The organism is Paenibacillus naphthalenovorans, from assembly GCF_001465255.1.
In the GTDB taxonomy this organism is placed as follows: domain Bacteria; phylum Bacillota; class Bacilli; order Paenibacillales; family NBRC-103111; genus Paenibacillus_G; species Paenibacillus_G naphthalenovorans.
Window position 1 is genome coordinate 920,455 of the sequence record NZ_CP013652.1, and the last position, 115,343, is coordinate 1,035,797.

The window sequence follows — 115,343 nt, forward strand, 5'->3', positions numbered from 1 at the left end:
CGCAATGGATACCGGTTCATGGAGCAGATGAAGTTCTCGGAGATGCACGTATTTCCGTACTCCAAACGGACCGGTACGCCGGCCGCCCGTATGGAGGATCAAGTGGACGAGGAAATTAAAAACGCCCGGGTACATGAGCTCATCGATTTGTCGGAGCGGATGCAGCTTGATTACGCCAAACAGTTTGTGGGTCAAGTGCTGGAGGTTATTCCCGAGCGCGACTACAAAGGACAGCAGGGCAGCGGTCTGATCATGGGCTATTCGGACAATTATCTTCAGCTTGTGTTTGAAGGCAGCGAGGATTGGATCGGTCAGATATGCCATGTGAAGGTGACCGAGGCCGGGGTGAATGAGTGCCGCGGCGAAATCGTCCGCGTGCCGGAGATCGTGTCTGTGAATCCGTCCCCAAGGAAAACGGCCGGCACAAGCAGTGTCGATGCCATTCCTGGTCAAGCGGCAAAAGCTATCGTATAGATTGGGAAAGGAGAGGATTTCGTTGGGCAGCATGTTCCGATGAAATCCTTTCGATTTCTTTATATTCAGAAAGGGTGAGGTCCAATGAAGGAAATTTCGGCTGGAGGCGTCGTGTACCGCAAGGTCGGGGATCGCCTGCAGGTGCAAATGATTCAAGACCGCTATGGTAAAATTACGCTGCCTAAAGGGAAAATGGAGCCCGGAGAGACGATCGAACAAACCGCGCTGCGCGAGATTGCGGAGGAAACGGGGATCGTCGGGAAGATTGTGCAGCCGCTGGAGAAGATCACTTATCAATTTACATTGTCCGGCGTAGGCGTTGTGGACAAGGAGGTACATTATTATTTGGTAGAGGCGACGGGCGGAACGCTGAAGGCTCAAGTAGAGGAAATTCTCGGAGTGGAGTGGCTCGATCCGCTTGAGGCTTGGCAGCAGCAGATCCAATCGGGATACGGAAATAACGATTCGGTTCTCAAAAAAGCGCTGGAAGCGCTTGGATACGAGGTGAGCTGAATGAACGGATTTCAGGTAAAGGAACTGCCTTCATACATTGATCATACGCTGCTGAGGGCCGATGCGGACCGTGAGGCGATTCAAAAGCTCTGCGAAGAGGCCAGGCAGTACGGATTTTACAGTGTATGTGTGAATGGCGCCTGGGTTCCGTTATGCCGGGAGCTACTGCAGGATTCGGGCGTAAAAATCAGCGTAGTATGCGGGTTTCCTTTAGGTGCCGGCGACAGCTCGGTAAAAGCGTTTGAAGCGGCTGCAGCCGTGGATCAGGGAGCCGATGAAATCGATATGGTACTGCAAATCGGGAAGCTGATTCAGGGCGATTACGACGCCGTCCGCGACGATATACGTGCCGTCGTGCAGGCTGTAAAGGGACAAGCGATCGTTAAAGTCATTCTCGAGACGGGCGTCCTGACCGATGGGCAAAAAACGGCTGCCTGTCGTCTGTCCGAAGAAGCGGGAGCCCATTATGTCAAAACGTCAACGGGATTCGGTAAAGGGGGAGCTACAGTGGAGGATGTGGCACTTCTGCGCCGCAGTGTCTCTTCTTCCATCGGTGTAAAAGCATCCGGGGGCATCCGTGACCTGGAGACGGCGGTCAAGATGATTGAAGCCGGAGCGACCCGGCTTGGGACAAGCTCAGGAGTCGCATTGATGTCGGGGCTTGCGGGCTCGTCGTTGTATTAATCCTTTGGAGGCTTAAGGCTATGGCAATGATTTATTTGCAGAAAAAAAGGAAACAGCGGCTCGAGGAGGGGCATCCTTGGGTATTCCGCTCGGAAATCGAACGGGTAGAAGGAGAAATCGTCCCGGGCCGACTTGCTCGGATACATACGCATACCGGCCAGTTCCTCGCGGCCGGCTACTACAATCCGGCGTCGCAGATTGCGGTCCGGGTTGTTTCTTATGAACCGTTGGAGGAAATGAACCGGGATTTCTTTATTCGCCGCCTGCAGCAGTGTAAGGACCATCGCGAGCGGTTTCTTCCGGATGCTCGAAGCTTTCGCCTGGTCTATGGAGAAGCCGACCTGCTGCCGGGATTGATCGTTGATAAATTCGAGGACGTGCTGGTTGTCCAGATCCTGACGCTGGGGATGGAAGAGGCCAAAGAGGCCTTACTTGACGCTTTAATCGAAGTGATGCGTCCGGCAGGCATCTATGAGCGCAGCGATGTGCCGGTGCGGGAGCTGGAAGGTCTCACGCAGCGCAAAGGGCTCCTTTATGGCGAATGCCCGCGATATGTGACCATACGGGAGAATGGGTTGCTGCTGGAGGTCGATATCGAGCAAGGCCAGAAGACGGGATATTTCTTCGATCAGCGGGAAAACCGGGCGGCCCTGGCTCCGCTGATGAAAAACTGGGGCAAACGAAGCGGTATTGAGCTGAGGGAGAAGGTGCTCGATGACGGAACGGTGAAGCGGGTTCCCGTGAACAAAAGCGGAGCTGAGGTGACCTTTCCTTACTGGGACGGCGCTACGGTGCTGGAGTGTTTCTCGCATACGGGCAGCTTCACGCTGCATGCATGCGCGTACGGGGCGAAGAAGGTGACCTGCCTGGATATATCAGAGCATGCGGTGGAGACGGCCAAGCGAAATGTCGAACTGAACGGGTTCGAAGACCGGGTAGAGTTTGTGGTGGCCGATGCGTTCGATTATTTGCGCGAGCAATCCCGCGGTCTGGATCTCCGCCGGGAACGGGCTCAGGCGGACCGGCGGAAGGTGGATACCTCCGTCCCTTTGGCGAATAAAGGAAGAACGTGGGACGTCGTCATTTTGGATCCCCCGGCTTTCGCCAAATCGCGAAGCGCTGTGGAAGGAGCGGTCAGAGGCTACAAGGACATCAATCTGCACGGAATGAAATTGGTCAATGAGGGCGGTTATTTGGTGACGGCTAGCTGTTCTTACCATATGAGGCCGGAGCTGTTTCTGGAGACGGTTCACGCTGCGGCAGTGGATGCGGGCAAAACGCTCCGCTTGATCGAATTCCGCAGCGCCGGAAAGGATCATCCCCGAATTTTGGGAGTGGAAGAAGGAAATTATTTAAAATTTGCTATATTTGAAGTGCGCGGCAGGCGATAACCGAAAAAGCTTTGCAGCGCTGAGATACCGTTTAAGAGGAGAGGTGTCGTTAAATTGGGGAACATGCGTTTGAATGAAGCGATTCGGGGACGGCGCAGTATCGGACGGGTGAAGCAGGAGCCGATCACCCGCGAACACATTGAAGAGGTGCTGGAGGCGGGAAACTGGGCACCAAGCCATCACGGTACCGAACCGTGGCGTTTCTTCGTCATGACGGGCAAAGGTCGGCAAGCGCTGGCGGATGCCTATGCCGATATTGCTTCGGAAGCAGCTCCACAGCTTACGGGGGAGGAGCTTGAAGCGATGCGGGCGAAGCAAGCGGCCAAAGCGTTTCGCGCACCGGTTGTGATCGCTGTGGCGGTTTCGCCGTCGGATCGAAAGGGAGTGATCCGGATCGAAGAGTTTGCCGCAGCGCACGCCGCTGTGCAAAATATGCTGTTGACGGCGCATGCATTGGGCCTTGGAGCGATTTGGCGCTCCGGCGAACCGATGTACCACCCGCGGATGAAGCAGGCTTTTCAGCTGACCGAGAAGGAAGAAATGGTCGGGCTGCTGTATATGGGGATTCCGGATATGCCGCATCCGGAAGGCAAACGGAAACCGGCAGCGGATAAAACGGTTTGGATGACGGATTGACGTTCAGCAGATGCAAATGGATAACAGAAGGGCGATATCCGATACGGATACCGTCTTTTTGGCGTAAGGGGGTTCATTTTAACACAAAAAACCCTGTTCATTCCATTGGGGGAACGAACAGGGCTTCAACCTGCACAACCGGAATCCATCATTTTACACCTCTTTATACTGCATCGAACGAAGGACGGAACATGCTCTTATTCGATGTCGTTATATCCGTATTTTGCCAACAATTGATAAGACTCTTCTCTTATTTCCAAGAAATAATCGATAAACGAATTTAAAAATGTAATCATTGAAAATGACCTCCTCTTTTTATTTGCGGGCTTTTTCACCGTGGTATGCTGTGTTATGCCGGTCTTACAAACGGTAGTTTTTGGCTTTGCCGTAGCTTTATTATCGCTCCGGCCGACGCCTTTTGACAAAGTCGATATCTTTTCATGAAAGCGGCAATCATTGCCAATGAAAACCAATGAAAACGTAAATCATAGACCATGCTCTTACGATTTCGGGGTTTTACGCAGGATTTCATTGCCAATCGAAAATAAACCAGGAGGATTGGATGACCGCAGGTTCAAAAAATGCTCACATCAAGAACGTTTGTTCCTGTTTTTGAAAATATGTTATAATGACCAAAACCTCCCTTTTCCCAACACATGAGGATTTTGGTAGAATAATAGAGTTGAGGTAAATCCTACGCAACGGAGGAAGCGATCATGGCGTTTCGTTTTGTGCTTGGCCGTGCCGGGAGCGGAAAAACGACGTTTTGTCTGAACGAAATCAAACAAAAGCTCATGGAGAAGCCGGAGGGGCGTCCGCTGATTTGGCTTGTGCCGGAGCAGGCGACGTTTCAGGCGGAGTATGCGCTTGTATCCGCGCCTGAACTGGGGGGAACGCTGCGGGCGCAGGTTCTCAGCTTTCGCCGTCTGGCCTGGCGGGTTATGCAGGAGGTTGGGGGGACGGCCCGTCTTCCGATCGATGAAACCGGGAAGAAGCTGTTGCTTCACCGGATTATACATAGGAATAAAGAGCGTCTGCGCCGATTTCAAGCGTCTGCGGATCAAATGGGTTTCTTGGACCGTTTGAATCAGCTGTTCAGCGAATTTAAACGATACTGTATCACATCCGAAGGGCTTAGCGGATTTTATTCGGAGCGTTTCGGATCCCAGAGCGGCCCAAGCGGTTCATTGGAGGACAAGCTGCACGATCTGCAGTTGATTTATGCCGAATTCCAGACTGAACTGTCGAAGCTTTACCTGGACGGAGAAGATTATTTGACTCTGCTTGCCAGGCAGCTTGGCGAATCGGATTACGTTCATGGCGCCGAATGCTGGGTGGACGGATTTCACGGGTTTACGCCGCAGGAATTCGCGGTGCTGGAGCAGCTTGCCCGGCATGCGGGGAATGTGACGCTTACGTTGTGCCTTCCCCGGCCATATGTGAATGGGGAAGGTCTGCATGAGCTTGATTTGTTCCACCCGACGGCACGCACGATGCTGGAGCTGCAGGAGCGGCTGCGGCAGCAGGCTATCCATGTAACGGATCATATTGTGCTGCCTGATTCCCCTCCCGCCCGCTTTCGGCATAATCCGATGCTTGCTTATCTCGAAGCGCATTGGGGGGACGGAGTCAAGAGGCCGTTTCCCGAACCCGCGGAGGTCCGCAAAGGAACGGGTTCGTCCGTCCGTATCTTCGCAGCGGTCAGCCGCAGGGCGGAGGTAGAGGGGGTGGCCCGGGATATTGTAAAGCTTGTGCGGGACGAAGGCTTGCGTTGGCGCGATATATCCGTTTCCGTCCGCAGTGTTGAAGCCTATGGTGATTTACTGGCCGGAACGTTCCGCGATTACGGTATCCCGCATTTCTTCGATCAGAAGCGTTCGGTGCTGCATCATCCGCTGGTGGAACTGATTCGCTCGGCGCTGGAGACGGTGCTCACCCATTGGAAATACGATGCCGTGTTTCGATGCGTCAAAACCGGACTGCTCCTGCCCTTTGCGGAAGATAAGGAACTGCAGGGAGACCGCATACGGATCGACCGTCTTGCCATGGACCAGTTGGAAAACTATGTGCTGGCCTTTGGTATTCAAGGCTCCAAATGGACGGATCCGAAGGATTGGACTTATTCCTATAGAACGAGCCTGGAGCAGGATGATGCGGAGGCCGGTGACGCGGACGAGGCTTTTTTAACGAAAATCAATGCTTGCCGGCGGGCGGTAGCAGGGCCGCTTGGCGAACTGCAAAAGAAGCTGCGGGAGAAAACCGCGGTACAAGACCGCGTTCAAGCGGTATACGAGCTCCTCATCGGACTCCGGGTGCCGGATCGCCTGGAAGCATGGAGCCAGAGCTCGCTTCATTTGGGCGAGCCGGAGAAAGCGCGGGAGCATGCGCAGGTATGGGAGCGGGTTATGGATATGTTCGATCAGTTGATCGAGCTGATGGGGGAGCAGTCCGTATCTCTGGAGTTGTTTGCCGAATTGATCCAAACGGGATTGGAAAGCATCAAGCTCGGGCTTGTTCCCCCGACGCTTGATCAGGTATTGATCGGATCGATGGACAGAACCCGCTCCGGCCGGGTGAAGCACATGTTTGTACTCGGTGTGAACGAAGGCGTTATGCCGGCCAAAATAACCGAAAGCGGCGTGCTGACGGAAGCGGAGCGGGAACGGCTCGGCGCAGCCGGCCTTCAGACTGCCGAAGGCAGCCGCAGACGGCTGCTGGATGAATCGTTCCTGATCTATTGTGCATTCTGCACGCCGTCCGACGGATTATGGCTCAGTTATGCTTTGGCCGATGAAGAAGGAAAATCGCTGCTTCCTTCCGACGTGATCCGGCAAATCAAGCGGTTGTTTCCGCAAGTCAGGGAACGGCTGCTGTTGAATGATCCGGCTCCGGATGCGGCGTCCACCGAGCAGTTGGAATACATAGCGCATCCCGATAAGGCGCTGTCCTTGCTGGTTGTACAATTAAAGCAATGGATGCAGGGAGCTCCGATGAGCGGGGTATGGTGGTCCGTGTACAATTGGTTTGCCCGGCAGCCTGAATTCGGCGGCAGGCTTTCCCGAATGGTTCAATCGCTGCTCTATACGAACAAGGCTGTGGCGTTAAGCGATTCGACCAGCAGGCGGCTGTACGGAGAGCATATTGAAACCAGCGTGTCGCGGATGGAACGATTCGTCGCTTGTCCGTTTTCGCAATTCGCATCCCATGGGCTGCGGTTGAAGGAACGCCGGATCTTCCGCCTGGAAGCCCCTGACGTAGGCCAACTATTTCATGCGGCTTTGAGCAAGTTTGCCGAGCAGGTGGAGAAGGAGGGCATCGATTGGGGGGCGCTGACGGCCCGGGAGAGCGAAGAGCGGGCCGCGCTCGTTGTCGATGCGCTGGCGCCCAAGCTGCAGGGCGAAATCCTGCTCAGCTCCAAAAGGTATTTGTATATTGCCCGCAAGCTGAAGCAGGTGATCGGCCGGGCCGCTTTGATGCTGGGCGAGCATGCCAAACGCGGACAATTTCGCCCGATCGGGCTCGAAATCGGTTTTGGAAGCGGACAGGCGATTCCTCCGCTGCTCTACGAGCTGGACAACGGAGTTCTTATGGAGCTGCGCGGCCGGATTGACCGGATTGACCGGGCGGATACGGAACGGGGAACGTTGCTGAGGGTGATTGACTATAAATCAAGCGCCAAAATGCTGAACATGGCCGAAGTATATTACGGGCTGTCCCTGCAAATGTTGACTTATCTGGATGTCATTTTGACGCATGCTCCGATATGGCTGGGCACAGAAGCGGAGCCTGCAGGCGTCCTCTATTTTCATGTACACAATCCGCTGCTGAATGCCAAAAATGGACTGACTGCGGAACAGATCGATAAAGAGCTGAAAAAACGCTTCAAAATGAAAGGACTGCTTCGGGCCGATCCTGAAGTGATCAAGCTGATGGACAGCAGTCTGATTGGGGCAAGCGGCCATTCCGAGCTGCTGCCGGCGGCGCTCAAAACGGATGGCAGCTTCTATAAATCATCCTCTGTGGCATCGGAGGAGCAGTGGAATACGGTCAGGCGGTATGTAAGACGGACGATTCGCGACATCGGCACTTCGATGACGGACGGGCGCATTGATATCGAGCCGTATCGGATGGGGCAGTCCACCGCTTGCAGTCATTGCTCCTTCCGGCCGGTATGCCAGTTCGACACGCAGCTGGAAGGCAACGATTACAGGGTACTGCCTCCGATCGGCAAGGATCTCGTATGGGAGCTGATGGAAAAACAAACGGAATCAAAGTCGCGCTTCCGGCCATCCGCATCCCGAACCGCAGCCCTTGCTTCGTTGGAAGTCGCCGCTTCGGCAGAAGACGAAACGGATCAGCCCGCTGTAGAAGACGGGTTCATTCCGCCCTCCGGCAGCAAAGATAACGAGGGAGGCGAGACCAAATGACTGTAACGATCCCGAAGCCTGCGGGCAGCACATGGACGGATGAGCAGTGGAATGCCATTTCCGTTCACGGTCAATCCATCCTGGTGGCGGCTGCCGCCGGTTCAGGCAAAACGGCCGTCCTGGTGGAGCGGATTATCCGGCGCATTTCCGATGAGAGAAATCCGACGGATGTAGACCGGCTGCTTGTGGCCACCTTTACCAAAGCGGCTGCCGAGGAGATGCGTCACCGTATCAGCGAGGCGTTGGAAAAAGCGCTCGCGGCCAATCCGGAATCCGATCACCTTCGGCGCCAGCTGGCGCTCATTCCAAGGGCTTCCATCACGACGCTGCATTCCTTTTGCATGGAAGTCATTCAAAAGCATTATCAGGTTATCGGATTAGACCCCGGGTTTCGTATCGCCAACGAAACGGAAAGCGCGCTGCTGCGTCAGGATGTGCTGGAGGAGCTGTTGGAAGAACGGTATGGAGACTCCGCCGAAGATGATCCTTTCTGGCGGCTGGCGGATGCGTTCAGTTCGGATAAAAGCGACGACGCGCTGTTTCAGCTGGTGCAGCGAATATACGATGATGCCCGCAGCCATCCCTGGCCGGAGCATTGGCTTGAGGAAAGCGTAGGAAGATTTGAACGGTGTTCGATGGCAGGAGAGAATCCTTGGCAGTCGAGCTTGCAGGCTTATATCCGCCTGGAGCTTCAGGGGATTGACGCCCTGCTGAGGGAGGCTGTCCGTACGGCCGAGGCCCCCTTCGGTCCCGAACCGTATTTGGCCAATTTGAATGAAGATTTAACGGTAATTCAATCTTTGCTTGAGGCGGCGGCCGATCCGTCCTGGCACAGACTTTATCAGGCGTTTCAGGGGGCGGGCTTCGGAAAGCTGAAGGCGTGTAAAGGCGAGCAGTACGATAAAGAGCTGCAGGAGCAGGTCAAAGCGCTGCGCAATGAAGCCAAGGAAAGGCTGGGAGACCTGAAGGAGGAACTGTTCGTACGAACTCCGGAGCAGTACGAGGAGGAACTGAGAATGATGGCCCCGCTCATGAGGACTCTGGCGGATTTGGTGATCGAGTTTGGGGAGCGGTATCGGAAGGTCAAGCTGGACAAAGGTCTTGTCGATTTCGCCGATCTCGAGCATTATTGTCTGCGCATCCTGAGCTCGGACCGATCCGCGCCCGGAGCGCCGGTGCCTTCTCAAGCCGCTTTGGAATACCGGGAACAGTTCGTCGAAGTGCTGCTTGACGAATATCAGGATACGAACCGCGTGCAGGAGGCGATCGTCGAGCTGATTTCGCGGGAATCTCCCGGCAACCGGTTTATGGTCGGGGACGTGAAACAAAGCATATACCGGTTTCGTTTGGCGGAGCCGAGCCTGTTTCAGGAAAAATATAAAAGCTTTACCCCGGACGGAGCGGATCCGGGAAGACGGATTGATTTGGCGCGCAACTTCCGCAGCCGCCGCCAAGTGGTGGACGGTACAAACTACATATTCCGCCAGCTGATGAACGAGAACGTAGGTGAAATCGCTTATGATCAAAAGGCGGAGCTCGTATACGGCGCAGGGTATCCGGAAACCGGGAATGGAAACTTTGACTTGGCGTCCAAGCTGATTCTCATCGACAGGTCGGCCCATGACGAGAGCGTGTCCGGCAAGAAAACAGAAGACGAAAGCGTGACGGATTCCGATCAAGACCCGGAGGCGGACGGCGCTTCGGAGGATCCGGCCGAAAATAGGCAGGAGCTGGAAACGGCGCAGCTGGAAGCCCGGTATATCGCGCAGCAGATTCGCCTCATGATGGGGATGGATGGCGGAGAGCCGTTTCGGGTGTTCGATAAATCCCTCAAAGGGCTGCGGCCGGCCGCTTTCCGGGATTTCGTCATTCTGCTGCGCGCCACTCAGCAGTGGGCGCCGGTGCTGATCGAGGAACTGCGGCAGCAGGGCATTCCGGCCTATGCGGAGCTGAATACCGGCTATTTTACGGCAACGGAGATTCAAGTGGTATTGTCTCTGCTCAAGCTTATCGATAATCCGTATCAGGATATTCCTCTGGCCTCCGTGCTCCGTTCGCCTATTGTGGGAATGGACAGCGAGGAGCTGGCGCATATCCGGATATGCAGCCGTCACGGAGCTTTTTTCGATGCGGTGAGAGCTTATGCGAGAAAGGATGAAACGGAGACGGAGGAAGCCGGAGAGCTTTCCGATCCGGATGGTTCGGAACCGTCCGGCGATGGCGATGGCGCGTATATTCCAAAACCGGAGACTCAACGCAAAGCAAGATCCTTCCTTGAACAGTTGAACGATTGGAGAAGGATGGCTCAGCAGGGCTCGCTTGCCGACCTGATCTGGGACATTTACAGAAAAACCGGCTATTTCGATTTCGTAGGCGGGCTGCCCGGCGGGCAGCAGCGCCAAGCGAATCTGCGCGCGCTCTACGATCGGTCCCGCCAGTACGAGGCGACCTCCTTTCGGGGCCTGTTCCGTTTTTTGCGTTTCGTTGAACGAATGCAAAACAGCGGAGGCGATTTGGGCACCGCCAGGGCTTTGGGCGAGCAAGAGGATGTCGTAAGGATCATGACCATTCACAAAAGCAAGGGGCTGGAATTTCCGGTCGTATTCGCAGCCGGTATGGCCAAGCCGTTCAACCGGCGGGATTTGACGGACAGCTTCCTGCTGCACAAGGAGCTCGGATTCGGACCGAAGTTGACCGATCCGAAGACGCGCGTCAGCTATCCCACGCTGCCGTGGCTTGCCATCAAACGCAAAATCCAGATGGAAATGCTTGCCGAAGAAATGCGCGTGCTGTATGTGGCCCTTACCCGTGCGAGGGAGAAGCTGGTGCTGGTAGCCTCGGTCAAAGGGCTGGAAAAACAGCTCAAGGCATGGAGCCGGTTTGTTCTGCATGACCGGTTGGCGCTTCCGGATGACGCGCTGGCCAAAGCCAAATGTTATCTGGATTGGATCGGTCCCGCCATGATTCGCCATCCCGACGGAAAGCTGCTCCGGGAAGGGGCAGGCGTAGAAGATACGGTTCCCTTGTTTCTAAAGGACGAGTCTTCCGAGTGGCGGGTGCATCTGATCATGCCGGAGCTGTTTGCCGGTATGGCGCAGGCCGCCGCCGGATCGGATCACGCCGATTCGCGGTGGCAGTCGGTGGTCCGCATGGAGCCTGTGGACGAAACGGAGCGGTGGGAGCATGAAGTGTGGCGGCGGTTGTCGTGGGATTATTCCTATAAAGACGCTACGCTGGTCTTGTCCAAAACGTCCGTAACGGAGCTCAAGCGGCTGTCCGAGCATCATAAACTGCTTGAGCTGCTATCGGAGGAACCCGCGGCGGCGCCTTGGCACGCTGCGGAAAACGGTCAGGACAACGTTGACAAGAAAGGCCGGGACAAAGGACAAACGGTCTTCCGCCGGATGATTGTCCGCAGACCTCGTTTCATGGAGCAAAGAGAGCTGAATGCGGCGGAGCGGGGCTCGGTGTTTCACTCCGTCATGCAGCATATGCCGCTGGATCGTCATCCTTCGGAGGCGGACGTGCGCGAAACGCTGGCCTGGATGGTGTCGCGGGAGCTGCTGACCGAACAGCAGCAATCGCTGGTGGACCCCGCGGTTATTGTGTCTTTCTTCCGAAGCGAGTTGGGGCAGCGGCTGCTTCAAGCCAAGCGGGTACACCGGGAGGTGCCCTTCAGCTTCGGACTGCCTGCGACGGATGTGTATGGCGCTGAACCGGGAGGCTTATCGCAGGAAACGGTCATGCTGCAAGGGGTGATCGACTGCTTGATTGATGAGGAGGAGGGTCTGGTCCTGCTCGATTACAAGACGGATCGCCTGAAGGGCGCTTCTCCTCAACGGGTGGCGGAGAGCTACCGGATGCAGCTCGATTTGTATGCAAGAGCGGTGGAGACAATCTGGAAAAGGCCGGTCATCGGCAAATACATCTTTTTATTTGATGGAGCTCATGTGGTACAGCTATAAAGGAGGATGGGCATGCGGGTATTGCATACGGCGGATTGGCATTTCGGCAGGACATTGGAGGGAAGAAGCCGGCTGCCGGAGCAGGAGGCTTTTATCGATGAGCTGGCGGCCATCGTGAGAGATCAGCAGATTGATCTGGTGCTGGTGGCGGGGGATATTTATGATTCGGTCAATCCGCCTGCCGCCGCTGAGCAGCTGTTTTACGACGCATTGGCCCGACTCTCCGATCAGGGAAGCCGGCCGGTCTATGTCATTGCCGGAAACCATGATCATCCGGACCGGCTGGCGGCAGCCGCTCCGCTGGCGCTAAAGCTGGGCGTGACGTTGGTCGGCCTGCCGGAGGCGCGAGTATACAAGTCGGCGATCAAGCGAACGGGAGAAACGGCGATCGTCTTCGCGCTGCCTTATCCGTCCGAATCCCGTCTTCGCGAGCTGCTGTCCGATGAGGCGGAGGAAGGGCTGCTGCGATCGGCTTATTCGGCACGCGTGAAGCATATCGTGCAGGAGCAGGCGAGGCATTACCGGAAAGACACGGTCAATCTGCTGATGAGCCATTTGTACGTTCTGGGAGGCAAAGAAACCGAATCCGAACGGCCGATTCAAGTAGGCGGCGCCTACACGGTCGATACGGAAGCTTTGACGGCCGGCGCGCAGTACGTGGCGCTCGGACATCTCCACCGTCCGCAGTACATCCGCTCCGGGACGATGATTCGGTACAGCGGCTCGCCGCTGGCTTACAGCTTCTCGGAGGCGGGACAAGCCAAATCGGTAACCATTCTGGATATCAAGCCGGGTTCGGTTCCGCAGGTGGAAGAGATTTTCCTTTCCAGCGGAAGGCCTTTAGTGGAGTGGAAGGCCAAGGGAGGGCTTGCGGAGGTTCACCGGTGGTTGGATGAAGGAAAAGATCCGACGGCCTGGATCGATCTGGAAATTCATCTTCAGGAGACGATGTCGCTCGAACAAATCCACAAGCTTCGGCAGGCGAGGGACGGTTTCCTTCATATCCGGCCGGTCTATCCGGAGCTGCAGCCGGAAGCCATGGAGCCCGTTTCCGCATCCCGGCTCCCGATGGACGAGCTGTTCCGGCGCTTTTACGAGCGGCAGACCGGAGGCGCACAGCCCGAGCCGGAACTGGTCCGGCTGTTTCTGGAGCTGCTGGCTGAGGAGGACGACGCGGCGGTATAAAGCGAAAGACATATTACATGTTGGACTATAACGCGATGACCTGAAAAAACATGGGTTTGAGCGAAAAGGAGGCTTCGGCATGCGGCCGATTCATTTGCAAATCGCCGGACTTCAGAGCTATCGGGAAGCGCAGGAGATCGATTTTGCCGCGCTGACGGGCGCCGGCGTGTTCGGTATTTTCGGCCCGACGGGCAGCGGCAAATCCACCCTGCTCGATGCGATTACGCTGGCGCTGTTCGGCAAGGTGGAGCGCGCGCCCGGCGGCACGCAGGCGATCATGAATCAGGCGGAGCAGACGCTGTCCGTCTCATTTACCTTCGAGCTGGGTTCTGGTTCCGGGGCCAAGCGGTACCGGGTGGACCGCCAGTTTAAGCGCAGCGGAGAGCAGTCTATCCTGGGCAGCCTGTGCCGGCTGATCCATTACCGCGACGGCGAATCCGTCGTATTGGCCGACAAAGCGGGGGAAGTCAACCAGCACATTCAAGACATTTTAGGGTTATCGATGGCTGATTTTACCCGTGCCGTCGTGCTGCCGCAGGGGAAGTTTGCGGAATTTCTGACACTTGCCGGCAAGGACCGGCGGGCGATGCTGCAGCGATTGTTTCATCTGGAGCCTTACGGCGACAAGCTTAGCGCCAAGACCTCCGCGCGCTATAAGGAGACGGATGCCGCGCTCAAGGAGCTTCAGGCGGAGCAGCAGGGCCTGGGCGACGCTTCAGAGGCGGCGCTGGCGCAAGCGGAGGCTCGGCTGGCCGAGGCGCGCGAAGCGGCCCGCGTGCTGCGCGAGCGGCTGATCGCCTGCGAGCGACGCGCGACCGAGCTGCGCGCCGTCCGCGAGCTGCAGCGCGAACGCGCGGCGGTGGCTGCGCGTCGGGCCGCGCTAGCGGCGCAGGCGCCGCACGTGGCGGCCCTCGCCGGGCGCCTCGCGCGGGGCGCGCAGGCCGAGCGGCTGCGCCCGCTCGTGCGTCGGCTCGCCGCCGCCGAGGCGCAGCTCGCGCAGCAGCGTGCAGCCGCCGCCGCGGCCGCCGAGGCGCTCGCCGCCGCACAGGGCGCGCTGGCGCAGGCGCAGGCGGCGCAGGCCGCGGCGCGCGACGCGCTGGCTGCGCAGGAGGCGCCGCTGGCCGCGCGCCTCGAGCAGCTGCGCCAGGCGGCGGCGCTCGCGGCCGAGCTCGCGCAAAGCCGCGAGCGGCTCGCCGTGCTGGCCGCCGAGGCCGAGCGCAGCAGGGCGCAGCTCGCGGGGTTGCATGCGGAGCAGGCGCGCGAGGCCGAGCTGCGCGAGAAGGCGCTGCAGCGGCAGGCGCAGCTCAAGGACGAGCTGAAGCTTGCCGAGGTGCCCAGGGCGTATCGGGATCGGCTCCAGGAGGCGCTGCAGGAAAAGCGCGAGCTCGATCGGCTCGGGAAGCAGTACGGTGAGCAGCAGGCGGAGCTGGCCCGGCGGCAGGCCGAGCTGGAACGGCTGAAGCAATCGCTGGCGGCGCTGGAGCTTACGGAGAAAGAATGGGAGAGTCGGGGAGCAGTCTGGTTGGAACGGTTAGCTTCGTTACATACGGCATGTTTTCAAACCGAACAAAGGCTATCGGCGCTTCTGGGCCAAATCCCCGACGAAATCTCCAGGCTCAAGAGCATGCAAAAGCAGGCCGAACGAACGGCCATGGCCAATGCGCTGGCGGCACATTTGCATGACGGCGAGGCTTGTCCGGTTTGCGGCTCGTCGGTTCATCCGAAGCCGGCTGTGGAGCGCGGGGAGCTGACAGCCGTACAGAGCGGGGAAGACATGCATCACACGGCCGTGGCACAGCTGGAGCGGCTGCAGGACGATGTCCGGAGAAGGCAGCTTGATCTGCGCCAGCTGCTGCATGCTCTGCAGGCGATGGAGCAGCAGTGGAATCAGGCCGTCGATGAAGAAGTACGGCAGCCCCTGTCGGAAAAGCTGTCCGCGCATCATGAGGCGGCTGCGTCGCTTTCTGCTGAATTCGCAGGAGGGACGGGCGTTTTTGCCGATGAGCTTCAACTTTTGCTGGATACGTCTGCGAATGAACTTGAGCTTGCCCGCCGGGAAGCGCAGCAGCTTCAGCATGCGCTCCAAACGCTGCTGCAGGAGAAGCGGCAGCTGGTCAAGCAGCGCCATGATCTGGACGCCAGAGAACAAACGGCACGCGGCGTCTATGAAGCGGAAGCCCAAAAAGCGGCGGAAACGCGCGATTTGCTTCAAACGCTCAGCTCCGGCTGGACAAACAGGTTTCCGGACTACAGGCCGGAGGACGTTGCGGCATTGGCAGAGCGCTTGAAGCAGCAGGAGCAGTTGGCGGATGAGCTCAAAAGCCGGTTGGACAAAAGCGTGGAATTTTTGTCGGCCAAGCAAACGCGCATGGAGCAGCTGCTGCAGGAAGTGGGTGAAGCCGAGAAGCAAGCGGTCCGGATAACTGCGGAACAGCAAGCGCTGCAGCAGCACGTTGACGCGCAGGCCGAACGGCTCTATGCCTGGGTCGGCGATGAGGATGCCGGCGGTCTGGCCTCCGAGGCGCAGACCAGGCTGAATGAGCTGCGAACGGAAGCGCAAAGGACAGCGAAGCTGCTGGAAGAAATGCAGTCCGGGTATCAAGAATCGGCCAAGACGGAATCCGCCGTTCGTCAGGCGGCGGAATCGGCGCGGCTGGCTTTGGAAGAAGCGGAAAGGGAATGGGCCCAGCAGTCGGAAGCGGAAGGTTTCTCTACGGTTCAGGAAGTGTCGGATGCGTTGATCTCGCCTGAACAGCAGCAGCAGTGGAGTGCCGAAGTCGAAGCTCACGGCAAGCTGGAGCATCAGCTGTCAGCCCGCTTGGCTGAGCTCGATCATGAGCTGGCGGGCCGTGAGGTCACGGATGACATGTGGGAAGCGATGGAGCGGGAGCTTGGCGAATGCAAGGCTCAGGATGAAGCGGCTCTGCAAACGATGGCCAAGGCGGAGAGGGATTGGGAGGATCTGCAGGCCAAACACCGGCGCTGGCGCGAACTGGAGTCGAAGCAGACAGCCTGCCGCAGCGAGCTGGAACGGCTTGGCAAGCTACAGAGCGTGCTTCGGGGCAACGCGTTCGTTGAATTTCTGGCGGAGGAGCAGCTGATGCATGTCAGCCGTGCGGCTTCCGAGCGATTAGGACAGCTAACCCGGCAAAGGTACGCGATTGAGGTGGACTCCGGCGGAGGCTTCGTCATGCGGGACGATGCGAATGGAGGGGTGCGCAGACCGGTGACTACGCTCTCGGGCGGCGAGACGTTCTTGACCTCGTTATCGCTTGCGCTGGCTCTTTCCATGCAAATTCAGCTCAAAGGCGAGCATCCGCTTGAGTTTTTCTTCCTTGACGAAGGTTTCGGTACGCTGGATCAGGAGCTGTTGGATACGGTCATTACGGCTCTCGAAAAACTGCATACGGACAAGCTGACGGTAGGCGTCATCAGCCACGTGCCTGAGCTGCGGGCCCGGCTTCCCAGACGGCTTGTGGTGCATCCCGCGGAGCCCGGCGGCCAAGGCAGCCGGATCTCGATGGAGATCATGTAAGGCTCCGGGATTCGGTAAACGGATCGTCTTTAGACATAAGCAGGCCTCTTCCGGCATACCTGTTGAATAGATAGAAGGACATGCATCATCTAGGGGGGACAATCATGCAGACATCTCATCGGAAGCCGGATCGGTGGCTTGGCCGTAAGGGATTCTTAGATCCCCGTTCGTTTACGGCTTCCGTATGCTGTAAAAAGGTTAAGCGTCTGCTGGCTGCAGCGCTTTGTGCCGGACTGTTATTCTCTCACGCCGAACCGATTTACGCCGATGCGATATGGGATCGATGGAAAGCGGCCGACGCTGCCGTGGCCAAAGGGAAGCCAGAGGATGCCGTACCGCATTGGGAGTTTTTGGTTCGTCACTATGCGTCGATTGGAGATTGGCAGAATGCGGCGCTGTTTTGCGGCAGACTCAATCAATATTTTGACCGGATGAAGGATTATGAGAAGGCGATTCATTACTACGAGCTGGAAAACGAGTACTGGCTCAAAGACGGAAAAGACTGGGGAGCCATCGATTTGCAGCGCGCGGAGCAAATACGTACCACCGTGGAGGCTTATATCAGCACCTCGGATACGGAAGAGTTGAAGCGGCTGGCCGCCCCGCCGGACGGAAAGCTGGCGAAATTCGAGCCGGAATACGGGATTTATATCGGAATGTATACGGAACGCGACCCGCAGATGCATAATTACTACGATCGCTCAGAGACATTTTACGGGAAAAAACACGCGCTCTACCTGGTCTATACCCAGGTGGGAAAACCGTTTCCAAAACAGTATGTGACCAGGGCGAAGCAGGCGGGGGTCGCACTGCAGATCGCCTGGGAGCCGATGGACGGGCTTGATGCCGTTAAGGAAGAGACGGTCCGTCAATGGGCCCGTGAGGCAAAGGCTGCGGGCATTCCGATCTTTCTGCGTTACGCCAGCGAGATGAACGGCAATTGGGTCGTGTGGCACGGCGATCCGCAGAAATATATTCAAAGCTTCCGCATGGTTCATGACATCATGGAACAGGAAGCGCCGAATGTGGCCATGGTATGGAGTCCTGGGCAAGTGCCGATGTACTCGATAGCTCCTTATTATCCGGGAGATGCTTATGTCGATTGGGTAGGCGTCAGCCTTTACAGCGAGCCGTATGAGAACGGAGATCCCAAGCAGGGAAATATGCAGGCGACAAGCCCTGTGGAGCGGCTGGATTATTTGTACCGGACTTATGCCGGCCGGAAGCCGCTGATGATCAGTGAAACGGCCGTCTCCCATTACGCGAATCTTCCCCAGGAGTCGTTCACCGATTACGGACTGCTGAATTTGCAGCGGTTGTACGAAATTATGCCGTATAAGTATCCGCGGCTGAAGGCGATCACTTACTTCAATGTCAATCTGGAGATGAAGGAATCCAAAAACAACTATTTGCTCCGGGATAATGAAGCGATGATGAAGCTTTACAGCCGTATGATCGCTCCTCCGTATTATTTGACCAAAGTCGAGCAGGGGACCAGGCCTTCGGATCATGCCGGCCATGTGCCGTTAACCGCCCGGACGCCTATTGTCAAAAGAGCGAAAATTACGCCCTTCGTTAAAATTCCGGATGTCTATATCGGCAAGCTTGAATATTATTTAAACGGCAGGCTGCTGGATAGCCAAAGCGGACCGCCTTTCGGCATTGAGCTTAATGCGGGGGCCGTACCGGAGGGCTCCGTCTTTGAAATTGTTGTTTACAATAAGGACGGCCAAAGGAGCGGTTCAAAATCTTTCCCTTTGTCTTCCAGCGTGTCCGTGGTTGTAGACGGCAAGGATGTGAAGTTTGAGCAGCGGCCGGTCATCCGGGAAGGCTATACGTTGACGCCTCTGCGGGCGATATTGGAGTCGATGGGGGCCAAGGTGGAGTGGGATTCATCCACACGCACGGCAACCGCACGTAAGGGGAATGCGGTGGTGTCCATCCAAATCGGCAGCACCTTCGCGAACCGGAACGGGGAAACCGTGGCTCTCGAAATGCCGGCCCAATTGGTAAACGGGCATACCATGGTTCCGGCACGTTTTGTAGGCGAGGCCTTCGGCGGTGCTGTCAGCTGGGACGGCACAACGCGAACGGTGGAGATCCGAAGTGACGGTCAAGCACCGGCCGCAAAGGTCGGCACAGCCGAGGATCGGCAGGAACAGGAAACCCTTGCCGCGAATACGACGACAGAAGACAAAAAGAATTTGGGGTCGGTGGCGGGGGCTGTTTTCGGATGGTTCAAGCTGCAAGTCGCCAAAGCGTTCAAGCTGTTTAACGATGCGGCGTAGGCAAGGATTCCCAGCTCCTTGCTCCTGCCATATCGTCGTTTTTTCATATAACACAAGGGCCGTCCCTCAGTCATCCAGTTACTCCATCAGGTTGACTTATGGGACGGCCCCTCTTATTCATCCCTATGCACCGATCTTCTTCAGCTCGGGATCTTCCAATATCGCTTTGGCAGCCAGCATAGCACTTGAGAATGCGCGCTCCGCCAGTTCCCCCTTGCCTTCACAGCCATCGCCGCAGAAATAAAACGGAACGTTCTCGATGCGATGGGGCAGCAGACGATTCCCCGAAATATTCTTTACGCTGGCAACCATCGCTTTTTTCGATACGCGTTTGACTTCCGTCGCCTCGCGCCAGCCGGGATAATATTTGTCGAACAAGGCTTCCATTTGTTTGGTCTTATTGTCCAGGTAAGCTTTGCGTTCGGCTTCGTCGACAAATTTGTCGTTCAGGTAAGCGATCCCTTGAAGCAGTTGGCCTCCGTCGGGAACCAACGTATGGTCGGTTGCCGACACATCGCTGATAAACAGCTTATTGTCCATATCGCTGATATAACTGAACGGCCTGGCCACAACCTGTTTCAAGCCCACGTCGTATACCATAACCTCTGTCGCGGTATTATCCTCGTACGGAGACAGGAACGGTTCCCATGGCGTAGCCTTGAGCAGCTTGCACACTTGCTGTACAGGCATGGCGAAAACGACGCGATCGAAAGGCAGCTCCCTTTTTTTCGTTTGCAGCCAAAATTTGCGATCCGCATAACGAATGCCTTCCACGCCTTCCTGAAGGGCGATTTCCCAGCGGCCGCCCAGCTCTATTTTTTGCTTGAGCTGGTTTGTGATAACGGCCCAGCTGCCTAAAACATAATTCACCGGTTTTCCGGACAGAAACAGGTTATGGTAATACTCGCTAATGACCGCTCCGGGTACTTTTCTGGCTTCCTCCGGAGTAATGAAAAAGTTCGAGCATACGAGATGCTCCCACAATTCCTTGACATCCTCGTCAGCATCGGATTGAGCCAAATAATCCCCGAGGGTCTCGTAGTTCCGCACATGGTGAATGTTAGCGATAATCGCTGTAATCTCCCCGACAAAGCGAACCTTCTGGATGGGGTTCAACAGTTCGGTTCTCATCAAATTGACAAAATCGAGCGGAGCAGGCGTCAGCTGTCCGTTCTTGGCATACATGACTCTGCGTTTATCGACCTGCTTGGAGCTGAAGGAAAGTCCCAACTCCTTTTCCATCACGGACAAGGTATGACGATCGATGCCATAAACGGCATGTGCCCCGTAGTTTAACGTAAAGCCCGCCTTTTCATAAGTAAACGCTCTGCCTCCGAGCTGCGGACTCCGCTCGAATAAGACCCCCTCGATACCGGGGCTCTCCGATAAATATGCGGCTGCGGTCAAGCCCGCCAGACCGCCTCCAATGACAGCCACCTTCATAACATGTTCCCCTCCCCGATCCGGTTCGACCAACAACGTATCCGCCTTCTGATTTGCGCGGATTCCGGCCCAAACCGGTGCTAATTGCTGGCGCATAAGTTCCTTCAAATCATCTTCATCCTGTAAACACCACAGCATTAATGTTCCGAGATAGGCCGCCACCAGCGTTCTCGCTTTGTGCGAATCCTGCAGCCGGAGCAGTAGACATTCATACAGCAAGCGGTTTTGTTCCTCGAACGCGGCTTTGAGCGTATGGTTTTGCATCGATAAAGCAATCCAGCTCCGCATGAGTTTGGATGAATGCTGCAGATTCTCAGCCAAGCTGATAAGAAGTCCGTTGATTTGGCTTTCCAAGGCGTTCTCCGTTGCAGGCGGGCGGTTTGCCCACGCTTGAATGATGGATATCTGCTTCCTCGGAATTTCCAGAAGAATTTCGTCCTTGCTTTCAAAATAATGATAAAACGTTCCTTTGGAAGTATTTGTCGACCTGATAATATCGTCTACCGAAACTTTCTCATAACCGTGCTCGATAAACAGCTTCAAGGCGACTTCCATCATATATTCGCGTTTTTTCCGGGTTGCGGCACGCATGAATTTGTTCATGAAATCCCCACCTCGAAACGTGCTGGAAACCATTATAAATGAATTTAGACTCACGGTCTATCATTAAATTAGACTTCCAGTCTATATTTTAGCACAAAACGTTGCTTTGCAGACAATCTTCAGTATTTGTTAAATATAATAACATTACTTTAAGAAGAACCAAAAAAAGAAATATGGTACAGATTAAACGTTGTAATTTGACGTGTGTTTTTGTATTTTTACTTAAAATGATGTTCCTTTTATGTTATTATATATGACATTAAAATGTGGGCGAAGGGATGTTGGCATTCTCGCGATGGAGTTCTGGCAAGCGGGCGGAGGATACTGCTGGCACGAGCGGAAGCTGGTGGAGGAAAGCAAGCTTGCGGAATGCTTTGCGATACTGGAGAACGGGCTGCCCACGGAGCGGGATATAGCCTGTTTCGAGGCGCTGAAGGCAGCCTGGAGGCAATTTTCAATCATCAAAGACCAGATCGCGCAGTGGATGCTTGAAGGGGAGTTTGAGAAGGCTAAGCAGGCGCTGGCCAATCACGGTCGTGAACGGTTTAAGCAAGCGGTGGACCTGGTTGTGGAATGGATGGAGCATTAAGTTTAAAATAATGAAAAAAGACATGTTTACAAGCGTTGTTTTCTATTGGATTTTTGAAGTCCGATTCGTTATGATATAATGGTAAAATTACTCATGGGACGAAAAGAGGTGGACATCCATGGACTGCATTTTTTGCAAAATCGTCGAGGGCGCCATTCCATCGAAAAAAGTGTTCGAGAATGAACATGTTGTGGCTTTTCACGATATTCAGCCTGCCGCCCCCGTACATATCCTGATCATTCCCAAGAAACATATTTCTTCGATGAATGATGTGGAGTCGGAAGACTGGTATTTGCTTGGGGAAATTCATTCCGCCGCTCAGCAAATCGCCAGGGAGCAGGGGGTTGCTGAAACGGGGTATCGGCTGATCAACAACTGCGGGCCGGATAGCGGGCAAGTCGTTTTTCATATCCACTATCACCTGCTCGGAGGGGAGAAACTCGGCGCGCTGAATGCAAGGTAATACGGTTCCGAAGCTTTGCTTATCCATTGCTTTGATCAGGTTGACACCCAGTTTTGTTTTCGCCTATAATGAAGTTTGACGAATGTCTTTAGTTGTCTTGGACGGTCTGTTCGGAGGGAGGGAAAACTGGTGTCAGAAACTCGAGTTCGCAAGAACGAAACTATAGATGCTGCACTTCGTCGCTTTAAGCGTTCTATCGCTAAAGACGGCGTTTTGGCGGAGGTTAAAAAACGCAAGCATTATGAGAAGCCAAGCGTAAAGCGCAAGAAGAAGTCAGAGGCTGCTCGTAAGAGAAAGTTCTAGGAGGCTTAATCAATGAGCTTAAGCGAGAGATTAAACGATGACATGAAGCTTGCGATGAAGAGTCAAGATAAGTTTAAACTCTCCGTAATCCGTATGGTTCGTGCAGCTATCAAGAATATCGAGATAGATCAGCGTAAAACCTTAGATGACCAAGAAGTACTTGACGTCCTGAATCGTGAGATCAAACAGCGCAAAGATTCCCTCCAAGAATTTGAAAAGGCCGGTCGTGATGATTTGGCGGAAAACCTGAAGGCAGAGATTGCCGTACTGATGGAGTACATGCCGCAGCAGTTATCCGATGAAGAAGTAAAAGCCATTGTACAGCAGACCATCCAGGAAGTGGGAGCTTCTTCAAAAGCGGATATGGGTAAAGTCATGGGCGCATTAATGCCGAAGGTAAAAGGGCGGGCTGACGGCAAGCTTGTCAATCAGCTTGTCCAACAGCTATTGTCTTAACAACAACGAGGAACACTCCGTAACAGGAGTGTTTTTCTTCATTTTAGGATATTTTATGAATCAAATACGTCCCTGGCGCGTATTACCGGATAGACTGATCAATAACAGAGAAAAGGAGGTAAAGCCATGCGGGTTGGAGCCGGTGAATCAAAAAGTCAGTTTTGGCAAAGAATGGTCACCTTGATGCTGGCGTTGACGCTGATGATGCCGGTGCTGTTTATGGGCCTGCCGGATTTCAAGACCGCCCATGCGGAGACGAAGCCTCTTGCGGCACCGGTTGTCGTCATTCCGGTACACCACACGGTGGAAAACGGGCTGTACAATTTCCTGGAACGTGCGTTCCGTGAAGCGGAAGAGATGAACGCGCTTCATATCGTGCTCGACATCAACACGTTCGGAGGACGCATTGACTCGGCACAGGAAATCGGCCAGCTGATCAAGAATAGCCCTGTTCCGACCATCGCTTATATACGAGGCAAGGCGATCTCGGCCGGCAGTTATATCGCGTTAAATGCGGAGCAGATTGCTATGGAACCGGGCAGCTCGATCGGAGCGGCGGCGATTGTCGATATTACCGGTAACGAGATTGAGGATACGAAAGCCATCTCTACCTGGTCCGGACTCATGAAAGGCGCGGCCGAAATGCGCGGGCGCAATTCGCAAATTGCCGAAGCGATGGTAGATAAGAATGTCGGCGTGACAATGCCCGAAATCGGCAGGATCGTGCCGAAGGGCGAAATCGTTACTTTGACTTCACAGGAAGCGTTAAAGGTCGGATATGCGGAAACCATTGCAGCAAGTCTGGATGAGGTCGTCAAGTTTATCGGCGGAGAGAATCATCCGCTGATTACGATGGAGCTTACTGTGGCTGAAAGAATAGCCCGCTTTGTGACCGAGCCGTGGGTGGCCACTCTGCTGCTGCTGATCGGCATTGCTGGGGTTGCGGTCGAGATTTTCGTACCGGGGTTTGGTCTTCCTGGTATTTTGGGAGTGCTCGGCTTCGGATTGTACTTTTTCGGCCATTACATCGCGGGTTTCGCAGGGGCTGAGGATATCGCTCTGTTTGTGGCCGGCATCATTTTGCTTTTTCTGGAAATTTTCGTTTCAAGCTTTGGCATTCTGGGCATCCTTGGAGCGCTCTGTTTGTTCAGCGGAGTGGTTTTGTCTGCCTATAATAAGCAAATGGCCGCGTGGAGCCTTGGGATCGCTTTTGTATTGGCGGTTGTGATTGTGGTCATTGTGATCCGGATATTCAGGCACCGGGGCGTTTGGAACCGGTTCATCCTGAGTGAGAAGCTGACTGCGGAGGAAGGATACGTTTCCGCTTCGTCCCGCAAGGAATTGCTTGGCCAAACCGGTCATGCGCTTACGCCGCTGCGGCCTGCCGGAACGGCGGTTTTCGGCGAGGAGCGTGTGGACGTGGTCACGTCGGGCGATTTTATTCCGGCCGGACGGACAGTCAAGGTCGTTCAGGTCGACGGTTCGCGAATCGTTGTTAAAGAGATGAAAGAATGATTGAAAATTGGAGATAGGATGGTGCTTGTATGGATACTACCCTGATTACGTTCTTATTGCTTGCGGCGGTTGCGATCATCGTGCTGTCGGTGTTTTTCACCTTTGTCCCGGTGATGCTGTGGATTTCGGCACTCGCTTCCGGCGTGCGGATCGGCATTATTACGCTTGTGGCCATGCGCCTTCGCCGCGTTATTCCGAGCCGGATCGTCAACCCGATGATTAAAGCGACCAAAGCCGGTTTGGATTTAACGATTAATCAGCTGGAGAGCCACTTCTTGGCGGGCGGTAACGTAGATCGCGTCGTGAATGCGCTTATTGCGGCGCACCGCGCCAACATTCATTTGGAGTTTGCACGGGCGGCTGCGATTGATCTGGCGGGCCGGGATGTCCTGCAGGCGGTACAAATGAGCGTCAACCCGCGTGTGATTGAAACGCCTACGGTTTCCGCCGTAGCCAAAGACGGTATTGAAGTGAAGGTTATTGCAAGAGTAACGGTTAGGGCCAACATCGACCGGCTTGTCGGGGGAGCCGGGGAAGAGACGATCATCGCCCGCGTAGGTGAGGGGATCGTTACTACAGTCGGTTCCAGCAATTCGCATAAGGACGTGCTTGAAAACCCGGATTTGATTTCGCGTACGGTATTGGGCAAAGGGTTGGATGCCGGTACGGCTTTTGAGATTTTATCCATCGATATTGCCGATGTGGACGTGGGCAAAAACATTGGCGCCCAGCTGCAAACGGAGCAGGCGGAAGCCGACAAGCAGATCGCGCAAGCCAAAGCGGAAGAGCGCCGAGCGATGGCCGTTGCTTTGGAGCAGGAAATGAACGCGCGCGTCGTCGAGATGAAGGCTAAAGTGGTTGAAGCCGAATCTCAGGTTCCTCAGGCGATGGCCGATGCGCTTCGCGAAGGCAAGATCGGCGTGATGGATTATATGAACCTGAAAAACATCGAAGCCGATACCCAAATGCGCGCCGGTCTTGGAAAAATGAACAACCCGGATAAGAACAGCGGGGATGCTTAAGCGTCTTCCGTTCGGAAAGGCGGGATATAATCGTGGGTTTAATCGAATTCATTCTCGACAACTGGTTCATTCTGGTGATTATTTATATTGGACTAAGCACGTTTATGAAAACCAAACGGGGCGGGGATGAACCAAAGGATCAGCCGGGCCGGCCTGCGAGGCCGGTTCCCCAGGGTATGCCTCCGTTCGGCGGGGACGGGCCCGGCCGGGCTAAACACGTTCAAGGGCGGCAGGAGCCCAAGGCTGTTCCGGCTCCGGAGGCCAGAGCGGCTGCTGCTCCGGAACCCCGTCAGGAGCCTGCCAGAGCTCAAGCTCCGCGGCCCAGACCTGCGCAGCGAACGCCGGCATCCGGGTTCCCGGGGTCTTCCGTACCGGTGCAAAGTCCCGTGAAGGCCTCATTCCGTGCTACGTCTGAAGATTTGGCGCGCGGCGTGCTGTGGGCCGAGATTTTGGGTCCGTCGCGAGCCAAACGTCCTTATCGGCGGTGAAGCTCAAGAAGCACCGTATCACTGATCTGTTGATCAGCGGTACGGTGCTTTTTTGTTGGCGGTGGACGATATCCGGGAGCGATAAGCCAGTTTAACGGGCATATTTTCAAATCCCGGGCATATGGTGTAATTAGCCGTGTTCTGGCTTTTGGATGCCCGAAGGGCAGCTTACGGAGGAGGTAACGTATGCGCAGATTGACACGCAGATTCAATCAATGGACCGCCAAACTGCTCGACCTGCCTCAGGACGTGGTGATGGACTTGCCCCGCATGACGATGATCGGAAACGTACAGCTGTACATTGAGAATCACCGGGGTGTTCTGCATTTCTCAAGCGACTTGCTTACGCTGGCTTTGACGAAAGGCCGGATTGAGGTATACGGATCACAGCTTGTTATCCGGGCGATCTTGTCGGAGGAAGTGTTTATTGAAGGCGTCATTCGAGATATCAAATACATTCCATAGCCTGGAAAGGGGAAGTCGACCGTGAAATCATCGTTTATCCATCGACTGCGCGGTTATGTTTTGATCGAAGTAAGAGGCCGGCAGTTGGAAGAACTGATCAATCGCATGGCGGTCATGCAAATGTCCGTCTGGGACATTCATTATTCGGCGGAGCAGCAGGCCAAGATGTTCGTAACGATTCCCGACTTCTTCAGGCTTAGGCCGCTGTTGAAAGAGACAGGCTCCCGGATCCGAATCAAGGAAAGGCATGGGCTGCCTTTTTGGCTGGACAAGCTGGAGAAGCGCAAGTTTTTTGCTTTAGGGCTGCTCGGCTTCTTTATCGGCATCTATCTGCTTTCTTCCGTCGTATGGCAGATTCGGGTAGAAGGCAATGAAACGATTGAAACCGAAAAGATTTTGCAGGCGGCAGAGCGGGAAGGAATCCATAAGCTGCAGTGGAAATTCAGGCTGAAAGAGCCGGAGGCGCTGTCCAGATCGCTGCTGAGCCAACTGCCTGGCATCGCTTGGGTCGGGGTGGAGGTCCGAGGCACCCATGTGATCATTAAAATTGTTGAGGCTACGATTCCTGAGACGCCGCAGCTGCTCAGCCCGCGTCATCTGGTCGCGTCCAAAAATGCGATGGTCACCGAAATATTTGCGGAAAAAGGCAAACCCGTCGTGAAGCCCAATGCTTATGTGCGCAAAGGAGATATTCTGATCTCCGGTATTCTGGGGGATGAGGCGCATCAGCAAACGGTTGTCGCCCAGGGCAAGGTAAAGGGGCTGGTATGGTACAAGCCTGCTGTCGAGGTACCGCTTGTCTGGCAGTACAAAACGTACACGGGAGAAAGCAAAACTCGTTCCTTTCTCGTTATCGGCAGCCGCGGTGTACAGATGAGCGGTTACGGCAAAATTCCGTTCGAACAGCATGAAACGCTGCCCGAACAAAAAATGCTGACTTGGCGAAATTATACGCTTCCGATCGGTTGGCTACGCGAAAAAATCATGGAAGTGAGGCTGGAACAACGGCAGGTTGATCCGAAGGAAGCATCGGCTATCGGACTCGAGCAGGCCAGAGGGCAAATTTTGGCCGCCGCAGGCAAAGAATCTCGAATTCTATCCGAAAAAATTTTGCATGAAAAGACGGAGAGTGGTAAAGTTTATATGGAAATACTTTTTGAAGTAGAAGAATCGATTGCTGTTGAACAGCCGATCGTGCCATAACTCTATAGACGCAGACGTTTTCGGAAGTACAATATTCCGAAAACCCGGAGGAGAGATAAAACCTGTTGACAGACCAAGCAACCGTGAAAGTGGCACTAAAAAATACGGCCGAAGGACTCGCCTTGTTCGGGCCGCAGGACAAATTCTTACAACTGATTGAAAAGGAAATGCCGGCTCGGATCTTTACGCGTGAAGAAGAAATTGTAGTGCAGGGTTCAGTCGAGGTAACGGCTCGTTTGGAGCATTTGTTCACCGTACTGCTTACGCTGATACGCAACCAATACACGTTGACTGAACGTGATGTGAATTATGCGATGGACCTCGCCAAAGAGATGAAAGCAGACCAGCTGCTGGATTTGTTCAAGGGCGAAATCGCCGTTACGCATAAAGGGAAACCGATCCGGGTAAAAACCATTGGCCAAAAACAATACGTGGATGAAATCAGGAAGAAGGATATCGTCTTCGGTATCGGCCCGGCTGGAACGGGGAAAACGTATATTGCCGTCGTTCTTGCCGTCGCGGCGCTGAAGGAAGGTAAAATCAAGCGGATCGTCCTCACCCGTCCTGCGGTGGAAGCAGGAGAAAGCCTGGGCTTTTTGCCGGGAGATCTTCAGGAAAAGGTTGACCCTTATTTACGGCCATTGTATGATGCTCTTAATGATGTCTTGGGTCCTGAGCAGGTCGTGAAAACAATGGAGCGCGGATTGATCGAGATCGCACCGCTCGCTTATATGCGCGGAAGAACGCTGGACGATTCGTTTATCATATTGGACGAAGCGCAAAATACGACCCCGGAACAGATGAAGATGTTTTTGACCCGCCTGGGCTTCGGCTCCAAGATGGTGATCACCGGTGACGTCACCCAGATCGATTTGCCTCGGGGTAAATCATCCGGGCTTGTGGAAGCGCAGCGTATTCTGCGGTCGATCGAAGAAATCGGCTTTATCTCATTTGATGAACAGGACGTAGTGAGACACTCATTGGTGCAAAAAATCATCGTAGCCTATAATGAGGATAAAGAAGGCTGAGAAAGGGCTGACCTTTCGTCATGAAAAACCTCGTTTCCATTCCAGGCAAACTTCAATATCGGCTTACCGGTTGGAGACACAGCGCCGTAGTGCGCTTTCTTCTGTTTGTCTTGCTTGCGCTTGTGTTTTATTTAACGATGTTCCATCAAGTCGTGCCTCAAACCTATGATATTACATTAAATTCCATTGCGGAGAAAGATATTCTCGCAACCAGAGCAATCAAGAACAACGCAGCCACCGAACAAGCAAGAGAAGAAGCCGCACAGCGCGTGCAGCCGGTCTACACCATTGTGCCGCTCAGAAACGAACTTGTCGTAGGAGCGATTTTTGAAAAGCTGCAGCAGATCAACAGTGATACGGATGTGTCCCAGACGGATAAGGTCAGCATTTATAAGACGGTCATTCCAACCTTGATCCAGGACCATCTTGATCGCCAATTAATGAACTATATGAACAGCGGTCAATACAGCGACCAGTTGTTTACGGAGATGAACAAGAGCTTCCGTGAGCAGCAGTATCGGATACCGGAGGAAGCGTTTTATAAAATTCCAAGGTTGTCCGCAGAGGATCTGACTGCGATGGAGCCTGTAGCCAAAGAGATCGTAAGCAAGCTGATGAACGATCAGATTTTGGATGCGCAGGCGGCCCGCGTAAAGGTTCCTGAGCTGGTGAACGCTTCGACCTTAACGAAGAGCCTGACGCGCGAACTGGTGCAGGAGCTTGTCCGGGCTGCACTGACGCCCAATAAATTTTACGACCAGAAGGGGACAGAAGAGGCCAGGGCCCACGCGCGCGATAACGTAAAGGAAATATATATAAACAAAAATGAGGTACTGGTATCCAAGGGTGAAAAAATTACGGAGGAAGTATACAACCGTCTTGCCGAGCTTGAATTGCTTAAGGATGATACCAGCTCATGGCCGAATATAGGGCTTCTATTATTTGTTATTTTATGCTGCCTCGTCCTTTTCATGTATGTCCGCCAAAGCACCCTTCCGGTAAAGCATAACAACGTTCAGCTGCTGATGCTGATCTTGATTATCATTCTGACGCTGGGATTTATGAAAGTGTTCTCTATGGCGCAAAGCCTGGACTTCCCTTTTATCGGTTATTTGGCGCCGACCGCGATGGGAGCCATATTGATCACAATTTTGCTTAACGCTCAGCTAGCCTTTATCTCGTCGGTCCTGTTCAGTGTCATCGCCAGCGTCGTCTTTAACTCGGATCAGCTGTTTCCGTTCGATTTCAAATATGGCTTGCTGACGCTGACCTGCTCCTTTGCCGCGATTTTCTCCATCCAAAGAGCCAGCCGGCGTTCCTCAATCCTGAGGGCGGGCTTCATGGTCTCGTTATTCGGTCTTGTGCTTGTTGCGTCGCTGCTGATGCTGGATGATGATATCACGCAAAAAGACGCGCTTTTTGCTGCTTCTTTTGTGGTTGGCGGGGGCTTGTTAACGGCGGTTCTCGTCATCGGCCTGCTTCCGTTCTTTGAAATGGCGTTCGGCATTCTGTCGCCGTTGAAGCTCGTGGAGCTGTCGAACCCGAATCACCCGCTGCTGCGGAAGCTGCTTACCGAGACGCCGGGAACCTATCACCACAGTGTTATGGTCGGCAATCTGTCCGAAGCTGCGGCGGAGGCGATCGGAGCGGATGGTTTGCTCTGCCGGGTGGGAGCCTATTATCACGATATCGGCAAGACCAAGCGTCCGAGTTACTTTATCGAGAATCAGACGAACATTGAAAATCCGCACGACAAAATCGATCCTGCGCTCAGTAAATCAATTATCGTAGCGCATGCCCGGGACGGCGTCGAAATGCTGAAGGAATATAACATCCCTAAGCCGATTCGCGATATTGCGGAACAGCATCACGGTACAACGCTGCTGCAATATTTTTATCACAAGGCGAAGAAGCAGGCGGAAGAGAAGGGTGAAAAGCCGCCGGAGGAAAGCGAGTACCGGTATCCCGGTCCCAATGCGCAGACGAAGGAAACAGCGATTGTTGGCATTGCCGATTGTGTGGAAGCCGCCGTCCGGTCTTTGCGTAACCCGACCGTGGAGCAGATTGATACGATGGTTCGTAAAATTATTAAAAGCCGCCTGGATGACGGACAATACAATGAATGCGATTTGACGATTAAAGAGCTGGACCAGATTGCCAAGACGCTGAACGAAGCTTTGCTGGGCATCTTTCATTCAAGAATCGAATACCCGACCGAAATGCCGTCTCAAAAGGCGGATTCGGCAAGAAAGAATACGGACAAGACAGATGAGGTGAAGCCATGAGCCTTACGCTTTCATGGAACAATGAACAAGAGCAGTATGAGATTACGCATGCCCTGATTGAAAAGCTGGAGGAACTGCTCCGGTTGGCAGGCACCCTGGAACAGGTGACGGACGGCGAAGTGGCGCTGACGTTTACGGACGACGCTGCCATACAGGAGCTGAATAAGCAATACCGCGGCTTGGATAAACCGACCGATGTCCTGTCATTCTCCATGCAGGAAATGGGCGACGAGGAAATGGAAATCATCTACGGAGATGAGGATGACGCATTTGAGGACGATCCGGCAAAGAACAGGGGTGACGAAGACGAGGGCTTTGAAGAGCCTCTCGGCGATATCATCATCTCGGTGCCCCGGGCTGTGGAACAAGCTGCCGACTATGGTCATTCCATCGATCGGGAGATCGGCTTCCTGTTCGTGCATGGATTCCTTCATTTGATCGGATACGACCATCAGGACGAGGAAGAAGAGCGGGTCATGTTCGGCAAGCAAGAGCAGATTTTGCAGCAGGCGGGTCTAACGCGGTGAAGCAGCCGGTCAAATGGCATCGCAGCTTCCGTTACGCTTATGAAGGAATCAAATATGCTCTGGCCACCCAACGGAATATGAAATTTCATTTTTTCGCGGGACTCGCTGCGTTAGTACTGGCGTTGTTTTTTAAGCTTTCCAAAACAGACATATTGTTCATTCTGTTGGCCGTGACGCTCATGTTCATGACGGAGCTGATCAATACCGCCGTGGAAAAAACGGTCGATTTGGCTATGCCGGAGCTTCATCCGTTAGCCAAAATCGCAAAAGATGTAGCTGCAGCCTCCGTATTGGTGACTGCAGCTTTTGCCGCTGTTACAGGCATGATTGTGTTCTACGAGCCATTGGACCGGTTATTGCGGACGGCCCGCGCGGCGGAAGGGCATGCTTTGACCGTAGCCAGCGTGTGGATCTTGCTTGCTCTGGTTGTCCTTACGGCGATCGTAGCGCAGACCCGCTTCTCGGATAAAGGAGTTTGGGTCAAACCGAGCCTCCTGACATCGGTTGCATTTGCCATCGCCAGCTTGATTGCCGTCAGAGTGCAGGACACACTGGCGGTGCTGCTCGGATTTTTACTCGCCGGCGTGCTTTTGCTGGCCCTGTACGACAAACGGAAGCGAAGCTTCGGTTCGCTGATTCTCGGTGCGCTGCTCGGAAGCTTTATTACAATATTGTCTTTTTACCTGTTTTCTATATAATGGGCGATCTCTGCCCGTAAAGGAGTGCTTCGCATGGATAAAACCGAATTGATCGCTCAAGCTAAAGAAGCACGGGAGAAAGCTTACGCTCCTTATTCGCAGTTTAAAGTGGGCAGTGCGCTGCTGGACGCCAAAGGGAGGGTGCATCTCGGATGCAACATTGAGAACGCCGCCTACGGACCGACGAACTGTGCCGAGCGTACGGCTTTGTTTCGTGCCATTGCGGACGGGGAGCTCCCCGGCACTTTCCTGGCGATGGCTGTCATCGGCGATACGGAACAGCCGATCGCTCCTTGCGGCGTATGCCGTCAAGTGCTCGTAGAGCTGTGCCGTCCGGATATGCCGGTGTACCTTGCCAATTTGCGCGGGGATATCAATGTAACGACGGTTGGCGCGCTGCTCCCGGGCGCATTTACATCATATGATTTGGACGGAGGAACCACTGACTGATGTCTTATTCCGATAAAGAAAAGCAACCCAAGTTTAAATCCGGTTTTGTCGCCATCATCGGCAGGCCGAATGTCGGCAAATCCACGCTCATGAATCAGGTCATCGGCCAGAAAATCGCCATTATGTCCGATAAACCGCAAACCACCCGGAACAAGATTCATGGGGTGTATACGACTGATGAAGCCCAGATCGTCTTTTTGGATACGCCGGGTATTCATAAATCGCAGTCGAAGTTGGGGGACTACATGGTGAAAGCAGCGGAAAGCGCCCTTAGCGAAGTCGATGCCATTTTGTTTTTGGTCGATGTCGCAGAAGGTCTCGGCGGAGGGGATCGATACATTATCGAGCAGTTGAAGAAAGTAAAGACGCCGGTGCTGCTGGTCATGAATAAGATCGATCAAGTCCACCCTGAAGCTCTGCTGCCGGTCATTACCACATATAAGGACTTGTATCCCTTTGCCGAGATTGTACCGATCTCAGCCATGCATGGAAATAATGTGAGCACGCTGCTCGATCAGGTAATCAAGTATTTGCCGGAAGGACCACAGTATTATCCCGCGGATCAAGTCACGGACCACCCGGAACAGTTTGTTTGCGCGGAGCTGATCCGGGAAAAAATATTACACTTGACGCGGGAGGAGGTTCCGCATTCGATCGCTGTGTCGATAGAAGATATGAAGTTGGAAGAAAATGGCGTTGTGCATATTTCCGCCGTGATTTATGTCGAACGGGATTCACAAAAGGGAATTATTATCGGAAAAAAAGGTGCGCTGCTCAAAGAGGTGGGCCAAAAAGCCCGCGCTGACATCGAAGCGCTGCTGGGATCCAAAACCTTCCTTGAGCTTTGGGTAAAGGTAAAGAAAGACTGGCGCAACCAGGAGCGGGTACTGCGGGATCTCGGTTTCCGCCACGAATAGGCTCTTGCTTGTTTTCAAAGAATTCTGCAGCGTTTAATGCAAATCATACATTCCAGTTTTTGTTCAGCATACTTCTGTCCGAATCGATCCATCCTAATCCCAGCAACAGGTATTGTAATCACGCTGCCAAGGGGAGGATGTACCATGAGAGATTTTTCGTGGAAGTATTTTTCGATCACTGGAGATGTGGATGCTTACCTGCTTTATAAGGAATATCAGATTCAGCCCGGAGAGGAGCCGGAACTGCCGGAGCAGGAGTCTGCGGCGGAAGCTCCGGAGACGATGCAGTAAATTGAGCGGTCCGTTTCCGGTTACCGGTTTGAATACGCGGGGAGAGGCTGTCGGTGCAGTACAGAGTGCAGGGAATTGTAATCCGCAGCATGGATTATGGGGAAGGTAACAAAATCATCACCTTGTTTACGCGTGAACTGGGCAAGATGAGCGTTGTTGCCCGCGGAGCCAAAAAGGTAAAAAGCAGGTATGGTTCGTCCGCCCAGCTTTTTACCTACGGAGATTACTTGTTTTTTAAATCCGGCCAGTTGGGTACTTTGAATCATGCGGAGATTATTGAAGCCTTTCATAAAATAAGGGAAGATTTGCACAAGGCCGCCCACGCTTCCTACCTTGCGGAGCTCACGGACAGAATGATGGGAGATCAGGAAGGGCAGCCTTTTTTATTCGGTCAGCTGAAGGCGAGCCTGCAAGCGATTCAGGAAGACAAGGATTTGCAGATCGTTAATCATCTTTATGAAATCAAAATGCTGATGCATGCCGGATATACCCCGGAGCTTGAACACTGTGTAGTGTGCAGGGAAAAGTCAGAACCTGTCGCGATAAGCATCGGCATGGGCGGAGTGCTGTGCGAACGGTGTCGGCTGCGCGACCCCGAGGCCATTCGTTTGACATCCGGGGTATACAAGCTGCTTCGGCTGTTTATGCAGCTGGATGCCAGGCGTCTTGGCCAAATTGATGTCAAACCGCAAACCAAGCAATTATTGAAGCGGATTATACGGAATTACTTCGATACACATGTGGGTATAAGGCTGAAATCGCGCGACTTTTTGGATCAGATGGATAAATACGGGATATAGTGTTTAAGATTTTTAAAAGATTTGCATAGAATTGACATTTTTTTGACCCGATGGTATTATAATATGATACACCCGTGTTGATACCTCTCGTGACGGAGCCTATATGCAGGCTTTGACAGCGGGATTTTTTTGTGAGAGGAAAGCTAATACAACATTTTTTGGCAAATGGTTCATAGTAGCGCAAATAATATATAGATAAAAAACGCTATTATGAATCCAAAGAAACAGAACGGAAAGGCGGGGACTCATGGGGGTAACCGAAAGATCGGTAATATTTGTCGCTTCGGACTCGGCAGGAGAGACGGGTGAAGCTGTTGTCCGCGCGGCGGCAGTGCAATTTCATCCGCAGCAGGTGGAAATCAGGCGGGTTCCGTTTCTGCGGGATACGTCGGATGTAGATCGGCTGATTCATACGGTGGTTGAACGCAACGGAATCATTTTGTTCACGCTGGTCATTCCGGAGTTGAGAGATTACTTGGTCGATCAGGCGGATCGTTACGGGATCCCTTATATCGACCTACTCGGGCCGATTATCCGTAGGCTCGAGCAATCCTTAAAGCGACAGGCGAGTCATACGCCGGGCATGATTCATAAGCTCGACGAAGATTATTTTAAAAAGATCGAAGCGATTGAATTTGCCGTTAAGTATGATGACGGCCGTGATTTTAGCGGTATTCTTCAAGCGGATATCGTGCTGGTGGGCGTTTCGAGAACGTCGAAGACACCGTTATCGATGTACTTGGCCCACAAAATGTTTAAGGTGGCCAATGTCCCGCTAGTGCCGGAAATCCAGCCGCCGGAACAGCTGTTTAGGGTCTCGAACCGCAAAATTGTCGGATTGCGCATCGATCCGGATAAGTTGAATGTGATTCGTACCGAGAGACTCAAAACATTGGGTCTTCCCGACAGCGCCACTTACGCCAATACGGAACGAATTCGCGCGGAGCTTGATTATGCCGATAAGATCATGAAGCGTATTGGTTGCACCGTTGTCGATGTTTCAAACAAAGCTGTGGAAGAGATTGCCAGTGTCATTATAGATATGTATCGTTCCAAGTAAACCTCATTTTGGGGTTCAAGCAGGATTTTTTGCAAATTCATCGTATATAATATTAACGATAGTACTTCAGTCATAATTCCTGGTTACATTCCGGTGGGTGCATAATGACGTATAAAATTGTAGTGGATGCCGATGCATGCCCGGTGAAAGCGGAAATCGTACAGACCGCTGCTAAATTCGGGGTCGGCGTGCTGATGGTCGCTTCGTTTGACCACCTGCTTCAGCCGGCGGAAGGCGTGGAGATTGTTCAGGTGGATCGCTCCGATCAATCCGTTGATTTATATATCGCCAACCGCATCTCGGCGGGAGATGTATTGATTACGCAGGATTTCGGAGTTGCGATGCTGGGTTTGGGCAGAAGAGCGATAGCGATGTCCAACCGCGGACAAATGTACAGTGACCGGACTATAGGGTTTTTACTTGAGCGTCGGCATGAACAGGCAAAGCTGCGGCGGGGGGGAAAGCATACCAAGGGTCCAAAAGCTTTTACGGACGAAGATCGCCAAGCATTTCTACAAACTTTGACAAAAGTTTTATCTCGCATGCAGGAGAATGCCGGAATGTAGCGAATAGTAATTACGTGTTAATTTGAATGAAGGTGATTAGGATGAGTAACGGACGCATTCCCGAGCATGTCATCGACGCGGTCCTCAAAGCCCACGATATTGTGGAAATTGTCGGCCGGCACGTTCACTTGACAAAGCAGGGTCATTACCTCAAGGGTCTCTGTCCTTTTCACTCTGAGAAAACACCGTCCTTCACCGTTACGCCGGAAAGGCAAATCTATCACTGCTTCGGTTGCGGAGCGGGGGGTAACGCCATTCGTTTTATTTCCGAGGTGGAAGGTCTGTCCTTTGGTCAGGCGGTTCGCAAGCTGGCGAACGAAGCCAATCTTGATGTCGGTTTTGGTCTGCAAAACGCACAGGAAGAAACAAAGGAGCAGGCGGAGCGCGCCAAGCTGCTGGAAGGCTATGAGATGGCAGCCAAGCTGTATCAGTATATCCTTCATAACACCGAACAGGGGAAAGCGGCTAAAGCGTATTTACGGGATCGGGGAATGAATGACAAGCTGATCGAAACGTTCGGGCTTGGATACGCGCCTGCAAGGTGGGATACGTTGACCAACCTTTTGGACAAGAAACAGTACTTTCTTCCGCTTATGGAGCAAGGCGGACTGCTTTCGGCCAAACATGACGGAAACGGTTATGTGGATAAGTTTCGCGACCGCATCATGTTTCCGATTTATGATTGGAAGGGACAGGTTATCGCATTTGGCGGGAGAGCCATGGGCAATGTGCAGCCCAAATATTTAAACAGTCCTGAATCTATGCTTTTCCACAAAAGCCGGACGCTTTACAATCTTCACCTGGCCAGACCCCAAATTCGCAAAACTCAGGAGATTGTGCTGTTCGAAGGGTATATGGATGTGATTCGAGCATGGGAAGCAGGCATAAAAAATGGTGTAGCTACGATGGGTACGGCTCTTACTTCAGAGCAAGCAGAATCGATTCGTCGGCTCGCCGAACGGGTGACGGTCGTTTATGACGGAGATCAGGCGGGGCAAACCGCCGCCTACAAAAGCATTCCTTTACTCGAGAACGCGGGCTGCCAAGTCAGGATCGCCATGCTGCCCGATGCTCTCGATCCGGATGAGTATATTGCTAAATATGGTTCTGAACGATTCGTACGGGAAGTTATCGAAACCGCCGTACCGTCGATCAAATATAAACTTCTTTACTTTCGCAACAATTACAGGCTGCAGGAAGATGGAGAAAAGCTCCGGTACATCAAGCAGGCGCTCAAACTGATTGCAGGACTGTCATCACCCATTGAGAGGGAACATTATCTCAGAGAGCTTTCGTCCGAATTCCGGTATTCATTGGAAGCATTGCAGCAGAATTTGAACGAAATCCGTCTGCAAACGGAAAAAAACGTAAGATCTGGGGATAATAACGGCAATCCGTGGAATAATGTTATGAATAACGGGAAGCCTCGGAAAGAAATCCCTTCTATGGTTCCTGCGTATCAATTCGCAGAGCGGCAGCTTCTTGCCGTCATGATGCTGGACCGGGATATAGCCGGTTATGTTGAGCGCCGGTTGGGAGACGGTTTTAATGTGGAGGCTCATGCGGCGTTGGCCGCATACTTGTATTCCTACTATGCCCAAGGGTATGAGCCGAATGCCGGCACATTCATAGGTATGCTGCAGGATGACAAATTGGAGAGCCTGGCCAGTTCCCTGACCTTAATAGACAACCGCAACGGGATCAACGATGCCGTTATTGACGATTACATCCGGGAAATTAAGAAGTACCCTCTATTGCAGTCATTGGAGCTAAAGAAAGAAGAAGTGAAGCAAGCAGAACGTTCAGGGGATATCCCTAGAGCACTGCAGCTGGGCAGTGAGATTATTTCCCTAGAAAAGCAGTTGAAATCATCCTGAAGCCGACCAAGCGGTGAATGGTTGAAATTCTAGGGAGGAGGGAGTTGTATGATGGCGAACGATCAACGTACGGAAATAGAGACAGAACTGACGTTGGAACAAGTAAAGGAACAGCTGATTGAACATGGAAAGAAGCGTTCCGCAATCACGTACAAAGAAATTATGGAAAAACTTGCTCCTTTTGACCAGGATCCGGAGCAAATTGACGAGTTTTTCGAGCAGCTTCAAGAGATGGGTATTGATGTCGGCAACGAAGCGGATGACGACCATGACATGGGTGCGATGGAGCATGATCACGACGAATTTCATTTTGATGACGATTTGTCGCTGCCTCCAGGGATCAAGATCAACGATCCGGTTCGGATGTACTTGAAGGAAATCGGCAGGGTTCCGCTGCTCTCTGCTGAGGATGAGGTTGATTTAGCGAAACGCATCGAGCTTGGCGACGAAGAAGCCAAGCGCCGCTTGGCGGAAGCGAACCTCCGGCTTGTGGTCAGCATCGCAAAGCGCTATGTCGGTCGCGGGATGCTGTTCCTTGACCTGATTCAAGAGGGCAACATGGGCTTGATTAAAGCGGTAGAGAAATTCGATCATACCAAAGGCTACAAATTCAGCACCTACGCAACCTGGTGGATTCGTCAGGCGATTACCCGCGCCATTGCCGATCAGGCCAGAACTATCCGGATTCCGGTACATATGGTTGAAACGATCAATAAGCTGATCCGGGTATCCCGTCAGCTTCTGCAGGAGCTTGGTCGTGAACCTACGCCGGAAGAAATCGCCAAGGAAATGGACTTAAGTACCGATAAAGTACGGGAGATCATGAAAATCGCTCAGGAGCCGGTATCCCTTGAAACCCCGATTGGCGAAGAAGACGACTCCCATTTGGGTGACTTTATTGAAGATCAAGAAGCGCTTGCGCCTGCGGACGCTGCGGCTTACGAACTGCTTAAGGAACAGCTCGAGGATGTGCTCGACACTCTGACAGAGCGTGAAGAGAATGTGCTTCGCTTGCGCTTCGGTTTGGACGATGGCCGTACTCGTACATTGGAGGAAGTCGGTAAAGTATTCGGTGTTACCCGGGAACGGATTCGTCAGATTGAAGCTAAAGCGCTGCGCAAACTTCGTCATCCCAGTCGAAGCAAACGGTTGAAAGATTTTCTTGAATAAAAGGGTATGCCTGGACCTTTCTGCGCATGGATGCGCGGTTAGGTCTAATTTTTTGTCATTCTGCGGCCGATAATCAATTATGAAAAAAATGCAGGCTTAGGGGAGACATGGCCTATGGATGATAAAAAGAAAGAGATGATTGTTCGTGAGATCGAGCACTGGCGGCGCAGCAAGCTGCTGCCTGAGCATTACTGTGATTTTTTATTGAATATTTATGATATGCACCAGCAGGATCAAGATAAGAAGGAACAGGGCGGCTTATTCGGTGTCACCCCAAGTAAAATTCGAAACAGCAATTGGAAAATCTGGATGCTGGGTTTGCTGCTGATCATTGCTTTATCTTTTACTGCTCTTAATTTTAACGCTTTTGAATTACCAATGCAAATAGGAATTTCCATTATTTTTTTAGCGGGCTGTTATGGATGGGGCTCCTCCAAGCTTGAGAAGGAACCTATGGCTGCCCAATTATGGATTGGAATGGCTTCATTGTTCCTGCTGTTTATCGGTGTTTATTTACTGAGGCTGCATGGTGTTCAGGCTTCGGTGCCGGTCGTTGCCTACGTTGCGCTGTGCAGCGTGGTTTGGATCCTGACCGGTCTTTTGGCCAGATTGGCGCTGTTCCAGCTATGCGGCTGGGTCAGTTTGGTGTTCTGCTATGGCTGGCTGCTGCACTATCAACTGGAGACGCTATCGTGGATCACGCTGCAGCTGAGCTGGATGCCGCTGGCCATTCTCTTCTGCTGGATGTCTTGGATAATTCATGAGAAGAACAGTCAGGCCGGGCTGGTTTTTTTCCTGCTAAGTTTAATTGTTTGGTATATGCCCGAATTATATGCTATGCTTTATGCTGAAAAATACGGCTCCCAAACCGTGCAATGGCTGTTGTTAAGCAAGCTGCTGGCGCAGGCCGGGCTGCTGTTTGCTTGGAGAAAAAAATGGACTGAGTGGGTTGTATAGATGATTCGATTGTCAAAACGACTGGAAATGATTGCGCAGGAGGTTCCGGCCGGCAGCCGCCTGGCGGATATCGGGTCCGATCACGCGCTGCTGCCGTCCTTTCTGGCGCAGCAGGGAACCATCCTCCGCGGTGTGGCCGGAGAAGTGAATGCAGGGCCGTTCGAAGCGGCCTTGAAACAGGTCCGGTCGGCGGGACTCGACGGGATCATCGATGTAAGGCTCGGTGACGGACTGCAGGTGATCTCGCCGGGGGAAGTGGACGTCATTACGATCGCAGGTATGGGCGGCACCCTTATCGCCTCCATACTGGAAGCGGGGATAAGCAAGCTTGCCGGTGTTCGCCGGCTGGTGCTACAGCCCAATGTAGGGGAAGCCAACGTCAGGCAGTGGCTGTTGGACCATGAATGGGTGCTTACAGGGGAGAAAATCATGCGGGAGGACGGCAAAACCTATGAAATTTTAACAGCCGTCCCCACAGATCTGGCTCCGTATGGCAACAATGAATTGTACGCATCCCGAACGCTGCCGGGCGGACTGATCGCGGATCGGAAGCTCATGCTGCAGATGGGGCCTTTCTTGCTCCGGGAGGCATCGCAGGTCTGGATCGACAAGTGGCTTAACGAGTTGGAGAAGCTCAACCGTATTTGCGAGCGGCTGTCGCATTCCGAATTGGAAGCATCGCGCAGCAAGGAAGCAGAGATCAAAAGGGAAATGCAACGAATCAAGGAGGTGCTTGAGCTGTGTACGCCAAAGGACAAACCGTGATCGGCCTAATGGAGGAGCTGGCTCCGAAATCATATGCCGTAGAGGGTGACAGGATCGGTTTGCAAATCGGTACGCTGCAAAAGGATATACGCAAAGTGCTTGTTGCGTTGGATGTCACCGAAGAGGTGGCGGACGAGGCGATTCGGGAAGGAGCTGACTTGATCATCGCCCATCACGCGATTATTTACCGTCCTCTGCCGCATATTCAAACCGATACCCCTGCGGGGCGGCTGTATGAGAAGCTGATCAAGCATGATATCGCCGTTTATATTGCGCATACGAATCTGGATGTGGCGGATGGCGGAATTAACGATATGATGGCGGAAGCGATCGGGATGACCGTTACGGAGCCTCTGGATGAAGTGCATACGGATAAGCTGAAGAAGCTGGTTGTGTTTGTACCGGCAGATCATGCGGAGAAGGTCAGGCAGGCGATGTTCGACGCGGGTGCCGGCGGGATAGGCAAATACAGTCACTGCAGCTTCAACATCGAGGGAACGGGCACCTTTAAACCGGGCGAGGGTACAGACCCGTTCATTGGTAAGACCGGAAAGCTCGAGGAAGTCAAAGAGGTGCGTGTGGAAACGATCGTGCCGCAAAGCGTGGAGCGCAAAGTCGTCCAAGCCATGCTGAAGACGCATCCTTACGAGGAAGTGGCCTACGATTTGTATGCTCTCGATCTGAAGACGCGCACGTTCGGTCTGGGGCGGGCAGGCAAGCTGCCCAAGCCGGTTACGCTAGCAGAGCTGTGCGAGCAGGTGAAGCAGGCCTTTGATGTTCCTATGCTGCGTGTGGTCGGAGATCCGGACCGCGTTATCCGCAAAGCCGCCGTACTCGGAGGATCGGGAAGCCGTTATGTCAAGCACGCGATGTTTGCCGGCGCAGATGTTCTGATTACCGGCGATATCGATTACCATACGGCTCACGATGCTTTGGCCGCCGGCATAGCCCTTATTGATCCCGGTCATAACGTAGAGAAAATTATGAAGCAGGGCGTTGCCGAATACCTGCAGCGAAAGCTTGCCGAAAGAAAATGGGCGACAGCGGTCGTCGCTTCGCGAATTCATACAGAACCGTTCCGTTTTGTGTAGATCATTCTAAAATACGGCAGTTGTTTTTTGGTGAGATTCCTTGTATACTATCTCATGGCATCTATTGCAAAAGAAAGTTTGACAGACAATCGCTGGTGGCTTGATGCCACGAGAGGAAAGTCCGGGCTCCGCAGGGCAGAATGCTGGATAACGTCCAGTCAGCGCGAGCTGAAGGCTAGTGCCACAGAAATGGACCGCCGATGGCAGCGGGGCGACCCGCAAGCACAGGCAAGGGTGGAACCGTGGTGTAAGAGACCACGAGGAGCTATGGTGACATCGCTCCTGGTAAACCCCATTTGGAGCAAGACCTAGAGGAACGCATGTCCCGCCAGGGACAGTCTTTGCCCGAGACGCGTTCGGGTTGGTCGCTTGAGCCAGGCAGCAATGTCTGGCCTAGATAGATGATTGTCGCTTCAACGGTGGCAGGGTGGCTCCCGTTACGACCACTGGAAGTACAGAACCCGGCTTATGGCAAACTTTCTTTCAGCCATTATGCAATAGAAGGCTTTCTGGATATGTGCAAAGAACCGCTTCAAGAGGCGGTTCTTTGTTTTTTTTTCGTTTATTGATAGAACAGCCGCCTCAACCATTCCGGCCAACCGATCAAGCCCGTTTCGTTCGGGGCATTCACCGCTTCCTGGCCGGCGGTTGTCGGCTTAGCGGCCTGCAGCGCGGCCACGACGTCGATCAGGCCATGGCCGAAATATTTGTCTTTGCCGGAGGTCCCGAGGTCCGTTGCCGTGTCCCTTATCAGCTGCATAACCTCGGTGTTCTTCAGATTGGGGTTAACGGAACGAATCAATGCAGCCAGGGCGGTAACATGCGGGCTGGCCATGGAAGTGCCGGAGAGCGCCGCATATTGGCTTTGCGGATAAGTGCTTGCAATGCTGACGCCTGGTGCGGCCGCATCGATATAATCCCCGTAATTGGAGAACGATGCTTTCGACTTCCGGGCATCCACTGCGGCAACCGCGAACACTTCCGGGTATGCGGCAGGGTAGCCGGGCTGCTCCGTATTGTCGTTTCCGCTCGCTGCAATCAGTACGACGTCGCGGTCGAATGCATATTTGATGGCATCGTGGAGAAACTGGGAATCGGCATAATTGCCCAGACTCATGTTAATGACCTTCGCACCGTGATCGGTCGCCCATATGATGCCCTGGGCAACGGCATAGGTGCTTCCTGCCCCGGATTTATCCAGCACCTTGATCGGCATAATCCGGTTATACCAGCTCATTCCGGCGACCCCCAGGTTGTTGTTGACCAGCGCTCCGACGACTCCGGCTACATGGGTCCCGTGGCCGACATCATCCATGGGCTGGGATTCCGGATTGACTACGTTATAGCCGCTGACCAGCTGCTTGCTAAGATCCGGGTGATTAATATCGACACCGGTATCTACAACGGCTACAACAACGTCCTGAGAGCCTCTGGTAATGTTCCAGCCGGCTTCGGTCTCAATTTGCGGCAAATTCCATTGATAGCGCTGGTAAAGCGAATCGTTTGGCGTGAACACCGTCGCCTCTGTTTCCGGATTATTGATTTCCGTTTGGTTGGTTAAATAAAGAAAATGCGGCTCGGCATATTCGATGTTCCATTGCTTGAAATAGTCCATCATTTGTTTGGCTTCCATATTTCCTGATTCAAACACGTAAGTAGAGCCCAGCTTGCGGAATGGACTGCCGCCGATATCTTTGCGGATTCGGGTAAGCTCGCTTTCCGCCGGTTCCTTCTTGAATTTTACAACGACCTGATTGACATGGTAGTGGCTGGTGCCTTCGTTGTCTTCAGGATGATCGACCCGGACGTCCTGGAGTGAATTGGCATCCACTGATTTGATCTTGTAGCGTCCTTCGCCCGGATAAGCGACGATCCGCAGGTTTTTGAGCTGGTGATCGGCCACTTGCTGTAAAATCTGCTGGCGAACTGCACCCACAAGACCGGCTGAGCCGTCTTCGGAAGGAACGCCGATGACAAAATAGGTGCTTCCGTCGGCATGGATCGCTTTTGACTGATAAGCTTGACCTGAATCGACTTGCCGCTTGGCTTTTTTAAGGAAGGGCTCGATCGTCGGACGAACCGTGCCCGGCAAACCGCCGGCTGCCGCACTTTGCTCTAACGGCTGCTGTGTTTTGGTCCAAGCGAGCAGTTCCATGTGAGGATGCTCGGCTTGTACTTTTTTTAAGGTTTCCATCGCTTGACCGCTTTCCTTGGTTCTCAGTTCCTGCACAGTACGGTGAAGCACCATGCTGCATTCACTGCGGCAGAGTTCGTCAGTTCTGGCAAGGTCCTGATTTAGCGTCATTTGTTTCATTTGCAGCTCGGCTGCGGGGGTTACCGTTTCAGGTGCGGGCGCCTGTTCTCCCCGGGGGAAGAGCAGCGCCACGCCGGCAATCACAAGCAGAACGGACATCACGTATTTCCACATAGTTGCTGCCTCCTAAATGTTTGCCGTTAGCTTTCCCTTGATCGCCGGTTTGCCATTACAGCAATGTTATCCAAACGGGACGAATCTCTGAAATGGGCGAAGTTATATTTTTAGACTTTTTTCATGTTACTTTTATGCGGGATTTATGGTAGGATGGGATCAAGGTCATTTTAAGTACCCAATGTTGTTTTTTAAGTTGAGGAGGTCTATTTAAGCTATGGCAGTGTTTAACGTTAAAAATCTTTGTGAAACAACAAGAGCGAAGCTGAGCGAAGCAATTGCAAAAATGGAAACATTTTTGAATGAACGCTCTCTGCAGCAGCTAAATACAGACAAAGATGAAGCAATGGAAGAATTTTACAAAGGGTATTTATCTGATATTAGACATCTGCTTGTTTTTTCCGAAGTGTCTTACGAGAAGCTTGGCGTGGCTCTCCGCCGTCCCAATTTCAACGTGGAGTATGCCGAAAAGGTTTTGTATGAAGTGTATCATAGCTGCGTAAACAATTTCTTTTATCCCAAAAATGAATGCTACTCCGAGGACGGCAGATATGCTTATACCGGACAGGATGCCATCCGTTTCCGCAAAAAGCCGTCCCGCGAAGTAAGGGATTTGACGATTGAGCTTTCGAAAATTTTCGAAACGCTCCGCGATGAACTGGCTTACTACGAAACTGACTATATCACGCAAAAGCGGATGCAGGGCGAGAAAGTATAATAAAGTCCGCTTGGAATATAATGATAAAGAAGAGATGCTTTCCCAAAGGCATCTCTTTTTGTTTAAGGAGGACTGAATGGTGTCTCGGATCATTCCATTGAAGCAGCTTGCCGAAGAGAGTATCCGGTTGATTCGGTTGAACCAGCACCCGAGCGGAGGGTACGCCGCCTGCCCGTTGTTCGCCCATTACAATTACAGCTGGCTTCGTGACGGAACATTCATCGCCTATGCGATGGATTGTGCAGGGGAGCATGCAAGCGCGGGGCAATTTTACGAATGGGTCAGCCGCATCGTCGAACGAAAGCAGGGACATATTCAGTATTTGCTGGAGAAGCACAACCGCGGCGAGCCGATCGGACTTAACGAATTTTTACATACAAGATATCATTTGGATGGCAGGGATGACGTCACGTCCGAATGGGGGCATTTTCAGCTGGATGGTTACGGAACCTGGTTATGGGGGCTGACGGAGCATTTGAAGGCTAATGGCCATAAGCGGCTTCCGGACCGTTTCCGCTCCAGTGTCGATGTGACGGCGGCTTATTTAAAAGCCTTTTGGAGGCTTCCGAATTTCGACTGTTGGGAGGAGAATGCGGACCACATTCATCCTTCAACGCTGGCCTGTATTTATGGCGGGCTGAAAGGCGTCGCTGAACTGGAGGGCAAGCGCGACCTTGAGGATGTTTGCGGTCAGATTGAGACATTTTTACTCGACCATGCGGTGCATCCGGAGCAAGGCCATTTTGTAAAATTCGTTACCCCAACTCTTGAATCCTCCGCAACCACGATTGGAAATGACGGAGTGGATGCCAGCTTAATGTGGCTCTGCCGGCCCTTTGGTTTGTTTGAGCCGGAACATCCGGTGATGAAGCATACGCTGGCGAAAATTGAAGCGGATCTGCGAACAGATCAGAGCGGGATTCGGCGGTATAAGGCCGATGAGTATTACGGCGGAGGTGAATGGCTGCTGCTTACGGCATGGTACGGATGGGTAAAATTGTCCATGGGCGATCGCCGTGAAGCGGAACAGGCGCTTCACTGGATTGCCTCCAAGGCGGATGAGCAGGGCAGGCTTCCTGAGCAGGTGCCGGATACGCTGGAGGACAGGCATAAATATGACGAGTGGGTTGCGCGCTGGGGACCGCCGGCCGTGCCGCTGTTATGGTCGCATGCGATGTTTCTGATATTGTATCTTAACACCACAACCATTGGATAAGCCGGTGATCGCTGGTTGCTGCAGCAGGAATATCTCCGATCAAAAGAGGCAAGCTAAGTCATAATCGAGGCGGATAAACCGTGGCAATGGATAAGGGTAAGGAATTGCCGCGGATTCCGAGAACCGCCGGGATGCAGACAAACGTATCGCCATACCCGTTGCCGTGCCTTCGAGCCGAAAAAATCGAAATGATCTTTTTATATGAAGGGAGCGATCATGCGTGAAACACAAGCCCGGAGGTAAACGTTCAGGATCAGCCTTCCATCAGGACATACCGCTTCAGCGATTAAAGCAGCAGCAGCTGAACAGAGAGTCCGGTATGAAGGGGAATGAAGAATTTGCTGCAGAATCCTCGCCTCTTCATCTTCTGCAGTTTCGTCGGGAACGGACCAGGACAGCTGCCGCATCCAGAGTGGAACAGCCTGATCCGGCGGCGTCCGCTTCATATCGCTGGTTGGGCTACACTGCACTGATTTTGGCGGTGCTGTCGCTTATGGTGCTCCCGGTGCTGCTGGGCTCGACGGCGGCGCTGATTGGTTTTTTCGCATTCATGCTCGGGCAAAGAACTTTGGGGGCATGGTCGGTTGCGATCGGATTGATTGCTTTGGCTGGTTATTTCGTTTTGATGCCTTTGTTAACTTAAGCCGTTGAAATTTCGACAACATGACTGAAAATATGACTGGATGACAAGCTTAAAAAGGTGTACAATAGCCTTATTGAGATGGTGAGATTGTAAAATCAAGGAGTTTAAGCCCATATGAGTTTGAATCCCGGATCGATTGATCCCAGAACGTTAAAAGAATTGCTGCGGCTTCACATGCTGAGCAAATCCAATCTGCTGTCCCCTGCAAGCGGTTCTTCTGCCGCAGAGGAAAGCGACGATTTCTCCGAGCTGTTGAACGGACTTCTTGCGATGAAAGAACAGCAGGATATACCGCCTGCGGCTTCGTTGAAGCCGGCGTTGATGTCGATGCCGGGCTTTATATCCGGGAACCCGTGGCTTCAACATCGCCTTTCTGCCAGCAGGCCAACCGAATTTGAACCGTATATTCAGGAAGCAAGCCGGCGTTACGGTGTGGAATCGAGCCTGATCAAGGCCGTCATCGATGCGGAATCGTCTTTTAACCCTGATGCGGTATCCCGGGCGGGAGCCAAAGGATTAATGCAGCTGATTGATGCAACGGGGCAAAGTCTGGGTGTAACGAATCCGTTCGATCCGGTACAAAATATAGAAGGCGGCACACGTTATTTATCCACCCTTCTAGTAAAATACAACGGGAATGCCGGTACTGCGCTAGCGGCTTATAACGCAGGTCCGGGGCGGGTGAACCGGCTTGACATCAAGGATGATGATGACCTGGCGGCCAAGCTTCATTTGCTGCCGGCCGAAACGCAGCAATACGTACGCAAAGTGATGGATTTAAAGCAGAAATATGAGGCTATAGTGTGACGGCTATAAGACCAATTTCAGTTTTTCTTTCGCATCGTTATGCCGAAAGGGGAGCGGAAATTGGTCTTTTCTTAGAACTGAAGGAGGAGCTTTTTTTGCTTTACATGGATTACGCGGCGACAACGCCGATGTACGAAGAAGTAATTGACACGATGACGGAAGTGATGAGATCGTTCTATGGCAATCCGTCCTCGCTGTATGCGATGGGAACCGATGCAGAGCAGCTTGTGGCCCGGGCCCGCCAAACCATTGCCGCTAAGCTGCAGTGCGATCCCGGTGAAATTCTTTTCACATCGGGGGGGACGGAGAGCAACAATTTGGCCATTCGCGGCGCGGCAGAAAGATACCGGCACAGGGGAAATCATTTGATTACTACCATGGTTGAGCATCCATCGGTTTATGAAACCTTTCGGAAGCTGGAGAAGGATGGGTATCGCGTCACCTACCTGCCGGTAGACGATACAGGGCAAATTCGCATGGAAGAGCTGGAACAAGCACTCACGGATGATACGATTCTTGTGAGTGTAATGCATGTCAATAATGAAATGGGACGGATTCAGCCCATTGAGCAAATCGGCCGGATGCTTCAACATCGTCCCAAAACACTGTTTCACGTCGATGCGGTGCAATCCGTCGGCAAGCTTCCGGTTATTCCCAAGCAGCTCGGAGCCGATTTGCTGACATGTTCGGCACACAAGCTCCGCGGACCGAAAGGGATCGGCTTTTTGTACTGCCGTCGGGGAGTGGAACTGGAGCCGCTGCTGCTTGGAGGCGGCCAGGAGAAGGGGTTGCGCTCGGGAACGGAGAATGTCCCTGCGATCGTAGGCATGGCCAAAGCCGTACGTATGGCCGTGGAGGAGCAGCAAGCTTTCGCAAAACATACGGCCGGCCTGCGGGAAATGCTCGTTCAAGGCATTGATCGTTTGCCGGAGCTTGTGCTGAGCGGTTCCCGGAACCCGGAGGATATGGCTCCGCACATCGTTCATTTTTCGTTTCCCGGCATGAAGTCGGAAGTACTCGTGCATGCTTTAGAACAAAGAGGCATTTGTGTCTCGGCCCGTTCGGCATGCTCTTCCGCAGCGGAGAAGCCGAGCCGGGTGCTGACGGCTATGGGAGCAAGCGATGCCGCGGCGGTAAGCGGTATACGGCTCAGCTACTCGCTTCAGCAAACACAGGAGGACGTGCGTCGTTTTTGCTCCGCGCTTCAGGAAGTGGTTGCCGAACTGAAACCGGCCGTGTCTTCACAGAAAGGACGGAGAAAATAATTGATGAAACCACAGCAAGCGATTCTCCGGCTTGGGGAACTGACGTTAAAGGGGCGCAACCGGCACCGGTTTGAAAATACAATATTCGAACAAGTGAAACGAACGCTTCGTTCCTTCGAGGCGGTCTCTTACCGGAAGGAATTCGGGAGAATCATCCTTCAGTTGAACGGTACGGACTATGAGGAATTGATGCCTTATTTACGCAAAGTATTGGGCCTTACTTCATTCAGCCCGGTTTATTCCTCTCCCCTTGAATTGGAACGCATACAAGAAACGGCTTTGGGTGTAATACAGTCATTAAAACCGCTGCCCCGAACATATAAAGTAAGTGTAAGGAGAGTAAACAAGAGCTTCCCTCATGATTCACAAGAAATGAACCGTTTGGTAGGGGGCTGCGTTCTACGAGCGTTCCCCGACTTAAAAGTGGACGTGCACCGGCCGGAGGCGGAGCTGAGAGTAGAGATCCGCGAACGGGAGGCGCTGCTTTACTGCCGTGTAGACGAGGGCGCCGGAGGCTTTCCTGTCGGGTCCAACGGAAAGGCCATGCTGATGCTGTCCGGGGGGATCGATAGCCCGGTCGCCGGCTATCTTGCTTTAAGACAAGGACTTCAAGTGGAAGCGGTACATTTTCACAGCTATCCTTACACCAATGAAAAGTCTCAGCAAAAAGTGATCGAATTGGCAAGGAAGCTGGCTGCATTTGCCGGACCCGTCAAGCTCCACATGGTTTCGTTCACATCGGTGCAGACGAAAATCCATGCGGCCTACAATCAAAATTTGCTGATTGCTTTACTGCGGCGCGCCATGCTGCGGATTACAGAGAAGCTGGCGGAGGAAAGAGGAGCCGGAGCGATTGTAACGGGGGAAAGCCTCGGGCAGGTCGCCAGTCAAACGCTGTCCAGTATGAATACCATCGGACGGGCGGTAAGCCTGCCGCTGATCCGGCCCTTGGTATGCATGGAGAAGCGGGAGATCATTCGGGTGGCTGAAGGAATCGGTACGTTCCCGATCTCCATTCTCCCGCATGAGGATTGCTGTACGCTGTTTTTGCCTCCAAGCCCCAGCACGAACCCGAATCTCAGGGTGGTAGAAAGCATTGAAAGCAAGATGACCTGGCTTGAGGACGAGCTGGAAGAAGCCGTTCGAAATACCCGATCCCTGTTGGTAGATGAAGAGGACGTTGTTAATCAAAGAGACAAGTTTGCTTCGTTTTTTTGAAAAAACGGGAGGCATAGTGTCATGATGGAATGGATATTGCTGTTTTTGCAAATTATGCTGATTAACATCGTGCTCAGCGGGGATAACGCAGTAGTCATTGCGCTGGCCAGCCAGAAGCTTCCGCTGGAAGAACGCAAAAAAGCCATATGGTGGGGGACTTTCGGAGCGATAGGGATACGGATCATTCTGACCCTTGCGGCGGTGTACGTTCTTCAGATTCCATACATCCAAACCGCAGGCTCGCTGCTGCTGCTGTGGATTGCCGTCAAGCTGATGATGGATGAGGAGGAACACTCTAACGTAAAAGAGGCTTCTACGCTCGGCAAAGCGATCTGGACGATCATTTTAGCCGATTTCGTTATGAGTCTTGATAACGTCCTGGCCATCGCAGCCAAGGCGAAAGGCGAAATCGGCATTGTTATTCTGGGAATCGCCATGAGTGTTCCCGTGATTATCTGGGGCAGTACGCTTGTGGTCAAGCTGCTGAAAAGATATCCTGTGCTCGTTTTTGCCGGAGCCGGAATCCTTGGTTATACGGCAGGCGAAATGTTTATGGCGGACCATAAGGTATCCGACTGGCTGTTAGGCAGTATCCCCCATTATGTTCTCCCTGTCATTACAACGCTGATCGTCATTGGATCCGGACTTTTGAAAAGGTTCGTTATATCTCCGAGATCATCTTAATCGGCGAGATTGACATTTAGCTAAGCCGTTTCAAGCGTCCATCCAGGTAGGAAAATTTGTTCTTGACAACAAAATGCTTGAATGTTAAGTTGTTAATAATTGTAAAGCACAGCATTCACATGATATGATATTGAAATGATGCTCTGGATTTCATTTGAATACAGCCAATCGGTTAACCGAAGGCTCTAATTAGCTCGTACGCGGACGGGATAATTAGAGTTTTTTTGTTTACTTTTTCAGTATTCCCATGAAAATGCGGCCTAAGGGAGTGTACGGGTATGACATTCAGTTATTTGATCGGACTGCACTGCCCGAAATGCAAGGAACAATATAATGCTGACCAGATCAGGCAGTTGTGTGTGTGCGGGTCCCCTTTGCTTGCGGATTACGATTTGCATGCATTGAAAAAAGAAGTGACACCCGGGCACCTGCAAGGAAGAATCCCTGATTTGTGGCGATATCATGAGCTTCTGCCGGTTAGGGAGAAAAGCCATGTCGTCACTTTGGGAGAAGGGATGACGCCGCTTCTTTCGATGCCGAGGATAGGTTCGGAGATGGGCATTCCGAATTTGCTTATGAAAGACGAGGGGATTATTCCGACAGGCTCCTTTAAGGCCCGGGGGGCTGCTGTGGGCGTGTCCAAGGCGAAAGAGCTCGGAATAAAGGAGCTGGCCATGCCGACCAACGGCAACGCCGGAGCCGCTTGGGCGCTTTACGCGGCCAGAGCGGGTATAAAAGCTTCGATTGTGATGCCTGTCGGCGCTCCTGAGATCACCCGCAATGAATGTGCGATTTCGGGTGCTCATCTTTGTCTGGTGAACGGTCTGATCAGCGATGCCGGTAAAATCATTGGCCAAGCCGTTAAGGAGTACGGCTTTTACGATGCCTCTACATTAAAGGAGCCTTACCGCATCGAAGGCAAGAAAACGATGGGATTGGAAATCGCAGAGCAGCTCGGCTGGAAGGTGCCTGACGTCATCCTTTATCCGACGGGCGGAGGCGTCGGACTCATCGGCATCTTCAAAGCTTTTCGGGAGCTTGCGCAAATCGGCTGGATCGAGGAACGATTGCCCAGGCTGGTCGCCGTACAGGCAGCGGGCTGCGCGCCGATTGTCAAGGCATGGAATGAAAGAAAGCGTGAATCCGAATTTTGGCCCGATTCCGCAACGGCTGCTTTTGGAATCAATGTCCCCAAGGCGCTCGGAGACTTTTTGGTGCTGGAAGCGATTTATGAAAGCGAAGGATGCGCGATAGCGGTGGAAGATGCGGACTTGTTAGAAGAGCAGGGCAGAATTGCGCGCTATGAAGGCGCATTCGTCTGTCCCGAAGGAGCGGCCGCCTTTGCAGCGGCAAGAAGATTAAGGGAGAACGGTTGGATCAGGGAAGAGGATACCGTTATAGCCTTAAATACGGGCAGTGGCATTAAATATCCGGAAACCGTGCGGATCGATGTTCCCATCCTGCAGCCGGGAGAGCGCATAAACCTCGAATAAGAAGGAAAGTGGTCAAGCATGAGCATCAGAGCTGATGTCGTCATTATCGGCGGGGGAATCGTCGGCGCAAGCATAGCGTTTCACCTTGTTCTGGAAGGCTTCAGGCGTATCGTTATTGTCGAACGAACTCATCTCGGCGCCGGCTCCACGGGCAGATCCAGCGGCGTGTTAAGACAGTTTTATACGAACAAGGTGCTGGTTGATATGGCCCGGATCGGCCTGAATTATTACTCCCGGTTCGAGGAGATCACCGGTTCGCCCAGCGATTATACGAAGACGGGCTTTCTATTGGCAGGCAATGAGGCAAACGCGGAAACATTGGGACTGGGATTCCGGCTCCAGCAGGAGCTTGGCATCCGCAGCAGAATGCTGGCAAAAGAGGAAATCATGGAATACCTTCCTTCTTTGCTGAGGACGGACATTACCTTGGGGCTCTATGAGGAGGATGCGGGTTATGCCGATGCCCATGCTTCTTGTCTCGGCTTTATCCGTTATGCAAAGGAGCATGGAGCCGCGATCATGCAGGGAGCGAGGGTTCTGGCTATTGCAAGGGATGCGGATGGAGTCAGCGGGGTCCGTACCGACCGTGATACGATCGAAACCAGAACCATTATCAACTGCGGAGGGCCATGGGCGGCTGCCATCGGCCATTTGGCCGGAATGCATCTGCCCATTGAAACCAGCCGGCATTATAAAGTGGGGATTGCTTTGCCTTCGCCAATGGACAAGCCTTTCCCCATTTTCTCCGACCCTGTCCGTTCCGTTTATATTCGTCCCGATGGAAAGCGCCTTGCGATTCTGGGGTCGAACCATCCGGACGATGTGCGGGAGAAGGTGGACCCGGAGCTGTTCCGCGACGGCGATGACGGCGGCAAAGCGGCGGAACTGTGGTCGAGATGCTCCGACTCCTTATCCCTATTGCAGAACGGCGAGGTTGTGGGCAGCTGGTCGGGGATATATGCCGTAACCCCCGACGGTTTTCCGATTCTGGATAAAAGCGATCAGGTGAAAGGCTTTTACTCGGCATGCGGATTAAGCGGTCACGGATTTAAATTGGCTCCTGCCATAGGCCAGATTGTAACCTCCCTGGTAGCCCATTCCGTCCCCGATCCGCGAGCACGCATGTTCCGGCTCAGCCGGTTCGAGGAGAACGATCTTATCGACTCGGTGACGACAAGCGCGTTGAGCCGCTTAAAGCATGATCAGCCTCATGCTTCGGAGGTGGAGCAATGATAGGTTCTGATTTGTTTCAGGGGGACAAGGTTGGAGACACGCGCGCGCGGTTCATTGATGAGGAGAACGGCGGCCTCGAGCGCGGACTTCGGGAATCCGGCCTGATCCCACGCCTGCGGCATGCGGGCCGGGGGAGCGCCGACCGCTCGGACATCATTGTCACAGGCGGAAGAGGGATAGGTTCGTCGGGGAACTTTCGGCATGTGCTTGAGCTGGCGGAAGCGCTTGGCGGAATGGCGGGAGCCACTCGGGCGGCCGTGGAAGCAGGCTGGATCGAGTACGAGTACAAAATCGGACAGACAGGCAGAAAAGTATTTCCCAAGGTATATGTCGCTTGCGGTGTTTCCGGTGCGGTTCAACACCTAGCCGGAGTACAGGCGGAACTGCTTGTTGCGGTCAACAGCGATCCGGATGCCCCCATTTTTCAGCTTGCGGATTACGGTATATTGGGGGATGTGGAAAAAATCATACCCTTGATCATCCATCTGCTGAATCAACAGGCATAAAAGTAGTTGACAGATCAAAAAGAGGAATAGTATGCTACTAAAGCAACTATATACATAGGAATATTGGGTTATGTTGACCGGAAAGCCGGAGACATTGTGATCCGTTAGATCGAGTTTCATCTAACGGATCATGCTGTCTCTTTTTTCTTTTCCGGCAGCGAAAACAAGAATCCGGAAATGCAGGCTGGCAGCAATAATAGATCGGATAATCAGGAGGCTGGAAGTATGGTTAAATCAAAAAGCATGTATGCGGTATGGCTGTCGGTCATTCTCTTGTTTGTACTTGCGGCGGGCTGCGCCAAAACCGATGGCCCACAAACAGCTTCAGCGCCCGGCAATGATCAGGACGCTTTGAAAGAGGCGAAGGGCGATGGTCCTCTGCAGCGCATAAAGAACAAAGGGAAGCTTGTTGTAGGGGTAAAAACGGACTATAATCCGTTCGGTTATATTGATGAAAAAGGCAATAATGTGGGATTCGAGATCGAAATGGCCAAAGCACTGGCTCAAGATTTGTTGGGGGATGCCAACAAGATCGAATTTGTTTCCGTTACCGGCACGAACCGAATTTCTTATCTGCAAAGCGGCAAAATCGATTTGATCCTTGCCACGATGAGCATTACCGAAGAACGGGCCAAGGAAGTGGATTTCTCCGAGCCGTATTTTAAAAGCGGCGTGCAGCTCCTTGTTAAAGCGGACAGTACCATTCAGGATGTCGCCGACCTGAAAGGAAAAAAAGTGATCGTTGTTCCGGGAAGCACCGGGGATCTCGGCATTGCCAAGCAAGTGCCGGATGCGGAATTGGTCAAGCTGCAAAAAACGTCGGAATCGGTGCAGGCGCTCAAGGATGGAAGAGCGGACGCTTTTGCGCAGGATAATACGCTCCTGTATCCGCTTGCCGGCAGCAACCCGGAATTCAAGGTGGTCGGCAAGCCGTTCGCCGAGCTGCCATGGGCAATCGCGGTCAGGAAGGGCGAGAGCGAACTGGTGGATTGGATCAATGCCAATTTGAAAAAGTGGGAGGATCAAGACTACTTCTACGAACTAAGTGAGCAGTGGATCGCTCCCAAGATGCCCAAGGAGTTTAACCCGAGCGACTTCCTGAGAAGGCCGAAAAAATAAAAGCATCGGATACCGCTCTTAAGCGTATGCTGCAATGATGTCATGGGGGATCAGGTAAAATGGACTTTAAATTCGTCTGGGAACATCTCCCGAGCCTGCTTCGTGGGCTGCAAACCACGGTGTCTGTCTCTTTGATTCAGCTCGTTCTTGTCAATGTTGTCGGGGTGCTGGGGGCGTTGGCCCGTACATCGCGCATCAAGCTGCTTCGTTGGGTGACCGCCGCTTATGTGGAAATAGCAAGGAACGTTCCGGAGCTCGTCCAAATTTATTTTGTTTTTTTTGTGCTTCCGTCGCTTGGTTACAAGTTCAGCGCTTATACGTGCGGAATCATTGCCATGACGTTTTTCGGCGGAGGCTATTTCATCGAAGTGTATCGTTCCGGGCTTGAGGCTGTGCCCAAAACGCAGTTCGAGGCCGCGACCTCGCTTGCTTTAACCAGATTCCAGCGCATGAGGCATGTCATTTTTCCACAGGCGCTCAGGATATGCCTGCCCGCGCTGAACGGTTATTTTTTATACCTGGTAAGGTCGACCTCTTTGCTGGCCGCCATAGGAATTTCGGAGGCGACCTTTGTAGCCCAAGACATAATCGCCATTTATTTTCATCCTTTTGAAATGTTTACCGCGGTAGCGGTCCTTTATTTGCTGATTGTATGGTCACTGTCTTTTGCGCTGAGACGGCTTGAGAATAAATTGAAGTATGAGTTATAAACGGGAGGCACCGTGAATTGGATTGGCATGTGATTATCGATAATTGGCCGTTGCTTTCCAAAGGAGTATGGGTCACCGTTGAAATATTCGTTTATACATTGGTGCTGGGGACGGCGCTTGGCATACCTTTGGGCGTGCTGAGTAATTCGAAGATAGCGGCGGTACGGCTTCCGGTTTTCGGTATAATTGAAGTATTTCGCGGACTGCCTGTCCCGATCACTTTATTTTTCGTTTTTTTCGCTGCGCCTTATGTTCTTCATATCGATATCCCAAGTAAAATTGCCGCCGTATCCGGCTTGACGCTGTGGTGCATGTCTGAGATTGCGGAGGTGGTCAGAGGCGCGCTGCAATCGATTCCGAAAGGACAGACGGAGGCGGGAAAGGCGCATGCGTTAACCTACTTTCAGATTCTTGTCTGGATCTTGCTGCCGCAAGCATTCCGCAGAATGCTGCCGCCTCTGATCGGCATATACAACCGGCTTGCCAAGTCCACTACTTTGGCCGCATTGATCGGCGTCAGGGACTTAATCACCGCAGGACAAATTGTGATCGAGCGTACGATGGCTTCCCTGGAAATTTATCTGTTTATCATCGCTGTATTTTTCATCCTTTGTTACCCGTTTTCTATCGCCTCTTTCTATCTGGAAAAAAAATTGAGCAGGTGACCGCTTCGACATGATTAAACTTGAAAATATACATAAGACATTCGATAACAATCAGGTTCTTAACGGTATCGATTTGACGATCGCCAAAGGAGAAGTTATTGTGCTGATTGGTCCGAGCGGCTGCGGGAAAAGCACGCTGCTGCGCTGCATCAACGGGCTTGAGAGCGTAAGCGAAGGGAAAATATGGATCGACGGCATCGACATCACCGGGAAGCGTGTCAACTGGCAGCGGATTCGGCAAAAGGTAGGGATGGTTTTTCAAAGTTACAACTTGTACCCTCATTTAACGGTGCTTGATAATTTAATCCTTTCACCGGTCAGGGTGCAGAAAAAAACGAAAAAAGAAGCGGTTGAAATCGCCCTTTCGCTGCTGGAGCGCGTCGGGTTGTCCGATAAGCGGAACGCTTACCCGGCTCAGCTCAGCGGGGGCCAGCAGCAGCGGATAGCCATTGCAAGGTCGTTAGCCATGCGTCCCGATGTGATGTTGTTCGACGAAGTGACCTCTGCACTTGACCCGGAGTTGGTCAAGGAGGTGCTGGACGTTATGCTTGATCTTGCGCGGGAGGGAATGACGATGGTCATCGTCACACATGAGATGGGCTTTGCCAAAGCGGCCGCGGATCGGGTCGTTTTTCTCAGCGGCGGAGCCGTTATCGAAGAAGGACCGCCCGAGCTTTTCTTTGAAGCTCCGAAGGACGAACGGGTTAAGCAGTTTCTGAACAGGGTGCTGCATTAGCCGGTGATTCAACGGTTTTGGCATACGGTTCATATGCAAGTTTCTTGCGTTTTTATGTATTTTCCCGTATAATGAAGTGTGAATTGTAGCGTCGGCGCTTACGTCCGACGCTTCTTTTTTGAACGGGCTTCCGAGCGGGGCTTATCATGCCCGCAGAAACAAGCTACATCTGAAGAGAGGGTTATGTGACTTATGCATTCAAGAGAAAAGATAAGAAATATTGCCATCATTGCTCACGTCGATCATGGCAAAACGACGCTCGTAGATAAATTGCTTCAACAATCCGGAACGTTTCGTGAGAACGAAGCCATTCAGGAACGGGCTATGGACTCCAATGATTTGGAGCGTGAGCGGGGCATCACCATATTGGCCAAAAATACGGCTATTCATTATAAGGATTATCTGATTAATATCGTCGATACACCGGGCCACGCCGATTTCGGCGGTGAGGTGGAGCGGATTATGAAAATGGTTGACGGCGTTCTGCTTGTCGTCGACGCCTTCGAAGGCACGATGCCGCAAACGAAATTCGTTTTGCGCAAAGCGCTCGAGCAGCATTTGACCCCGATTGTCGTCGTGAACAAGATCGACCGTCCGAATGCCCGCCCTGCCGAAGTGGTGGACGAGGTGCTCGATTTGTTTATCGAGCTTGGAGCCGATGACGATCAGCTGGACTTCCCGGTCGTCTATGCTTCGGCGTTGATGGGAACCTCCAGTTTGGAGCCCGACCGTCAGGACGGGAACATGCAGGCGTTGTATGATACCATTGTGAACCATATCCCATATCCGAAGGAAGATGTGGAGCAGCCGCTGCAGTTCCTCGTCACGCTGATGGATTATAATGAATATTTGGGACGCATTGCCATCGGTCGGGTTAACCGCGGCAAGGTCCGTCAAGGCCAATCGGTTGCTGTCATTAACCGTGAAGGACAAACCAAGCAAGCGCGCGTTGAGAAGCTGTTCGGCTTCCAGGGCTTGAAGCGTTTGGAGATCGAAGAAGCCGGTGCGGGCGATATCATTGCCATTGCCGGCATCAAAGATATCAACATCGGGGAAACATTGGCCGATCCGGCCCATCCGGAGGCTTTGCCGGTGCTCAAAATTGATGAGCCTACGCTGCAAATGACGTTCCTGGTGAACAACAGTCCGTTCGCCGGACGGGAAGGCAAATGGGTGACGTCCAGAAAGCTGCGCGAGCGCCTGTTCAAAGAATTGGAGACGGATGTCAGTCTTCGCGTGGAAGAGACGGACAGCCCTGACGCTTTCATCGTATCCGGACGCGGCGAGCTGCACCTGGGGATTTTGATCGAAAATATGCGACGCGAAGGATTTGAGCTTCAAGTATCGAAACCGGAGGTTATTATTAAAGAAATCGATGGACAAAAGATGGAGCCGATTGAGCGCCTGATCATTGATATTCCGGAAGAGAGCATGGGCCCGGTGATGGAAAGTCTGGGCACGCGTAAAGCCGAGATGGTCAATATGATCAACAACGGGTCGGGGAATGTACGGCTTGAGTTTCTGATTCCCGCACGCGGTCTGATCGGCTACCGGACTTATTTCTTGACGCTAACCCGCGGGTACGGCATTATGAACCACGCCTTCGACAGCTATGGTCCCTATGCAGGCAGCGGCGTAGGCGGACGTCATGAAGGCGTGCTGATTTCCAGTGAAACCGGCGTCTCCACGTTCTACGGCATGATGTCGGTTGAAGACCGGGGTACACTGTTCCTGGAACCGGGAACGGAGGTTTACGAAGGAATGATCGTTGGCGAACATAACCGCGATAACGACATCATCGTTAACATTTGTAAAGAGAAGCAGCTGACCAACGTTCGCTCCGCTACGAAGGAAGACACCGTCAAAATGAAGACGCCACGCATTTACTCGCTGGAGCAGGCGCTCGAATATTTGAACGACGACGAATACTGTGAAATTACACCGAAATCGATCCGCTTGCGGAAGAAGATTTTGAATAAGAATGAGCGTGAACGGGCTGAGAAACACCGCAAAATGGCGGAAGCCCGCGTGTAATGATCATATGCTTCATGACGAGAGCTCTGAGGGATCAGAGCTTTCTTTTCCATCATGATAGAATAATCGCTCCCGAAGAGAGGTGTATTTTATGACGGATTGGTTTCGTGCTCATCCTTATATCACTTGGGTTCTGATTTTCGTTCTTATCACTTATGTTTACAATAAAGTGTTTCGGGTACGGAAGCTGCCGATCTTAAAAGACGCGATCATCTATTTGATGCTCGCATTAGGCTCCGGCATGCTGCTGTTCTTTCAGTTGGCGGGTCTGCCGATCGTACCGAGCCTATCTGTTGCCGTAGCCTTGATGTTCATGGTGAAGATCCGTTATTTCATTCAGGAGCGGAGCCAGAAAAAGGAATAGAGCCGCCTTGCACAAGGTGTTCGGATGGGAGTGGATCCTATGGCTAAATTTTGGCTGATGCCGGTCCAGTGGGACGGGAGTTACGCTGTGCTGGGTGAAGAAAGGCTGCTGCTGGAGCCGGAACAAGCCCGTATCCGTTTTGTCGAAGCGCTTCGCCCGGTTCATCCCAGGCTGCTGTTAAGCTTTAAGGCGGAGCTGCTGCTCGCCGATGAAGCTCTTGAGGCATGCGGAACAGACGCGCTTCCGTTTGATTTGGGACAAGGACAACCGATCCGTCTTGCAGCCGGTGAACAGAAGGGACAGGAGCCGGAACAGGGGGAAGATTATCCTTTGTCCCATTGTGCCGAAGCGTATTTCAATCGTTTGATGACACCGCAGGAGGCTTTATCCTTGCTGTCGCAAACGGACGCCGGCAAGGAAGCGGAGCCGTGGTTGGAGACAATGCGGCAATGGCTGGAGCAGGGCCGCTTCGTCATTTTGCTGAGAGAGGACTGAAAGCGTTTTGAAATTACAGGATGCGCTGTTCAATTGGCTGCAAATCAGTATCGTCGCTGAAGCTCGTCCGGAAGATCGTGCAGCCGCGGAGACGAAAGCGTTTTTTGAAGTGATCTTGCGGGAAGACCATCACCTGACTCAATTCGGGTATACCGCGGACGATCACGTATACCGGGTTCAATATAAAACAGCGGAGGAACAACGCACACAGCAATTTGACCGTGAGTCCGCAGAGCAGCTGCTGGAGGATATTCGTTCAAACCCGAAATACAATGAATGACATAATCCGTTAAACAGGTAGATAAAATAAAATATTAACAATGGAAAGGAGTGGCCATGACAACTGTTTGTAGCTGTCAGTATTCACGTATGATATAATGAACTCAGCAGCAGGAATAACTGTAGGAGGGGAATCCATGGCCGAAACGATCACAGCTCTTTCGGAACAGCTCTTCGACGCATTGCAGAAGGAATCGTTTGCTTTGTTAAGCACGATTGATCATGAAACCGGTGCGCCGGCCATGAATGCTATTTCCTGGCTTTATGCCAAGGATGAGAAGACCATTCGTTTTGCCGTGGACCAGCGTTCGCGTATCGGAACCAACCTGAAGAAACAACCGCTAGTGAATCTGACCTTCATCGGTGCCGGCTCGGTACATGCTGTTTATGGTACTGCACGTCTTGTTGCTGAAGCATTAGACGGGGTTCCGTTTAAGCTGGCCTGTTATGACATCGACATTTCTGCTGTACGGGATGCCATGTTCTACGGAGCTAGCATTTCCGTTGCGCCTGAATATGAAAAGACGTACGATAAGCGTGCCGCCGAGAAGCTGGACACGCAGGTGTTCGACGCCATGAAAAAAGCCTAGAATCGTTATGCGTTCTAGGCTTTTTTTCTACACAGATCAACGGTTCGGGTTCGTTTGTGGCGGAACCACATCCCGCGGCACTTGGGGAACGATTCTTCCGATAATGGCCGCCATTTCTTCCGCAAATCCGTTGATCGGTCTGCCGTTCATGACATGATCCCTTACGCGGCGCAAACGTTCGGCCAGATCCATATCGGCCGTCACAAGCGCGTCCACCCCATAAGGATCATGCTTTAACGCTTCTGCGACAGACAGCTTGACCGTACCGACTTTGGCTCGATCCATACCTTGCGGTACGTTGATTCCCACGACGGCCGTATTGCCGAATACGACGCAATTGGCGCTCTCCACATTCGGTACACTGCCGGCGATTTGCTCCAGCCTTTGGGCAACGCCCGCGGGATCTGTAATCTCTTTCTTTTGAGGAGCCGTTTGATTAACCTGCACCTGATGGTTTGGATCAACGTTTTGAGGAGGGGCTGCTCCATTTTTTGGTGATTGGGTACAACCTGTTAGCACAGCGGACAACAGCATAATAAGCGCAACAAATTTCCTCACTTGTTTTCGTTCCTTTCTGTTCATGATCTGCTTAGGTTTAGTTTGTCCTGACTGGCTAGTTCCTATGTATTTAGCTTTTACCGAACACCAAACCTGGGAGGGACTCAAGGTGAAAAAAATTTATGTGCTGGATACCAACGTTTTGCTGCATGATCCAAATGCCGTATATGCTTTTGAGGATAATGAGGTGATTATTCCGGCGGTAGTGCTGGAGGAGATCGATTCCAAAAAGCGAAACGCAGACGAACTGGGGCGAAATGCACGCCAGATCTCCCGGATGCTGGACGGCTTGCGGAGCAGCGGAAGACTATTTGAAGGCATTGACCTTGAGAGCGGCGGAAGCTTGAAGGTGGAACTCAATCACAGAAGCTTTGCGAGGCTGCAGGAAGTATTTGCGGATGCGACCAGCGATAACCGAATTCTGGCCGTTGCGCTGAATTATCATTTGGAGGAAAATGAGAAGCCCGAACCGAAGCCGGTTATTCTGGTCAGCAAAGACGTGCTGGTCCGGATTAAAGCCGACGTCCTGGGCATTACGGCGCAGGATTATTTGTCGGACCGGATTGTGAATGTGGCTGATGATATTTATACCGGATATCTTACCGTTCGTGTGCATCCATCCGTTATCGATGAATTTTATACGTACCGCCAGCTGAGCGTCAGCTCTTTAAACTTGACTTACCGGCTGCATCCTCACGAGTTCGTCATTCTAAAAGATGAAATGGGGACCAGCAAATCGGCTCTGCTGAAGGTGAATGCGGATGGCAAGAAGCTCGAGCCGCTCTTTTTGAGCAACGACCCGATCTGGGGCATTGCGGCAAGAAACGCCCAGCAGCGGATGGCTCTGGAACTGCTGCTCAATGATGAGGTTCCTTTGGTTACTTTGACAGGCAAGGCCGGCACGGGAAAGACGCTTTTGACGCTTGCAGCGGGCTTGATGAAGGTGGAAGACGAAAGGAAGTACAAGAAGCTTCTGATCGCCCGACCCGTCGTTCCTATGGGCAAGGACATCGGTTTTTTACCGGGTGAGAAGGAGGAGAAGCTGCGCCCCTGGATGCAGCCGATTTACGATAATCTGGAATATTTGTTCGATACGAAAAAGCCGGGAGATATCGATAAAATATTGGCCGGGCTCGGAAGTATTCAAGTTGAAGCCTTGACTTACATCCGCGGGCGGTCGATACCGGGCCAATTCATCATTATCGATGAGGCGCAGAATTTATCCAAGCATGAGGTCAAAACCATCGTCTCCCGCGTTGGGGAAGGCAGCAAAATCGTTCTTCTCGGGGACCCCGAACAAATCGATCATCCTTATCTCGATGCCTCCAGCAACGGACTTACGTATGTCGTGGAACGTTTTAAAGATCAGAGCATCAGCGGGCATATTATGCTGGAGCGGGGCGAACGCTCCCATCTGGCGCAGCTTGCAGCGGATTTGCTGTAAAGAAAAGCGGGGGAAAGCTTCGCATCCGGTTCAACCCTATAGGCAGCGCAAAGGCAGTTCCCATACCCATCGGCCGCAGCGATATTCTTATCGTCCTGCGGCCGATGTTGTTATGATACGAGATTCATGCGGAGCCTAAACCTTCCTTTTCCCAAAACAAAGCTGCCTATCAGGTTATGACCGGTTTCCTTCAGCAAAGGGGCTTCGCTCAGAAGCTTTTCTTACGGACCGCAGATCCATTCGACGCTGCAGCCGTAGGCACGGGCAATGCCTTCGGCCAGTTCGGCGTGCTGCTTCTCCAGGGTGTAAACCGCGGCGCCGTCATCATCCGAGCTCCAATACGCCAGCAGGTGTTCTTCAAGCTGCGCAGCCGCTTGTTCCGGCTCATAAGCGCGGCTGGACGGCTCTTCCGGCTTATTCAGCTTACATACGACGGCCATATCGGCGTAGAGATAAGCGTTCTCCAGCCGAGTGATAAAACCGTAATCCTCAAAAGAAGGGCTCATTCTCACCGTTGAAGGCAGCAGCAGCAAATCGAACTCCTCGCAGGGTACGGAATACTGGTTCATAATCGGTTTGGCCTGCTCGCGCTCCTGCGGGGTAGAGAAGATCAGAAGCTCCTTATCCCGGTCGAATAGGCTTGCTTTACCGGCCAGCGCTTTTACAATTTGTGCGTAGTAACCCGCCCGCTTGTCCTCAGGAAGATCCATAGCCAAACCGAATTTCATTTGTAATCCTGTCATACCTGCCGTTCCTCTCTTTCCGTTTGTTTCTTATTTCACCATTATGAACAAAAAAAGCCGGCCGGTGCAACCTTTGCGTTACAAGGCCAGCTTCAGCATGATGCTAAGCTTTCCTTCCTCGATTTTCACCCCCGTCACTTGGAGAAACGATGCGATGTTTTGCGGATAAAGTCCCAAATCGAAGTCTTTCTCCAAGGCATCGATCGTCGTGGAGGGCAGCATATAGCCGTTGAACTGCAGCTCTGTAATCCGAAAACGCAAAAACGCTCCATTTCGGCGATCGTCCCTGGAAGCCAGCTCGTAGCTGCCGGACATCTGCACGGAGATGCCGTCCCGGCTTCCGGCAGCCGTCATCTTGTCAGGCGCGAACCGGAACGTCATATCCGTGAACAGCTCGTGTTTTTGCCTTAAATAGTCGTTCAGCTCCCGGTCGGACATCTGAAAAGTATAGTTAAATCCATTCATGATCAAATTATTGCCCGAGCCTGACCCGGAGGTCACCAGTTCAGGCAGCTGCTCCAACGCATCCCCCAGCGCCTGAAAGTAGGTTCTGAGCATCGGCACACCCTTGTCATGCCATAAGCGGTTTAGTTCCAGCATCTGCTGCTGAAGCTGAACAGCTGTTTCTTTATTTTCTGCCAGGGTATCGTCCACTTCCTGCTGCAAAGCCGCAAGACGCGTCCGCTGCTCCTGATAATTCGATTTGGTTTGCCGCAGTCCGGTTTGCGCCTTGGTCAGCCTGTCTTTCACTTCCGTTAACTGCCGCCAGGTCTCGGTGTGACGCCTGAGCGCTTGCTGATCGTTTTTTAGAATCATTTGCAGGTAGTCCAACGAGGCCAGCGCTTCGGAGAAGCTGCGGATCGTAAACAGCAAAGCCCAAAGCGAATCCCGGTCTCCCATGTAATAAGCGCGAATGACCTTGGCCGCGTGGGCCCTCGCCTCGGCCGACGACGCTTCGGCCAGCTTAAGCTGTTCTTCGGCGGTCTTGAGCTCCTCCTGCAGCTTTGCCTCTTGTTCCGTTATGCGCATGAGCTCCTGGTCGATCTCGTAGATCGTCAGACCTTTTTGCAGCAATTCTTTGTTTTCCTGAATCGTTTCGGCCTTCGCGATTGGGAATCCCAAGCCAAGAACGCACCAGCCAACCAGAATAAAACCAGTGATGGCTCGTCTTAATTGTCTTAATGGCGATGTCACCCGAGTTTCCCTCCCATCCTCTCACCTAAAGATTATCATACGAATGGGAAAATGATGACAAAAAAATGGCTTTGACACGGAAATCGGCGAAAAGCAGCGGAAAGATATTATCATTTGGGCGCCGCGGGGAGAAGCCGAAGGATATCCTGGTGACTCTTCACCTGTTTCGGCTCTTCTTTGGTAAAATTCGGCGTCTGGTTCACATCGTCTATCTGTTGTGTCCATTCGATCACGCTCACCGCTTTGCCGCTCTTTTTATCCGTAAAGCTCAGCTTGCCGGATTGCTCACGGATAAAGCCCTGTTCATCGATCACGGTGCTTACGGAAGAGGGCGCGGCCGGACTCCATTGCTCTGCAAAGATGCCGGAAGCAAGCCCGCGATCGGCATTCCATGGGCTCTGAGCATTCTCAAGCTGGAGCATAATATATTCATCCGTTGGACTGATCGCTGGCAAGTGCAGGTACATTTTGTTATCTTTAAGAAGGACCGGCAGTACAATCGGCGATACTGCGCCCTTTGGCGTCAGGGTGAACGTCGCTTCCATTCGGACCGGTTCCGGGAGCGAGACCATCCCTTCATATTGAATTGTGCTTTCCTTAAACAAAGCTAGCATTGCGGCTGTCATTGGCTGCGCTCCCTGAAAGAGGGAGGGGTCGAGCTGAAGGTTGGCTTGGCCGGAGAATCGGTAGCTATGTACCTGTTTTTGCTTGGCTGCGGCCTGCAGCAGATCTTGCTTCAGCTGTTCATGATCCGTGCATCCGGCGGCAAGGACAAGGATACAGCATAGAAGCAGTAAAGGTAACATTTTTCGAGTAATCAGCAAGGTTGCGCTCCTTCCAGTGTCGTCTTCATATATCGGGCAGGAGATGCTTTGTCTGTAATTAAAATCGCGTGATACTTGGAGGGCATATGCATATGGAACCATCAGGAGGCCGCGAGCTTCTGGCGATCATCCGCGAACGTATGGAGAAACGCAAGGAGCGGGCCATCTCGTTTTTTGAATACATGGACTTGTGTCTATATCATCCGGATTACGGCTACTATATGAAAGAGAGGACAAAAATCGGAAGAGACGGTGATTTCTATACCGCTGCTTCTGTAGGTACGCTGCTGGGGGAGGTATTGGCGCAATATGTGAGCCGAAGAGCGTCCGGTCAATCGGGACCGATCTGCCTGACCGAGTGGGGCGGAGGCCGGGGCATGCTGGCGCTGCATCTGCTCAACGCCCTTCAGCTGTCTTCTCCGGATCTGTACGACAGGCTTCAGTATATCAGCATAGAGGCGAGTGCCTATCACCGGAGGCTTCAGGCTGAGACGCTGGCGCCGCATATAGAGAAGGTGCGCTGGCTGATGGAAGACGAGTGGGTGGAGGAAGGTCCTTGGAAGGATTGCGTTGTGTTTTCCAATGAGCTCCCGGATGCCCTGCCGGTGCATCGCATTACATATCGGAAAGACGGTTGGATGGAAACCTTCGTAGCGTGGGACGATCGGGAACAGACGCTGGTAGAACGGGAGATGCCCGTGACGGACCAAGGGCTGCTGGATTTTATCTCCAAAGAACAGATGCCTATGCGGGAAGGACAAAGGTTTGAGGCGGGACTTGCGTCCGTACGGTGGCTCAAAAACGTAGCCGCGGGCTTGGGAGAACGGGCCGAGCTGATTACGATCGATTACGGAGATGTCCGGGAAGAGCTTTATGCCCCGCATCGCATGAATGGAACGTTCCTGTGCTACCGGAAGCATCAGGCTTATGATCTGCCTTTGTTGTATCCGGGCGAGCAGGATATGACCTCTCATGTTAATTTCAGTACGCTGATCGATGCAGGGCGGGAGTGCGGCCTAAATCAATTCCAGTTGATGACCCAAAAGCAATTTTTGGTGGAAAACGGATTATTGAACAGGCTGCAGCCGCACGATGCCGCCGATCCGTTCTCTCCGGCAGCCAAGCGAAACCGCGCCATACGACAACTGCTGATCAGCGATCAAATGAGCGAGCTGTTTAAGGTGCTGATCCAAAAAAAAGGTGAACCGCAGTAAAAAACGGTTCACCTTTAGCGTTATGCGATAGCGGTTTCGTTTCAGGATTATACGGACATTTTGAAGAATGACCAGTACGTAAATCCGGTAAACGAAAGAATCATGTACCCCCAAAAAATCAATATGTAGGCACGTTCGGACAATTTCATGTATCCTAACAGTACGAAAATCGCCGTTTGGGCGAAAAAGATCATAGCGAACGGAATCATCTCCCCGGCCAGCGCGGCTAGTCCGATGACAAGCGTCCAAAAACCGAGAACACGAAACATGCGATCCATTCTGCAGCCCCCTCTCTTCCATCACAATACGTTGCATTTTTTACGTTACTACTCAACATTATAGCGAAACCGGATTGACGTGTAAACGTCCAAACGGTGACGAAATTAAGTCAATTTATGCCCGCTTGATAAATATCATCCCCATTTTTGAATAAAATGATGTATGACCTCCTGTAAAAATGGCAATACAAATTACTAGAAAAGTATTCTATGAACTCTACCATGGGCATAGAGATAAAGTAACGCAATATTTCATGCACTGCCTATCATAGATGTGGATGAACCTATAGTGGTTAGGAGGACGGCTTTGATGACTGCAATCAGACAAGATGCATGGAGCGAGGAAGACGATTTAATATTGGCGGAGGTGACGTTAAGGCATATCCGGGAGGGCAGCACTCAGCTCTCCGCTTTCGAAGAAGTTGGTGAGAAGATCGGTAGAACCGCGGCAGCCTGCGGCTTCCGTTGGAATAGCTTTGTCAGAAAAAAATACGAAGCGGCGATCCAAATCGCCAAGGCACAGCGGCAAAAACGCAACCAGCAAAGAAAGCATACGGGCTCATTTGCTACCGTGGCGGGCGGCGCTATCGCAGGTCCTTTAGTGGAAGGAGGCTCCGTCCGCAGCGACGGCATCGTAGAAGAGCTGTCCATCGACGCGGTGATCCGGTTTTTGCGGCAGTGGAAAGGAAGCTATCAAGAAATGGTCCGCCATGTGCGGCAGCTGGAAAAAGAAGTGAATGAGAAGCAGGATGAGCTGGAGCGGCTTCGTACGATCAATGACGAGCTAAGCAGGAAGGTCAGCGATGTTTCCACCGATTATCGTGTGGTCAATGACGATTATAAAGCTTTGATTCAAATCATGGACCGAGCGAGGAAGCTGGCTTTTCTCACGGAGGAAGAAGAGGAGATCAAGGCGCGTTTTAAAATGGATGAGAACGGAAATCTCGAACGGATTGAATAAGTCCGGCGAAGAGACCGCATATCCGACAATTCCTACATAAGCATCCCCCTGGACGTTTTCAGCGTTTGGGGGTTTTTTTGTTACGGCTTCCGTTTTTTTTGTTATGATAGAGTTCAGATAGCCGTTTACAATAAAAGGATGTGAAAGATGTGAACCGGATCACGGTCATCGGGGCAGGGGCGCTGGGTATGCTCTTTGCTGTTAAGCTTGCAAGCGCCGTTCCCAATATGGAACTTGTAGTTCGACGAGCGGAGCAAAAGCATCTCTTGATGTCTGAAGGGGTTTCTTTAACCGAAGCCGGCGCTTGGCCGGATGGATCGAAAAAAATGGTAAAGATCTTTCCCAAGATCAGTTTAATGAACGAAGAGGATTGCAGCAAAGCAGCTTGGGAGGGCTGTACGCATTGGATTGTGCTCGCAGTGAAGCAAACGGCGATAACAATGGACTTGGCTTATACGGTACAACAAAGAATGGGCCCTCATTCCTGGGTGATTTGTCTGCAGAACGGAATCGGCCACGTGGAAACGCTTGAAAAATTCATTCCTGCAAAGCGGATCCTGCTTGCCGTAACGACCGAAGCCGCTTTGAAGCATTCGGAAACGGAAGCGGAGCATACCGGCCGAGGACGCACCTGGATCGGGAGCGCTTCTCCTCATTACAATGAAGGTGCTGAGGATGCGCAAAAAAAATGGGTAAAGCTGCTGGAGGTTGCAGGATTCGAGGCTTTTCTGTCGAAAAACATCACTAGCCGAATTTGGCACAAACTTCTCGTGAATTCCATCATCAACCCGCTGACAGCCATATTGCAAGTGACCAATGGAGAACTGCCGGGGCTGCCGCAAGCGCAGCAGCTGATGCGTGCTTTATTCGATGAAGGAACCGCTTTGGCAGCGGCGCTTCATATCGAGCTGGAACCGGATCTATGGGAACAATTGCTCGAGGTATGCCGAAGAACCTCGGCCAATCGGTCTTCCATGCTGCAGGATGTGCTTGCAGGCCGTCCTACCGAGCTGGACGCGATCAACGGGGGGCTGCTTAAGAAAGCCGAGGCGATCGGCCTTTCCATGCCGACGCACCTTGCCGTATACCGGCTTGTGAAAGCGCTGGAAGGACGCCTGCCGCCGATTAGACGTTGAACTTATTTGAGGGTCGGTGATGAGGGTTGAACGAAATATTAGAGTGGCTCCATCAGCTTTACAAGGTGATTGCTTTTGTCCCCTTCGTGGCTTTTTTGATCACATGGCTGATCGTTTATTACGGTTGCGGCCGGAATAAACGTAAAGCGACCTATGTCAGCATGGACATCACCACCTTGTTCCTAATCGGCTCCGTAGCCTATATGAGCCGCAATCTGTTCGGATCGGGAATGCTGTTGTGGACGATCATACTGTTTTTTTTAATTGCGGCCGGATTGCTCGGAAATTTGCAGAACCGGATTAAGGGGCGCATCGACCTTGTCAAAATTGTCCGGACGCTTGGACGACTCGGTTTTTTGCTGCTTGGAGCCTGCTATGTTTTGCTGTTATTTTTCGGCATCGGCAAGTATATGATTAGCTCTTGAGGAGAGAAGCCTAATGAACGTACATAACTTAATGGAAGACGTTGTGAAAAGCTGCCTGAAAGAATTGATGAATTCCCAGGAGTATTTGGCCGATCTAACGGAAATTGAACAAAGCGACATCATCGCGATTGCACTGAATAAACTTCCGGCCAAATATGTTTCGACGGTCAAGGGAGAGGTATTCGCCAAAACCCAGCTGCGGATGCAGGTGGAGACCGATGTATACCGGGAGCTGTCGAATGCCATACATGTGGTGTTGAATTCGGAAAGGAAGTTTGCATTGCGGGCCGACAGCGAATAGAACATGGCCTGGTTGGCGATAGCCAAGCCGATTTCCGGCCGGATCGGCATAACGGACCTCGGCAAGCTCGTCGATTTTGCAGCGTGGTTGTATTATATAAAGAAGATAACCGTTCGCGGGCAGTTGGCGGACGGTTCTTGCTGTTAGCGGGGACGTACATTTTGACGATTTTTCTCAACATGTGTACAATATAGATGCTACTTGCGATTACAAAGCGAAAGCGGCTTTCTTTACATAAGTATAAGCAGGATCAAGTATGGGAAAGGTGGCGGGAAACGTGCGCTTGGAAGCAATACAATGGGAATCCGGCCAGCCTTTGACGGACGATTACGTGAGCCGTTTTGAGAAGACGGGCGAGCTTTATGACTATAATCCTTGGGAATGGGAAAGCTGGCGGGCCCGAGCATCCTGGCTTGATCAGGAGCGCGTGACCGGAGCGGATCGTCAGCGGCTGGCGGATGCGCTGCGCCGGTTCAATGAGCGGGCCGGCAACGCCGGCGAAGCGATGGATGCGATCGAGCGGCTGAGAGACGAACGGACGCTGTGCGTGGTAGGAGGCCAGCAGGCTTCGCTGTTTACGGGACCGCTGCTCGTGATTTATAAGGCGGTCACCTTGCTTCGGTTGGCGAAAGAAGCTTCCGGGAAACTGAACCGGCCGGTGGTGCCGGTGTTTTGGATTGCCGGTGAGGATCATGATTTTGATGAAGTCAATCACGTGAACTATCTGACGCCGAATCTTCAAGTGGATAAAATTAAGGTGGAGCATCCTACCGGCTTGAGAACGTCGGTCAGCCGAACGAAGCTTGGACGCCAGCAGTGGGAGGATGCGCTGCGGCAGCTGGAGCAGTCGTTAATGACAACCGAGTTTAAGGATGAATTAGTCCAATCGTTTCGGGCTGCGGTGGAAGAGTCGGCCACGCTGGTGGATTTATTCGCCAGGCTGATGGCTCGGCTGTTCGGCTCGCAAGGGCTCGTGCTTCTGGACTCCGACGATCCCGCCCTGCGCAAGGTGGAAGGATCCATGTTTCGGACGCTCATTGAGCAAAACGGCGAGTTGAACGAAGCCTTCCTCCAAAACCGTGATCAACTGATGGCATGCGGCTATCAGCCTCAAGCGGAGCTCCATACGAATGCAGCCAATTTATTTGTATACGATGAAGAAGGCGAACGGATTTTGTTGTATGCCGATGACAGTGGGGGCTTCACCGACCGCAAGGGCGTGCGGAGGTTCTCGCGGGAACGGCTGCTGGATTGGGCGGACACCGCGCCGGAGCGGCTGAGCAATAATGTCATGACCCGGCCGCTGATGCAGGAATTTTTGTTTCCTGTACTGGCCACCGTACTCGGCCCTGCGGAAATTGCCTATTGGGGCTTGACGCGCAAGGCGTTTCATCTGCTGGGGATGAGGATGCCGCTATTGGTTCCGCGCCTCGGATTCACCATTGTGGAAGGCACGGTCCACAAAAACATGCAAAAATATGGTCTCACGTTCGAAGATGTGGTGCTGCGTCTTGAAGAGAAACAGCAGGAATGGCTGCGTGCCCAGGACCGGCTGCAGCTCGAAGCCCGGTTCGGAGAAGTGAAAGAACAGTTCCGTTCGGGCTATGAGCCCTTGATCGCGGCGATTTCCGGTATTAATCCGGGTCTCGGGAAATTAGGAGAGACCAATTTGGGCAAAATTATCGAACAGATCGAATTTTTACAGCATAAGGCCGAAGACGGGCTGCGTTCCCAGAATGAGTCGGGACTGCGGCATTTCCAGCGGATCGGTCTTACGATTGCGCCTGGCGGCAAACCGCAGGAAAGAGTGTATAACATATCCGCTTATTTGAATAAATACGGTGACGGCTGGCTGAAGGAGCTGCTGGAGCTGCCGGTAACCATAGACGGAAAGCATTATATATGTTATATGTAGAGAATCATCCATTCGACGATATATCGAGGAGGAGCTGCTCATGAAAAGTACGATTGAAAAAAGCGTGATTCGCGATATCGCGCTAGCGCCTGAGGGGCATTTGAAAATTGATTGGGTGAATGCCCATATGCCAGTATTAAACCGCATTCGGGAGCAGTTTGAGAAAGAGCAGCCGTTTAAAGGGTTGAAAGTGGCCATCTCGCTTCATCTGGAGGCTAAAACCGCCTATCTCGCCAAAGTAGTGCAGGCCGGAGGAGCGGATGTAACGATTTGCGGCAGCAATCCGCTTTCGACGCAGGATGATGTGTGCGCCGCACTGGTCGAGGATGGCATCACGGTATTTGCCAAATACAACCCGGATCCGAAGGAATATAAGGAGCTGCTGATCAAAACGCTGGAAACCGAACCGGACCTCATCATCGACGACGGAGGCGACCTGGTTACGATTCTGCACTCCGAACGCAAAGACCTGCTGAAGAACATACGCGGCGGCGCGGAAGAAACAACGACAGGCATTCTTCGTTTGAAGTCTCTTGAAAAAGAAGGACAGCTGCAGTTCCCGATGGTGGCTGTCAACGATGCGTTCTGCAAATATTTGTTCGATAACCGATACGGTACCGGGCAATCGGTATGGGATGGCATCAACCGGACGACGAATCTGGTGGTTGCGGGTAAAACGGTTGTCGTTGTGGGCTACGGCTGGTGCGGTAAAGGTGTGGCGATGCGGGCAAAAGGACTTGGCGCCAACGTCATCGTTACAGAAGTTGATGCCATTAAAGCGGTGGAAGCCTATATGGACGGCTTTGCCGTCATGCCGATGCTGGAAGCCGCCAAAGTGGGCGACTATTTCGTCACCGTAACGGGCAACCGGGACGTGATCCGCGGAGAGCACTACAAGGTAATGAAGGACGGAGCGATTTTGTCCAATGCCGGACACTTTGACGTTGAAGTAAATAAAGTGGAGCTGGAAGAGCTTTCCGTCTCCAAGCGGACGGTTCGCCGCAACATCGAGGAGTATACGATGAAGGACGGGCGCAAATTTTATGTGCTGGCGGAAGGCCGGTTGGTCAACCTGGCGGCTGGCGACGGTCACCCGGCGGAAATCATGGATATGACCTTTGCGCTGCAGGCCATGTCTCTGAAATACGTAAACGATAACTACAAGCAGATCGGCAATAAAGTGGTGAATGTGCCTTATGAGCTGGATGAGCAAGTGGCACGCTTCAAGCTTGCATCCTTGGGCATCGGGATCGATTCGCTGACCGAGGAGCAAAAAAGCTATTTGGATAGCTGGGCGGAGCATTAATATTCCAGCTTTTCAAAACCGTACTTCCCCTTGCCTCAGCGCAGGGGGATTTTTTTGCATTGCCGCCAAACGAACCCTTACCCAAACATCCGCCCCCTCCAAACATCTGCTAATCAGGATAAAAATTTCCATTCTTCTGCAACAACCTCGCCATCCCCTGCGTCATATCATTAACACCATCGGTTTTTCAGCGAAGCGTACGAAGATAAAAAAACAAGGGGGATCTTTCATGCGAAGCGAAAAGGAATGGTTGGGAAGGACGGCTCGAACAAGCTGGAACCGTTTATGGCGAGGGATGGCGTTAAGCGCAGTTTTGGCAGCTTTACTGGCAGGCTGCAGCGCTTCGAATGATCCAGCGGCATCGTCTTCGTCGGCGGCTTCCGGCCACAACCAGGCCGCTGATGCGAAAGCAAGCCCGGGCGCGGTTGCGGACAGTCAGGCCAATACGGCCGGGAGGGCTTCGGAAGGTCAGGAAGCCGGCGGCCCTGCGGCGGAAACGGCACTGGCGGCGGAGCCGTTTAGCCGCAAGATTATTTACACCGCCAATTTGGTTATGCAGGTGGAGAATTATGAAGAAGCGGAGTCCCGGGTGCAGGAGGCAGTCAAACAGTCGGGCGCGTATATTCTGCAATTCAACGAAAATACGTCTTCGTCGGAAAAGTACGGGATTTTTACCATTAAAGTACCTGCAAACGGATTTCAATCGTTGCTCGATCTTCTGGAGAAAATCAACCCAAGCATGCAAAAAAACATGCAGGGCCAGGATGTCACCGAAGAGTACGTCGATTTGACGGCCCGGTTAAAGGCGAAGCAGGTGATGGAAGGACGTTTGGTCGCTTTTATGGAAAAGGCGGAGAAAACAGATGAATTGGTCGCTTTTTCCAACGAGCTGGGCAAGGTGCAGGAGGAGATCGAGCGCATCCAGGGAAGAATGAGATACCTGGAGCAAAACGTGGCCTATTCGACCATCGAACTCCGGATTACGCAAAAGATCGGTTCTGCGGAAGCGATCAAGGCACAGGAGCGCGGCCCTCTGATGGAGCGTGCGGCAGCTGCGCTGAACGGAACGGCAACGATGCTTGGTTTCCTGTTCCAATGGGTGATTGTTATCGTAGCAGGGGCACTGCCTGTTCTGCTTCTTCTTGCTTTGGCTATTGTTCCCGTTTATCTTATGAGGCGGCGGCGAAAGGCCAGGCTGGAGGAGATTCGTGCCAGACTTTCAGAACATAATCAGCTTCAGGAACCGAAAAACGAATAATGGGTTTAAAAAAATCCTGCGATCGTCTGATGACGGAGCAGGATTTTTTGTTAACATGGCGAAATATTATATTGAAAGTGGTGAGAAGTGGGGTAAAGTGGTGGAAAAGGGGGTGGCGAGTGGTGTTCATGGGGGAGTTTCAACATACCATCGATGAGAAAGGCCGCATGATCGTGCCGGCGAAATTTCGTGAAGCCCTCGGAACATCGTTTATCGTCACTCGCGGCCTGGACCAATGCTTGTTTGTATACCCTATGCAGGAATGGGCGGTGCTGGAGCAAAAGCTCAAATCGCTGCCGCTCATGAAGTCCGATGCCCGTGCCTTTACCCGATTCTTTTTTTCCGGCGCCACCGAGTGCGAGCTGGACAAGCAGGGCAGAGTAAATCTGCCGAACAATTTGATTGAACATGCCAAGCTGGACAAGGATTGCGTTGTGATCGGCGTTTCCAATCGGGTGGAGATTTGGAGCAAGCCGATTTGGGAAAACTATTTCCAGGAGTCCGAGGAATCCTTTAATGAGATTGCTGAAAAATTGGTCGACTTTAACTTTGATTTGTAATTCGTGTTTACGGACGCCTCAGGAGGAATCAAGCGCATGTTTCATCACGTAACCGTACTAAAGAACGAAGCAGTGGAAGGTCTGCATATCAAACCGGACGGCGTATATGTTGATTGTACGCTCGGCGGTGCGGGGCACAGTTTGGAGATCGCCTCGCGATTGGGTCCGGAGGGATTGCTTATCGCATTCGATCAGGATGATGCGGCGCTGGATCATGCCCGGCAGCGTCTGGCCGGAGCGGCGGACAAGGTAAAGCTGGTGCGGAGTAATTTCCGTTATCTTGAACGGGAATTGAAACGTATCCCCCGGGCGTTAAAAGACGGCCGCCCCCAGGTGGACGGCATACTGTTTGATTTGGGCGTTTCATCGCCTCAGCTTGACGAGGCGGACAGAGGATTTAGCTACAACCATGATGCCGAGCTGGATATGCGGATGGACCGGACATCGCCGTTAACAGCCAAAGATATTGTCAATGAATGGTCTGAGCAGGAAATCGCCGACATTCTATTCGAATATGGCGAGGAGAAGTTTGCCAGAAGAATCGCTGCCAAAATCGCTGCTGCGAGGGCCGAAGCGCCGATCGAAACGACTGGCCGCTTGGTCGAGCTGATTAAGGAAGCTATCCCTGCAGCCGCGCGCCGCACAGGGCCTCATCCGGCCAAACGGAGCTTTCAGGCGCTGCGCATTGCCGTTAACGACGAGCTCGGAGCCTTTGAAGAAGCGCTCGAGCAAACGATTCGCTGTCTGGCTCCGGGAGGCAGAGTGGCAGTCATTACGTTTCATTCGCTCGAGGATCGAATCTGCAAACAAACGTTTGCCAAATACGTAGGGAAATGCACATGTCCGCCGGATTTTCCATTGTGCGTATGCAACCCCGCAGGTATTGTCAAGTTGATTAACCGCAAACCGATCGAAGCCGGCGCAAAAGAGCTTGAAGAGAACCCGCGAGCGCGTTCGGCAAAGCTGAGAATAGCAGAAAAATTACCTTCTTAAGGGGGAGATGACGTTGCCAGCCTACATGCATGGGAATTTAGCGACAGAACAAAAAACGCAGCCCAAAGTGAAGATCAGGGAAACGAAGAAAGTCGTTTACCGGAGCAAGGCGCTGCCGCTGCAGGAGAAGCTTCTTTATTTATTCACCGTCCTCATTTGCGTAGTGGTGGCGGGATTGATTATCTGGAGATATGCACTGATCTATGAGATGAATGCGGACATCAAGTCCATTGAACAGAAAATCAGTAGACTGGAAGCGGAGAACAGTATTTTGAAGCAGCGGGTGGATGGATTGTCTGATCCGAGAAGGCTGGAAGAGGAAGCCAAAAAACTCGGTTACGGAGTTCCCGGAGACAACCAGGTCAAACCGTCCGGCAATGCCAAAACGGGTACATCGTCCGTATCTTCTCAAGGTATAGCCGCAAATACGAACAAATCAAAGGATCAACCCTGATCTGCTATTCGAATAGGGGGAGCAGCCGATGACTAGAAAAGTAAAGTTGCGGTCGTTAATTATTGGAGGGGCCTTCACCCTCCTTTTTGTTGTCCTGGTTACCCGATTGTATTGGGTTCAAGTGGTCCAGGGGGCGGAATTGCTGTCGGACGCAAAAATGATGTGGGCGACAGACAAGGAGCTCAGGCCGGTACGTGGCACGATTTTGGACCGCAATGATAAAGTGCTTGCGGAGGATTCGCCCGCCTATACGCTGGCGCTGAATCCGAAAATCATTCATGATAAGGGCATCGAGAACGAAATCGTTCAGGGACTATCTGAAATTTTGGGCAATTCGAATGATTCCGGCGCTTTGGCGGCGCTTGCGGATAAAATCCGTACCCGGATCAATCAGAAGCGAGATGACGGTTCCTATTATACCCAAGTGGAAATTCGGAATGAAGGCTGGAAGATCGATGCGGAGATTGCCGATAAAATCAAAGCGCTCGAGAAGGAGCTTCAACAGAAGCTGAATACGAAAAAAAGCCTGGGCATTCTATTGCTGCCCGAGAGCAAACGGTTTTATCCGTCCGGAGGTCTGGCGGCTCATCTGCTCGGCTACATGGATAAAGATGGCAAACCGATCATGGGTTTGGAATCCCAGCTGGATGAATATCTAAAAGGCGAATCCGGATGGCTGAGCTATGAGAAAGATCGCTACGGCGTGGAGCTGCCCCATTCCCAGAGAAAGTACCAGCCGGCCGTCAACGGAGACAACGTGAGGCTGACGCTGGACAAAAACATCCAGTTTTATATGGAGAGCGCCATCCAAAAAGTGTACGAAAAATGGCGTCCGAAAAGCGTGACGGCGATCGCGGTCGATCCCCATACCATGGAAATTCTCGGATTGGCCAATATGCCTTCGTTCAACCCCAATAAATATTGGGAAGCAAAGCGGCAAAGCGATTTTGTCAATCATGCGGTAGCTTCCCAATACGAACCGGGATCGACCTTCAAGCTGGTCACGCTCGCTGCAGCGGTGGAGGAAGGCATTTTCAATCCGAATGAAACCTATCAATCCGGTTCGATTGCCGTCCCGGGTCGGAGGCTGCATGACCACAACGTCTCGGGCTGGGGACAAATATCCTATCTCGAAGGCTTGAAGCGGTCCAGTAATGTCGCATTTGTCAAGCTGGGGTATGAGAAGCTCGGGCAGGATAAGCTTCGGGCGTATATCGAAAAGTTCGGTTTCGGCGCAAAGACCGGTGTGGATATTGCCGGAGAAGTCGCCGGAATCGTAAATATGCGTTATCCGGCGGAATTTGCCACAGCTACTTACGGTCAAGGGCTGACGGCTACGGCGATACAGCAGACGGCGGCCTATGCGGCCATTGCCAATGGCGGCAAATTGATGTGGCCTCATTTGATCAAAGAAATTTATAACCCGGAAACGGGAGAAATTATAAAAAAATTCGAACCCAAGGAAATCCGCAGAGTCGTTTCGGAAAACACGGCCAAGCAGGTCGGTGAATATCTGGAGCAGGTTGTAGCCGACCAATCGATAGGTACGGGAAGAAAAGCTTATATCGACGGCTATCGCATAGCCGGTAAGACAGGTACGGCGAATAAGGTTATTCCGGGTCAGAAAGGGTATGCCGAAGGCAAATGGGTGATTTCGTTTGCCGGGTATGCACCGCTTGAAAATCCTCAAATTCTGGTTACCATTATCGTCGACGAACCGGACCTGGGGGGAAACTACCATCTTGGAGGGGATGTAGCGGCCCCGGCGTTCAAGGAAATCGTCTCGCAAACCTTGCGTTATATGGGCATCGCGCCGAATACGGCGGATCAACAGCACGCTCAAGCGGCGGAACAGAAGATGCTTGCCGCTGTTCCCGATTTGACAAGCCTGTCGCTTGATCAAGCCCGGAAGACGATGGACAAATTCGGCATTTCGGTAGCGGCGATCGGCCAAGGAGCCGGCGTGATTGCACAATATCCCGCCCCTGGCACCGAAATCGGAGGCTTGCAGCGAATGTATGTAATGATGCAGGAGACGAAAGATGTTCCGGTACCGGACATGACCGGCAAATCGCTTCGCGATGCGATCGGACTCTGCTCCTTCCTCAAGCTGCGATGTCAATCCGAGGGAGAAGGATATGTAACGAGCCAGACGTTGGAGGGCGCCGGGGAAGACCGGGTGCTGCACCTGCGGCTCCATCCTTACGGTGAGACGGAGGAGAATGCCGAATCGGAGAAACCGCAAACCAACCCGAACCATGACGGCGCTGAGAATGGTGCCGAAAATAAAGAAAATAAAGAGGAGTCCGCACCCTCGGCCCCCCACGGCAATTAATCCGCATATCATGCCGCACCGCCGCGACAGCTTGTTCTAACCCCTGGTTGTCCTGAATAGGGATGATTATGAAACGATTTTTGTTTACAACGGACAACGTGGAAGAAGCGTTGTAAAGGTTGTAGCACTGTTGACAGCTGACGGCGGCTGTAACGCCGTAACGGCTGCAGCATTTCGGGAGGGGGAAAAAGCGGGCATGAGGGCATCGAACGTAACGGTTCGTCGACGTCTATTCGCCGCACTGATCGTCGGCACGTTTCTTTTCTTGGCGCTGGTGGTGCGGCTCGCGTATGTGCAGATTTGGGTAGGTCCGGAGCTGTCGGACAAAGCGGAGGATTCCTGGAGAAGGGATATCAAGGTGACGGCCAAACGGGGAGAGATTCTAGACCGCAACGGGGATCGCCTGGCTTACAACGTCAGTTCACCGACCGTTGTTGCCGTACCGGCGCAAATTAAAGATCCGAAAGCAACGGCCGCCAAACTGGCCGCGGTTCTTCAAATCAGCGAGGAAACGGTATACAAACAAATTACAGTCCGGAAAGCCAGTGTATACATTAAGCCGGGCGGACGAAAGATTACGATAGAAAAAGCGGATGAGATTCGCGATTTGCAGCTTCCCGGCATCTGGGTGACCGAGGACAACAAGAGGTACTATCCGTTCGGCGGCCTGGCTGCCCATGTGCTTGGATTTACGGGCGATTATAATCAAGGCTTGACAGGCATAGAATTGAAATATGACAACAGATTGACAGGGATCGACGGAAGCATATCGTATTTGTCCGATGCGGCCGGCAAGCTGATGCCGGGGTCGACGGATGAGTACAAAGAGCCGCTGGCCGGTATGAACCTGCAGCTTACGATCGACAGTCATATCCAATCCATCATGGAGCGGGAGCTCGATCAAGCCATGGTGAAGTACCAGCCGAATCATGTCATTGCCATTGCGATGGATCCGAACAATGGAGAAATTTTGGCCATGGGTTCGAGACCCGGCTTTGAGCCCGGCAATTATAAAAATTATCCGGTGGAGAATTACAACCGGAATCTTCCGATCTGGATGACTTACGAACCGGGGTCGACGTTTAAGATTATCACTTTGGCAGCTGCCCTGGAGGAGAAAAAAATAAGCCTGACCGAAGGGTTTCACGATCCCGGCGCGATTGAGGTCGCCGGGGCAAGGCTTCGCTGCTGGAAGCGGGGCGGACATGGAAGCGAGACCTTCCTTCAAGTGGTCGAAAATTCCTGCAACCCCGGCTTTGTGGTCATGGGGCAGCGGCTGGGCAAGGAGAAGCTGTTTGATTATATCTACAATTTCGGCTTCGGTAAAAAAACCGGTATCGATCTTGGCGGCGAAGAGAATGGCATTTTGTTTAAGCCTTCACGTGTCGGCCCTGTGGAGCTTGCGACGACCTCGTTCGGGCAGGGCGTCTCGGTCACGCCGATTCAGCAAATCTCGGCGGTATCCGCAGCCATTAACGGCGGCAGGCTGTTTAAGCCGCATGTAGCCAAAGCCTGGTATAAGCCTGAAACAGGCGACGTGGTCGAGACTGTGAACCCGGAACTGGTCCGTCAGGTGATCTCTCCGGAAACCTCCAGGATGGTGCGCGAAACGTTGGAGAGCGTTGTGGCCAACGGTACGGGGCGGAATGCATTTGTCGACGGTTATCGCGTAGGCGGGAAAACGGGAACGGCACAAAAGGTCATCAATGGGCGCTATTCCTCCAGTGAGCATATTGTTTCCTTCATCGGATTCGCTCCTGCAGACGATCCGAAGGTCGTCATTTATGCGGCCGTGGATAATCCGCAGGGAATCCAATTCGGCGGTTTGATTGCTGCTCCGCTGGTTAAGAATATCATGCAGGATACGCTTCAATATATGAAAATTCCGCCGCGTAAGGATCAAATGGAACGCAAATACGTATACGGAGACAAAAGAATTGTGGAAGTGCCGAATCTGGTCGGCATGACCCTTACTGATATCTACGAAGATCTCAATATGAATTTCCAACTTGCCAAATCCGGCGTCGGCCGCACGGTGATCAACCAAGTGCCGAAGCCCGGTACTAGGATCGAACAAGGCTCTACGATCCGGATCTATTTGTCGGATACGCAGCCGGTGCCCGATGGAGGGGCCAGACCGCAAGTTCAATAGCGCTGCCCCGGCAGAGCCGGCTTGGGAGATGCTGAATCTGCGAGTGGTGAGTGGAGAAGACTTGAGCGTCCGATCCGCTCGCCCGGTCTGTACGTAAGGTCGATTTAACAGGCTTGGAGTCTGTTATGTCCGGCCGCTTTCATACGCCTTGAACAAAAGTTCGCCGTCCCCCGTGCCTTTTTTCAAAAGGGGCTTTTCACGGCACATTTTTTTGTCCATAATAGATACCATGTGCATAAACGGAGGAGGACGCTTGATGCAACTGAAGGAACTCGCTTCTCAGCTTGCGGTGAGCCGCCTCGTTGGCGATGACCGCATCAATATTACCGGATTGCAGACGGATTCCCGCAAGGTGAACCCTGGCGATTTGTTTATCTGCATCCCGGGATTTGCCGTAGACGGACACGATTATGCGGGGAAAGCGGTTGAGCGGGGAGCTGTTGCCTTGGTTGCCGAGCGGGAGATGGAGCTAGGCGTTCCCGTGTTGATCGTAAAGGATGCGCGATATGCGATGGCGGTGCTTGCGAACCATTATTACGGTTATCCGAGCCGCGAGCTGAAGCTGATCGGGATCACGGGGACCAACGGTAAAACAACAACAACTTACTTGCTGGAAAAAATCTTGAGCGATCAAGGGTTTCGAACCGGGCTGATGGGCAACATTCATGTCAAGATCGGTTCCCGATATATTCCAAACGCGATGACGAATACGCAGGAAGCAGTGGAGCTTCAGCGGATTTTACGTGAGATGGTGAACGAAGGAACGGATTATTGTATCATGGAAGCTTCCTCGCACGGACTGGAATTGGGCCGGGTCAAAGGATGTCGTTTCCGTACGGGCATTTTCACGAATTTAACCCAGGATCATCTGGACTTTCACCATACCATGGAACAGTACAAGGCGGCCAAAGGACTGCTTTTCTCCCGTCTCGGCAATGAATTTTCCGATGATCCGAACCAAAGCAGGTTCGCCGTGCTCAATGCGGACGATCCTGCATCGAAGGATTATGCGAGACTGACTGCCGCACAAATCATAACTTATGGAATCGAGGATCCGTCTGCGGATGTGAGAGCTGAAGCGATCGAAATTTCTTCGAAAGGTACACGGTTCAAATGTGTAACGTTTCGCGGAAGCGCCGAGGTGAGCATGCGGCTTGTCGGGCGGTTTAATGTATACAATGCGCTTGCAGCCATCGCTTGCGCGCTTGCGGAGGGGATTGAGCTTGCAAGGATTGCCGACAGCCTCGGCCGGGTGGATTCGGTTGAAGGCCGGATGGAGATAGTGAATGCCGGACAGGAGTTTCTTGTTCTTGTCGACTATGCGCATACCCCTGACGGTCTGGAGAACGCCCTTTCGACGATTCGTCAATTTGCCGAAGGCAAGGTATACTGCGTTTTTGGCTGCGGAGGAGACCGCGACCGCGCCAAACGTCCCCTGATGGGTGGCGTGGCGGCCAAGTATGCGGATTATGTATTCGTCACTTCCGACAATCCGCGTACCGAGAACCCGGAGCGCATTCTTCAGGACATTGTTCCGGGGCTTCGTACCGCAGGGTATGACCCCGGCCGCTACGAGCTGGTTGCCGACCGCAGAGAAGCGATTCAAAAAGCAGTCGATCGCGCAGCTCCGGGCGACTGCATCTTGATTGCGGGGAAGGGACACGAAACGTATCAGGACATCATGGGCGTCAAGCATCCTTTTGACGACCGCAAGGTAGCCAAAGAAGCAATCATGAATCGCTTTCGTTCATCGGGAAGCGATGGGGTTTAAGCAATTGGGGGGATAACGCGTGGATTTTAATATTGTGTTGATCACGCTCGGCGTGGCTTTTTTACTTGCTGTGATTATGGGGCCTCTATTCATTCCGCTGCTCCGCAGGCTCAAATTCGGGCAGCAGATTCGTACGGAAGGGCCGCAGGGACACTTGAAAAAAGCAGGCACGCCGACGATGGGCGGGATCATCATTATGCTGGCGCTGGCGGTTGCCGTGCTTCGATTCGGGGAAAAAAACCTCGAAACCGTCATTCTTCTGGTTGCTGCGCTTGGCTACGGATTAATCGGTTTTCTGGACGACTACATTAAAATATTGTTTAAGCGTTCGTTAGGGCTTACCGCCAGGCAAAAGCTGCTTGGGCAGCTGGTTTTATCGGGCATCGTTTGTTTTTTGCTCGTACAGTCCGGGCACAGCACCGAAATACGCATTCCTTACGTCGACTTTTCTTTTGACGCCGGGTGGCTTTATTTTCCTTTTGTGGTGTTTCTGATGCTGGGCACGTCCAATGCGGTGAATTTCACGGATGGTTTGGACGGACTATTGGCCGGTACCAGCGCCATTGCTTTTGGGGCCTACGCGGTGATTGCCTTAAACAACTCGCAGCCGAACATTGCGATTTTCTCCGCCGCCATGGTAGGGGCGGTGCTGGGCTTTCTCGTGTTTAACGCTCATCCGGCCAAAGTGTTCATGGGGGATACCGGTTCGCTCGGTATAGGCGGCGGGCTCGCCGCGGTAGCGATCCTGACCAAAGGGGAAATACTGCTGGCCTTGATCGGCGGCGTATTTGTCGTCGAAGTACTATCGGTTATCATTCAGGTCGTCTCCTTTAAAACGAGGGGAAAACGAGTGTTCAAAATGAGCCCGATTCACCATCACTTCGAGCTTGCAGGCTGGTCGGAGTGGCGCGTGGTGATTTCCTTTTGGACGGCCGGTCTGATTCTTGCAGGCGTCGGACTATATATTAACGAGGTGTTGTAATGATGGAGCATCCGCAGAATTATTGCGGCCGCCAGGTGGTCATATTGGGCCTTGCGCGCAGCGGCGTCGCTGCTGCAAAGCTGTTTCACGACAAGGGAGCGTTGGTGACGGTTAATGATAAAAAGGAACGCAAACTATGCCCTGAAGCCGATGAGTTGGAGGCTCTGGGTATTTCTGTTGTTTGCGGGGGTCACCCGGCGGGGCTGATTCATGAGGGGATTTCGCTCATCGTGAAAAATCCGGGCATCCCATACACGATCGAACCATTGAAGAAGGCGGCTGCGCTTGGTATCGAAGTCGTTACCGAGGTCGAAGTAGCCCATCATATTTGTAAGGCTCCCATCATTGGTATTACAGGCTCTAACGGCAAGACCACCACAACGACCTTGACCGGACTGATGCTGGAAGCCGGCGGCTTGAAGCCGATTGTTGCCGGCAATATCGGCCGCGCTCTGACGGAGGCGGCTCTGGAGGCCGAGGCAGACAACTGGATGGTCGTTGAGCTCAGCAGCTTTCAATTGAAGGGCACTCGCAGCTTCCGGCCCCGCATCGGCTGTTTGCTTAACGTATATGAAACTCATCTGGATTACCACGATACCATGGAAGATTATGTTTTTTCCAAAACGAAGCTGTTTGCGAATCAAACCGAGGAAGACACTGCGGTGCTGAATTGGGACGATGCCGTATGCCGGAAGGCTGCCGGGGAAATCAAATCCCGGGTGTTTCCATTTTCGGTCAGCTCGGAGCTTTCTTACGGCATGTATGTGTCGTCTCCGTTCGGCACGGGGGAGGACGCGGATAGCATGATCGTTTACCGCGATCATGATGGCGCGGAGCATCCCGTTATTGCCGTCAGGGAGCTGGGCATCCCCGGCAAGCACAACGTGGAGAATGCGCTCGCCGCCAGCTGTATGGCGCTCGTTTCCGGCGTGCGGACGGACGTTATTGCCCGGGTATTGAAAGAATTCCGCGGGGTGGAGCACCGTCTGGAGTATGTGGCTCTGAAGGATGAAGTTTTATTTTACAATGACTCCAAGGCAACCAATCCGACGGCAACGATCAAAAGCATCGAGTCGTTCTCTCAAGACATTATCCTGATTGCCGGCGGACTCGACCGGGGATCCGATTACATGGAACTGCTTCCCGCATTTCAGCAGGAGGTGAAAGGACTGGTCGTCCTGGGGGAAACAAAGGAAAAAATCGCCCGCGTGGCCCGGCTTGCAGGCATGAGCCGGATCAAAACCGTCGATACTGCTAAGGAATTGCAGGATACGGTTGCAGAAGCGGTGAGAGCCGCTTTTGCCATGGCAAAGCCGGGTGATGTGGTGCTGCTGTCCCCGGCTTGCGCCAGCTGGGACATGTTTCCTTCTTACGAGGAAAGGGGAAGAATGTTTAAGCAGACCGTGCATAACCTGTAAAGAGGGAGTAAACAAGCTTGCCGCCGCCTAAAAAGACGGCAAATGCCGCGGCTGCAGGCTGTTGAGGACAGACGCTCCCATCAAACTCAAGGTTAGAGGTGTGGGCGGTTATGGTTAAAGCACGGTCGGCTCCGGACATGTTGATGCTGGGCTCCACGCTGCTCCTGCTCGGAATCGGCGTGGTCATGGTGTACAGTGCCAGCGCAGTGCTGGCGTTTCGGGAATTCGGCGATGCCTTCTATTACTTGAAGAGGCAGGCGCTGTTCGCGGCCTTAGGCATTATGGCCATGGTTTTTACAATGAACACAGATTACTGGATCTGGAAAAAGTATGCCAAACTCGTGCTTATCATTTGCTTCATTTTACTTGTAGCGGTGCTTATTCCGGGCATTGGCGTGGTTCGCGGCGGCGCGCGCAGCTGGCTTGGCATCGGATCGTTCGGGATTCAACCCTCCGAATTTATGAAAATCGGCATGATCATTTTTTTGTCCAACTGGCTTTCCGAAAAACAAAACACGATTACGCTGTTCGGCAAAGGCTTGCTTCCTCCGCTCGGGCTTGTAGGACTAGCCTTCGGCCTGATCATGCTGCAGCCGGACCTTGGCACCGGCGCTGTGCTGGTGGGAGCCTCGCTTTTGATTATTTATACGGCGGGAGCGCGCCTTGTTCATTTATCTTATCTCGGTCTTGTCGGGGTTCTCGGCCTGGTCGGTTTGATCGCTGCGGCGCCTTATCGTTTGAAGCGGATTACGGCTTTTCTGGACCCGTGGCAGGACCCGCTCGGAGCGGGCTATCAGGCGATTCAATCGCTGTATGCGATCGGTCCGGGCGGTCTAGTCGGCCTCGGACTGGGCATGAGCCGGCAAAAGTACAGCTATCTGCCCGAGCCGCAGACCGACTTTATTTTCTCTATTATCGCCGAAGAGCTCGGCTTTATCGGGGGAACGTTCGTACTTGCCCTGTTCATACTGCTTTTGTGGCGCGGCATGCGTACGGCTATCACGGCTCCGGATACGTTCGGCAGCTTGCTGGCTGCCGGTATCGTCGGGATGATTGCCGTACAGGTGATTATCAACATCGGCGTCGTCATCGGCATGTTCCCCGTCACGGGCATCACGCTTCCGCTTATTAGCGCCGGAGGCTCATCACTTACGCTGATGCTGACCTCGATCGGTGTATTGCTTAACATTTCCCGGTTTTCGAGGTGATCCTGACATGAAAAAAATCGTCTTCACCGGCGGCGGAACGGCCGGCCATGTCACGCCGAATTTGGCGGTGATGGCTGAGCTGCGCAAGCAGGGGTGGGAGATTGAATATATAGGTTCCCGTGACGGTATTGAAAAAGAAATCATCGATCACGAGGGCATTCCGTTCCATCATATCGCTTCCGGAAAGCTCAGGCGCTATTTCGATCTGAATAATGCGAAAGATCCGTTTAAAGTGCTTCTGGGCATTGGGCAAGCCTATCATCTGCTTCGAAAAATCAAGCCTCATATTGTATTTTCCAAAGGGGGATTCGTGACCGTTCCGGTCATTCTGGCATGCAGGCTGAATGGCATTCCCGTGATCTGCCACGAGTCGGACCTGACGCCGGGGCTCGCCAACAAAATTTCCCTGCCATTTGCTTCTCGCATTTGCGTTACCTTTCCCGAGACGCTTAAGCATATTCGCAGCCGCAAAGCCGTATGCACCGGACTGCCGATTCGCGAACAAATTTTGCAGGGCCAAGCTTCCCGTGGACTTCAAATGTGTGATTTTCACTCTAATAAGCCTGTATTGCTCATGATGGGCGGCAGTCTGGGATCCAAGCGGATTAACGAAGCGCTCAGAGCAACGCTGGAGACGCTGCTCACACAATTTCAAATCATCCATATCTGCGGTAAAGGCAACGCCGATCCTTCCCTGGACGGGGTGCCGGGTTACCGGCAGTTCGAATATGTGAAAGACGAGCTGCCCGATTTGCTGGCTTGTGCGGACTTGGTCATCTCCCGGGCGGGATCTACTTCCATCTTTGAGTTTTTGGCGCTCCGCAAGCCTATGCTTCTGATCCCGCTGTCCCGCGAGGCCAGCCGGGGAGACCAGATATTGAATGCGGAATCTTTCCGTAAGATGGGTTACAGCAAAGTGCTTTATGAGGAAAACCTTTCCCCGCAAACGTTAGTATCCGCCGTCTCCGATCTTTATGAAGAACGCGTCCGCATACAAGAGCAAATGTCCGGCAACCCCTTCGGCAACGGGACTCAAAGGATTGTAGAGCTGATCGAAGCTTGCCGGTTGCCTGAAGCATGACAAATTTGCCTGGGCATTTGTCACACTCTGCAGTGATTCACATAAACTACACTATAACCGTGACAGACACCTGACGAAGCCGCATGCCGCAATGTGCGATAAAAGACAAAAGAGGCGCATGGCCTGAGGCTCTCGTGCTTCCGGGGATGTACCGGAAGCCCATCGTCTTGTCGTTCTGTGAAGGAGGTTTTCCCATGCAACAGGTCATAACAGAATTGCTGAAAGGATCGTATGGTGAAGTTCGATTGAACGAACCGCTTGCCCCTTATACCACATGGAAAATCGGCGGTCCGGCCGATGTCCTGCTCATTCCGCAGGACAAAAGCCGATTGATCAGCGCCGTTAAGCTGCTCCATCAGCACGATATCCCATGGATTGCGCTCGGCCGAGGCTCTAATCTGCTTGTAACCGATAAAGGCATCCGGGGGGTCGTGATCAAACTGGGGCATGCGCTGGAGACCGTGCGTTTCGAAGGAGAGTACGCCTTTGCCGGCGGCGCATATTCGTTCATCAAACTGTCGGTCATGGCAGGCAAGCAAGGATTGACCGGGTTGGAGTTTGCCGGAGGCATTCCGGGAACCGTGGGAGGCGCCGTTTACATGAACGCCGGGGCGCATGGGTCGGATGTGTCGCGCATTTTACAGCGGGTTGAAGTGCTGCTCCCGACAGGGGAGTTGGTGACGATGCAAAAAGATGATTTGGCGTACGCTTACCGGCATTCGATTCTGCACACGAATCCGGGGATTGTGACGGAAGCTGTCTTTAAGCTTAGCTATGGGGACCGGAAGGAGGTCGCAGCGGCCATGGCAGCCTATAAAGACAGGCGGCTGAGAACGCAGCCGCTTCAGCTTGCCTGCGCGGGAAGCGTATTTCGTAACCCGGAAGGGCATCATGCCGCAAAGCTGATTGAAGAGGCCGGACTCAAGGGCTTAAGGGTCGGTGACGCCCAAGTATCGCCACTGCACGCCAACTTCATTGTCAACACCGGGCAAGCGACAGCCCACGACGTGCTCACCCTGATCGAACAAGTGCGAAATGCCGTTTCGGAGCGGTTCGGAGTTCGTCTTGTACCTGAAGTATTGGTGGTGGGTGAGCGGTAAATCGGAGGTGGGACTTTGGAAAAGTTGGTTATCGAAGGCGGGAAACCTCTATCGGGAGCCATCAGAATTCACGGCGCAAAGAACGCTGCACTGCCCATACTTGCGGCAAGCATCATGGCAAAAGGTACAATAATGATTCAAAATGTGCCCGATTTGTCCGATATCCATGTTATGTTGGGTATTTTGCGTGCCCTCGGCTGTCAAGCCGAGCTTAAGGGCGATGCTGTCATTGTGAACACACATGGCGTTCATCAGTTTCACATTCCCGAGAGCCTGATGAGCCAGATGAGGTCTTCTATTTTCCTTATGGGTCCGATGCTGTCCCGTCTGGGGAAAGTGGAGCTTTATCAACCCGGAGGCTGTGCCATCGGAGAACGAAAGATCGATTTGCATTTGCAGGGATTGGCTGCCATGGGGGCAAGCATTGAGGAGAGCGGCAACAAAATCGTTTGCACGGTCGATGAGCTTGAGGGCGCGGAGATCGTGCTCGATTATCCGAGCGTAGGGGCTACGGAGAACATTATGATGGCCGCCGTGACGGCTCGTGGAATGACCACGATCACCAATGCGGCCAGAGAGCCCGAAATCCAGGATCTGCAAAATTTTTTGAATGCCATGGGCGCCAAAATTATCGGCGCAGGTACCGATACGATTACGATTGAAGGCGTTCGCGAATTGATTCCTTGTTCTTATCGGATTATCCCTGACCGGATCGTAACCGGAACGCTGATGATTGCCGCTGCGGTTACAAAAGGCAACGTCACGTTGGAGAGGGTAAATCCCTCTCATCTGACCTCCGCGATTCACGTATTGAAGAGGGCAGGTGTTCAAATCACGATTAACGGTGATATAATGAACATATGTGCCAAAGCCCGGCCCAAAGCCGTAGGGTGGGTCGTCACTTCTCCTTATCCTTCATTCCCGACGGATCTGCAGTCGCAAATTATGGTACTGTTGAGCTTGGCGGACGGCGCCAGCATTATAAAAGAAACCGTGTTTGAGGGCAGATTCAAGCATGTCGATGAGCTTTCGCGCATGGGTGCGGATATTCGGGTGGATCTGAATGCGGCGTTTATCCGCGGGGTGTCGAGGTTGTACGGGGCCACGGTAGAGGCAACCGATCTGCGTGCGGGCGCCGCACTGGTCATTGCAGGCCTTGCCGCCCAAGGAACGACGATCATCGAGCAGATTCACCATATCGATCGCGGATATGAGCATATCGAGCACATGCTGAGCGCTTTGGGCGCCAGTATTGAACGGATTACTCCCGTTAGGGCGGAGTAGCTATATTCATCCATATGACCATAACCGTTGAAATATCCCTTTTCCCCTGCGGGAAGGGAATTCAGCGGTTTACATATTATTCCTGAGCTCGGGAGGATTTCCATGACTTCAGAAGACAGGCTTCCGGTCATCAAAAAACCTGCACCGAGAAACCGCAGCAGCAAAAGGCTGCTTCTGTTTCTTTTCGTTTTCTTCATTACGCTGCTTCTCGTGCTGTTCTTTCAATCATCGCTGAGCCAGATTACGGAAATCGAAGTTCAAGGGCAAGAGCTTGTGTCTGCGGAAGACGTCAAGGCAGCCGCCGCGGTAAAGCCGGGGGACCATTTTTTCTCTGTCTCTTCCAGCGGGATTGCAGAGAAGGTCAAAGCCTTAAGAATGATAGAATCCGTGCAGGTGTCCAAGCATTTTCCCGGGCGGATTTTGATCGAAATAAAGGAATACCCGAGGGTGGCCTATCAAATCGGTGAGGACGGCCGCATCGAAGCGCTGCTTGCGGATGCCAGCGTGGTTCCGGTGACGCTTCAGGGATTTGTGCCGGACAAGCCGTTGTTAACGGGCTGGGGCAAGGATGATCCGCTCAAGACCCAGCTTTGCCTAACGATGTCCAAGCTGTCCGCTGCTTATTTTGCCGACGTATCGGAAATCAAGCCTGACCCGAGCTCATCGTATCCGGACAAAATTAAGATGTATACCCGCTCGCAATTCGAAGTTCAGACCACGATAGGATATCTGCCGGAAAAAATCATACATTTAAACACGTATATTGCTAATTTAAAAGAAAATAACCAGTCAGGCGGAGTATTGAGGTTATTGGAAGCCGATTCCCACACGCCTTTACCGTTCGAACAGGGCAGAAAAGAGGGAGACGCCAATACCCGGCTTCAAGCCAATAATTGAAAAATCCGGCTACTCAACCTTACAAAAAAATGATAGAATTGTAATTATGGTATATTTTATGCGCTTATTCCGAAAAAAATTGCGAGAAAAAGAGGAAACGAACGAGCTGTGTGGAATAACTACAGGAGGTTTGCTGGCCAAGGCTCGTTTACATTACATATCACAGGAGGTGCCACAGGTTGAGCAGCAATGACATCATTGTTAGTTTGGACATCGGTACATCCAAAGTTCGTGCTATTATTGGGGAAGTCGTTAACGGCACCATTAATATAATTGGAGTTGGATCTGCCGACTCGCAGGGAATCCGCAAGGGAGCAATCGTTGATATCGACCAAACGGTGCAATCGATTCGAAGTGCGGTGGATCATGCGGAGCGGATGGTGGGCATTCAAATAGCGGAAGTGTATGTTGGTATTTCCGGCAATCATATCTCTTTGCAGTCCAGTCATGGCGTCGTGGCCGTGTCAAATGAAGACCGTGAAATCGGGGATGATGACATAGAACGTGTCATTCAAGCCGCCAGGGTCATTCCTTTGGCTCCCGAGAGGGAAATTATCGGTGTTGTCCCCAATCAATACGTGGTGGATGGCACGGATCAAATTCATGATCCCAGAAGCATGATCGGCGTAAGGCTGGAAGTGGAAGCGACGATTATAACCGGCACCAAAACAGCCATTCATAATTTGCTCCGCGTTGTTGAGAAGTCCGGTCTGAAGGTAGCCGGCTTGGTGCTTTTGTCGCTGGCCGCAGGCCATCTGGCTTTGTCCAAGGATGAGAAGGCGATTGGCACCGCATTGGTGGATATCGGCGCGGGAGCAACCACCATTGCTGTGTTTAATGAAAACAATTTGGTTGCGACAACCACGCTTCCGATCGGCGGCGAGTATATTACCAATGACATTGCATACGGGCTCAGGACGCAAGCGGATATCGCCGAGAAAATCAAGCAGAAATTTGGATGCGCCATGGTGGAACATGCGGCTGATGATCAAGTGTTCAAGGTGAACCGTCTCGGCAGCAATGTGGACAAGGAGTACTCACAGGTCGATTTGGCGAATATTATCGAACCGCGCGTACAGGAAATATTTCATTTGATAAAGATGGAAGTGCTAAGGCTGGGATTCAGTGATTTGCCGGGCGGGTATGTATTGTCCGGCGGGACCGTTTCTTTGCCCGGGGTGCTGGCTGTCGCGCAATTGGAGCTGGCATCGTCTGTCCGAATCGCCGTTCCGGATTATATCGGCGTTCGGGATCCCGCATTTACAAGCGGAGTAGGAATTATTCAATACGCATCCAAATATTTGCGCGGCTCCAAACAAAACACCGGCGTGAAAAAGCTGGTCAGCAAAAAGACGTCTTCCGGTCAAGAGCAAAAGCCATCGGCCATGGAACGGTTTAAAAACTGGTTAAGCGAATTTATATGATCGAAAAAGCTTGCACGATGAAAGCCTAATGAGGGGGAAGACGCTAGTATGTTTGAATTTGACATGGACATGGACCAGTTAGCGAAAATAAAAGTCATTGGCGTCGGCGGCGGCGGCAGTAATGCCGTCAACCGAATGATCGACAACGGAGTGAGGGGCGTCGAGTTTATTACCGTCAATACGGACGCTCAGGCTCTGCATCTTGCCAAATCGGAGCAAAGGCTGCAGATCGGGGATAAGCTGACGCGCGGTCTCGGAGCGGGAGCGAATCCCGAGGTTGGCAAGAAAGCGGCGGAGGAATCGCGCGAACTGATTTTGAACGCCCTGAAGGGTTCCGATATGGTGTTTGTTACAGCCGGAATGGGCGGCGGCACGGGAACCGGCGCAGCGCCGGTCATTGCCGAAATCGCTAAAGAATGCGGCGCTTTAACCGTAGGTGTCGTTACCAGACCCTTTACGTTTGAAGGGCGCAAACGGCACATACAGGCGGAACAGGGGATCGCGGCCTTGAAAGAAAAGGTCGATACGCTGATCGTTATTCCGAATGACCGTCTGCTTGAAATTGTCGATAAGAAGACTCCGATGCTGGAAGCGTTCCGCGAAGCGGATAACGTGCTCCGTCAAGGGGTTCAAGGGATCTCCGACTTGATCGCAGTTCCCGGTCTGATTAACCTGGACTTTGCTGACGTGAAGACGATCATGACGGAGCGCGGCTCCGCGTTGATGGGGATCGGCGTGGCCACGGGCGAGAACCGTGCGGCTGAAGCGGCAAAGAAAGCAATCTGTTCCCCGCTGCTGGAGACCTCCATTGACGGCGCGCGCGGCGTGCTGATGAACATTACCGGCGGGATCAACCTGTCGCTGTATGAAGTGAATGAAGCGGCCGATATCGTAGCGTCCGCTTCCGATATGGAGGTCAACATGATTTTTGGCGCCGTCATCGATGAATCCCTGAAGGATGAGATTATGGTAACGGTGATTGCCACCGGCTTCGAGGACAAGCCTGCGGCAAATCCCGGCGCAAGAAAGCCTGCAGGAACGGGCAACGTTCAACAGGAACAGTCGGATTCCCGATTGGGTAATCTTCGGCCTTTCGGAGGACAACCCTCCGGAGATCAGTTGGATATTCCCGCTTTCCTGCGTAATCGCAACCGGGGCGGTTTTGACAAGTAAATTCAATATTTCAGGTACTAACGAGCAGTCGCCTCTGCATAAGAGGCGGCTTTTTTATTCCAGCGTGACTACACCTATCTCTTGCTTTCTCTTGGCGAACTTTTCATACCCTTCCGCTATACGACAAAAAAAGTCACCCGCTATCGGCATGTTTAGACAGACTTTGGAATAGGATTGCTATATACTTGTCTCATTCGCGACGGAGAAGGGGCAGATGGCAGGAGGTTACGGGAAATGATCGTGTATATCGATGTCATTTTCCTGTTTAACGTGTTGATTGACGGCATTTTGCTATGGACGACAGCCTGGTCGCGCAAGCTCAGCTTTCGCTGGTGGAGACTCGCGCTTTCCGCGGCGATCGGCGGCAGCTACGCCATCCTGCTGTTTTTCCCGCCGTTATCGTTCTTATACACGTTTGCGGTCAAGTTTGTGTTGTCCTTGCTGATGCTGCTCACGGCATTCGGATTTGGAGGATTACAGCATTTTGTCAGAAATCTCGGAGCCTTTTACCTTATTAATTTTGCTGCGGCCGGCGGGGTTGTCGGGTGTGTGTACTTTTGGCAATCGTCGGGCGAATTTGTGCAAGGGATTTTGATCAGCCGTGATCTCAAGGTGACGCTCCCGCTGCTGCTGTTTTCGATCCCTTTTACCGTATGGATTTATCGACAGGTGACGCAGGCGCTCAGGCGGAAGCAGGAGCTGGCGGCGTTTACAGTGAAAGTGGATGTACATATCGACGATTATGCTTCCAGCTGTACCGGACTGATTGATACGGGAAATCAGCTGTACGACCCCTTAACCAAGACGCCTGTAATGGTGATGGAGGCCGCACAATGGGGAGAGCACTTGCCGGAAACGTGGATGGCCAAAATCCGGCGTGCGGAAGTCGATCAATTGGTTTCGTTGATCGGAACGGAGCCTTTTATATGGCAGGATCGGCTTCGGCTGGTCCCTTATCGGGGGGTGAACCGCAGTACGCAATTTATGCTGGCGATCAAACCGGATCGGGTCGTCATCACAACTGAAGGCAAACAGATCGAGGCGACGAAGGTTTTGATCGGTCTGGACGGCGGGAGGCTCAGCTCAGACAATGCCTATCAAGCCATCATTCATCCTGCGCTTATGGAAATCGACCGGCCTTGATTTTCAGGAACGGTCGTCCCGGTTCTCGCCCGGTCCGCATAAATCAACTGTACCGATTAGGTGGCCATATCGCTCGGAAACACCAGACGAATGCACAGATGAGCGGGACGGCCAACCTGAGAAGACATTCAGGGTAGGAGGAAGGTTTAATATGTTAGTCAAGTGGAAGCTGATGATGCAGATCGCGTATTTCCGTCTTTTGCTGCTGCTGGGGTTAAAGGGAGAAGAAATATACTACATCGGAGGAAGCGAAGCGCTTCCGCCCCCGCTTACCCGCGAAGAGGAAGAATATTTGCTGGAGAAGCTTCCGTCCGGTGATGCGGCCATACGAGGGATGCTGATTGAACGAAATCTCCGGCTCGTGGTTTACATCGCACGCAAATTTGAGAATACCGGGATTAACATTGAAGACCTCGTATCGATCGGTGCGATTGGTTTGATTAAGGCCGTAAATACGTTCGACCCGGAAAAAAAGATTAAATTGGCCACCTATGCATCCCGCTGTATCGAGAATGAAATTTTAATGTACCTGCGCCGCAACAGCAAGATCCGTACGGAGGTATCGTTCGACGAGCCTTTGAATATCGATTGGGATGGCAATGAACTGCTGCTGTCCGATGTGCTTGGAACCGAGAACGATACGATCTACCGCAATATCGAGGAGCAGGTAGACCGTAAGCTGCTGCATAAAGCGCTCGATAAGCTGTCGGAACGGGAGCGGATCATCATGGAGCTGCGTTTTGGTTTGCAGGACGGCCAGGAAAAGACACAAAAGGATGTAGCGGATATGCTGGGCATTTCACAGTCCTATATTTCCCGTTTGGAAAAACGCATTATTAAGCGGCTGCGCAAAGAATTCAACAAAATGGTGTAAACTGGTAAAAATTTTTTTTCGTTTTCCGTGAAAGCGAAATCTTCCTTGCGGGATATGACTTTGGTCGATTTGTGTTCCCCGCAGGCGCGTCGGGAGGTCGTAGGCTTGCGCATAAAAATGCGTCCCCAGGAGATAATTAACAGTAATGTTTCTCCTTGGGAGGTAATCGCGGTGACCCGAAACAAAGTCGAAATATGCGGCGTCGATACGGCTAAGCTTCCGGTTTTGACCAATGCGGAAATGCGTGAACTTTTCGTTCAGCTGCAAACGAATCATGAACGATCTGCAAGAGAGAAATTAGTCAACGGCAACCTCAGGCTGGTGCTGAGTGTGATTCAGCGCTTCAATAACCGCGGGGAATTTGTCGACGATCTGTTTCAAGTAGGATGTATTGGACTGATGAAGGCGATTGATAATTTTGATTTGAGCCAAAATGTGAAGTTTTCAACGTATGCGGTACCGATGATTATCGGTGAAATTCGCCGTTATTTACGGGACAACAACCCGATTCGAGTTTCCCGGTCCTTGCGTGACATCGCTTATAAAGCGCTGCAGGTAAGGGATCAGCTTACGAATCAAAATTCGCGCGAACCGACGATATATGAAATTTCCGAGGTGCTGAACGTACCGAAGGAGGATGTGGTATTCGCGCTTGATGCTATTCAGGATCCGGTATCGTTGTTCGAACCGATCTACCATGACGGCGGCGATCCGATCTATGTCATGGACCAAATCAGCGATGACCGCAATAAAGACGTTTCCTGGATCGAAGGCATCGCGCTTCGGGAGGCGCTGCACAAGCTCAATGACCGTGAGAAGATGATATTGTCCATGCGTTTTTTCGACGGGAAGACCCAGATGGAGGTGGCCGACGAGATCGGCATTTCTCAGGCGCAAGTATCGCGGCTGGAGAAGTCGGCGATCTCGCAAATGCAAAAGCACGTTAAAAACTAAAATGACTTTCGATCGAAAATCCGACCTGCCCCGATGAAGGGAACGGTCTTTTTTTGTGCCGGTAAGGTATTTTGCAGAGGTTTCTCATATATATAGTAAAAAAGGCTGGTTCAAATAACCAAGTCTTCACGGTGGTGGATAACAGCATGAAAATATCCGACCTTCAAATGAAGGATGTCATCAATATTGTAGACGGCAAAAAGCTGGGGCAGATCAGCGACCTGGAGCTCGATTTGTGGCATGGCCGGATTGATGCCGTCGTGGTGCCGAACGGAACGCGTTTTTTCGGCCTGCTTAGCGGCGGCGGGGATGTGATCATACCGTGGGAAAACATTGTGAAGATCGGAATGGATGTCGTACTGGTCAAGCTGGAGGATATTCCAAGCTACCGCCGGCATGACGAGACGAATTTTGCTTATGAATATTATCGGCAGCACCGCGATTAAACGGAACCGGATCATGGAGTCTTAGGAAACTGGTTTGAAGGATTCCTGTCCCGGCTGACAGCAGAACAGGATGCTCTTTTTTTCCGTTTCGTGTATACTTGTTAATATTCTGACAGCAGGGGGATGGATGTTGATGCAAACGTCGGAGCCTTTCGTACTTGACAAGGCCGATAATGGTTGCGGACTGCTGCTGCTTACCGGTTTTATGCGCTTAAATCCCAGGCTGACCGCCGGATTTACGACACGGATCGGCGGAGTCAGCCGGGGGGATTATGACAGCTTGAATTGCGGGCTCCATGTGGCGGATGCTCCGGAGGATGTGGTGGAGAACCGCAGACGGCTGGCCGGAGCGCTTGCCGTGCCTTTTGAGTCCTGTACCTACGCAGAGCAGGTTCACGGCAAAGAGGTCCAAGTGGTAACGAGGCGGCAGCGTGGAGCGGGCCATGATTCCAGAGAAGGAGCGCTGCAGGACAAAGACGGCTTTATCACCAACGAGCCGGGAGTTTACCTGCATGCACTTTTTGCCGATTGTGTGCCGCTGTACTTTTATGATCCGGTACATAAGGCTGTAGGATTGGCTCATGCGGGCTGGAAAGGGACGGCGCTGGAGATTGCCAAGGCCGTTACTGAGGCGATGAGCGCCGCATATGGCACAAAGCCCCGCGAGCTGAAGGCGGCCATCGGGCCTTCCATTGGCATGTGCTGCTATGAAGTGGACGATGCAGTCATTGTGCGGATGGACAAAGTGATCGGAGAGCCGGGGCTGAGGTACAAAGATGAAGCCATAGGGGAAGTCCCTCCGCTGTATACCCGAAAACCGAACGGAAAATATAATTTAAACTTGCAACAAATAAACCGACAAATTATGATAAAAGCAGGAATTTTGCCATCAAATATCGAAATAAGTGGTTTATGCACAAGCTGTCGGCTCGATCTGTTTTACTCGCACCGCAAGAATGGCGGGTCAACGGGCCGCATGGCCGCATGGATCGGTTTGCGGGAATAAGCCGGTTTGAGGATCTTCCCATTCGGGGCTTTTGAACTCACGCTTGACGCAAGCCGGGAGGTAGGTGAATCTTTACAATGACATTGGAATTGCAAGCTCGCTTAAACGAGGTAAAAGGAAAGATTGCTGCGGCGTGCACGCGGGCGGGAAGAGATCCGCAAGAGGTGAGGATCATCGCCGTCACCAAGTACGTGTCGCTGGCTGCAACGGGGCAGGTTCTGCAGCAAGGGCTGACCGATATCGGAGAAAACCGCTGGCAGGATGCTGCGGCCAAATGGGAAGCTTTCGGCGATCGGGGGACCTGGCATTTCATAGGCCATCTGCAAACGAATAAAGTCAAGGATGTTGTCGGCCGGTTCGCCTACATTCATTCATTGGACAGGCTGTCGCTTGCCAAAGAAATAGAAAAGAAAGCGGCTTCCCTGGGAATGGAGATGCCGTGCTTCATCCAGCTTAACGTCTCCGGGGAAGAAACCAAATACGGTCTGGAGCCGGAAGCGCTGTTCGACTTCGTCAAAGAAATTCGCGAATATCGCCATATCCGAATTGCAGGTTTAATGACAATGGCGCCTTATGAGACGGAGCCGGAGCAAACCCGTCCCGTATTCCGGGGGTTAAGAGAGTGGCGCGATCGACTGAATCGGGAAGCATTGCTCGATTACGAAGTCGGTCACCTATCGATGGGGATGTCCAACGACTTTGAAGTCGCGGTTGAAGAAGGGGCGACTTGGGTGCGTCTCGGTTCTATTCTGGTGGGAAAAGAGTGAGACTGTAAGAAACACGAAGGAGGAGTGGACATGGGCGTCATGAACAAATTCATGAATTTAATCGGTTTGCAGGAAGAAGAAGAAGTAGTGGAGCGCGAACGTATCGTAGAACAGCATGAAGAAGTTGAAACCCCGGCGCAGGATACACGTAAACATAAGGGGAACGTTGTGAGCATTCACTCGCAAAAAAATGTCCGGGTCGTGCTGAACGAGCCGCGCACCTATGAAGAGACGCAGGAAATTGCCGATCATTTGCGCTACCGGCGTCCGGTGGTGGTCAATTTGCATCGCGTTCGTCCGGACCAGGCGACCCGGATCGTCGATTTTTTGAGCGGAACCGTGTACGCACTGAGCGGCTCGATATCGAAAATTGGCCCCAACATCTTTTTGTGTACTCCGGATACCGTAGAAATTCACGGTTCGATCTCGGAAACCATGAATCATGACGAAGGATAGCCCCCACTAAACAAAACGAGGTGAACAGCTTGATTGAGGGTTACATACGCACTCTGGTCGATATCTACCAATACGTACTCATCGCCTATGTTCTGCTCTCCTGGCTGCCGAATGCGCGGGAAAGCTTTATCGGAGAATTTCTGGGAAAGCTGTGCGAGCCGTATTTGAGCATCTTCCGCCGCTTTATTCCGCCCATTGGCGGGATGATCGATATTTCTCCGATCGTGGCGCTGATTGCACTCCGGTTCGTTGGCGAAGGGATTGTCGCGATCGTGTCCGCTATTTTTTAAGTCATCGGGCGGAACGGTGCATGGAGTCGAAGGAGATTTTGACGAATGAATGAACATATTTATGCCCACTTCCATCCGGATGAACACCGGTTTGTGGACAAAGCGGCCGAATGGGTGGAGCGGGCGGAGCAGCACGCTGTCAAACTTACCGATTTTTTGGACCCGCGCCAGGCATTTATCGTTACGTCGCTGGTGAACCGGAGTGCAGATGTTCACGTGCGCTTTGACGGAGGCCATCCCGGCGCCGAGCGCAAACGGGCATTCATCGCTCCGGATTACCGCGTATTGGACGACGAAGACATGGGCATTCGCCTGATCGGAGTGACTTCGCCCGACGAGAAGCTGCAGCAGCTCGATCACGGGGACTATATGGGAGCGATCTTAGGGCTTGGCATCAAGCGCGATAAGGTGGGCGACATCTATGTCCGACCGGACGGCTGCCATTTTCTCGCCGCCGCCGAGGTCGCCGATTATATCCGGCTGAACCTGAACGCTGTCCATCGTGTGCATGTGCAAACCGAGCTGCTGCCTTTGGACCGTCTTATCAGCACAGAGGTCAAGCTGGACGAGATGAGCCTGTCGGTCGCTTCACTGCGCCTGGACGGTATTGTCAGTGATGTATACCGGTTGAGTCGCGCCAAAGTGCTGATCCCGATTAAAGCGGGGCGGTGCAAGGTTAACTGGAAGCAGGTGGAAGATCCGAGCAAGCCGCTAAAACAAGGGGATGTCGTATCTCTTCAGGGCTTCGGACGCTTCAAGCTGCTTGAGGTCGAGGGTGTGACCAAAAAGGGGAGGTACCGCGTGAAAATCGGCAAGTATGCTTAAGCCGATTTTTTTTTGTTTGCGATTGCAGGAAATTGCAGTCAATTGTCGAATATAGCAATACGTGATTAGGTTGGTTGCTAAATTTGCAGGAGGTGCAACAATGGCTTTAACCCCGCTCGACATACATAATAAGGAATTCAAACGGTCATTTCGCGGTTATGATGAGGATGAAGTCAATGAGTTTTTGGATCAGGTGATCAAGGATTATGAAGTGTTAATCCGTGAAAATAAAGAATTGCAGAATCAGCTGAACGCGATTCAAGAACGGCTGGATCATTTTTCCAACATTGAAGAAACGTTAAGCAAGACCATCATCGTCGCGCAGGAAGCGGCCGATGAAGTCAAGACGAATGCGAAGAAGGAAGCGCAGCTGATCCTTAAGGAAGCGGAGAAGAATGCAGACCGCATCATCAACGAAGCCCTCTCGAAGACACGCAAAATCGCCATGGAAACCGAAGAGCTGAAGAAACAGGCTTCGATTTATCGCACGCGTTTCCGCACGCTGATTGAGGCGCAGCTGGAACTGCTCAGCAAAGAAGACTGGACTTCTCTGGAACGCATGGAAGTAGAGCAGCCATAAAGCAAAACCAGTGACATATACGGCTGCACCCGGGTTCATGCCTGTTTTTGACCGGAGCTGCACTCGGATGTTGACGCCGCCGCTGATTTCCGCTATACTCCACTCTATAAGTGAACATGAGTGAAAGCGATGATTGGGACGAGTACTTGGCGTCAAGCTGATGTCAGCGAACCGGGGGTTGGTGCGAGCCCGGACTTTGGCGGCGAAGGAATATCACCCATGAGCATCTCTTGAACCGATTAGAAGTAAAGAGCATCGGCTGATCCCGTTATCGATCATGGAGCGAAGACGCTTCGGTGAAAGGGCAGGTTGGCTTGAATGGTCAAGCGATCGCCCTGTATTCGTTTGTGTCTTAATTTGGGTGGTACCGCGAGACTTCTCGTCCCTAAGGGATAAGAAGTCTTTTTTGCGTTTATATCAAGTAAGGAGTGAATGGTGCAATGGCAATGGATTATGGCAAAACATTGAACCTGCTGCAGACCGATTTTCCGATGCGCGGAAATCTGCCGCAGGCCGAACCGAAGATGCAGCAGCGCTGGGAAGAAATGGACATTTATCGTATGGTTCAGGAGAGCCGTAAAGGCAAACCGAAGTTTATACTGCACGACGGCCCGCCGTATGCGAACGGCGATATTCATATAGGTCATGCGTTAAACAAGATCATCAAGGATATTATCGTCCGCTTCAAAACGATGCAGGGCTATGACGCTCCTTACGTGCCCGGCTGGGATACGCATGGGCTGCCGATCGAGCAGGCGATTGCCAACAGCGGCAAGGTTGACCGGAAGAAGATGAGCGTGCCCGAATTCCGGGACTACTGTAAAGCGTATGCCTTGGAATGGGTTGAAAAGCAAAAGGCCCAGTTCAAGCGTCTTTCGATCCGCGGGGATTGGAACAACCCTTACATCACGCTTCAGCCGAAGTATGAGGCGCAGCAAATCCGCGTTTTCGGCGGAATGGTGAATAAAGGCTATATCTATAAAGGGTTGAAGCCGGTCTATTGGTCTCCGTCGTCCGAAAGCGCCCTGGCGGAAGCTGAAATCGAGTACAAAGACAAAACGTCCACTTCGATCTATGTTGCTTTTGAAGTGAAGGACGGTAAGGGCAAGCTTCCGGAGGATGCGTCCATCGTCATCTGGACCACAACGCCATGGACACTTCCCGCTAACCTGGGGATCAGCCTTCACCCGGATTTCGATTATACTCTGGTGGAAACCGGCGGCAAAAAATATGTGCTGGCCCAAGGACTTCTGGAAGCTGTCTCCAAGGAAATCGGCTGGACCGATGTTAAGGTATTGTCCACCCTAAAGGGAAGCGAGCTGGAATATGTACTCTGCAAGCATCCGTTTTATGACCGTACTTCACTTGTGATGGTTGGCGAGCACGTAACGCTAGATGCCGGTACCGGATGTGTGCACACGGCGCCGGGCCACGGCGAGGACGACTTTGTGATCGGGCAAAAATACAACCTCGGCGTGCTTTGTCCTGTAGATGATCAGGGGCATTTTACTTCGGAGGCCCCGGGCTTTGAAGGGCTGTTTTATGAAAAAGGAAATAAGATCATCACGGAGAGGCTGCAGGAATCCGGGCATCTGCTTCATATGACCACGATCCAGCACCAATATCCGCACGATTGGCGGACGAAAAAACCGGTGATTTTCCGTGCTACGGAACAGTGGTTTGCGTCTGTCGACGGATTCCGCCAGGCCATGCTGGATGAAATCAAAAGACTCAAATGGACGCCGGAGTGGGGGGAAACCCGCCTGCATAACATGATTGCCGACCGTGGAGACTGGTGTATTTCACGGCAGCGCGCCTGGGGCGTTCCGATCCCGATTTTCTACTGCCGGAGCTGCAGCGAGCCCCTGGTCAGCGAAGCGACGATTGAGCATGTGGCATTGATTTTTGAACGGGAAGGCTCCAATGCCTGGTTCTTGAAGGATGAGAAACAGCTGCTTCCGGACGGGACCGTATGTCCGAAATGCGGGCACGATCATTTCCGCAAGGAAACCGACATTATGGATGTCTGGTTCGATTCCGGTTCAAGCCATTCCGCTGTACTGGAAACGCGCGAAGAGCTGCAGTGGCCTGCGGATCTGTACCTGGAAGGCTCGGACCAATACCGCGGCTGGTTCAACTCTTCGTTGATTACCTCGGTGGCGGTCAAGGGCTCTGCACCATACAAAGGAATTTTGAGCCATGGCTTTACGCTGGATGGAGAAGGCCGCAAAATGTCCAAATCGCTGGGCAACACGGTAGATCCGAACCAGGTATCGAATAAGCTGGGCGCCGACATTTTGCGTTTGTGGGTATCGTCTACGGATTACCAGTCGGACGTGCGCATCTCGGATAACATCCTGAACCAAATTTCCGAAGGATACCGCAAAATCCGTAATACGCTCCGGTTCTTGCTCGGGAATCTATATGATTTCAACCCGGCGACAGACCGGGTAAGCGTGGATCAAATGAACGAGCTGGACCGTTATGCGCTGGTGCGATTGCACCGGATGGCAGAACGTGTCATCGAAGCATACGACAACTATGAATTCCATGTGGTCTATCAGGCTGTGCACCATTTCTGCGCGGTGGAGATGAGCGCTTTCTATCTCGATATTCTGAAGGATCGTCTGTATGCGAGCGCGCCGAAGGATCCGCAAAGAAGAGCGGCACAAACCGTATTATATGATGCCCTCACGGCAATAACTAAATTGATCGCACCGATTTTGCCGCATACGGCCGATGAGGTTTGGAACTATATCCCCGGAATAGAGCTGCCCAGCGTACAAATCGCAGAGCTTCCGCAGGTGGACAGAAGCTTGTTTGACGGCCAGCTGGAAGAGAAGTGGGAGAAGTTCACGGAACTGCGCGACGACGTGCTGAAGTCGCTTGAGGAGGCCCGTAAGGCTAAGCTGATTGGAAATTCGCTCAGCGCGGCGGTTCATTTGTACCCGGATCAGGAGACGCAGCAGTTTTTGAGCGGCTTCGACCGGCTGGATCTGCTGTTTATCGTATCGGCCGTACATGTACATGAGGCCGGCGCTGCGATTCCGGAGGACGCTCATGCCTATAAAGGCATGTCGGTGAGCATTTCCGTAGCGGAAGGCGAGAAGTGCGAACGCTGCTGGATCGTCACGCCGGAAGTAGGCCATCATGATACGCATCCTTCGCTTTGCAAACGTTGTGCCGAAGTTTTGGAGTCAGGTGTAGAAGCGTAAAACAGATCAACGAGCTGATCCGAGGGAATCAAACCCAAGGATAAGCTCGTTATTTCTAGGACTTATCCTCGTCCTCCAGGGTTCGATCCGGCTCAAGCAGCCCATAGCCTTCACCGCTTCGCATATAATCTTTATAAGCTTTATTGCGAACAACAGTGACATGCTGACCGTACATGTCGGTGGCCAAAAAGCTTTCGAACGGTTCCACATAGCCGACGGCTTCATCGGCCTCGATTTCCATTTCGTTATAGCTGTCCGCTTCATTCGGGTTTTCGGCCATGGCCGGAGAGTTAGATGAGCCCCAGCTTTCTAAAATTTGCCAGGCGTCCTCGCCGTCGAATGAATTCTGTTTGGAAAGCTCGTCAAGGCTGGTGCGTCCGAAAGGCGGAGCCAGCAGCTCCTCCTCTGCCGGACGACGGTCGGACGCGTGCGGATCCGGTACGTGATCGACGCAGTAAGCTGCTGTCGGGACCGCCTGCAGACGTTCGAACGGAATCGGCGCGCCGCATGTTCGGCATACCCCGTAAGTGCCGTCCTGAATACGTTGAAGCGCCTCTTTGATGTCGGACAGATGACGCTCGGCGTTCTCGAGCAGCGCAATGTCTTTGCCGCGTTCGAACATCTCGGTGCCCAAATCGGCGGGATGGTTGTCATTGGTGGACAGATCACCGGTTTGGACACGCATCTCGTCGCCCAAACCGAAATGTTCGCCGTCTTGCAAATGCTCTTCGAGCCAATGCTTCTCTTCACGCAGCGTGTTCGTCAATTCCTGAAGCTGCTGCGCTGTAAGCGAATGGGATGGTACGGGTCCGCTCGTCATTGAGTAGCCTCCTTTTTACACAATCGCAAGTAACGTTATTTTTCACGGTTCCGGCTGTTCTTAGGCAAGGGAATCGTTGTTAGCACGGAAACGGATAAAGGAGCTGGTACGTTGAAATATTACATCTACGCATTGATCGTGCTGCTACTGGATCAGGCAACCAAATGGATCATTGTCAGCCAAATGGCGCTGGGAGAAGTTCGTTCAGTCATCGGCGAGTTTTTTCAGATCACGTCACATCGGAACCGCGGCGCCGCCTTTGGCATTTTGCAGGATCAGCGCTGTTTTTTTATTGTGATCACGATCGGTGTTGCCGTAGGAGTGATCTGGTACCTGCAAAAAACGGTAAAGGAAGGCAAAAAGCTGCTCCCGTTTGCTTTGAGCCTGCTGCTTGGCGGCGCACTTGGCAATTTTATCGATCGGGCGTTATTCGGTGAAGTGGTTGACTTTTTGATGTTCCGGTTTCAATTTAACTGGTTCGGTACTCCTGTAGATTATACTTATCCGATTTTTAATGTGGCCGATATGGCCATTGTCATCGGCGTTGTACTGATTTTCGTAGATTCGTTCATCAGCTGGCGTCAGGAAAGCAAACAAAATGCACAAAGCAATACGGAAGGCGGAGATGCGTAAATCATGAGCATAGGGGAAGAACGTGAATCCTCGGACAACCGGTTTGAATGGATTGCCGAGCCTGAAGAAGCGGGAGAAAGAATTGATAAGTTCCTGACGGAAGTATTGGAGGAAGAAGTATCCCGTACACAGGTGCAGCAGTGGGTCAAAGACGGACATGTCACCGTCAATGGAAAGACCGTGAAGCCCAATTATAAATTGTCGGATGGAGATACCGTTGTGCTGATGATGCCGGAGCCTGAGGAGCTGGAGTTGGCGCCGGAGGCCATCCCGATTGAGGTCGTCTACGAAGATTCCGATGTGATTGTGGTCAATAAGCCGCGCGGGATGGTTGTGCACCCGGCACCGGGACATCCGGGAGGGACGCTGGTGAATGCGCTGCTCTACCACTGCAAGGATTTGTCTGGTATTAACGGCATCATGCGTCCGGGGATCGTTCATCGCATCGATAAAGATACGTCGGGGCTGTTGATGGCGGCCAAGAATGATCTGGCCCACAATAGTCTTGCCGAGCAGCTGAAGGCTCATACGGTGAACCGCAAATACTTGGCGCTTGTTCATGGGAACGTGCCCCATGATAATGGTACGGTGGATGCTCCGATCGGCCGCGATCCGAAGGATCGCAAGTTGTACACGGTTACGGAACGGAACAGCAAGCATGCGGTCACTCATTTTGCCGTCATCGAACGTTTCAAGGATTACACCCTGCTCGAGCTGAAGCTGGAAACGGGGAGGACACACCAGATTCGGGTACATATGAAATTTATCGGCCACCCGCTGGTGGGCGATCCGGTTTACGGCCCGTCGAAAAGCAGGGGAGTCCATATGGAAGGCCAGGCGCTTCATGCCGCTGTGCTTGGTTTCGAGCATCCGCGGACGGGAGAATCACTGCAGTTTGAAGCTCCGATGCCGGAGGATATGGTGAACGTACTCGAAGTATTAAAAACAAGGTAGAGGAAGAGAAACGGACATGGAGCATTTAGAGCGTCTAGTTAATCCGAGAGTCAAGGACATTCAAATATCCGGCATCCGCAAAATATCCAATCTGGTGGCGACCTATAAGGATGCGATCACACTCACGATCGGCCAGCCCGATTTTCCGACGCCGGAGCATATTTTGCGGTCTGCCGAGCAAGCTATTGCAGACCACCGGACCACTTATACCCCTAATCCGGGTATTCTGGAGCTGAGACAGGCAGCCAGCGCTTTTATCGAGAAAAAGTACGGGTTAACGTACGGTGCGGCGAATGAAGTCATTATAACTACGGGCGCAAGTCAAGCGCTCGATATTACGCTGCGTACGATTCTGGACGAAGGCAGCGAGGTGATTCTGCCCGGACCGATTTATCCGGGATATGAGCCATTGGTTCGCCTGTGCGGGGGCGTTCCCGTATACGTGGATACACGGGCCAACGGCTTCAAGCTGACGGCGGAGCTGCTGGAGCCGCATATCACCGGGAAGACGAGATGCATCATCTTGTGCTATCCGTCCAATCCTACAGGTCGCGTCCTGTCGGAAACGGAGCTGTCGGAGATGGCGCGGCTGCTTGCGCAGCGGGATATTTTCGTCATATCCGATGAAATCTACAGCGAGCTGATTTACGACGCGCCTCATCGGTCGATTGCCGCTTTGCCGGGCATGCGGGACAAAACGATCGTGATCAACGGATTGTCCAAATCGCATTCGATGACCGGCTGGCGGATCGGCTTCACGCTGGCGCCCGCTTATTTGTCGCAGCACATGGTCAAAGTGCATCAATATAATGTCACCTGCGCCAGTTCGATCAGCCAGTATGCCGCGGTAGAGGCGTTGACCTCGGGAATGGACGATGCGCAGCCGATGAAAGAAGAATACCGGAAGCGGCGCGATTATGTGTATGACCGGCTGATTGGCATGGGGTTTGAGCTGGACAGACCGGAGGGAGCTTTTTATTTATTTCCTTCCATCGAGCGGTTCGGGTTGTCATCCATGGACTTCACAATGAAGCTGCTGGAAGAGCAGCGAGTGGCTGTTGTACCCGGCGATGCCTTTTCCATTTATGGCGAAGGATATGTCCGTATTTCCTATGCATACAGCATGGAAGTATTGGAGCAGGGGATGGAACGGCTGGAAAAGTTCGTTAAGCAGCAAGGCAGTTAAAAATGAACATCATTTAACAATGTTGATAAGAAGCCCCGCGATACACTGAAAGAGTGTTGTGGCGGGGTATTTTTTGATATAATTGAAGATGATAATCATTTTCATAAGAATCAAGCCATTCTGACTGTCAAGGAGTGAAGCCTTTGAGACCTGTACAACCTGTTCGTAAGTCTTCTCTGCATTATATGGGGACAGAGGAGTTTAAACTGGACAGTCTGCAAAGCATAGAGCTGTCTGCCGATCATGTATCAATTTTCGGCTTCGTCATGCAGGAAAGCTTGAAGGTGACTCTGGAATCGGAGAGCAGACGCCGGTCGGGCAAAGTGTGGAGCGGGGAATTATTTTTCATTCCTCCGCACTGCCAGTGTACGATTGAGAATCGGGGAGCTGCGGCCTCCCAAGTCATCATAATCCGGTTTGAATGGGATTGGAGCCGCTTATCCATACCGGCGCCATCGGCCCGACCTTTCAGGCCTTCGGATGAATTTCACTTATACAGCTTTAGGATGCCGCAAATCCGCCATTGGATTCAAGATTTCATGAGTGACTGCGGTGACGATGAGCCGGTGCTGTTCTACCAGCTGCAATCGCATTTATACGCGATGGTTTCCTCATTGATGACTTATATTCAAAAGCCGGGGGCAGTGGATGACGTTCTGACCGATTACGTGGAACAGACCAAACGTTATATGCTTGAACACTATAATACGCCGATGGATATTGAAGAGATCGCCCGTCTGTCCGGGGTAAGCCCCAATCGATTTTATCAGTCTTTCAGGAGGCATACAGGGCTCACCCCGCACAAATTCATGACCACGATCCGATTGAATGCCTCGCTATGCCTGCTGGCGAATACGCCGTCATCGGTCATGGAAGTGGCGCACTCCGTCGGTTATTCCGATGAATTATACTTTAGCAGGGTGTTTAAAAAGCATATGGGGATGTCGCCGACGGAATATGCCGCGTGCGCCAAAATACGCATTGCCAATTTATCTCCGGTATTTCAGGGCGATTTATCCGTTCTTGGTATTACACCGAAGCTTACGTTAAGAAGAGGCTGGTCGGATCACCCGGAGAAATATTTGCACCAAATCGAAAGCTGCAGGCCTGAGCTTATTTTTTGCTCTCCCGTACCGGAAGATTTGTACCGGAGATTATGCAAAATCGCCCCGGTCGTCATGCTTCATTGGAAAGGGATGTCCTGGAAGGAGCGGCTGCTGAAAATCAGCGGGATTCTGGGTCTGTCAACCGTTGCCGAGCGGTGGCTGGCTTATTTTGATATGAAGGTGGAAAACGCAAAATTTCATATTCGCCGGCAGTTGGGGGACGAACCCTTTTTATTGGTCGGTTCGTTCGAGGAACAGTTTCGCGTGTTTGGTATGCAGCACAAAAAAATGAGAGATCTGTTTTACGACGAGCTGCAGGTTACGCCGCCTGCCCAGGCCAATAAGGTCAACTTTCATGAAGTCATGACGCTTGGCGAGGTGGCGTCGCTGGATTGCAATAATGTCCTGTTTCTGGTGCCGTCCACGGCTTCAGACGATTACTGTGCAAAGCTGGAGGAAGAATGGCGGCGGCTTAAACGGAACGGGAAGAAGAAGCACTGTCTTTTTATACGTTATGTTGAACCCTTGTTGTACAATCCTTCCATGCACGAAAGCTTGCTTGATCAAACCGTTAATCAACTGCTGCTAACCTCGGGGAAATGAGGAAAATCCATACTCCAAAGAAGAAATATCCATTCATGTTGAGGAGAATTTATGTAAAATAGAAAAAGTGATAATCATTATCACTTGTAATCATCGATTGCATACGTGCTTGTTATGATGCTTTTTATAGGGAGGGCAGCGAAAAATTGCAATAGGCAGCCGTTCCATGATAACGGTGACCGCTCAGCATCATTTTTTTTGGGATCAAATTGAGAATGATTATCTTTATTGATTTTAAAGCGCGTAATCCTAATTTATCGAGTAAGGAACCGTTATGAAAAAAAGATACTTACTGCTCGCTCTCGTCGTCTTATCCGTCACATCCGTATTTATCGGGGTTAAGAACATCTCGATCCTGGATATATTCCATTTATCCGAGGACCAAGCCCACATCCTGATGGACAGCAGGCTGCCCCGGTTAATAAGTATTATTATCGCAGGTGCCAGCATGAGCATCATTGGTCTGATTATGCAGCAGCTGACTCAAAACAAATTCGTATCCCCGACGACAGCCGGAACGATGGACGCGGCCCGATTAGGCATACTGGTGTCCATGCTGATTTTTTCTTCAGCCACTCCTTTGCAAAAGATGCTTGTCGCTTTTGTTTTTGCGCTGCTCGGAACGCTGATGTTCATGAAAATTTTAGACAAAGTGAAGATGAAGGATACGATATTCATCCCTCTTGTTGGCCTTATGTTTGGAAATATTTTGGGCTCGATCACTACGTTTTTTGCCTATAAGCATGATCTCATTCAAAGTATTTCCACATGGCTTCACGGGGATTTTTCCATGATGATGACGGGGCGCTATGAGCTGTTGTATATCAGTGTTCCGTTGGTGGTCATCGCTTATTTGTTCGCCAACCGGTTTACGATTGCGGGGATGGGTGAGGAATTTTCCGTCAATTTGGGACTGAATTATAAACAGGTGGTATACATAGGCTTGATCATTGTAGCGGCCGTATCCTCTGTCGTGCTGCTTACGGTCGGCATGTTACCGTTCCTGGGTCTCATTATCCCTAACATCGTGACGATTTATCAGGGAGATCATCTGAAAAAAAACCTTTCTCATACCGCTTTATTGGGAGCTGTGTTTGTATTATTTTGCGACATCCTCGGCCGGGTCATTATTTATCCGTATGAAATTTCCATAGGCCTTACGGTCGGCGTGATCGGAAGCGGTATTTTTCTTTATTTACTCATGAGGAGAAAGGCACATGGCTTATAGAGGCAAGCTTGGTTTTCTGGCAATGGCTGCGGTCCTGTTAGTAATCTTGTATTTATTCATCGATGCCGGATCCAATTGGGATTATGTCCTTCCCCGAAGGCTCAAAAAGATTCTTGCGATTATGCTGACCGGCGCTGCCATCGCTTTTTCTACGGTGGTATTTCAAACGATCACCAACAACCGGATATTGACGCCTTCTATGATCGGGTTGGATTCGTTATATCTGTTGGTTCAAACTTCTGTGGTTTATTTGTTCGGCGCGACGACGCTCACGATGATGAACAGCAACGTTCAATTCCTCATCTCGGTCGGGGCGATGATCCTGTTTGCGGGAGTCTTGTATAAATTTCTGTTCAGAAAAGAAGGGCAGCACATCTATTTTTTGCTGCTGGTCGGGTTTATATTCGGGACGCTATTTTCGAACCTTTCGTCATTCATGGAAATGCTCATCGATCCCAATGAGTTTATGGTGGTGCAGGACCGGATGTTTGCCAGCTTCAATAATATCAATACGGATCTTCTTTTGATCTCGTTCCTGGTGGTCTTGGCGACAGCCGTTTATTTTATGAAATATGCCAAGTTCCTGGATGTACTGTCGCTGGGCAAAGAGCATGCCGTCAATTTGGGGATTCCCTACGATCTGGTTGTCAAAAGACTGCTGATCATCGTAGCCGTGCTGATCTCCATTTCGACCGCTTTAGTCGGCCCGATCACATTCCTGGGCTTGCTGGTTGTGAATATCGTCCATCAATTTATACAAACGTACAGGCATACCTATCTGATTTCAGGCTCCATTCTCGTTAGCGTGATTGCCTTGGCAGGAGGTCAATTGATTGTCGAGAGGGTATTCACCTTCTCTACGACGTTAAGCGTGATTATCAATTTCATAGGCGGCGTTTACTTTATTTATCTTCTATTGAAGGAGAATAAGTCGTGGTAGAAGTAAGGGAAGTATCTAAACAATACGGCAATAAATCGGTGGTCGACGATGTTTGTATCAGCATCCCCAAAGGGAGGATCACTTCTTTAATCGGACCTAACGGAGCGGGAAAAAGCACGGTCTTGTCCATGATCAGCCGTCTGATTCCGAAGGATCGCGGAGAAATTTTCATTGACGGTCAGGAAATCGGCCGCTGGAAGAGCGGCGAGCTCGCCAAGAAAATATCGATCTTGAAACAATCCAACCATATCAATATCCGTTTGACGATCAGAGAATTGGTTTCATTCGGACGCTTCCCCTATTCCCAAGGAAAGCTGTCCAAGGAGGATCTGGAGTATGTCGATGAGGCGATCCGTTATATGGAGCTGGAGGATATACAGCATAAATATCTTGATCAATTAAGCGGCGGGCAAAGGCAAAGGGCGTTTATTGCGATGGTCATCGCCCAAAATACAGAATATATCCTTTTGGATGAACCGCTGAACAATCTGGATATGAAGCATTCCGTTCAAATTATGAAAGTGTTGAGAAGAATGGTAGACGAACTGGGCAAAACCATTGTTCTGGTCATCCATGACATCAATTTTGCCTCCTGCTATTCCGACTACATCGTCGCTCTTAAAGACGGGAAGGTCGTTAAAGTGGGAGATACGGATGACATCATCCATCCGTCGGTATTGAAAGAAGTCTATGACATGGATATTCACATAGAGGATATCAACCAGAATAAAATTTGTGTTTATTTTGCTTAATCGATCCGGTATTTTTCAGGCATTATTTTGGTGGTATTCATCATGAGTCCCATGTTGAAGCATCATCAATGTAATTCATAAAACCATTTGTTTAGGAGAGTGACATGAATGAGTAAAAAGCTTTCTTTGATTTTCTTGACCGTGCTGCTGGCCGTTGTTTTTACCGCGTGCGGTACGACGGGCGGCGGAACGACCGATACGGCTGCAAACCTTTCTAACGGCAGCTCCGATGGAGCCCCGGCACCGAAGGTTGATGAAGAATTGACGATCAAGCACCAGCTGGGCGAAACCAAGGTCAAGAAAAATCCTCAGAAAGTCGTTGTTTTTGACTTTGGCACTTTAGATACTTTAGACAAGCTGGGGGTTCAAGTGACAGGCGTACCTCAAGCGAACATTCCTCCTTATCTGTCCAAATATCAGGATGCAAAATATGTGAATGTAGGCAGTTTGAAAGAGCCTGACTTTGAAAAAATCAATCAGATTGGTCCGGACTTAATTATCATTTCCGGCAGACAATCCGAGGCTTATCAAGAGCTGTCGAAGATTGGTCCAACGATTTTTGTAGGCGTGGATAACGCCAAATATATGGAGTCCTTCAAGCAAAATATGACGTTGCTGGGATCGATTTTCGATAAAGCCTCCGCTGTCGAGGAAGAGCTTGCCAAAATTGACGCTACGATCAATAATGTCAAGGAAAAAGCAACGGCAAGCGGTAAAAACGGTTTAATCGTTTTGGTTACCGGCGGGAAAGTCAGCGCTTATGGACCGGGTTCCCGGTTTGGTCTTATTCATGATGTGCTCGGGTTTGCTCCTGTGGAGAAAAATATTGAAGTTTCCACTCACGGCCAAAGCATTTCCTTCGAATTTATCGTTGAAAAAAATCCGGACTACCTGTTTGTGATTGACCGGGATGCCGCTGTCGGCAACGAATCGCCGGCCAAGCAGGTGATTGAAAATGAGCTGGTGAAAAAGACCAAAGCTTACCAAAACGGAACGATCGTTTATCTGGATCCTAACTATTGGTATCTTTCCGGCGGCGGGTTAATATCGGTAGCGGAAATGGCTAAAGAAGTGGAAGCTGGCTTAAAATAAGGAAAAAAACCGAGAGGGGCGTGGCCCTTCTCGGTTTTTCCTTATTTTAACGATTCGATTTCCAGGTCAGGTAACGAGTCATGAGGCCGATAGCCAGATCGATCGAGCGTTCATCAGGCTCGATCTTGGCATGATGCAGGCCGTATGGCGTGCCCACGCCCAGCCAAAACATGAAGCCGGGAATAGATTCCAGAAAATAACCGAAATCTTCACCGGTCATGGCTTCTTTACACTCGATAAGGTCGATGTGATAAGACTGCTGCGTTTCGCGTACCCACTGCATAAACTCGCTGGTGATCTTTTCCTCGTTGTACACCTGCAGGTAATTGGAGCCGTAGTCGATATGAGCCTGACAGGCAAATGCCGTTTCCAACCCATGGACTAAGGCTTCGATGCGGGACTTGACCAGGGTCATCGTGTCCGCCGACAGCGTACGGATGGTTCCTTCCAGACGCGCCTTCTCGGCGATAATGTTCTGCTTCGTGCCGCCGTCGATTTTGCCGATGGTGATTACCGCTGAATCCAACGGATTCACGTTTCGTGCGATGACCGTCTGTAGTTGGCCCACCAGCTGGCAGGCGGCGATCACCATGTCGTTGGCGTTGTGCGGAAACGCCGCATGGCCTCCTTTGCCGGTCAAATCGATGAACAGCTCGGAGGTGTTGGCGAACAGAATGCCGGGCTTTGTGGCAATCGTTCCCACCGGATATTCGGGTGCAATATGCAGAGCGAAAATTTCATCCGGCATCCAATCCTTCAGTTCCTCGCTTTCGAGCATCGGTTTGGCGCCTCCGGGACCCTCTTCAGCCGGCTGGAAGATAAACGTCAGATGGTCTTGGACGGGGTGGCTTGCAAAATGCGTCAGGATACCGAGTCCGATTGCCATGTGCAGATCATGACCGCAGGCGTGCATGTAGCCGGGGTGCTTGGAACGGAAATCGTAGCCAGTATCCTCCTGGATCGGCAGGCCGTCCATATCTGCCCGGTAGCCGAGCCTTTTTTGCGGCTGCGTGCCCCGGACATTGACCAGGACGCCTGTCTTCCACGTGCGGATTTCAATATGTTCCTGCGGAAGGGTGGAGATATAGTCAAGCAAGTACTGCTGCGTCTTGAACTCTTGAAAGCCCGTTTCGGGAATCTGATGCAGGTCGCGGCGCAGTTTCACATAACGGCTTGGAGTGGCAGTGACGCTCACGGTGGGGTTAACCTCCTTTACTTTGGCGGACCTTGACAAAGGCTGATACTAATAGAAAGACCCGGCGTCGCGACGCCGAGCCTGAATTCGACCGATTTACAGATTGCGCAAATCCTTCAAAATTTCGGTTTTGGACTTCGTTTTGTCGTCCACCTTTTTGATGACGCGGGCTGGCGTACCGGCAACGACGCTGTATTCCGGAACGTCTTCTACGACGACGGCGCCTGCGGCAACAACCGAGCCTTTGCCTACGCGCACGCCTTCGAGAATAACGGCATTGGCGCCGACCAGCACGTCATCCTCGATGACAACCGGCTGCGCAGAAGGCGGCTCGATGACGCCGGCAAGGACGGCGCCTGCGCCGATGTGGCACATGCTGCCGATTTTCACGCGGCCGCCGATGACGGCGCCCATGTCGATCATCGTGCCTGCGCCGATGGAAGCTCCGATGTTGATCACTGCGCCCATCATGATGATGGCGTTATCGCCGATGCCGACCATATCGCGGATCACGGCGCCTGGTTCGATGCGGGCATTGATGCCCTTCAAGTCCAGC

The 115,343-nt window shown here is 52.3% G+C and carries 106 protein-coding genes, 1 other RNA gene and 1 other annotated feature (2 of these 108 only partly in view); of the genes, 97 read left to right on the plus strand and 10 right to left on the minus strand.

Going from position 1 to position 115,343, the window contains the following annotated elements:
- The 10 genes from mtaB to IJ22_RS04470 form a co-directional block, all read left to right on the plus strand.
- On the plus strand, nt 1–474 hold the 3' end of the coding sequence (gene mtaB / locus IJ22_RS04425; protein WP_062407537.1) for a tRNA (N(6)-L-threonylcarbamoyladenosine(37)-C(2))-methylthiotransferase MtaB. The gene continues 933 nt to the left of window position 1, outside the view; only the last 474 of its 1,407 coding nucleotides appear in the window; its start codon lies beyond the left edge, outside the window; the stop codon is at nt 472–474.
- Nucleotides 475–558: 84 nt separating this feature from the next.
- The gene (locus IJ22_RS04430; protein WP_062407539.1) at nt 559–987 is read left to right on the plus strand and encodes an NUDIX hydrolase; all 429 of its coding nucleotides are present in this window, start codon (nt 559–561) and stop codon (nt 985–987) included.
- A complete protein-coding gene (deoC, locus tag IJ22_RS04435) occupies nt 988–1,671 on the plus strand; it encodes a deoxyribose-phosphate aldolase (RefSeq protein ID WP_054818546.1) in 684 nt (227 codons plus the stop codon).
- 20 nt (nt 1,672–1,691) lie between these two features.
- Complete coding sequence (locus tag IJ22_RS04440; RefSeq protein WP_054818547.1) at nt 1,692–3,062, plus strand: class I SAM-dependent rRNA methyltransferase; 1,371 nt, start codon at nt 1,692–1,694, stop codon at nt 3,060–3,062.
- Between the two features lie 63 nt (nt 3,063–3,125).
- Entirely contained in the window at nt 3,126–3,698 is a 573-nt protein-coding gene (locus IJ22_RS04445; RefSeq protein ID WP_054818553.1) for a nitroreductase family protein, read from the plus strand.
- 716 nt (nt 3,699–4,414) lie between these two features.
- Nucleotides 4,415–8,125 (plus strand): helicase-exonuclease AddAB subunit AddB, encoded by a 3,711-nt coding sequence (gene addB, locus IJ22_RS04450; RefSeq protein WP_082660678.1) that lies wholly within the window; start codon nt 4,415–4,417, stop codon nt 8,123–8,125.
- On the plus strand, nt 8,122–12,090 hold the full coding sequence (gene addA / locus IJ22_RS04455) for a helicase-exonuclease AddAB subunit AddA (protein WP_062407541.1): 3,969 nt from the start codon (nt 8,122–8,124) through the stop codon (nt 12,088–12,090). Before addB ends, addA begins: the two co-directional genes overlap by 4 nt.
- Nucleotides 12,091–12,102: 12 nt before the next feature.
- Entirely contained in the window at nt 12,103–13,275 is a 1,173-nt protein-coding gene (locus IJ22_RS04460; protein ID WP_062407543.1) for an exonuclease SbcCD subunit D, read from the plus strand.
- Nucleotides 13,276–13,354: 79 nt separating this feature from the next.
- Entirely contained in the window at nt 13,355–16,810 is a 3,456-nt protein-coding gene (locus IJ22_RS04465; RefSeq protein ID WP_062407545.1) for an AAA family ATPase, read from the plus strand.
- Between the two features lie 104 nt (nt 16,811–16,914).
- Nucleotides 16,915–19,098 (plus strand): stalk domain-containing protein, encoded by a 2,184-nt coding sequence (locus IJ22_RS04470; RefSeq protein WP_062407547.1) that lies wholly within the window; start codon nt 16,915–16,917, stop codon nt 19,096–19,098.
- Nucleotides 19,099–19,221: 123 nt separating this feature from the next.
- On the opposite strand, the gene IJ22_RS04475 is transcribed toward IJ22_RS04470, so the two are convergent.
- Nucleotides 19,222–21,144: an FAD-dependent oxidoreductase gene (locus IJ22_RS04475; protein WP_062407549.1), complete on the minus strand. Its 1,923-nt coding sequence runs from the start codon at nt 21,142–21,144 to the stop codon at nt 19,222–19,224.
- Nucleotides 21,145–21,439: 295 nt separating this feature from the next.
- On the opposite strand from IJ22_RS04475, the gene IJ22_RS04480 reads away from it, so the two are divergent.
- From IJ22_RS04480 to rnpB, 25 genes are all read left to right on the plus strand, one after another.
- Entirely contained in the window at nt 21,440–21,733 is a 294-nt protein-coding gene (locus tag IJ22_RS04480) for an MCP four helix bundle domain-containing protein (RefSeq protein WP_062407551.1), read from the plus strand.
- 118 nt (nt 21,734–21,851) lie between these two features.
- Nucleotides 21,852–22,196, plus strand: a complete 345-nt coding sequence (locus IJ22_RS04485) for a histidine triad nucleotide-binding protein (protein WP_062407552.1) — start codon at nt 21,852–21,854, stop codon at nt 22,194–22,196.
- Nucleotides 22,197–22,325: 129 nt separating this feature from the next.
- Entirely contained in the window at nt 22,326–22,499 is a 174-nt protein-coding gene (gene rpsU / locus IJ22_RS04490) for a 30S ribosomal protein S21 (protein ID WP_010491812.1), read from the plus strand.
- 12 nt (nt 22,500–22,511) lie between these two features.
- On the plus strand, nt 22,512–22,955 hold the full coding sequence (locus tag IJ22_RS04495; RefSeq protein WP_054820180.1) for a GatB/YqeY domain-containing protein: 444 nt from the start codon (nt 22,512–22,514) through the stop codon (nt 22,953–22,955).
- Between the two features lie 126 nt (nt 22,956–23,081).
- Nucleotides 23,082–24,470, plus strand: a complete 1,389-nt coding sequence (locus IJ22_RS04500) for an NfeD family protein (RefSeq protein WP_235594254.1) — start codon at nt 23,082–23,084, stop codon at nt 24,468–24,470.
- A 29-nt stretch (nt 24,471–24,499) separates the two neighbouring features.
- Entirely contained in the window at nt 24,500–25,492 is a 993-nt protein-coding gene (gene floA, locus IJ22_RS04505) for a flotillin-like protein FloA (RefSeq protein WP_062407554.1), read from the plus strand.
- A 32-nt stretch (nt 25,493–25,524) separates the two neighbouring features.
- Nucleotides 25,525–25,980: a hypothetical protein gene (locus tag IJ22_RS04510; protein ID WP_062407556.1), complete on the plus strand. Its 456-nt coding sequence runs from the start codon at nt 25,525–25,527 to the stop codon at nt 25,978–25,980.
- Nucleotides 25,981–26,166: 186 nt separating this feature from the next.
- The gene (yqfC, locus tag IJ22_RS04515; RefSeq protein ID WP_054819392.1) at nt 26,167–26,445 is read left to right on the plus strand and encodes a sporulation protein YqfC; all 279 of its coding nucleotides are present in this window, start codon (nt 26,167–26,169) and stop codon (nt 26,443–26,445) included.
- A gap of 21 nt (nt 26,446–26,466) precedes the next feature.
- Entirely contained in the window at nt 26,467–27,648 is a 1,182-nt protein-coding gene (yqfD, locus tag IJ22_RS04520) for a sporulation protein YqfD (RefSeq protein WP_062407558.1), read from the plus strand.
- A 65-nt stretch (nt 27,649–27,713) separates the two neighbouring features.
- Nucleotides 27,714–28,676: a PhoH family protein gene (locus tag IJ22_RS04525; protein WP_062407560.1), complete on the plus strand. Its 963-nt coding sequence runs from the start codon at nt 27,714–27,716 to the stop codon at nt 28,674–28,676.
- A 20-nt stretch (nt 28,677–28,696) separates the two neighbouring features.
- Nucleotides 28,697–30,961 (plus strand): HD family phosphohydrolase, encoded by a 2,265-nt coding sequence (locus tag IJ22_RS04530; RefSeq protein WP_062407561.1) that lies wholly within the window; start codon nt 28,697–28,699, stop codon nt 30,959–30,961.
- Nucleotides 30,958–31,488 (plus strand): rRNA maturation RNase YbeY, encoded by a 531-nt coding sequence (ybeY, locus tag IJ22_RS04535; RefSeq protein ID WP_062407563.1) that lies wholly within the window; start codon nt 30,958–30,960, stop codon nt 31,486–31,488. Before IJ22_RS04530 ends, ybeY begins: the two co-directional genes overlap by 4 nt.
- Entirely contained in the window at nt 31,485–32,186 is a 702-nt protein-coding gene (locus tag IJ22_RS04540; protein WP_062407565.1) for a diacylglycerol kinase family protein, read from the plus strand. The genes ybeY and IJ22_RS04540 overlap by 4 nt, the downstream gene beginning before the upstream one ends.
- A 33-nt stretch (nt 32,187–32,219) precedes the next feature.
- A complete protein-coding gene (locus IJ22_RS04545) occupies nt 32,220–32,636 on the plus strand; it encodes a cytidine deaminase (protein ID WP_062407567.1) in 417 nt (138 codons plus the stop codon).
- Nucleotides 32,636–33,553: a GTPase Era gene (gene era / locus IJ22_RS04550; RefSeq protein WP_062407569.1), complete on the plus strand. Its 918-nt coding sequence runs from the start codon at nt 32,636–32,638 to the stop codon at nt 33,551–33,553. Before IJ22_RS04545 ends, era begins: the two co-directional genes overlap by 1 nt.
- Before the next feature lie 144 nt (nt 33,554–33,697).
- A complete protein-coding gene (locus tag IJ22_RS25610; RefSeq protein ID WP_074726974.1) occupies nt 33,698–33,844 on the plus strand; it encodes a YqzL family protein in 147 nt (48 codons plus the stop codon).
- 53 nt (nt 33,845–33,897) lie between these two features.
- A complete protein-coding gene (gene recO, locus IJ22_RS04555; RefSeq protein WP_062407571.1) occupies nt 33,898–34,644 on the plus strand; it encodes a DNA repair protein RecO in 747 nt (248 codons plus the stop codon).
- 247 nt (nt 34,645–34,891) lie between these two features.
- Nucleotides 34,892–35,704 carry a pyruvate, water dikinase regulatory protein gene (locus tag IJ22_RS04560; protein ID WP_062407573.1) on the plus strand — a complete coding sequence of 271 codons (813 nt, stop codon included), beginning with the start codon at nt 34,892–34,894 and terminating at the stop codon, nt 35,702–35,704.
- Nucleotides 35,705–35,808: 104 nt separating this feature from the next.
- A complete protein-coding gene (locus IJ22_RS04565; RefSeq protein ID WP_062407575.1) occupies nt 35,809–36,270 on the plus strand; it encodes a YaiI/YqxD family protein in 462 nt (153 codons plus the stop codon).
- A gap of 41 nt (nt 36,271–36,311) precedes the next feature.
- Nucleotides 36,312–38,147: a DNA primase gene (gene dnaG, locus IJ22_RS04570; protein WP_062407576.1), complete on the plus strand. Its 1,836-nt coding sequence runs from the start codon at nt 36,312–36,314 to the stop codon at nt 38,145–38,147.
- A 51-nt stretch (nt 38,148–38,198) separates the two neighbouring features.
- A complete protein-coding gene (rpoD, locus tag IJ22_RS04575) occupies nt 38,199–39,317 on the plus strand; it encodes an RNA polymerase sigma factor RpoD (protein ID WP_062410858.1) in 1,119 nt (372 codons plus the stop codon).
- Between the two features lie 114 nt (nt 39,318–39,431).
- Nucleotides 39,432–40,274: a hypothetical protein gene (locus IJ22_RS04580; RefSeq protein ID WP_062407578.1), complete on the plus strand. Its 843-nt coding sequence runs from the start codon at nt 39,432–39,434 to the stop codon at nt 40,272–40,274.
- Nucleotides 40,275–41,039 (plus strand): tRNA (adenine(22)-N(1))-methyltransferase, encoded by a 765-nt coding sequence (locus IJ22_RS04585; protein WP_062407581.1) that lies wholly within the window; start codon nt 40,275–40,277, stop codon nt 41,037–41,039.
- Entirely contained in the window at nt 41,015–42,130 is a 1,116-nt protein-coding gene (locus tag IJ22_RS04590) for a Nif3-like dinuclear metal center hexameric protein (RefSeq protein WP_062407583.1), read from the plus strand. The genes IJ22_RS04585 and IJ22_RS04590 overlap by 25 nt, the downstream gene beginning before the upstream one ends.
- Nucleotides 42,131–42,203: 73 nt before the next feature.
- Nucleotides 42,204–42,614, plus strand: an RNA gene (rnpB, locus tag IJ22_RS04595) — RNase P RNA component class A.
- A 78-nt stretch (nt 42,615–42,692) separates the two neighbouring features.
- On the opposite strand, the gene IJ22_RS04600 is transcribed toward rnpB, so the two are convergent.
- The gene (locus IJ22_RS04600; protein ID WP_062407585.1) at nt 42,693–44,558 is read right to left on the minus strand and encodes a S8 family peptidase; all 1,866 of its coding nucleotides are present in this window, start codon (nt 44,556–44,558) and stop codon (nt 42,693–42,695) included.
- A 217-nt stretch (nt 44,559–44,775) separates the two neighbouring features.
- Here IJ22_RS04600 and IJ22_RS04605 point away from each other — a divergent pair, with 217 nt between their 5' ends.
- The 19 genes from IJ22_RS04605 to IJ22_RS04695 all read left to right on the plus strand — a co-directional run bounded on the left by IJ22_RS04605 (nt 44,776) and on the right by IJ22_RS04695 (nt 61,333).
- The gene (locus IJ22_RS04605; protein ID WP_062407587.1) at nt 44,776–45,276 is read left to right on the plus strand and encodes a YpuI family protein; all 501 of its coding nucleotides are present in this window, start codon (nt 44,776–44,778) and stop codon (nt 45,274–45,276) included.
- Between the two features lie 76 nt (nt 45,277–45,352).
- Complete coding sequence (locus IJ22_RS04610; protein WP_062407589.1) at nt 45,353–46,492, plus strand: glycoside hydrolase family 15 protein; 1,140 nt, start codon at nt 45,353–45,355, stop codon at nt 46,490–46,492.
- A gap of 220 nt (nt 46,493–46,712) precedes the next feature.
- Nucleotides 46,713–47,135 carry a hypothetical protein gene (locus tag IJ22_RS04615; protein WP_062407591.1) on the plus strand — a complete coding sequence of 141 codons (423 nt, stop codon included), beginning with the start codon at nt 46,713–46,715 and terminating at the stop codon, nt 47,133–47,135.
- 114 nt (nt 47,136–47,249) lie between these two features.
- Nucleotides 47,250–47,942, plus strand: a complete 693-nt coding sequence (locus tag IJ22_RS04620) for a lytic transglycosylase domain-containing protein (RefSeq protein WP_062407593.1) — start codon at nt 47,250–47,252, stop codon at nt 47,940–47,942.
- A 95-nt stretch (nt 47,943–48,037) separates the two neighbouring features.
- Nucleotides 48,038–49,207, plus strand: a complete 1,170-nt coding sequence (locus IJ22_RS04625) for a cysteine desulfurase family protein (protein WP_062410859.1) — start codon at nt 48,038–48,040, stop codon at nt 49,205–49,207.
- Nucleotides 49,208–49,210: 3 nt separating this feature from the next.
- A complete protein-coding gene (thiI, locus tag IJ22_RS04630; RefSeq protein WP_201023592.1) occupies nt 49,211–50,425 on the plus strand; it encodes a tRNA uracil 4-sulfurtransferase ThiI in 1,215 nt (404 codons plus the stop codon).
- 21 nt (nt 50,426–50,446) lie between these two features.
- On the plus strand, nt 50,447–51,109 hold the full coding sequence (locus IJ22_RS04635; RefSeq protein WP_062407597.1) for a TerC family protein: 663 nt from the start codon (nt 50,447–50,449) through the stop codon (nt 51,107–51,109).
- 278 nt (nt 51,110–51,387) lie between these two features.
- Nucleotides 51,388–52,602, plus strand: coding sequence for a threonine synthase (locus IJ22_RS04640; RefSeq protein WP_062407599.1), 1,215 nt, complete (start codon nt 51,388–51,390; stop codon nt 52,600–52,602).
- 18 nt (nt 52,603–52,620) lie between these two features.
- Complete coding sequence (locus IJ22_RS04645) at nt 52,621–53,835, plus strand: NAD(P)/FAD-dependent oxidoreductase (protein WP_062407601.1); 1,215 nt, start codon at nt 52,621–52,623, stop codon at nt 53,833–53,835.
- A complete protein-coding gene (locus IJ22_RS04650) occupies nt 53,832–54,341 on the plus strand; it encodes an electron transfer flavoprotein subunit alpha/FixB family protein (RefSeq protein ID WP_062407603.1) in 510 nt (169 codons plus the stop codon). The genes IJ22_RS04645 and IJ22_RS04650 overlap by 4 nt, the downstream gene beginning before the upstream one ends.
- A 225-nt stretch (nt 54,342–54,566) precedes the next feature.
- On the plus strand, nt 54,567–55,460 hold the full coding sequence (locus IJ22_RS04655) for a transporter substrate-binding domain-containing protein (protein ID WP_062407605.1): 894 nt from the start codon (nt 54,567–54,569) through the stop codon (nt 55,458–55,460).
- 59 nt (nt 55,461–55,519) lie between these two features.
- Nucleotides 55,520–56,170: an amino acid ABC transporter permease gene (locus IJ22_RS04660; protein WP_062407607.1), complete on the plus strand. Its 651-nt coding sequence runs from the start codon at nt 55,520–55,522 to the stop codon at nt 56,168–56,170.
- 17 nt (nt 56,171–56,187) lie between these two features.
- On the plus strand, nt 56,188–56,835 hold the full coding sequence (locus IJ22_RS04665; protein ID WP_062407609.1) for an amino acid ABC transporter permease: 648 nt from the start codon (nt 56,188–56,190) through the stop codon (nt 56,833–56,835).
- A 10-nt stretch (nt 56,836–56,845) separates the two neighbouring features.
- Nucleotides 56,846–57,571: an amino acid ABC transporter ATP-binding protein gene (locus IJ22_RS04670; RefSeq protein ID WP_062407611.1), complete on the plus strand. Its 726-nt coding sequence runs from the start codon at nt 56,846–56,848 to the stop codon at nt 57,569–57,571.
- Between the two features lie 192 nt (nt 57,572–57,763).
- A complete protein-coding gene (gene typA / locus IJ22_RS04675) occupies nt 57,764–59,605 on the plus strand; it encodes a translational GTPase TypA (protein WP_062407613.1) in 1,842 nt (613 codons plus the stop codon).
- Between the two features lie 91 nt (nt 59,606–59,696).
- A complete protein-coding gene (locus IJ22_RS04680; RefSeq protein WP_054819407.1) occupies nt 59,697–59,969 on the plus strand; it encodes a YlaH-like family protein in 273 nt (90 codons plus the stop codon).
- Between the two features lie 39 nt (nt 59,970–60,008).
- Entirely contained in the window at nt 60,009–60,464 is a 456-nt protein-coding gene (locus IJ22_RS04685; RefSeq protein WP_062407615.1) for a hypothetical protein, read from the plus strand.
- 7 nt (nt 60,465–60,471) lie between these two features.
- Nucleotides 60,472–60,744, plus strand: coding sequence for a hypothetical protein (locus IJ22_RS04690; protein WP_062407617.1), 273 nt, complete (start codon nt 60,472–60,474; stop codon nt 60,742–60,744).
- A 136-nt stretch (nt 60,745–60,880) separates the two neighbouring features.
- The gene (locus IJ22_RS04695; RefSeq protein WP_062407619.1) at nt 60,881–61,333 is read left to right on the plus strand and encodes a pyridoxamine 5'-phosphate oxidase family protein; all 453 of its coding nucleotides are present in this window, start codon (nt 60,881–60,883) and stop codon (nt 61,331–61,333) included.
- A gap of 36 nt (nt 61,334–61,369) precedes the next feature.
- Here the strand turns inward: IJ22_RS04695 and IJ22_RS04700 are convergent, their stop codons facing one another.
- Nucleotides 61,370–61,891 (minus strand): YhcN/YlaJ family sporulation lipoprotein, encoded by a 522-nt coding sequence (locus IJ22_RS04700; protein ID WP_062407620.1) that lies wholly within the window; start codon nt 61,889–61,891, stop codon nt 61,370–61,372.
- A 109-nt stretch (nt 61,892–62,000) separates the two neighbouring features.
- Here IJ22_RS04700 and IJ22_RS04705 point away from each other — a divergent pair, with 109 nt between their 5' ends.
- Nucleotides 62,001–63,335: a PhoH family protein gene (locus tag IJ22_RS04705; protein ID WP_054819409.1), complete on the plus strand. Its 1,335-nt coding sequence runs from the start codon at nt 62,001–62,003 to the stop codon at nt 63,333–63,335.
- 221 nt (nt 63,336–63,556) lie between these two features.
- Here the strand turns inward: IJ22_RS04705 and IJ22_RS04710 are convergent, their stop codons facing one another.
- The 3 genes from IJ22_RS04710 to IJ22_RS04720 all read right to left on the minus strand — a co-directional run bounded on the left by IJ22_RS04710 (nt 63,557) and on the right by IJ22_RS04720 (nt 66,096).
- On the minus strand, nt 63,557–64,078 hold the full coding sequence (locus IJ22_RS04710; RefSeq protein WP_082660682.1) for a hypothetical protein: 522 nt from the start codon (nt 64,076–64,078) through the stop codon (nt 63,557–63,559).
- 78 nt (nt 64,079–64,156) lie between these two features.
- Nucleotides 64,157–65,272, minus strand: a complete 1,116-nt coding sequence (locus IJ22_RS04715; protein ID WP_062407622.1) for a hypothetical protein — start codon at nt 65,270–65,272, stop codon at nt 64,157–64,159.
- Between the two features lie 110 nt (nt 65,273–65,382).
- The gene (locus tag IJ22_RS04720; RefSeq protein ID WP_145862497.1) at nt 65,383–66,096 is read right to left on the minus strand and encodes a hypothetical protein; all 714 of its coding nucleotides are present in this window, start codon (nt 66,094–66,096) and stop codon (nt 65,383–65,385) included.
- 92 nt (nt 66,097–66,188) lie between these two features.
- Here IJ22_RS04720 and IJ22_RS04725 point away from each other — a divergent pair, with 92 nt between their 5' ends.
- On the plus strand, nt 66,189–67,310 hold the full coding sequence (locus tag IJ22_RS04725) for a class I SAM-dependent methyltransferase (protein ID WP_235594255.1): 1,122 nt from the start codon (nt 66,189–66,191) through the stop codon (nt 67,308–67,310).
- A 47-nt stretch (nt 67,311–67,357) separates the two neighbouring features.
- On the opposite strand, the gene IJ22_RS04730 is transcribed toward IJ22_RS04725, so the two are convergent.
- A complete protein-coding gene (locus IJ22_RS04730; RefSeq protein ID WP_062407630.1) occupies nt 67,358–67,588 on the minus strand; it encodes a DUF2626 domain-containing protein in 231 nt (76 codons plus the stop codon).
- A 310-nt stretch (nt 67,589–67,898) separates the two neighbouring features.
- Here IJ22_RS04730 and IJ22_RS04735 point away from each other — a divergent pair, with 310 nt between their 5' ends.
- The 33 genes from IJ22_RS04735 (at nt 67,899) to ileS (ending at nt 104,278) form a co-directional block, all read left to right on the plus strand.
- Nucleotides 67,899–68,549 (plus strand): RsfA family transcriptional regulator, encoded by a 651-nt coding sequence (locus IJ22_RS04735; protein ID WP_062407632.1) that lies wholly within the window; start codon nt 67,899–67,901, stop codon nt 68,547–68,549.
- A gap of 149 nt (nt 68,550–68,698) precedes the next feature.
- The gene (locus IJ22_RS04740; RefSeq protein WP_062407634.1) at nt 68,699–69,685 is read left to right on the plus strand and encodes a 2-dehydropantoate 2-reductase; all 987 of its coding nucleotides are present in this window, start codon (nt 68,699–68,701) and stop codon (nt 69,683–69,685) included.
- 26 nt (nt 69,686–69,711) lie between these two features.
- Complete coding sequence (locus IJ22_RS04745; protein WP_062407636.1) at nt 69,712–70,110, plus strand: DUF3397 domain-containing protein; 399 nt, start codon at nt 69,712–69,714, stop codon at nt 70,108–70,110.
- 13 nt (nt 70,111–70,123) lie between these two features.
- On the plus strand, nt 70,124–70,411 hold the full coding sequence (locus IJ22_RS04750) for a late competence development ComFB family protein (RefSeq protein ID WP_054818066.1): 288 nt from the start codon (nt 70,124–70,126) through the stop codon (nt 70,409–70,411).
- 277 nt (nt 70,412–70,688) lie between these two features.
- Nucleotides 70,689–72,326, plus strand: coding sequence for a bacillithiol biosynthesis cysteine-adding enzyme BshC (gene bshC / locus IJ22_RS04755; RefSeq protein WP_062410860.1), 1,638 nt, complete (start codon nt 70,689–70,691; stop codon nt 72,324–72,326).
- A gap of 40 nt (nt 72,327–72,366) precedes the next feature.
- Nucleotides 72,367–73,632 (plus strand): adenosylhomocysteinase, encoded by a 1,266-nt coding sequence (locus IJ22_RS04760; protein ID WP_062407638.1) that lies wholly within the window; start codon nt 72,367–72,369, stop codon nt 73,630–73,632.
- 229 nt (nt 73,633–73,861) lie between these two features.
- A complete protein-coding gene (locus IJ22_RS04765; RefSeq protein WP_062407640.1) occupies nt 73,862–74,890 on the plus strand; it encodes a DUF4349 domain-containing protein in 1,029 nt (342 codons plus the stop codon).
- Nucleotides 74,891–75,012: 122 nt separating this feature from the next.
- Nucleotides 75,013–75,450: a division/cell wall cluster transcriptional repressor MraZ gene (gene mraZ / locus IJ22_RS04770; protein ID WP_062407642.1), complete on the plus strand. Its 438-nt coding sequence runs from the start codon at nt 75,013–75,015 to the stop codon at nt 75,448–75,450.
- A gap of 36 nt (nt 75,451–75,486) precedes the next feature.
- Nucleotides 75,487–76,443 carry a 16S rRNA (cytosine(1402)-N(4))-methyltransferase RsmH gene (gene rsmH, locus IJ22_RS04775; protein ID WP_062407644.1) on the plus strand — a complete coding sequence of 319 codons (957 nt, stop codon included), beginning with the start codon at nt 75,487–75,489 and terminating at the stop codon, nt 76,441–76,443.
- Between the two features lie 7 nt (nt 76,444–76,450).
- Nucleotides 76,451–76,897, plus strand: a complete 447-nt coding sequence (gene ftsL / locus IJ22_RS04780; RefSeq protein ID WP_235594256.1) for a cell division protein FtsL — start codon at nt 76,451–76,453, stop codon at nt 76,895–76,897.
- A 28-nt stretch (nt 76,898–76,925) separates the two neighbouring features.
- Nucleotides 76,926–79,232, plus strand: coding sequence for a penicillin-binding transpeptidase domain-containing protein (locus IJ22_RS04785; protein WP_082660684.1), 2,307 nt, complete (start codon nt 76,926–76,928; stop codon nt 79,230–79,232).
- A gap of 196 nt (nt 79,233–79,428) precedes the next feature.
- A complete protein-coding gene (locus tag IJ22_RS04790) occupies nt 79,429–81,384 on the plus strand; it encodes a stage V sporulation protein D (RefSeq protein ID WP_062410861.1) in 1,956 nt (651 codons plus the stop codon).
- A gap of 256 nt (nt 81,385–81,640) precedes the next feature.
- On the plus strand, nt 81,641–83,155 hold the full coding sequence (locus IJ22_RS04795) for a UDP-N-acetylmuramoyl-L-alanyl-D-glutamate--2,6-diaminopimelate ligase (protein ID WP_062407648.1): 1,515 nt from the start codon (nt 81,641–81,643) through the stop codon (nt 83,153–83,155).
- Between the two features lie 19 nt (nt 83,156–83,174).
- Entirely contained in the window at nt 83,175–84,137 is a 963-nt protein-coding gene (gene mraY / locus IJ22_RS04800; protein ID WP_062407650.1) for a phospho-N-acetylmuramoyl-pentapeptide-transferase, read from the plus strand.
- 2 nt (nt 84,138–84,139) lie between these two features.
- The gene (murD, locus tag IJ22_RS04805) at nt 84,140–85,555 is read left to right on the plus strand and encodes a UDP-N-acetylmuramoyl-L-alanine--D-glutamate ligase (protein ID WP_062410862.1); all 1,416 of its coding nucleotides are present in this window, start codon (nt 84,140–84,142) and stop codon (nt 85,553–85,555) included.
- Nucleotides 85,556–85,665: 110 nt separating this feature from the next.
- Nucleotides 85,666–86,763, plus strand: coding sequence for a stage V sporulation protein E (gene spoVE, locus IJ22_RS04810; protein ID WP_054818071.1), 1,098 nt, complete (start codon nt 85,666–85,668; stop codon nt 86,761–86,763).
- Between the two features lie 7 nt (nt 86,764–86,770).
- A complete protein-coding gene (locus tag IJ22_RS04815) occupies nt 86,771–87,844 on the plus strand; it encodes an undecaprenyldiphospho-muramoylpentapeptide beta-N-acetylglucosaminyltransferase (protein ID WP_062407652.1) in 1,074 nt (357 codons plus the stop codon).
- A gap of 194 nt (nt 87,845–88,038) precedes the next feature.
- On the plus strand, nt 88,039–88,944 hold the full coding sequence (gene murB / locus IJ22_RS04820) for a UDP-N-acetylmuramate dehydrogenase (protein ID WP_054818072.1): 906 nt from the start codon (nt 88,039–88,041) through the stop codon (nt 88,942–88,944).
- Between the two features lie 15 nt (nt 88,945–88,959).
- The gene (gene murA, locus IJ22_RS04825) at nt 88,960–90,228 is read left to right on the plus strand and encodes a UDP-N-acetylglucosamine 1-carboxyvinyltransferase (protein WP_062407654.1); all 1,269 of its coding nucleotides are present in this window, start codon (nt 88,960–88,962) and stop codon (nt 90,226–90,228) included.
- A gap of 102 nt (nt 90,229–90,330) precedes the next feature.
- Nucleotides 90,331–91,125, plus strand: coding sequence for a cell division protein FtsQ/DivIB (locus tag IJ22_RS04830; RefSeq protein ID WP_062407656.1), 795 nt, complete (start codon nt 90,331–90,333; stop codon nt 91,123–91,125).
- A 179-nt stretch (nt 91,126–91,304) separates the two neighbouring features.
- Nucleotides 91,305–92,549 (plus strand): cell division protein FtsA, encoded by a 1,245-nt coding sequence (gene ftsA, locus IJ22_RS04835; RefSeq protein ID WP_062407658.1) that lies wholly within the window; start codon nt 91,305–91,307, stop codon nt 92,547–92,549.
- 48 nt (nt 92,550–92,597) lie between these two features.
- The gene (gene ftsZ / locus IJ22_RS04840) at nt 92,598–93,722 is read left to right on the plus strand and encodes a cell division protein FtsZ (protein ID WP_062407660.1); all 1,125 of its coding nucleotides are present in this window, start codon (nt 92,598–92,600) and stop codon (nt 93,720–93,722) included.
- Nucleotides 93,723–93,956: 234 nt separating this feature from the next.
- Nucleotides 93,957–94,865 (plus strand): sigma-E processing peptidase SpoIIGA, encoded by a 909-nt coding sequence (gene spoIIGA / locus IJ22_RS04845; RefSeq protein ID WP_054818074.1) that lies wholly within the window; start codon nt 93,957–93,959, stop codon nt 94,863–94,865.
- 151 nt (nt 94,866–95,016) lie between these two features.
- Nucleotides 95,017–95,739, plus strand: a complete 723-nt coding sequence (sigE, locus tag IJ22_RS04850) for an RNA polymerase sporulation sigma factor SigE (protein WP_062407662.1) — start codon at nt 95,017–95,019, stop codon at nt 95,737–95,739.
- Nucleotides 95,740–95,910: 171 nt separating this feature from the next.
- Nucleotides 95,911–96,693, plus strand: coding sequence for an RNA polymerase sporulation sigma factor SigG (gene sigG / locus IJ22_RS04855; RefSeq protein WP_054818100.1), 783 nt, complete (start codon nt 95,911–95,913; stop codon nt 96,691–96,693).
- 146 nt (nt 96,694–96,839) lie between these two features.
- Nucleotides 96,840–97,139: a YlmC/YmxH family sporulation protein gene (locus IJ22_RS04860; protein ID WP_062407664.1), complete on the plus strand. Its 300-nt coding sequence runs from the start codon at nt 96,840–96,842 to the stop codon at nt 97,137–97,139.
- 133 nt (nt 97,140–97,272) lie between these two features.
- A complete protein-coding gene (pgeF, locus tag IJ22_RS04865; RefSeq protein WP_062407666.1) occupies nt 97,273–98,145 on the plus strand; it encodes a peptidoglycan editing factor PgeF in 873 nt (290 codons plus the stop codon).
- An 83-nt stretch (nt 98,146–98,228) separates the two neighbouring features.
- Nucleotides 98,229–98,912: a YggS family pyridoxal phosphate-dependent enzyme gene (locus tag IJ22_RS04870; protein WP_171005934.1), complete on the plus strand. Its 684-nt coding sequence runs from the start codon at nt 98,229–98,231 to the stop codon at nt 98,910–98,912.
- A 30-nt stretch (nt 98,913–98,942) separates the two neighbouring features.
- On the plus strand, nt 98,943–99,368 hold the full coding sequence (locus IJ22_RS04875; RefSeq protein WP_062407670.1) for a cell division protein SepF: 426 nt from the start codon (nt 98,943–98,945) through the stop codon (nt 99,366–99,368).
- Between the two features lie 20 nt (nt 99,369–99,388).
- A complete protein-coding gene (locus IJ22_RS04880) occupies nt 99,389–99,658 on the plus strand; it encodes a YggT family protein (protein ID WP_062407672.1) in 270 nt (89 codons plus the stop codon).
- Nucleotides 99,659–99,703: 45 nt separating this feature from the next.
- Nucleotides 99,704–100,483 carry a YlmH family RNA-binding protein gene (locus tag IJ22_RS04885; protein WP_062407674.1) on the plus strand — a complete coding sequence of 260 codons (780 nt, stop codon included), beginning with the start codon at nt 99,704–99,706 and terminating at the stop codon, nt 100,481–100,483.
- A 100-nt stretch (nt 100,484–100,583) separates the two neighbouring features.
- Nucleotides 100,584–101,063: a DivIVA domain-containing protein gene (locus IJ22_RS04890; RefSeq protein WP_062407675.1), complete on the plus strand. Its 480-nt coding sequence runs from the start codon at nt 100,584–100,586 to the stop codon at nt 101,061–101,063.
- 120 nt (nt 101,064–101,183) lie between these two features.
- Nucleotides 101,184–101,453 (plus strand) — a binding site (T-box leader).
- 56 nt (nt 101,454–101,509) lie between these two features.
- Nucleotides 101,510–104,278 carry an isoleucine--tRNA ligase gene (ileS, locus tag IJ22_RS04895; protein WP_062410863.1) on the plus strand — a complete coding sequence of 923 codons (2,769 nt, stop codon included), beginning with the start codon at nt 101,510–101,512 and terminating at the stop codon, nt 104,276–104,278.
- A gap of 55 nt (nt 104,279–104,333) precedes the next feature.
- Here ileS and IJ22_RS04900 read toward each other — a convergent pair whose 3' ends face one another.
- Complete coding sequence (locus IJ22_RS04900) at nt 104,334–105,098, minus strand: TraR/DksA C4-type zinc finger protein (protein WP_062407677.1); 765 nt, start codon at nt 105,096–105,098, stop codon at nt 104,334–104,336.
- Nucleotides 105,099–105,209: 111 nt separating this feature from the next.
- Here IJ22_RS04900 and lspA point away from each other — a divergent pair, with 111 nt between their 5' ends.
- The 8 genes from lspA (at nt 105,210) to IJ22_RS04940 (ending at nt 113,592) form a co-directional block, all read left to right on the plus strand.
- Nucleotides 105,210–105,731, plus strand: a complete 522-nt coding sequence (gene lspA / locus IJ22_RS04905; RefSeq protein WP_062407679.1) for a signal peptidase II — start codon at nt 105,210–105,212, stop codon at nt 105,729–105,731.
- A gap of 3 nt (nt 105,732–105,734) precedes the next feature.
- Nucleotides 105,735–106,685, plus strand: coding sequence for an RluA family pseudouridine synthase (locus IJ22_RS04910; protein WP_062407681.1), 951 nt, complete (start codon nt 105,735–105,737; stop codon nt 106,683–106,685).
- Between the two features lie 16 nt (nt 106,686–106,701).
- Nucleotides 106,702–107,871 carry an aminotransferase A gene (locus tag IJ22_RS04915; protein WP_062407683.1) on the plus strand — a complete coding sequence of 390 codons (1,170 nt, stop codon included), beginning with the start codon at nt 106,702–106,704 and terminating at the stop codon, nt 107,869–107,871.
- A gap of 143 nt (nt 107,872–108,014) precedes the next feature.
- Entirely contained in the window at nt 108,015–109,580 is a 1,566-nt protein-coding gene (locus IJ22_RS04920; protein ID WP_062407685.1) for an AraC family transcriptional regulator, read from the plus strand.
- Nucleotides 109,581–109,854: 274 nt separating this feature from the next.
- Entirely contained in the window at nt 109,855–110,808 is a 954-nt protein-coding gene (locus tag IJ22_RS04925; RefSeq protein ID WP_062407687.1) for an ABC transporter permease, read from the plus strand.
- Nucleotides 110,798–111,748 (plus strand): iron chelate uptake ABC transporter family permease subunit, encoded by a 951-nt coding sequence (locus IJ22_RS04930; RefSeq protein ID WP_062407689.1) that lies wholly within the window; start codon nt 110,798–110,800, stop codon nt 111,746–111,748. Before IJ22_RS04925 ends, IJ22_RS04930 begins: the two co-directional genes overlap by 11 nt.
- The gene (locus tag IJ22_RS04935; RefSeq protein ID WP_062407692.1) at nt 111,742–112,500 is read left to right on the plus strand and encodes an iron ABC transporter ATP-binding protein; all 759 of its coding nucleotides are present in this window, start codon (nt 111,742–111,744) and stop codon (nt 112,498–112,500) included. The genes IJ22_RS04930 and IJ22_RS04935 overlap by 7 nt, the downstream gene beginning before the upstream one ends.
- A 108-nt stretch (nt 112,501–112,608) precedes the next feature.
- Nucleotides 112,609–113,592, plus strand: a complete 984-nt coding sequence (locus tag IJ22_RS04940; RefSeq protein ID WP_054818082.1) for a siderophore ABC transporter substrate-binding protein — start codon at nt 112,609–112,611, stop codon at nt 113,590–113,592.
- A gap of 46 nt (nt 113,593–113,638) precedes the next feature.
- Here the strand turns inward: IJ22_RS04940 and IJ22_RS04945 are convergent, their stop codons facing one another.
- On the minus strand, nt 113,639–114,787 hold the full coding sequence (locus tag IJ22_RS04945) for an N-acetyldiaminopimelate deacetylase (RefSeq protein WP_054818083.1): 1,149 nt from the start codon (nt 114,785–114,787) through the stop codon (nt 113,639–113,641).
- Between the two features lie 96 nt (nt 114,788–114,883).
- A protein-coding gene (gene dapD, locus IJ22_RS04950; protein WP_062407693.1) for a 2,3,4,5-tetrahydropyridine-2,6-dicarboxylate N-acetyltransferase crosses the window boundary here: on the minus strand, nt 114,884–115,343 show its 3' portion. Its footprint extends 254 nt past the window's final position; only the last 460 of its 714 coding nucleotides appear in the window; its start codon lies beyond the right edge, outside the window; the stop codon is at nt 114,884–114,886.

Bases quoted from the DNA above. Each gene is read 5' to 3' on its own strand.
- IJ22_RS04430 (WP_062407539.1), top strand. From the start codon at position 559: ATGAAGGAAATTTCGGCTGGAGGCGTCGTGTACCGCAAGGTCGGGGAT.
- deoC (WP_054818546.1), top strand. From the start codon at position 988: ATGAACGGATTTCAGGTAAAGGAACTGCCTTCATACATTGATCATACG.
- IJ22_RS04440 (WP_054818547.1), top strand. From the start codon at position 1,692: ATGGCAATGATTTATTTGCAGAAAAAAAGGAAACAGCGGCTCGAGGAG.
- IJ22_RS04445 (WP_054818553.1), top strand. From the start codon at position 3,126: ATGCGTTTGAATGAAGCGATTCGGGGACGGCGCAGTATCGGACGGGTG.
- addB (WP_082660678.1), top strand. From the start codon at position 4,415: ATGGCGTTTCGTTTTGTGCTTGGCCGTGCCGGGAGCGGAAAAACGACG.
- addA (WP_062407541.1), top strand. From the start codon at position 8,122: ATGACTGTAACGATCCCGAAGCCTGCGGGCAGCACATGGACGGATGAG.
- IJ22_RS04460 (WP_062407543.1), top strand. From the start codon at position 12,103: ATGCGGGTATTGCATACGGCGGATTGGCATTTCGGCAGGACATTGGAG.
- IJ22_RS04465 (WP_062407545.1), top strand. From the start codon at position 13,355: ATGCGGCCGATTCATTTGCAAATCGCCGGACTTCAGAGCTATCGGGAA.
- IJ22_RS04470 (WP_062407547.1), top strand. From the start codon at position 16,915: ATGCAGACATCTCATCGGAAGCCGGATCGGTGGCTTGGCCGTAAGGGA.
- IJ22_RS04475 (WP_062407549.1), bottom strand. From the start codon at position 21,144: ATGAACAAATTCATGCGTGCCGCAACCCGGAAAAAACGCGAATATATG.
- IJ22_RS04480 (WP_062407551.1), top strand. From the start codon at position 21,440: ATGGAGTTCTGGCAAGCGGGCGGAGGATACTGCTGGCACGAGCGGAAG.
- IJ22_RS04485 (WP_062407552.1), top strand. From the start codon at position 21,852: ATGGACTGCATTTTTTGCAAAATCGTCGAGGGCGCCATTCCATCGAAA.
- IJ22_RS04495 (WP_054820180.1), top strand. From the start codon at position 22,512: ATGAGCTTAAGCGAGAGATTAAACGATGACATGAAGCTTGCGATGAAG.
- IJ22_RS04500 (WP_235594254.1), top strand. From the start codon at position 23,082: ATGCGGGTTGGAGCCGGTGAATCAAAAAGTCAGTTTTGGCAAAGAATG.
- floA (WP_062407554.1), top strand. From the start codon at position 24,500: ATGGATACTACCCTGATTACGTTCTTATTGCTTGCGGCGGTTGCGATC.
- yqfC (WP_054819392.1), top strand. From the start codon at position 26,167: ATGCGCAGATTGACACGCAGATTCAATCAATGGACCGCCAAACTGCTC.
- IJ22_RS04530 (WP_062407561.1), top strand. From the start codon at position 28,697: ATGAAAAACCTCGTTTCCATTCCAGGCAAACTTCAATATCGGCTTACC.
- ybeY (WP_062407563.1), top strand. From the start codon at position 30,958: ATGAGCCTTACGCTTTCATGGAACAATGAACAAGAGCAGTATGAGATT.
- IJ22_RS04545 (WP_062407567.1), top strand. From the start codon at position 32,220: ATGGATAAAACCGAATTGATCGCTCAAGCTAAAGAAGCACGGGAGAAA.
- era (WP_062407569.1), top strand. From the start codon at position 32,636: ATGTCTTATTCCGATAAAGAAAAGCAACCCAAGTTTAAATCCGGTTTT.
- IJ22_RS25610 (WP_074726974.1), top strand. From the start codon at position 33,698: ATGAGAGATTTTTCGTGGAAGTATTTTTCGATCACTGGAGATGTGGAT.
- IJ22_RS04560 (WP_062407573.1), top strand. From the start codon at position 34,892: ATGGGGGTAACCGAAAGATCGGTAATATTTGTCGCTTCGGACTCGGCA.
- IJ22_RS04565 (WP_062407575.1), top strand. From the start codon at position 35,809: ATGACGTATAAAATTGTAGTGGATGCCGATGCATGCCCGGTGAAAGCG.
- dnaG (WP_062407576.1), top strand. From the start codon at position 36,312: ATGAGTAACGGACGCATTCCCGAGCATGTCATCGACGCGGTCCTCAAA.
- rpoD (WP_062410858.1), top strand. From the start codon at position 38,199: ATGGCGAACGATCAACGTACGGAAATAGAGACAGAACTGACGTTGGAA.
- IJ22_RS04580 (WP_062407578.1), top strand. From the start codon at position 39,432: ATGGATGATAAAAAGAAAGAGATGATTGTTCGTGAGATCGAGCACTGG.
- IJ22_RS04585 (WP_062407581.1), top strand. From the start codon at position 40,275: ATGATTCGATTGTCAAAACGACTGGAAATGATTGCGCAGGAGGTTCCG.
- IJ22_RS04600 (WP_062407585.1), bottom strand. From the start codon at position 44,558: ATGTGGAAATACGTGATGTCCGTTCTGCTTGTGATTGCCGGCGTGGCG.
- IJ22_RS04605 (WP_062407587.1), top strand. From the start codon at position 44,776: ATGGCAGTGTTTAACGTTAAAAATCTTTGTGAAACAACAAGAGCGAAG.
- IJ22_RS04610 (WP_062407589.1), top strand. From the start codon at position 45,353: ATGGTGTCTCGGATCATTCCATTGAAGCAGCTTGCCGAAGAGAGTATC.
- IJ22_RS04620 (WP_062407593.1), top strand. From the start codon at position 47,250: ATGAGTTTGAATCCCGGATCGATTGATCCCAGAACGTTAAAAGAATTG.
- thiI (WP_201023592.1), top strand. From the start codon at position 49,211: ATGAAACCACAGCAAGCGATTCTCCGGCTTGGGGAACTGACGTTAAAG.
- IJ22_RS04635 (WP_062407597.1), top strand. From the start codon at position 50,447: ATGATGGAATGGATATTGCTGTTTTTGCAAATTATGCTGATTAACATC.
- IJ22_RS04640 (WP_062407599.1), top strand. From the start codon at position 51,388: ATGACATTCAGTTATTTGATCGGACTGCACTGCCCGAAATGCAAGGAA.
- IJ22_RS04645 (WP_062407601.1), top strand. From the start codon at position 52,621: ATGAGCATCAGAGCTGATGTCGTCATTATCGGCGGGGGAATCGTCGGC.
- IJ22_RS04650 (WP_062407603.1), top strand. From the start codon at position 53,832: ATGATAGGTTCTGATTTGTTTCAGGGGGACAAGGTTGGAGACACGCGC.
- IJ22_RS04655 (WP_062407605.1), top strand. From the start codon at position 54,567: ATGGTTAAATCAAAAAGCATGTATGCGGTATGGCTGTCGGTCATTCTC.
- IJ22_RS04660 (WP_062407607.1), top strand. From the start codon at position 55,520: ATGGACTTTAAATTCGTCTGGGAACATCTCCCGAGCCTGCTTCGTGGG.
- IJ22_RS04670 (WP_062407611.1), top strand. From the start codon at position 56,846: ATGATTAAACTTGAAAATATACATAAGACATTCGATAACAATCAGGTT.
- typA (WP_062407613.1), top strand. From the start codon at position 57,764: ATGCATTCAAGAGAAAAGATAAGAAATATTGCCATCATTGCTCACGTC.
- IJ22_RS04680 (WP_054819407.1), top strand. From the start codon at position 59,697: ATGACGGATTGGTTTCGTGCTCATCCTTATATCACTTGGGTTCTGATT.
- IJ22_RS04685 (WP_062407615.1), top strand. From the start codon at position 60,009: ATGGCTAAATTTTGGCTGATGCCGGTCCAGTGGGACGGGAGTTACGCT.
- IJ22_RS04695 (WP_062407619.1), top strand. From the start codon at position 60,881: ATGGCCGAAACGATCACAGCTCTTTCGGAACAGCTCTTCGACGCATTG.
- IJ22_RS04710 (WP_082660682.1), bottom strand. From the start codon at position 64,078: ATGACAGGATTACAAATGAAATTCGGTTTGGCTATGGATCTTCCTGAG.
- IJ22_RS04725 (WP_235594255.1), top strand. From the start codon at position 66,189: ATGGAACCATCAGGAGGCCGCGAGCTTCTGGCGATCATCCGCGAACGT.
- IJ22_RS04730 (WP_062407630.1), bottom strand. From the start codon at position 67,588: ATGGATCGCATGTTTCGTGTTCTCGGTTTTTGGACGCTTGTCATCGGA.
- IJ22_RS04735 (WP_062407632.1), top strand. From the start codon at position 67,899: ATGACTGCAATCAGACAAGATGCATGGAGCGAGGAAGACGATTTAATA.
- IJ22_RS04750 (WP_054818066.1), top strand. From the start codon at position 70,124: ATGAACGTACATAACTTAATGGAAGACGTTGTGAAAAGCTGCCTGAAA.
- IJ22_RS04760 (WP_062407638.1), top strand. From the start codon at position 72,367: ATGAAAAGTACGATTGAAAAAAGCGTGATTCGCGATATCGCGCTAGCG.
- IJ22_RS04765 (WP_062407640.1), top strand. From the start codon at position 73,862: ATGCGAAGCGAAAAGGAATGGTTGGGAAGGACGGCTCGAACAAGCTGG.
- rsmH (WP_062407644.1), top strand. From the start codon at position 75,487: ATGTTTCATCACGTAACCGTACTAAAGAACGAAGCAGTGGAAGGTCTG.
- ftsL (WP_235594256.1), top strand. From the start codon at position 76,451: ATGACGTTGCCAGCCTACATGCATGGGAATTTAGCGACAGAACAAAAA.
- IJ22_RS04785 (WP_082660684.1), top strand. From the start codon at position 76,926: ATGACTAGAAAAGTAAAGTTGCGGTCGTTAATTATTGGAGGGGCCTTC.
- IJ22_RS04790 (WP_062410861.1), top strand. From the start codon at position 79,429: ATGAGGGCATCGAACGTAACGGTTCGTCGACGTCTATTCGCCGCACTG.
- IJ22_RS04795 (WP_062407648.1), top strand. From the start codon at position 81,641: ATGCAACTGAAGGAACTCGCTTCTCAGCTTGCGGTGAGCCGCCTCGTT.
- murD (WP_062410862.1), top strand. From the start codon at position 84,140: ATGGAGCATCCGCAGAATTATTGCGGCCGCCAGGTGGTCATATTGGGC.
- spoVE (WP_054818071.1), top strand. From the start codon at position 85,666: ATGGTTAAAGCACGGTCGGCTCCGGACATGTTGATGCTGGGCTCCACG.
- IJ22_RS04815 (WP_062407652.1), top strand. From the start codon at position 86,771: ATGAAAAAAATCGTCTTCACCGGCGGCGGAACGGCCGGCCATGTCACG.
- murB (WP_054818072.1), top strand. From the start codon at position 88,039: ATGCAACAGGTCATAACAGAATTGCTGAAAGGATCGTATGGTGAAGTT.
- IJ22_RS04830 (WP_062407656.1), top strand. From the start codon at position 90,331: ATGACTTCAGAAGACAGGCTTCCGGTCATCAAAAAACCTGCACCGAGA.
- ftsZ (WP_062407660.1), top strand. From the start codon at position 92,598: ATGTTTGAATTTGACATGGACATGGACCAGTTAGCGAAAATAAAAGTC.
- spoIIGA (WP_054818074.1), top strand. From the start codon at position 93,957: ATGATCGTGTATATCGATGTCATTTTCCTGTTTAACGTGTTGATTGAC.
- sigE (WP_062407662.1), top strand. From the start codon at position 95,017: ATGTTAGTCAAGTGGAAGCTGATGATGCAGATCGCGTATTTCCGTCTT.
- IJ22_RS04860 (WP_062407664.1), top strand. From the start codon at position 96,840: ATGAAAATATCCGACCTTCAAATGAAGGATGTCATCAATATTGTAGAC.
- pgeF (WP_062407666.1), top strand. From the start codon at position 97,273: ATGCAAACGTCGGAGCCTTTCGTACTTGACAAGGCCGATAATGGTTGC.
- IJ22_RS04875 (WP_062407670.1), top strand. From the start codon at position 98,943: ATGGGCGTCATGAACAAATTCATGAATTTAATCGGTTTGCAGGAAGAA.
- IJ22_RS04885 (WP_062407674.1), top strand. From the start codon at position 99,704: ATGAATGAACATATTTATGCCCACTTCCATCCGGATGAACACCGGTTT.
- IJ22_RS04890 (WP_062407675.1), top strand. From the start codon at position 100,584: ATGGCTTTAACCCCGCTCGACATACATAATAAGGAATTCAAACGGTCA.
- ileS (WP_062410863.1), top strand. From the start codon at position 101,510: ATGGATTATGGCAAAACATTGAACCTGCTGCAGACCGATTTTCCGATG.
- IJ22_RS04900 (WP_062407677.1), bottom strand. From the start codon at position 105,098: ATGACGAGCGGACCCGTACCATCCCATTCGCTTACAGCGCAGCAGCTT.
- IJ22_RS04910 (WP_062407681.1), top strand. From the start codon at position 105,735: ATGAGCATAGGGGAAGAACGTGAATCCTCGGACAACCGGTTTGAATGG.
- IJ22_RS04915 (WP_062407683.1), top strand. From the start codon at position 106,702: ATGGAGCATTTAGAGCGTCTAGTTAATCCGAGAGTCAAGGACATTCAA.
- IJ22_RS04925 (WP_062407687.1), top strand. From the start codon at position 109,855: ATGAAAAAAAGATACTTACTGCTCGCTCTCGTCGTCTTATCCGTCACA.
- IJ22_RS04930 (WP_062407689.1), top strand. From the start codon at position 110,798: ATGGCTTATAGAGGCAAGCTTGGTTTTCTGGCAATGGCTGCGGTCCTG.
- IJ22_RS04940 (WP_054818082.1), top strand. From the start codon at position 112,609: ATGAGTAAAAAGCTTTCTTTGATTTTCTTGACCGTGCTGCTGGCCGTT.